Consider the following 115,343-nt stretch of genomic DNA (forward strand, 5'->3'; position numbering starts at 1 on the left):
TGGGAGCAATCGCTGAAGAAACGGGAGAGGATCAGCTCGCGGTCGCGCGCGGGCAGTTGCGCGATCACTTCATCGATCAGCGGCGAAATCTTGACCCAGAGACTATCCGCATCAGGCGCGTCGGTCGGTGCCTCCGCCAGCGTCGCCGCCACGGATTCCCGCCGTCGCCGCCGTTCCTCCGCTCGGACCAGGTCGATCGCCGCGGAGCGTGTGATCCGGTGTAGCCAGATCTGGAGGGAGACCCCGGGGGTACGCTGCAACGAGGCGAGCTTGATCAGCACCGTCTGCGAAACCTCCTGCGCCAGATCCGCAGCCCGCGTGATCCGAAGCGCCGCTGCATAGACCAGACCCAGATGAGCACCCGCCAGCTCGGCGAAGGCTCGCTGATCACGGGTCGCTAGGAACAGCTCCAGCAGTTCGGCGTGCTCCCCGGTGCTCCTCGGCATCATCTTCATGGTCTTCTCAACCACTATTCGTCACCCGCCGCACAAACCGAACAAATATTTTCACCCCGAGCCCGGGAGCCCTGAGCTCAGGCCGCCGGCCTCACCGCCGGATCACATGCACGCCCTTCTTGCTCCCCGCTACGAATTCCAGCATCCCGTCGCCATCCAGGTCGTCCGCCAGCACCTGGCAGCCCACGCCTGAATCGCTATCGAGCACCTGAGGTTCCCACTTCACACCGGATCCGTCCTTGCGATTGAAGAAGACCACGGCAAGCGCCGGATCCTTCGCGCCCGGGTCGTTCGCCATGTGGGCCCAGAAGCGCTTGCCGGTGATGAAGTCCATCCGGCCGTCCTTGTCGAAGTCTCCCATGTCGAGCGCGTGGAGTTGGCTGAACTGAAGGCCGTTGGGGCCGGTCTTCGCCGGATCGGTCGGCAAGATCTCGTGGCGGATGAAAGTCACCTTGCCGCTCACCTTCTTGTTCTCGAACCATGCCAGCCCGTAACCGTGGCCATCGATGCTCGTGACCATGTCATTGTCGCGATCGCCATCGAAGTCGTACACGAGCATCTGCGCCCCACCCGGTCCGGCGAATTCTTCCTTGTGCCAGACCCACTCCTCGCCCGCCTTCGCCGGTTGCTCATACCAGCCCTGCTTCTCCACGATGTCCGGCTTGCCGTCGCCGCTCAGATCACCTGCGCCGAGTCCATGGACATACGGGGAATCGCTGCGCTTCTCCTTCGAGACCGCCACGAAGGTCCATGGCTTCGTCGGGTTCGACCAATCGACCTTGCCGTAGCCGAACTTGCCATCCTCCATGCAGACGATCTCGTTCTTCCCGTCGCCATCCAGGTCCACCCAGATCGGGCTCTCCGTCGCTGCCTGCGCCATCACCCGGTGCGCGGCCCACTCGCCGTCCGCCTTGCCCGGGTTCACGTAGAGATCGATCCCGCGGCCGGGATGGCGGGCCATCAGAATGTCATTTTTGCCGTCGCCCGTGATGTCGCCCGCCCAAGCTAGGAAGGAGTCTTCCATGTAGGCCTCGATGGTCGTTGCGGCCCCCGGGCGGTACTGCTTGCGCTCCGTGAAATCCGGGCCTTTGAACCAGAAGGCTCCTGCCACGAGGTCCTTCTTCCCGTCGCCATCGATGTCCGCCGCGGCGATCCCTTCGCTCAGGAATTCAGGCGTCACCACCTGCTTCGCCCATGGCTTGCCGGTCGGCGTCTTCGCAAGCGTGAAGGTGGCGGCTAACAGACCGGCCGGCAGCAGGATGGCATGGGGTTTCATGGAAGCGGAGAAAACGGCAAGAGGTGAAGCAACCTTTCTCAAGGAAAGCGGATGTGAGGATCTAAGTCTCCCTACTCCGGCAGGGGGAGCGTTTTCCCAGCGGCCCGCAGCTTTGGCACAAATTGGGAATCACGCTCCCCGGGAGCCCGGACCTTAGTCCGCCCGAACAATCGCCGTTGCCCTCTCTCCACCCGCCATGTCAGCCGCCGCCAGCTCCGCCCGGGCGATCTCCTCGTCCATCTCCCGTAGCCACTCCCGGTTCAGCTTCGTCCAATGGTTCCCGCAACGGAGCCAAACGAAGAAGAAACCGAAGTGCAGAACCAGACAGACCACGGCCCCGGTCCAGTCATTCCCCGCGATCTCTCCGACAAGTCTGAAGAAGAAGCCGCATGAGAAGATGGCACTGAACTGGATCGACAGATTCCACAGTAACCGTTCCGCCAAGCGTCTTCCACCGAGTCGCTCCCGTGGATCGTTCGCGAGGATCCGGTTCCCGATCACCATGAGGTAGGCGACGGTGACCGCGATGATCCCCGCTGCCGCCCCTGCCATCATAAACCAGAGGCGGCGCGAAGAGTGCTCGTACGAAAGAGAGGAAATCGTTACGACCGTCACGAGAGCACCGTAGATCCAGAGAATCGCGCCGGGGAACCCGATGCACAGAATCGAGAATGCGCGGAGCAATCGCGGCAGGGGAGTCGTGTTCACAGGGTATCCTCCAAGGGCGGCGGTATCTCACGGTAGTCGCCGTTCCACGCCGCCCGCCATTCCTTGATCCGGCGGCTGTTCGTGAACGCGAATACAATCGTTGAGATGCAGATGATCGGGCCGAAGACCGCGAGGAGAGGCCGGGCCGAATCGCTGAATAGTCCGCCGAGAACCATGCTAACCCCGATAGTTCCCCCGGTCTGTACCAGCACCTCGACCATGATCCCCTGTATCAAGGTTCCCAATGGGACCGCCTCGCGATACTTGGCTAGCACATACTCGACGGCGACCGTGAGGAGATAGGCCAACACGCTTGTAAACAGGCAGAGGAAGAATGCCAGCGGCCCGGGAAGGCTAAAGAAGGTAGGTGTGCCGACGAGCCATGAGGTCCCGATAACGCAGGCGACGAGCAGGGCCAACAGCCTCATGATACCCGCCGGTATGCCGACGAACGCCACGATCATGGCAGTCGCACAGAGAGGGATAGAACTCATCGTTTGTATCCATAGGATCCTCACCTCCACCCCGCGAGACGATTCCATCCCTTCACCGAAGTTTCACCGTTTCACATAACGGAAACCCGGGAGCGCCCGCACCAGCTTGCGCATCTCCAGCTTCATCAGCGTGGTCGCCACCACCGGAGCCGGTAGCCCGGTATTCTCGATCAGACGATCGACCCCCGCCTCACCCTCGCCTAGTGCCGCGAAGACGATGGCCTCGTCGCGAGGCAGATCTGGCATCGCCACCTTCGGCATCAGCGGCAGCTCGGGCTGGTCTCCCATTGCCAGTGGCAACTCCGAGAGATCTTCCAGGATATCCCCACCGCTGGTGATCAGCGTGGCTCCCTCGCGGATGAGCTGGTTGCAGCCCGCGGAACTCTCTTGGTCGATCGGCCCCGGCACGGCATAGACCGGACGTCCGTAGTCTCCGGCAAGATTCGCGGTGATGAGAGAGCCGGACTTGCGCGCGCACTCCGTGACCACCAGCGCCTGCGACCAAGCTGCCACGATCCGGTTCCGCTGCGGGAAGGTCTGTTTGTCCGGCGTGGTGTGGAGCGGGAACTCCGAGACCACGGCTCCGTTCCCGCTCGCGATCTTCTCCGCCAGCGCCAGGTTCTCGGTGGGCCATACCTTCGCGAGCCCGGAGCCCAGTACCGCGATCGTCCTGCCCTTCGCTGCCAGCGCCGCTTCGTGCGCCACCGTATCCACCCCGCGCGCCAATCCGGACACGATGGTGAATCCCGCATGCGCGAGCTGGAAGGAGATCAGCTTGGTGGCATTCATCCCGTACATCGTGCAGCGCCGGGTGCCGACGATACCGATGGCGTGGCGATCCCGTGCATCCAGCTTACCCCAGACATACAAGAGCAGCGGCGAATCGTAGGCCTCGCGCAGCGCCTCGGGGAAGGCCTCGTCATCCGCTGTTAGAATCGAAAAGCCGCGCTGCTGCACTTCCGCCAGCTCCTTCGCCGGGTCCACGAAGTCCTGCCAGCGGCTGACGATGCTGGCCTGTTCCTCGTTGATCCCATCAACCCTCAAGAGTGCATCCTTGCGCGCCGCCAGTACCGCCTCGGCATCGCCGAAATGATCCAGCAAGCGCCGGATCCGGATCGGTCCGATCTTCGGCAGCGAGTTAAGGGCGAGGAAGGAATGCATCGGCGGGAAGACTTATCAGCGGCGGTGCCGACGGCTGGAAGCATCCCAAAACTGCGACTTTCTGGCAAGGGATGCTTGGGCTGCGGCTGCAGGTGATACGGCCGGGAAAGTCTACCCCACATATCAGGTATTCCACGGCCTAACAAATTTCACCTACCCGTTCGTAGAGATCGCCTCGGGCAAGCTCCATTTTCGTTTACCCCCCTGACTTCAGTTACCAGAAGCCGGAGATGCAGTCCCAAGACTGCGAAACCCACAAATCCAAGATGAAGACTCAAGATTCAATCCTTGTCTCCTGGTCACGCTCCCTCCGGTCCGCTGCCCCCGGATTCCTCAGGCGCCTCTCCCGCCCCCTGCTTGTCGGGGCGGCGTTGGTAGCACTCCAACCTGCAACAGCATTGGCTTCCCGGGCGGCGCTATTCCTCAATGGGAACATGGCTACCCGCGCCGCTCTCACCACCTCCCAGATCAATGGTATCCGGTCCTCGGGATTCAACACGCTGATCATCTTCAACATGCGGGTCGCCACCAATGGCGACTTCACCTACGACGGAACCTTGTGCAGCAACGGGAACTGGGTAGGTCCTTCCGATTGGGGCCCCTTGTTCAACCAGTGCAAGGCCATGCCGTCCGGAGTCACTCGCATCGAGCTCTGCATCGGCGGCTGGAACGACGCCAGTTTGTGGCATCGTCTTCACGGGCGATGCCACCCCATCGCACGGCTCTCATGAACAAGTTCATTCTCGGCTGTTTCTTTCTTTGCCTGTTCGTAGCCCTCGCTGCCTTGCAACGCTCCGAGCCTCCGTCACCGGAGATCGCAACCGCCAGTGCGTCGTCTAGAACGAATCGCCACTCTCTATCTCCGGAGACTTCATCTCGGAGGGCCACGGCGCATGAAGGGTCGCAGGATGAATCGTCCTTTCAAAGGGAAGCCCGACTCTTGATCGAACTGCGCGAGCAGGCGGAGCAGGACCCGCCGGCGGCTTGGGCAACTGCCCTCGAGTGGCCTGAAAGAAACGGAGGCGAGCGCGACCAAGCTCTGGCTGAAGTGTGCTTCGGCATCGCGGCGCGCGATCCACAGGGGGCAATTGAAAGGGCCCGTAGTGTCGGCTTGGACAGGCAGTCCGGCGCGCTGGAAGAACGGCTCGTCCAGCAATGGGCCGCGGCCGATGCCGCCTCCGCACTCGCGTGGCTTCTTAAAGAGCCGGCGGATGAATCCCGCGATAAGCTCATGCTTCGCGTCACCTATGTTCTCAGTCAGACCGATCCTGTGGCGGCTGCGAAGCTCGCCTTGGAAAAAATGCCTCCCGGTCCGGCGCAGGACGAAGCCGTGATGATCGTCGTCGGCCTGTGGGCCCGGAGGGATCTCCCCGCGGCAAGGACTTGGGTCGAGGAGTTTCCAGACAGCCCCTTGCAGGCGCGCGCCGCCGGCGAGTTGGAGTCGATTGCGGGTCGGCGGTGAGCGGACCGGACTCCATCCTGTTAGATCAACCGTCCGCTTTCGGCCTCCATTGCATCAACTGTTCCGGGAAGGGGCAGTCGGCGCAATCGCTGGAATCCTCCAGGCAGAAGTCCGCATAGATCTGGAGCAGCGCTTGATGATGTGCGGCCTTCTTCAGCCAGGGCGCGGCAGCCTCCTCGCTGCCGAAGAGCCGGATCGCACAGCGCTTGACCTTCTCATTGCGGGCCCCTGCGGGAACCTTCAGGTAGTCGGCGAAGGCTTGGCCCTCGTGCAGCGCGAGCGGGAACAGGTGATTGGCGAGCAACTCGGTGAGCTTGTCGCCGCCAAAGAGCGCGACCGGCCGCGCCGAGTTCGTGGAGGAGAGCGTGTGGCGATGGGTCCAGAATGGATCCGCCAGCTTGGCAAGGAAGTCGCCGAGACCCTTCACATCGAGAGGTTGCGAGAAGGCCAGCTTGCGGAACTTCGACCAGTTCTTTGCTAGAGCAGCGAGTGCGGCAACCCGGCGGTGAGGATGGTTTGCCGGCCGTTGGCCCGCGGCTTTCCATGGCAGCTTGTGGGAGGATTCCCAGCGGCCCCGGGCTTTCCACCAGGTGTCCCACAAAGTTCGCAAATGCTCGCGGGTGTCAGCCGGGGCCTTCTCATGCAAATCCGGAGCCAGGAATCCAGCTGCCCCGAAAAGCAGTGCCTCCGCATCGACACCCGCCTCTCGCACCGCGCTCAGCGGCATCCGTTGCGCCAGCAAGCGCATCGGCAGCGTGTTCGCCCGGTAGCCGAGCGTCTCCGCCACCGCATGATACAGCGCCGCATCCGGACCGTGCACATCCGCCGTGCGTAGGAAGCGCGCCGCCTTCAGCCTCGCCCGGTGCGTCGCGGCTTCGAGGATCAGCGCTGAAACCGCCACCGGCGACATCGCCGCCAGCGGATGGACGCAGCGCCCCGGCCGCGCGATCGCCGTCTCGCGCTGCGGTCGCATCAGCGCCTCTTCCAACTGCGCCGCCGTGATCGTTACCCGCGGCACCTCGCGGTGCTCATGCGTGCGGGTGAAGCTCTCTGTACCACCCGATTGAAAAACGACATGGAGCACCGTGCTGCCGAATGCGGGGTCGGCCCCATGCCCGTGTCCCTCCCAGTCGCTGGCCCGCTGGTCCAGCTCGATTGCTCCCTGCCCGAGTTCTCCAGCGATCTCCACGGAGGTGTGAAGGAAGTCCGGTCCGGCCGAGCGGTTCCACTCGCCGAATTGAACGATTCGCACCGCCTTCCCGGCGCCGTCCACGAAGTCGCGCCCGAATGCCCCCGCAAACCAAAGCGCCTGTAATTCCAACTCCGGCGGAAGAGGAGCACGTCCCGGCTCCGCAAGCGCGGATGCCCCGTGCACGCTATCGAGCAGTCCGCGGTAATCCATCACTTCTTCGGCTGTGCCGGCGGCGGGGAGGGTGGATCGATGACATTCAGCCAAGCTTGGGCCGCGACGGCTTCAGGCAGATTCGCGTAGAGAGTCCTCGCTCCGCGCAGGATGCTGATGGCGGAATCATTCCGCCCGCCCGCGCGGTCGATCGCGGCGATGTGGAGGTCCATCCGCAGGCGGTCGGGAGCGGCGGTGTAGTAGACCTTGGCGCGCTGGAAATCCACGGCCGCTTCCGCCGTCATCCGTTGCTCCGTCTTCATGAGCCCGAGGCTCTCCATGATCACGCCGCTCTTCAGCCGGTCCGCACCCTCCCGCAGCATGGCATCGAGCTGGCGCGGATCGTTCTGCCAGCGCATCGTGGCCAGTCGGATGGCGCGATACTCGCGGTCGGCTTCAGCCTTGTCGCCGGTACCGTCGATGTGGAGGTAGGGGCGGTAGAGAGGATCGCCGAGAACTACATTCTGCCAAGACATCACCGGCACCGCCATATAAGCCGCCTCCACCAAGGTATAGCCCGCCTTCAGGCGCGCCTGGAAGATGTCGAAGTGATGGGTCATCTCCAGATACGGCTCATGCACGTTACCGAGAGTGGCGGCGGCACCGCGTGCGAGCAGGGGTGCGCACCAGTTCTTGCCGGGATCCCGCAGCTGTGCCGCGCTGAAGGAGTGAAGGTGCACCGCGACGGCTCCTTTCTTGAACCGGAAGGTGGGATTGAGGAAAGGGCCGCTGACATTCCAATCGTACCAGCCATAATAGGAGACGACATCGCGCAGCGGGAAGTTGGTCGGCAGCGTATCTTGAAAGCGATCGACGAGTGTCGGGATGCCTGTCTCGCGGTTAGCACGGGCAATGGACTCCAGCCACGGATCTCCCAATTCGGTGTTGGTGTATTTCTTTGCGATATCGATCACCGCCATGCCCCAGAGCCCGGTCTTCTCCACTTCGACCGCATCGCGGATCATGCGTTCGCAAATCGCGCGCGAGGGTCCATCAATACGTCCCACCAAGGTGGTGGACATGTTCGTGTCGAAGACCGAGAGGTCCTGCTTGAAATACCTGTTGATGAGCGCGTTCGGGAGCGGCAGATCCTCGTTGCCGATCAAGGCAAGCTCGGAGTCCACGGCGGCTTCGGTGGTGTTGAGGGGGGGCGCGCCGCCCGGCACCATCTTCGGATCGTTAGGCTGGGCCGCGACACGGCTGGGCACGCCGTAGATGCAGGCGATGACCCGGATCTTCTTGCTTATCGGGATCAGTTTCCCTTCGTGCTCTTGGCGCTTCCACCAGCCGCGCTTGTCATACTCGGCTTTCAGCGGTTCGAGAATTCTGGTATTAAACTCCTCGCGGCTGACTTCCTCTTTTTCGGGCATCGGGAGCCCGACCAAGTTCTCCTCGGGGATCTTCCGCGCCTCCGCGTAGTAGGTGGCGATGGCTTTCGATTCCGACGATGAGGAGTTGTAGAGGACCGCGACGCTCTCCGGAACCGGCACCGCAGGAGCTGCCTGCAAGGCCGGGATAAGACACATCAAAAGACCGATCTGGCGAATCACCCGGAGAGCATGCCCGCCTCGCGCGATCAGGCAAGCCGGGGCTTCAGGCGCGGATCTTCAGGCCGTCATGGGCGACCAGCACGCCAGAGGGGAGGATCGCTTCGAGCTCGGAGTGGGGGTTTTCGTGGCTCAGGTGAGTGAGCCAGGCCCGTGGAACACCGCATTCGGTGATGATGGCGAGGGCTTCCTCGGTGGAGAGGTGGGTGGGGTGGGGCTGTTCCCGGAGGGCGTCGATGATCAGGATGTCCGCGCCCTCTAACAGATTCATGGTGGCCGGTGGCACATGTTTCACATCGGGAATATATGCCACCTTGGGGCCTTCGGGGGGCTCGAAGAGGAAGCCGACGGTATCGGCGTTCGCGTGCTGGACCGGCAGGGGGGTGATGCGCAGGTCGCCCACGGAGAAGGGGCCGTCGATCAGTTGAGGGTCCGGTTTGATATAGCCACGGAAAACGTTCTCGGTGGAAAAGGCCCAGCCGAACATGCGCTTGAGCACGCCCATGGTTTCAGGGGTGGCGTGGAGGGGGAGCGGGGACTCGCGGTGCCAGCAGAAGGCGCGCAATTCGTCGAAGCCGACCACGTGATCGACGTGGGCGTGGGTGTAGATCACGGCATCCACCTTGGTCAGGCCCTCGCGGAGCGCCTGGGCACGGAGGTCGGGTCCGGAGTCGACCAGCACGGAAATGTCCCCGCAGCGGACGTGGACGGAGGAACGGGTGCGCTTGTCACGGGGATCCTCCGAGTGACAAACCCGGCACGGACAACCGATCACCGGCACGCCCACCGAGGTTCCGGTGCCAAGAAAGGTCAGTTTGAAATCCGCCGCCATTGATTCGCCGGGCGACGCTTGCATAATGCGTCCGCCACGGCAAAGCCAATGCTCACCCTGCTCAAAATCCGTAACCTCGCCCTCGTGGATGAACTCGTTTGGGAACTCGGTCCCGGCCTTGTCGGCGTGACCGGGGAAACGGGCGCGGGAAAGTCTGTCATCGTCGGCGCCCTCAAACTAGTGCTCGGCGAGCGCGCCGACAAATCCCTGATCCGCACCGGGGAGGACATCTGCACGGTGGAAGCGGTCTTCGAGCTGAGCGATTCCGCGGAGATCGATGCGGCGCTGGCCGAGGGCGGGCTGGATCCCTGCGAGGATGGCTCGCTGATCGTGCGCCGGGTGATCGGGCAGAGCGCGAACCGGCAGTTCGTGAACGATTCGCCGGTGACGCTGGGCCTGCTGAAGCGGCTGGGCGAGCATCTGGTGGACCTGCACGGTCCCCATGATCACCAGTCCCTGCTTTCCACGGAGCGCCAGCTTTCGATGCTGGATGCCTATGCGGGCAGTGATGCCTCGCTCGAGTCCTACCGGGCCGCATGGCGGGCTTGGCGTGACAAGGAGGCGGAATTGGCAGACCTGCGGGTGGCCGAAACCGCGAGCACGCAGGAGCTGGATCTGCTGCGGCACCAGGTCACCGAGATCGATGCGGCGCAACTCAAGCCGGAGGAGGAAGACGAGATCGCCGACCGTTACCGGCGGGCGAGCAACGCGAGCCGCCTGGTCGAGCTTTCCGGTGCGGCGGCTGCAGCACTGGGCGAAGACGAGGCCGGGGTGCTGAAACGCCTGCTAGAGGTGCAGCGTCTGGTCCGGGATCTGGAGAAGCTGGATCCGGGCATCCGCGAGCGCACGCAGGGGCTGGAAGGGGCCGTGATGGAACTTCAGGAGCTGGAGCGGTCCTTGGCCGATTACGCGGAGGATCTCGACATCGACCCGGCGGAGGCTTCTCGCCTGGAGGATCGGGTGAATCTTTTCGAAACGTTGAAGCGGAAGTATGGCGGCGATCTGGCCGCGGTGCTGGCACAGCGGGATCGCGCGGCGGCGCGCCTCGATGCGGTGGAGAACCGCGGCGAGCGCTTGGAGCAGCTTGCCGCGGAGGCGGTGCAGTTGCGCGAAGCGACCGACAGGGCTGGCTTGGCCGTTTCCGCAAAACGCAAGAAGGCCGCCCCGAAGCTGGCGAAGGAGATTGCCTCGCAGCTCAAGGATCTCGGCTTCAAGCAGTCTTCCTTCGAGCTACAGGTGACGTCGAACAAGGAGCCGGGTGCTTCCGGCTTGGAAGGTATCGACTTCCTCTTCGGGCCGAATCCCGGCGAGCCCTTGCAACCGCTGCGGCAGATCGCTTCCAGCGGTGAGATCAGCCGTGTGATGCTGGCGGTGAAGAGCGCCTTGGCGGATCAGGATGCCACCCCGCTGATGGTTTTCGACGAGATCGATGCAAACGTGGGGGGCGAGATCGCCCGCGCGGTCGGCCGGAAGATGGCCACGCTGGGTGCGAGGCACCAAGTGGTGGCGATCACGCACTTCCCGCAGGTCGCGGCGCTCGCGGCGCGGCACTATGTGGTGGAGAAGGAAGTGGCCGGCGGCCGGACCCGCTCGCGGATGTTCCCGGTGAATGGGGAGAACCGGATTTCCGAGCTCGTCCGCATGCTGGGCGGAGGTGGGGAATCCGCCCGCGCGATGGCGGCCAGCCTGCTGGCGGAGGCCTGAACGATTGGAGAATGGGCGGCCGGTTCCACTTGAGTGGAACTGCGCAAGCAGTCTAGGTTTCGATATCACAGAGGCCATGAAACTGAGTGAACTGAACGAGATCCATGCTTCGCCCGCGAGTTGGAAGGCGGGCTTCTTCTACTACGCGCCGGGCGATCCGCGGTTGGTGGTGAGGAAGCGGCTGGCTTCGCTCGGATGGACCCTGAACTTTGCCCGGCCGATGGCGCTGCCATTCCTGTTAGGTACGGTAGGTATGTTCTTGGCAGGAATCTATGGTTTGGCTTCGGCGGACTTGTCGAATGAAGTGAAGTGGGTGACGACCCTCGGGTTGCTAGGCTCCTTGATCTTCATCTGGTCGTGGATGGCGAATCCGCGGCGCTACGTGGATTGAGATCCAGGTAAGGCTGATTTGACTCCGGTAAGGAAACTGCTAAAATTCCTTGTGTGACGCATTCGACCCTTACGAGTAAGAATCAGACCACGATCCCGAAAGCGGTGATCAAGGCGCTGAATCTGCGGCCGACCGACCAGCTCATCTATGAGATCGAGCCGGACGGAAGGGTGATGCTCTCGGCGAAGACCGGAACCTTCGCCAGCGTGGCGGAAGAGCTGGTGCCCAAGGGCCGGAAGAGCGGGGCGCGGACCGTGGAGCAGATGAAGGCTGCGGTGAAATCGATGGCACGGAAGAGGATGAATCGTTTGAAGGAATGACCGCACTCGATACCAACGTAATCGTGCGCTACCTGACGCAGGACGACGAAGAGCAGTTCACCAAGGTTCTTAAACTCCTGAGCAAGCCGAAGGCGGTCTTCTTTGTCTGCGATATCGTGCTGGTGGAGACGGACTGGGTGCTACGCGAATTGTACGATTGGTCGGGAAACGATGTCGCCGAGGCTTATTCCCGGCTGGCGACGATTCCCAATCTCATCTTCGAGAGCGAGAGCCGCTTGAGATCCGCTTTGAAGGCTGTACGCGACGGGGCAGACTTGTCCGACGAGTTGATCGTGCGCAGCTCACGGGAGCAGGGTGCGAAGGAGCTTTGCACCTTCGACAAAGGAATCCTGAAAAGGCATAAGACTTTTGCCCGCTTGCCTTGAGGCATGCCTTCCATTCCATGAAACGCAAGCCCCGCAGCTTCAAGGCCACACCTCAACAGGTGGATGCTCCTTCGGGCCAACTGGCGCGGGAGCTCGGGCTGCCGTGGAAGCAGGTCGGGATGCCGCGGCTGGTGCTGGGCCGTCGCGAGTGGATCGGCCTGCCGGAACTGGGCGTGGGGCCGCTGAACTCGAAGACCGATACCGGTGCCCGGACTTCCAGCCTGCATGCGGAGGAGATCCAGGTCACCCCGGATGGCCAGCATGTCTATTTCGTCACCAGCGATCACTATGGCCGGCGTGTCACCTGCGAGACGCCGATCGTGAGATCGACCAAAGTGAAGAGTTCCACCGGCGTGTCACGGCGACGATATGTGATCGAGACGGAAGCCATGCTCGCCGGCGGGTTCGCCTGGCGGATCCGGCTCACGCTGGCGAATCGGAAAGACATGCGGAGCCCTCTTCTTTTAGGGAGGCAGGCCCTCTCTGGATATTTTCTGATTGACCCGCAGGGGAATCACTTGAAGGGAGCGCTGCGCGATCTCGAAGCGCACTTCCCCGGCTGCCAACGCCCATGAAAATTCTCGTCCTCTCCCGCAACGCGAACCTCTACAGCACCTCCGCTCTCGTGAACGCTGCCCAAGCGCGGGGTCACGAAGTCCGCGTGGTGGATTACCTGCGCTGCTACATGAACATCACCGCGCACAATCCCAAGATCTTCATCGAGGGAGAGGAGCTTACTGCCGATGCCGTGATCCCGCGGATCGGTGCCAGCCACACCTTCTACGGCAATGCCGTGGTGCGGCAGTTCGAGATGATGGGTGTCTTCACCGTGAACGATTCGGTGGCGATCGCCCGTTCGCGCGACAAGCTGCGCAGCATGCAGCTGCTGGCGCGCAAGGGCGTGGGCCTGCCGATCACGGGCTTCGCCCACTCGACGGATGCGACCCGCGAGCTGATCAAGATGTGCGGTGGTGCGCCGCTGGTGATCAAGCTGCTCGAGGGAACCCAAGGAGTCGGCGTGGTGCTGGCGGAAACCGCGAAGGCGGCGGAGTCGGTGATCGAGGCTTTCAAGGGGCTGCGCGCGGACATCCTCGTGCAGGAATTCATCAAGGAAGCGAAGGGTGCGGACATCCGCTGCGTGGTGGTGGATGGCAAAGTGGTGGCCTCGATGAAGCGCCAGGCAGCGGAGGGTGAGTTCCGCTCGAACCTGCATCGCGGCGGTACCGCAGAGAAGGTGAAGATCACTCCGGAGGAGCGCTCCGTCGCGATCCGCGCTGCCAAGATCATGGGTTTGAATTTCGCGGGCGTGGACCTACTGCGCTCGAATCACGGGCCGGTGGTGATGGAGGTGAACTCCTCGCCCGGCCTCGAAGGGATCGAGAAGTCTTCCGGCAAGCCGGTGGCGGACATGGTGATCGACTTCATCGAGAAGTCCGCGGTGAAGCGCCCGAAGCCGCCGAAGCCGACGGACAAGTGATTTGCTCCCTTCGATCTGACTCCCAGGCGAGGGATTGGTGGAAGCGGTTGTTTGCGGATCCGGCGGTGAGGCATACGCTTACCTGACATCGGGTTTAGAATAACCCTATCGGTCCGTGCCCGGGGCATTCGGGATCGCTTGCCGCGAGAACTGCTTCGTCCGCACACGGCGTGTGCGGACGACTTTCGTGTGCGGACTACCTTATTTCCCGGTTGTTCCGCGGGGAGGGATTCGCTGAACTGCGATTCATGCGCAAAGCTTTGCTCGCTGCTGCCCTCGTTTCGTGCCTCGCCGCTGAACCGGCGATCATCCCGCTCCCGAAGGAGATGAAGGCGGGGGAGGGGAGCTTCCCGATCGTCCCGAACACCAGCGTCCGCTATGAGGGCGCGCTGGATCAGGTGGCCAAGCTTTTCGCCGACGATCTCGGAGCGCGGACGGGCAACCGTGCCGCTCCGCTACGCGAGGACCCACTGATCGAGTTGGCTTCCGAGATTCGCTTGAAGCTCGATCCCGCGTTGCCTCTGCGCCCGGGTGGCTACAAGCTGGAGGTGAGCCCGGAGGGGACCATGGTGACGGGCAAGGATATGGCGGGCGTATGGTATGGCACGCGGAGCCTGTTGCAGCTGCTGCCGCCGATCGGCAGCGCGGATTGGAAGAAGGGTGCCGCGATCCCCGCCGTCTCCATCACCGACGAGCCCCGCTTCGGCTGGCGCGGCATGCATCTGGATGTTTCGCGCCATCTCCACGCGGTGGAGGATATCAAGAAGTTCATCGACTGGCTGGCCTTCCACAAGCTGAACACCCTGCACTGGCACATCACGGATGACCAAGGCTGGCGGGTGGAGATCAAGAAGTATCCGAAGCTGACGGAGATCGGCGGCTACCGCGATTCCACGCCGCCCTATGGGAACCGCGACTCCGACGATGGCAAGCGCTATGGCGGCTTCTACACGCAGGAGCAGATCAAAGAGGTGGTGGCCTATGCCGCCGCACGACAGATCGCGGTGGTGCCTGAGATCGACATGCCGGGCCACATGGCGGCGGCGATCACGGCTTATCCGGAGCTGGGGAACTCGGACATCCCGAACTACAGCCCGAAGGTCCGGAACCGCTGGGGAATTCATTTCGACACGCTGGCTCCGACCGAGGAGACCTTCAAATTCGTCGACGATGTCCTCACCGAGATCTGCGCGATCTTTCCCTCCACCTACATCCACATCGGCGGTGACGAGGCACCGAAAGATCAATGGGAGCAATCCCCGCGGGTGCGGGAGCTGATGAAGAAAGAGGGGATGAAGGACGGGCACGACGTGCAGAGCTACTTCGTGAAGCGGGTGGAGAAGATCCTGGCGGCGAAGGGGCGCAAGCTGATCGGCTGGGACGAGATCCGCGAGGGTGGCCTGGCTCCGAACGCGACGGTGATGTCCTGGCGCGGGGAAGCAGGTGCGGTGGCCTCCGCGAAGGAAGGGCACGACGTGGTGATGGCATCAACCAGCCACCTCTACCTCGATCACTACCAACTGCCGAAGAACCCGGAACTGGCCAAGGGCGTGGAGTTCGAGGCATGGGGTGGCTTCCAGCCGATCTATAATGTCTACTCCTACGATCCCGTGCCAAAGGGGCTGAATGCGGAGGAGGCGAAGCATATCCTGGGCGTGCAGGCGCAGCTCTGGGCCGAGTATCTGAAGACTTGGGACAAGGTGGAGTATACCGCCTTCCCGCGGATCGCCGCGCTGGCGGAGATCGCTTGGACACCGGTGGAGAAGAAGAACTACGAGGACTTCCGTAGCCGGTTGGACCCGATCATGGCGCACTACAAGGCGGCGGGCGTGCGGCATGCCCAGCCGCTGGCCCCGCCGAAGCGGCAGACGAAGGATGGCAGCACGATCGAGACCTCGCTCAGGTCCTTCCGTGCCGAGTTCCTGTGGCCGGAGCTTGCTTACGACGGCGACCCGGAGACCTTCTTCTGGTCCGCGGCGAAGCTGAAGGCGGGTGATCACTTCACGCTTACCCTGCGTGCTGCTGTCTCCGGCAAGAAGGTGAAGGTGGTGACGGGCGACAAGGTGGGCCCCTTCACCGACAAGCTCGACCGGGGCGTGCTGGAGGCTTCCAGCAATGGCCAGCAGTGGACCGAGATCACGGCCTTCAAGGATGGTGTAGCGGAGGGCACTGCCCCCGAAGGCACGACCAGCCTGCGGATCCGCGTGACGGCCGCGCAGGAGCACTGGATCTCGATCGGGGAGATCGAAATCGAGTAAAATGACAAGGGGTGCGCCAGCTGAAACCGGCGCACCCGTTAGAAGAAGATCACTCCCTAAAAGTAGTGATCACGCAGGGCACCATCGTAATCGCCGGTGCGCATGCAGCAGTTCTTGAAATTTGGAACTGGAACCGCAGGGACAGGGATCGTTCCTGCCGAGCTTTTCGCTGAGTTCCTTGTCACCATTCACCACCCGGTGGCCGCGCTTCACACGGGTTTCGGATGGGTAGCCTCTGCGGCGCTTACTGGAGCGCTCGTAGAAAGCAGTCGTCGTTCTGTGATGTGGAGTTCTTCATGATGTCCTCCTAGTTGGATTCGCAGCGCACCATGGGGAGACACGCCGCGCTTGTCCAGAGGCATCAGAAGTCGAGCTTGCCGCGGCCTTGCACGCGCTTCCAGACGGGGCCCTGCGGGTCGTAGGGAGGGGCGTTGTCGACGGTGGTGGCTGCGGGTAACTCGCTATCGAGGCGGAAGAGCGGGAAGACCGGCGCACCGCTCGGGCTAGCCGTATACTTCTGGCCGATCTCCTCGATCAAGAGGGAGGCGCAGAAGAGACCACCGGGAATCTCGCTAATGAGGATCTCGATGGGATAGGTCTTGCCTGCTTCCGCTTCGAACTCCTTGCCAACGGCGAGTCCACCGATGGCACCGTTCCAGTTCCGGGTGGATTCATATTCGTGGAACTGCACGGGCAGCTTCATCGGGTAATCCTTCTTCAGCTTGGCGAGCATGTTGTCATCCTCGGCTTCCTCCTTGAGCACCTTGATGCCATTCCCGGCGAGGTAGACACCGGTGGTGCCGGAGGTGAATCCGTGGTCGAAGACATGCTTGCCGTTGAAGCGCACGACCAACACGTCGTCCCCGGCACCGACGAAGCGGTACTTGCCGCTGCGGGGCGGGGTGACCATGCCGCGGTAGACCACGATCCAGCGGCTCGGCTGCACTTCCTTTTCGCAGTTGAAGGCGGCGGGGGCTCCATCCGCGGGCATGACCGGCATGTAGATCTTCGTTTGGTAGAGCTTCTGGCTGGCGCGGTAGTAATCGTTCAGGATGCTTTCCTTCCAGCCGCGGTTCACGAACTCGGCGATGATGTCGCGGATGCTCTCGTTGGTGACGTCGGACTCCTTGCGCTTCGAGGTCTGCTTGAGGTCGTAGAAGGTCCCTTCAAGAGCGTTCTCGTTCGGATTGATCATGCCAAAGGGATTGACCAGGCCGGTACCTTCCCCCTTGCCCATACCCATGCCATCGCCGAAGCCCTTGCCGGTGCCATTCCCGCGGCCGCCGCCGCTGCCGCTACCCCCCAGGCCGCCCGACAGGCCGCCCGAGCCGAAGGTGCCGAGCGAGGCCATCTGCGAGCTGGGATCCTGATCCGGCAGGGCGATCTGACTGACCGCTCCTTCCACCACGATGCGAGACATGTTCGGCCGCATCATGTTGGCGCGCTGCTTCTGCTGGCTGCGCTCGCTGGTCGAGGGATCGCCGCCGCCGCCACCGGTGGGCATGAAGTTCACGTTCTTCTCTTTGTCCACGGGCGGGATGATCCGGAAGACCCAAGCCGCGCCGATGCAAAGCACGATCACGTGGATGAGAACCGAAACGGAAAGCGATCCGCCGCCGAGTCTCCGCCAGAAGGAGAGCTTGGGTTTCACATAGACCACCGCCGGTTCTTCCTCCGGCTCGAGATAGGGTTCTTCGTTTGTCATCGGATGCTATGCGGCGAAACGAAGGCGGCAGGAAAAGCTTAGGAAAAAGAGCCGCGGCTCCCCGATTGGGTGGCGATGCAGGGACAATAAAAAAGCCCCGGTCGACTGGCGACCGGGGCTCTGGTGAAGTTGGGCGAAGCTCGCTGGCTCAGATCTGGCGGCGACCGCCACCGATACCACCACCGCCACCGGTGCTGAGGAAGCGGTAGTAGACCTCCAGCATCAGCGTGCAGAGGGCGGTGCGGTAGATCTGGCCGTCCAGATTGTTATCGGCGTAGCGGGCGGCCACGGCGCGGATCGGCTGGCCACCACCCGGGATCTTCCATGAACCATCGGACTCCTGGTTGTTCAGGAGCTGGTCGCGGAACATTTCGTTGTAGAACTTCCAGTCGTCACCACCGCGCTGCATCATGGCCTGCGACTCATAGTAGTGGGCGTAGAGGTCGGAGTTCGCGGTGTTGTACTCGAATTTGCTCTTCTCGCGGATGTAGTCGGCACCGCGCTTGACGGGGGACTGGCCACCCTTGCCCCACATCTGGTGGCAGAGCATGCCCACGCCGGTGAGGGTGTGGTAATCGAGGCCGCCGGAAGGAGCACCGTTGGTGTAGCCGAAGCCGCCGCTCTCATCCTGGCACTTCACGAGGTAGGCGAGGCCCTTGTTCACCGCGCCGGTCATGCCGCGGAACTTGAGGGTCTTTTTGGCATGGTCGCAGGCCTTGAGCGCTTGGATCTGCCAGCCGGCGATGGAAACGTCGCCACCACGGTCGTTCTCGGTCTCGTAGGAGTAGTCCCAGCCGCCGCTGTCGTGCTGGTTGTCGATGATGTATTGGCCGGCCTTCTGGGTGACATCGAGCAGCCCGGGGACATCGACCTTGAGCTGGGTGCAGAAGGTGGTGGCTTCGCCGAGAGCGTAGGTGGCGATGCCGTGCTCGTAGGGCCAGTGCTTGTCACCGAGGTTGGTGGAGAGCTTGCCCTCGTTGCGGTTGCCGAGGTTCACGAGGTAGACGATGGCCTTCATGCAGGACTCGCCGTATTCCTCGGAGACGGGGGTTTCGCAGTGGCCGAAGTAGGCGAGCAGGGCGAGGCCGGTCATGGCGGCCTGGTTGTTGTTACCCCACGAGCCGTCGGAGTTTTGCTTCGACTTGAGCCAGGCGAGGGCCTTCTTCACGGCCTCCTCGCAGGCGGGGGTGCCGCCGTTCTGGGTCAGGCGCTCCAAGCGGTCCTCCGCGGAGCAGCGCTTGCGCATGTCTTCCGGGATCAGGCCGAAGAGCTGGCCGCTGCCGCCGCCGCCGAAACCGAAGCCTTTGCCATCGCCGCGGCCACCGCCGCTGCCATTGCCGAAGCCGCTACCGCTGCCTGCACCGCCGAGACCGCCGGACATACCGCCGCCGCTGAGCGAGCTGAGGGTGGACATTTCACCGAAGTTGTCGCCCGGATCGGGGATCGCGAAGGTGGAGGTCCCGCCTTCCGCGAAGACGCGCTTCACGTTCTGGGAAGGTGTGATCTGGGCCTTCTTCTTCTGGACCTCATACTGCATCCCACGCTCGCCGCCGCCGCCGCCACCGCCGCCGTTCGGCATGAAGTCGACGGTCTTTTCCGGCGGGTAGATCACGCGGAAGACCCAGAAAGCTCCGACCACGAGGATCACCACGTGGACAAGAATGGCGATCGAAAGGGCGCCGCCGCCCAGCCGCTGCCAGAGGGTGAGCTTCCGCTTTTCCAAGAGCACGGGGCCTTGATGCTGCTGCATCTCGGCATCGTTCGTTTCGTAGTATTCAAACGATCCGTCGTCGTTCTGATCGCTCATGACAGGGGTGATTCGGGGTTTTGGGGAGCTAGAGTGGTAAAATAACAGATTCCCTCCCGAATACGAGCTTCGGGAGGGCGGAAAATTCCGATTCTGAAAAAGGTCGGGTAAGCCGGGTTACTCGGGGGCTCCGGCTTGGAAGGTCACGTTCGAGATCTGGGCGCGAGTCAGGGCGTCCAAGACGTCCACCACGCGCTCATACTTGGCCATCTCGTTAGCGTAGATGGTGACAAGCACCTCGGACTGAGTGGCTTCAGCACTTTGCTTGAGAGCGTAAAGGTTGGATGCCAACTGGGGCAGTTCCTTTGCTTCCGGGGTATCGAGCGCTTCTTCGTTCAGGTAGACCTGACCGTCGTCCTCCACCACGATGGAGATCTCATCCGGCATGCTGGTGGGCGTGTCGGTGGCCTCGGTCGTGCCGGGGAGCTTGGTGATGTGGGCGTTCTCCACCTGGATGTCACCCGCCTGCACGATGAAGAAGAGGAGGATGACGAACACCACGTCGATCATCGGTGCGATCTGGAATCCCAGATTCACCTCGGCGGGCCGTTTTCTGCGGTCTCTGGCCTTGGTTTTCATCGGCGTGTCACTTGTTGGAGGATGCGAAGGCGATGTCGGCGATGCCGGCTTCACCGATCAGGTTCATGACGCGCTGGATTTCTCCGGCAGGCAGGCCCTTGTCACCGCGGACCACCACGCGGGTGAGCGGATCCTTCACCTTGATGGCTTGAAGGATGGGGACCACTTCCTGCCAGTCCTCATGGACCACGTCGTCCATGGTCAGGACGCCCTTGTTGGTGTTGGCATCGTAGCGGAGGTTCACCGCCACTTCATGCTTGGCCATTTCGGGCTCCTTCTTCTTGGCATTCGCCGAGACCGGCAGCGTCAGGTTCTTGTCCACCTTGAGCACCTCGGCCGAGGTGATCATGACGAAGAACACGAGCAGCACGAGCAGCACGTCGATCATCGGGGCAATCTGGAACTCCGGTTCCCCGTCTCCTCCACCTCCACCACCACCCATGGTATTAGATTCTTAAAGGGTTGTTTTTTAGAATGAAAACCGCTCGCGGGAGAGAATCCCGGAACCGGGGGACCGGCTCCGGGGTGCCCGCGGACGGGTGATCAGCCTTCCGGATTCTCGATCCAGTTCGGCAGGGCGGCGTAGGTTTCTTCCTGACCCACGTCGGTGTTCTGGAGATACTCGTAGGGAGCATTGCGGAAGAGGCGCTCGGACTCGTCCTGAAGCTGGTGGATGGCACCCTGCAGCTTGTTGCGCAGGAAGTAGAAGGCCATGAAGGCCGGGATGGCGACGAGAAGACCGGTAGCGGTGGCGACGAGCACCTCACCGATGTGGCCGGCCAGCGGACCGACGCCGCCGGAGAGACTGCCAGTGCCCAGTTCGCCGAAGGCGCCCTTCATACCGAACACCGTACCGAGCAGACCGATCATCGGGGCGCAGACACCGATAACGGAGAGGTAGTTGATGCGGGTCTGGAGCGTGGAGTTGATCTTGTCCACGGTGGAGTAGATCGCTTCTTCGGTGGCATCCTTGCCGTGACCGATGGAACCGAGGCCGGCGCGGACGACTTCCGCGTAGGGGCTGACGGCGGCCTTCATCTCCTGATAGGCGCCCACGTAGTCACCGGCACGGAAGCGGTCCTGGGCGGTGGCGACGTCTTCCGGCGGGGTCATCTTCGGGCGGTTCGTGCGGATCCACACGTCGATGATGAGCCAGACCATGGCGATCGAGCAGATCAGCAGCACGTGCATGACCCAGCCACCTTCCGAGTAAAGAGTGAGCAGGGACTCTTTCTTGCCTTCGGCGTGGGCGGCGTCGGCCGCAAATGCGGTCATCGGGCAGAGGAGGGTGAAGGCGAGAGCAGCCTTGGAGGTCAGTTTCATGTAGCTGGTTTTATCGATTTTTGTGAGAGCTTGGCGGGGAGCGGAGGCGAGGGGAAGCGTTAGTTGTAGGGGAAGTGCCTACAACACCGGATTTTCCGGCGTGGAGACATCCCCTTGTAACGTGGCAGCGGCAGTTACTTTAGGCCATCCAGCGCTTTTGTAGCGGCGGCACCCAAGGCGGTGCCCTTGCTGCCGCGGGCGGCGGAGGTCAGCAAGGAAAGGGCTTCTTCGCGACGGTCGGGTTTCAGTTTGACCAAGTCCGCGGCATTCATTTCCGCGGCGCTGGTGAGGATCAGGCCGCCGGCGGGGTAGAGGCAGCCGACGGAGAGGTAGTGCTCCAGGGCTTCGTCATTGCGATCCACCTTCTTGAGCAGCTTGGCGGCGAAGTAGGAGGCAAAGGCGTTGATCTCCTCGGGGTTGTTGTCCGAGATCAGGCCGGTGAGGGCCTTGAGGCGGTCGTCGAACTTCACGGTCAGCGGCAGGGAGAGGGCTTGGCCCAGCTTTACCACCGGTTCCACGCCGGGATCGGTGGTGGCGTCGGCGATTTCCTTGCCGAGGGCCTCGGCCTTGCCGGGCTCGTTGTAGAGGTAGTAGGCGATCACGGCGGAGCGCGCGGCTTCCAACCAGTAATTGCCGGGGACCTGGGAGGTCACGCGATGGCTGGTGACGACGGGCTCAAGTTGTTCCAGCGCCTTCGCAGGCTCCTCCAGAAGAATCAGCGCGGTGCCGCGATTGATGGCGGCGGGCTTCTCTCCGGAGACGTGGGAGGCGGCGGCGAGCGGGAAGGAATTGCCGGGGGCGAAGGAATCGCTGGCGGTCTTCACGACGAACTTGCCACCTTCAAAGGAGACATTCGCCAAGGGCAGCGAGCGACCGTTCAGGAGCACCAGGCGCGAGCCTTCCGCCTGGGCGTGAAGGACCGGGGCCGAGAAGGCGAAGAGCGAGAGGGCCAGCGCGGCGGAGCGGCCGAAGGAATAGGGATTTTTCATAGGGCCGGAGATTATTGAGCGGTGAGGGCCTTCTTGCCGAATTCAGTGTCCTTGAGCTTTGGGTTCGCCTTCAGCTCGTCGAGGGTCTTCTGAGCGAGTTCGCGGTCGCCGAGATCCTTCGCGGTTTCGTAAGCGCGATACATCGCCTCGGCGGCGATTTCGGGCTCCTTGCCGGCGGTGAGGTAGACGCGCTGGAGATAGCCGTGGGCCTTCTTCAGGGTTTCGATGCTGCCCTTGGTGTCCTGCTTCTTGGCCTTCTGGCGCAGGACATCGGCGAGGATCATGTAGGACTTCGGAACGAAGGGTCCGCGGAAGGAGCGGTCACCTGCGATCTGCAGGGCGAGGGCTTCGGCCTCGTCGTATTTCTCGAGGTCGCGCAGGGCCACCAGCTTGCCGTAGGTGGCTTCCTTGAAGCGGGACATGCCGGGGATGTTGGTCAGCGCGTCATCGAAGATCTCGAGCGCCTTCTGCGGCTCCTTGCGGGCGAGGGCGACCTGACCGAGGCCGACCGGGCCGGCATCGGAGAAGCCGGATTCCTTGTAGCGGTCGGCGAGGCGGCGGAACATTTCCTCCGCGCGGTCGAGATTGCCGCTCTTGAGCAGGATCTCACCGCAGGCGGAAAGCAGGGCCGGGCTCAGGGCGTCGGCAGGGATGCTCTCGTCATTGGCGATGCCGGTGAGATAACCTTCCGCCTTCGAGGTATCGCGCATCGCAAGTGCCAACTGGGCGCGGCCGTAGTAGATGCGGGCGTTGGTGGTGGAGTTCTCCTTGCCCTCGGCCGCCTTGGTCAGCATTTCGTTGAGCTTGGTGTCCAGCTCCTGGGCCAGCTCGGGGGTGCGCTTGCGCGGCACCATCGCCTTGACGATCTCGGTGATGAGGAATTCAACCTGTTCCTTCTCCGGGTTGCCGATGTTCTTGGACATCATCTCGGAGAGGAGCTGGGCACCTTCCTCGGGCTTGCCGAGGCGGGTCATCGCCTTGGAGACCCAGTTCGCGCTCATCAGCGCCATCTGGTGATCCGGACGCTCCTTCAGGAACTTGCCGTGGAGGTCCGCGATGCCCTGCCAGTCCTTGCGGCCCTGCAGGATCGAGGTGGCCGAGTCCATGGCGTATTGGATCACGTCGTCCGGGCTATTGGTCCAGACGGCTTGAATGTAGCACTTGAGCGCTTCGTCCTCGTAGTTCTTGAGTTCCTTGGCGGACTTCTCCTGATCCTTCGGATCGGTGGGCTTCATCTTCTTCCACGTGTCCGCCATCAGGCTGAGCATGGAACCGGCGGCCGCATCGTCCGGCCTTTTGGCGAGATAGCCGCTGAGATTGTCGATGATGTTCTTGGACTGGTCGACTTCCTTGTCGTTCGAGTCGATGAATGCCAGGCGGTAGTACATGTCGCCCGCGTAGTGGCCTTCCGGGAAGGTATCGAGGTAGTTGCGGCACCACTGCAGCGTCTCCTTGTATTTGTTGGAGAGGAAGTAGGCCATGGCGATGCGATACATCGCGTTTTCCTTGAGCGTGCTGCTCGGGAAGTCTTTGAGGAACTTCTCCAGCATCTCCGCGGAGGGGAGGAACTCGCCGAGCTGGAACTTCGCGACGGCTTGGTAGAAGGAGAAGCGGTCGAGCGAAGGGGACTGCGGGAACTTCGCGGCGAGATCCTCGTAGAACTTCAGCACCTCGTCCCACTTGCCGGTCTGGACCAGGACTTCACCGGCGAGGGTGGCGACCTGCTCGATGTTCGGCGCGTCCGGATACTTGGTCAGGAAGGCATTGGAGAGTTCACGGATCTTCGCCGTGTCCTTCGTCATGTTGTAGATGACGATCTCCGCGTAGGCGGCGGACTGGGCGTCCTTCGCGTCGGCGTGTTTCTCGCGCAGGGTGCGGAAGCAGAGCAGGGCTTCCTCGAAGCGATCCATGTAGTAGTAGCAGCGGCCGCGGCGCATCAGCAGCGCGGCGTCGAGGTCCTTCAGATCCTCGATCGCCTTCTTGGCTTCCTCGTTCAGCTTTAGCGAGGCTTCCGTCATAGTGACTTGTTCACCCACGTTCGAGCGCTGCTCGACGGGTCTCTTCTCCTCGGCGGCCATGCGCTTCTTGAGGAGGTCGAGCTCCTTGCGCATGCTTTCCAGCGAGGCGCCCTGGATCTTCAGGATCTGCTCGCGGGAGGGGATGGAGCGGTAGATGGCGAGGGCGGCCTCGTAGTTCTCGCTGCCCACCATGTTGTCGCCCTTCACCACGACCTGGTTGGTGTACCAAGCGATGGCATCGCGGACGCCCGGCTGGGCGATCAGGCGGTCGAGATAGACGACGAGGTCGTCGAGCTGGGAGGTTTCAGCTAGCAGGCCGATGACCTCCACGGCCGCGGCGGTCTGCTGCGGAGTGCGGACGTCCGAGCCCATGAGGGTGCGGAAAACCTTGAGCGCTTCCTCCGCCTGGTCGTTCTGAATGTAGACTTGGCCGAGAGAGAGGCCGGCCTCGGTGCGGAACTTCGGATCGAGAGCGGCTTTTTTGAGGGCTTCGATCGCGACGGGGCGCTTTTCATCCGACCCCTGTTCGATCGCGGCGCGGCCGATGCCGAGGAAGCAGCGGCTGGTGTAGTCACCCTTGGGGAACTTCTTGGCGCAATCGTCAAAGGCCTTTTCGGCCTCGGCTGGGTTGCCCCCGAGCAACTGGGCCAGGCCGAGATTGAAGTGGAGCATCTCCAAGGTCGGCTGGAGCTCGGGGCTCTTCGCGTTCGGCGCGGCGGCCAAGGCCTTGATGAGTTCGGTAAGCTTCCCGGCGGCGACACCGTATTCCTTCGAGCCGAAGGCTTTCTCGGCCTCGCTGAAGAGACGGTTGAGAGTAGCTGGTGCCACCGGTGCAGCCGGGGGCGCGGGAGCTTGTGCCATCACCAATCCGGGTGAGGCCACGAGCAGGAAGGCACTGAGCAAATGCCGGGGGATTTGGGATTTTGCCACTCTCATAAGAGGGGAAATTTTTCGCTTTGACCCCCCTTGTCAAGCGGTAGTTGGAAACTGCGGAAATCCCTGTAAAACAGGGAATGGGGGGCGATTCCGGAACTGTGTTTATGGGTAATATATGATGTGAATGCAACCCACGCGATCATGCGGGGAGGGCTTTCGTTCACTTTCAGCGAGTCCGGTGAATGTACATGGAAACATGCGGTTGATACTCCAAGTGGCGGGCATGCCAGGAATCGCACCGGGTGTTAGGGCAAGAAGGGGCAAGGCGGCGTCTGGAGAATTCTGACATCCGCCGCTTGCCGGATGCCGGAGCCTGCTTCACCCGTGGAAGAGCGTTTGGCGGCAAATGGCAGGTCTGCGCTTCTGTAAAACATTATTAATGAAATGCCTTAGTGCTGCAAGGCGCTTGGCAAGACAATCAGCCGGTCCCTAGGGAAAAGCGGGGGCTATCCAGCGGCGACGGCCCTTTATTGGGCGGCGGCTTTTCTCAACTGCGCCACGGCTTCGTCGAGACGCTTGCGGGTGGACACCAGGCTGGCATTGAGCTCGGTGAGCCGGTCGGTCGCTTCCTTGAGCTTGGTATCGCGCAGGGCGATCGCCTCGTCGCGAGCCTTCACGGCCTCTTCCCACTCCTTGACCTTGGTCTGGGCATCGGTGAGGGCCTTCACGTTGGCATCGAACTGGACACTTTGCTCGGCGAGTTGCTTTTCGGCAGCTTCGGCCGAGGCTTGGATCGACTCGATCGAGGATTTGAGACCTTCCACGTCCGATTGCAGCAGCCTGGCGCGCTCCTCTACTTCCAGCCGGGCGTTCTTCTCGAGAATGGTCTGGCTGCGGGCTTCGTGGAGGTCCTTGGCGACGGACTTGCCGTCGAACCACTGCACGAGGATGAAGCTGGCAAGCACGACGCAGCCGACGGCATTGACGATGGGCAGGGTGCGGGCGGGGATCACCGGGGATTTTTCGTTTCGAAGCTAACCTTGTCGATTCCCGCGGCGCGGACGGCGTCCATGATGGAGAGGACCTGATGGTGCAGGCAGTTCTGATCGGCGGCGATCATCACGCGGGTGTCTTCATTCGGCGGCAGCGCCTTGAGTCGCTCGGTCACTTCCGAGGGTGTCACGATCTTGGTATCCCAAGTGACGACGCCATGTTCGTCCACGGCGAGGTGGAGCGGCGGGGCCTTCTGCTGCTTGTCCGAAGTGGCCATGGTGGGCAGCTTCAGGTTCACGCGATGGACCTGCGTCATGGTCAGGCTGACCATCATGAAGCTGGCGAGCAGGAAGAACATGATGTCGATCAGCGGCACGATCTCGATGCGCGCTTCGTCCTCGTGGTCCTCGCCACTACCTCCCTGGAGTTTGACCGGCATCGCTGTGTCTTAGCGCTTGGTGTGGCGGCTGGTGGCGAAGTCCTCGAGATCGTGACCGTGGGCCTTGGCGGACTGCACCAGCAGTTCGGCGTGGTTGATCCAGCGTTCGAAGGCACCGCGGAAAGCGGAGACGCGCTTGCGGAAATAGTTATAGGGCAGCAGGCAACCGATGGCGATGCCGAGGCCGGCGGCCGTGGCGATGAGCGCCTCGGCGATACCACCGGTAACCTTGGTCACGCCCAGCTCTTCATCGCCAAGGGTGGCGAAGGAGCCCATGAGACCGACGACGGTGCCGAGCAGGCCGAGCAGGGGAGCCAAGGTGATGATGGTGCCGAGGATCCACATGCGGGCCTCCGACTTCTCGATCCACTGGGTGGCGTGCAGGTGCATCGCGGCCAGCATGGAGGTGTGCGCGTGCGACATGCCCTCGTTCAGATTCGTCAGGAAGGGATCGCTACCCTGCGAGCCGATCTGCCAAGCGGCATCGAAGTTGCCGGTGCCGAGGGCTTCACGGGCTTGCTCCTGCGCATCCGGGCGCAGCGAGCGCTTGAGGGCGATCCACCAGACGGTGCGCTCGATGAGAACGGTAATGGCCAGGAACAAGGTGGCAGCAACGGGCCACATGACCCAGCCGCCCTCATGAAACAATTTGAGGACGATATTGGCGGACAGCATGAATCAATTGGTCAACTTGAAGGTGAAACTCTGGGTCTTCGTCGCGCGTGGACCGGGAGGAACCCTGAAGGTCCGGGCATTCGCCATGGCGGCTTCATTCAGGGCGGAATAAGGCGTGGCCCTGACGATGCGCGCATTCACCATGTGCCCCCCTTCGTCGAAGCTGAGCGAGATCAGGACGGTGCCTTCCTGTTTGGAGCGCCGGGCGGTTTCGGGGAAACGGAGCGGGCGTCTCTTCAGCTTCGCCCAGCGGTCACTGCCGACCTGGCTGTTGCCGGAACCGCGTGCAGTACCGGCACCTTCGCCTGTGCCGCTCCCGGCAGGACCGCTGCGGCGGGCGGTTGTTTGCTTGCGGGTCGCGGGCTTTGGTTGATCCGAAGTGGTCCGCTTGGCCACGGTCGGCTGGGGCTTCGGCTTGATCTCGCCATCTGCCTTCACCGGCAGCTCGGGGATATCGGGCAGAGGTTCGAGCTCGGCCACTTCGGGGATCTCCGGAAGCTCGGGAACCTCCGGGATTTCCTCCGGCTCCGGAAGTTCTTCTTGAGGGACATCTTCCTCGCTCACCGCAGCATCTTCCGGAGCAGCGGGAGGAGCGGAGCCCATCTCCTCGTCCAAGAACGCGAGCTCGATCTCGGCGGGCTTTGCCTCGTTCAGCTTCGGCAGGCGCTCGTGGACCTTGATCGCGACTGCCACCGTGCTGGCACCGGATACCGTGATCCAAGTGGCCAAGGTGCCAATGTTGACGGCGTAGAGGAGCGGGGACACGGCGGGAAAGTCGTTGTTGAGAATCAATCTCAGGTGGGCGGAGTGAATGACTGAAGGACCCGAGTGTCAAAAACGAAATTCTCTCCAAGAGTCTTAGTTGAGTTTTTACCGAGCCCATCACGGGTGCGGTGCCTAGCCGAAGCACTGTCGCGAGCGGGGAATGAGATGATTTTGTCAGACAGATTTTCCTGATATTCAGGGCTTTCTCTGACGGGGAAAGCAATTTTCTTGGCGGGAATGTCACCTGAAAATCGGATTGTGAGAGGACCCCCGGTCCGGAACCCAACCATCACACCATGAGACCCTCCAGCCTCGGCGCACTCCTCTGTGCTTCCCTCATCCTCCCGGCCTCCTCCGCCGTCGTTTTCTCCGACGATTTCAGCGAGGCCAACGGCACCGCAATCATCGGCAAGGCACCCGATGTCGGGAATGCCTGGACGGGCAATGCTCCCGGCATCACCGCGGGATCCTTCAATACCACCGGGGCCGGCCGCGAAGCCTATGCCACCTTCACCGGAGCCTTGGGTGCCGGTCAGGTTTTGACGCTTTCCTACGAGACCCTCTCGCTGCCGAACTTCTTCAGCGGCGGCTATGCCGGAGTGAGCCTCTACACTGCGGGCAGCGAGCGGCTCTTCACCGGTGATGCGGGCGGATCCGGAGGCAATGTGTTCTGGGCCGTGGATGGCAACGCTTTCGGTCTCAACCTGAGCAACGACAACACGGCAGCCACCTCGGTGGTCTTCACCTACATCTATAACACCGGTGACTGGACCCTGACCACGAACTCGGGAGTGAACCTTTCCGGCACCGCTACCGCGAACCTCGCCTTCGACCAACTGCGGGTCGCGAATGGTAGCGGCGGCGACATCAACGTCGATAACCTGGTGGTCGATATCAGCCCGGTTCCGGAGCCGACCGCGCCGCTCCTTCTTGGGCTCGGAGTCGCCGGGTTCGCTTTCCGCCGCGGGCGTTCGAGAAGCCGCGCTTAAGTCTTAAAACAGCACCGGCCACTGCTTGGAGAAGCGGTGGCCGGTGGTGAGTTTTGATCTGCCCTCGCCTTCGTGCTGCCTATCTCTTGATGCGCTCCGATTCGATCTTGCGGATCGTCTCAGAGCGGAGGGTTTCATCTTTGATGCGATCGAGATACGAATCGACCCGGCCGTCACCGGCGATTCCGGAACGATAAGCCAGCGCGGCCGATAGCCGGTCCACCGCGCTCCGGTTCCCGGGAGATTCGAGCAACCTTTCGACGTTTTCGGCTTCGGTCTCATACCACTGCTGGGAAACATAGTCATCGATTATCCCGTTCCCGGGATCCTTAAAGTCTTTGTATTGTGGGCTCAGGTAGGTCTCGATCATTGCCGTCACCCCTTCCGGTGTGTTGGGAGAACGGAGCTTCTCCATCACCCGAAGCGCGCCTCCGAGGATCGAACTCTTCAAATCGGGGGAATCGATCGCGTCGAGCTTGTCGAATTCATTGCCATAGGCGACCCAGCGCGACAGCACCGGCAGGGACAGGCCGCCGGATATTTCTTGGTCGGAGAGCCCTTGGAGTATCGCCAGGAATTCCTGGCCCTTGCGATGGGCGTGAATGTTCATGGCCGCCGACGAGCAGATCTCATCGTATAAGCGCCCGTTCATCCCCCCGGGGGCATACTTGAAGTGGGCGAGGATATCCGTCTCGTGGTCTTTCAACCAGTGGAACTCCCCGACCGGATCCTTCCCCGGTGTCAGCGCCTCCACCAGGCGTTTCTCAATCGAATACCTCCCGATCGGGTCTGTCGTCCCTTCCAAGATGTCCGCGATCTCCTTGAAAGCAACCGATGGATCTCCGGACTCCTCGATCTCGCGCTTGAGACCGTGGATCTTTTTCTCAAGGTCCAAGGCCTCCTGCCGAAGCGAGCTTGTTCGGCTCGCGAGGTCCCGGGATTTGGCAGGCGGCGAATCGCCCCGGAACGCAGATTTGTCCGGCCTGCCAGCTTCTTCCTGCTCGTCGGAGCATTGTATGGTGAGAAGAGAGAAGAGCAGAAGTGCCGCAATGCGGCCCGGCCGACACCTGTGATGAGGAGAAGCACTCACTCCCCGATTCCGATTCTGGATGATGCTTCACGACGGATCGCTTCGCTCTCGATCTGATTCAGATAGGCTTCCCCCTTCTGATCGCCGAATTGGTGTGAACGCGCGGCCAAGGTGGCGAGGAATCGATCGCGGCTTGGTCCGGGCTCCGAGTTGGAGAGTAGCGCTTCAATCTTGCCCAGGTTCGAGGCGTACCAGTCTTCCGTGATCATACCCTCGATGACCTTGTTGCCGGGGTCTTAGAATCGGGCGTAGTCCTCACTCAGATACTTGCCGAGCCTGAAGTTTTCCAAAGGGTTCACTTGCGACAGCGCCGATTCGAACATCGCCTGCTTCAGGTGATCCGGAACCTCGCACCCGGAGATCTTCGAGGTGCCGTTCTGCATCGCACACATCGAGAAGATGTCTAGCATCAGCCTGTTGTTGAGGATCTCGGCCTCGGGCAGTTTCAGGCAGAGATCCAGGAGGTCGTCTCCCTGTCCTGCCATCCTCATCTTCATGAGGAAGCTTCCGGCAGCGTTTTTCAATACGGTGTAGCCGTTTTCAGTGGAAAGCGTGCCATCGTGCCCGCTTGCGAGATCCTTGAAGTTGTCAACTAGGTATCCTTGATAACGGCGCATCCACTCGAGCCCCTGAGCCGCCGAGTCGAACCTGAACATCTCGTTGAAGATGTCGCCGACAAGGACAGAGCGTTCGATAGGCCTCCCTTCGGAGGCGATCATATCGGCCACTTCCTTGAAGACCACGTCGGGATCGTCCGCCGATTCGATATCCTGGCGAATCCTTTGGATTCGTTCCTGCCGGTTCTTGAGCTTTCCGAGGTCGATGTGAGCGAGTCCCCGTGCTGCGGCCGGGCGATGATCCTTCTTGGCGATTTCCGATTTCTCTTCAGACCGAGTTGCACCGCCAGGGGCCGGAGGCGCGGTAGGCTTATCAGATCGGGTGGACCAATAGAAGAGGGCTGCAATCGCGATGAGCCCGATGGCGACACCTGCCGCCCGGCGCTTCCGCGCCGTAGTAGCGGGGCCACGGCTCTCCTGATGGTGCATAGGGAAGAGTTCTTAACGGGTGTCCTTCATGTTGATATGGGGGAGGAGTGCATCCGTCAAGCTGACCGGGGAGTTATGCCTTGGGGGCGGCATGAAAAAGCCCCACGGGCCCGAAGGCCGGTGGGGCTGGAAGTTCCTGAGAACGGATTCAGAGTCGCGCGAGGACGGCATCGCCCATGCCGGTGGTGCCGACTTTGGTTTCACCGGCAGCGCCGGTGGCGATGTCGCCGGTGCGGAAGCCGTCGTCGATGGCCTTGGCCACGGCGGCCTCGATGGCGGCGGCAGCTTCGTTCTCGCCGAGCGAGAAGCGCAGCAGCATCGCGGCGGACAGGATCTGCGCGATCGGGTTTGCGATGCCCTTGCCGGCGATGTCCGGAGCGGAGCCGCCGGAAGGCTCATACATGCCGAAGTAGAGGCCGCCATCCTTCTGCTTGCCGAGCGATGCGGAGGGCAGCATGCCGAGCGAGCCGGAGATCATGGCCATCTCGTCGGAGAGGATATCGCCGAAGAGGTTCTCGGTAACGAGCACGTCGAAAGAGTCGGGGCGGCGGACGAGCTGCATGGCGGCATTGTCCACGTAGAGGTGGCTGAGCTCGACTTCCGGGAAGTCCTTCGCGACTTCCACGGCGGTCTCGCGCCAGAGCACGGAGGTGGCGAGCACGTTCGCCTTGTCCACGGAGACGAGGCGCTTGCCGCGGCCCATGGCGGCGGTGAAGGCGACGCGCAGGATGCGGTCGATCTCGCTCTTGCGGTAGATCATGGTGTCGAAGGCGACGGGCTCGCCATCGCGCTCCTCGCGGCCCTTCGGCTGCCCGAAGTAGACACCGCCGGTGAGCTCGCGCACGCAGAGCACGTCGAAGCCGTTCGGGATGAGCTCGTTCTTCACCGGCGAGGCGTGCGTCAGCGAAGGCAGGCAGACGCCCGGGCGCAGGTTCGCGAAGAGGCCGAAGTGCTTGCGCAGGGGCAGCAGGGCGCCGCGCTCCGGCTGGATGTCCGGCGGCAGGCTTTCCCACTTCGGTCCGCCCACGGAGCCGAAGAGGATGCCATCGCTCTGCTCGCAGGAAGCGATGGTTTCAGGCGGGAGCGGGTGGCCGGTGGCATCGATCGCGGCACCGCCGACGAGGCGCTCCTCGCGGGTGGTGGTGAAGCCGAACTTCGCCTCCACGGCGTCGAGGACGCGGAGGGCTTCGGTCATGACTTCCGGGCCGATCCCGTCGCCGGAGAGGACTGCAATGCGGTAGCTGCGAGACATGGGACGGCGACGCTAGGAGGCGATTTGCGGGCCGCCAAGGGCGGATTGCGGCAAAGCTGCCGGAGGAGGATTACTTAAGGGAGGATGCTGAAAGCCCAATTCACGGCAGGCCCGAGGGCATGGTAATTGGCCTGGCCCTCGGCCCAGCCGCCGCCCGGATGGTGAAAGCACAGGTTCAGGCCCAGAGTGGTCCATGCCCCTGGTCCGGCGGCGGGACTCAGTTGGGTCGTGAAGCTGGCAAGCGGGAAGAAGTAGGCACCACTCGACTGGCTGGCGATGGAGCCGGTGTCGCTAGTGCCATCCGTGGATTGGAAGTTGGAGAGCGTGCCGCTGCCTCCATCGCTGTGGGTCCAGGTGCCACCGCCACTGCCGTTCGGTATCAATGTCAGAGCGTTGCCATTACGATCGCTGATCCGGAGCTGCTTCCCGACGAGAACATTTGCCGTCGGGTTGTAGATGGCCGAGTAGTCGACCTGAGCCACGCTCACGAAGAAGCGCGGCGAGTTGTTATGCGGAACCGGGTAAGTGAATCCGGGGGCTCCATCGCGGCTCCTGACGTGGCGGAAGTAAGTCCAAGTGGAAAGGCTCTGGGAGGAATAGATCAGGTAGTCGGTCTGGAATTGGCGATCGAAGGTAAGCGTGAAGTTCGCTGCGGTGGGAGCGCGCGTGCCGATGACGCGGGCTTGCTCGATCACCGGGAGTTTCAGCGAGGGATCGTTGAGGTTGAAGCTCGCCAAGTCCGGCCCGGAGATCGCGACCGAGTTGATGGTGATGGGCGTGTTCGGTCTTTCGTTGGTGGTGGGGAAAAGCGCCGGGTTGGTGAAGTTGTCGATGATGTCGCGGCCAGAGATTACTTCTCCGAAGATCGAGTGCTTGTCATCAAGGCCCGGAGTGGCGGCGAGCGTGATGAAGAACTGCGAGCCGCCGGTATGGGGCTGCGAGGTCTTCGCCATCGAGAGGAGGTAGCGGCCCGAGTGGCGCAGGGCGGGGTGATACTCGTCCAGGATTACGTAGCCCGGCCCGTCATTCCCCAGTCCGTTCGGCGAGCCGCCTTGGATCACGAAGTCGTGGTCGAGGCGGTGGAAGGTCAGACCGTCATAGTAGGGGCGGGTCGTCTGGATCCGGCCGTTGACGACATTGATCCAAGGCCGCTGGCCGGTGGCGAGTCCGATGAAGTTCGCGCAGGTGCGCGGGGCCTTGTCGTAATCGAGCCGGGCGCGGAAGGTGCCGAGCGGTGCTCCGCCATGAGAGACGGTGAAGTCGGCATAGATCTGGCCATGCGCGGCCGAGACGAGTGCAAGCAGCAGGAAGAGCGTGCGGATCACGCGCGGGATCCTTCACGGATCCCGGCTTGCCTCAAGTTTCGGACTCGGAGGGCTCCCACTCCTCGTAGCCGTCGTCGCGCTGGTCCGTCTCTTCCTTGATCTTGCGCTCCCAAATGTAGCGGCGGAAGAGCACCTTGACCGCGGCGGTGAGGGGGACGGCAAGCAGGGCACCAACGAAGCCGCCGAGGATGAGCGACCAGAAGAGCATCGAGAAGATGACGGTCATCGGGTGCAGGCCGACGGAATCACCCACGATCTTCGGCGCGGTGACGAGGGAGTTGATCTGCTGGACGATCACGAAAATCGCCACCACGGTGCCGACGTAGGTCCATGGATTTGCTCCCAGCCAGCCTTGGTTCTCCGGCACGCTGAAGTGGAACCAGGCGAGCACGCAGGCCGGGATGAGCGTGATGATATTCCCGATGTACGGTATGATGCCGAGGATCGCCATGAGGATGCCGATCAGCAATCCGAGGGGCAGGCCGAAGATGGTGAGGGCGATTCCGACGAGCATGCCATCGATGAAGGCGACCAGCACCTGCCCGCGGAAGAAGGAGATGAGGTAGCGGTTGATCTCGGTCAGGGTCTCGACGAGCTCGGTCTTGAAGCGGGAGGCTTTCAGCGGCACGTAGTCGTGCCAGTGCTCCTTGATCGCAGCGCTCTCGTTCAGGATGTAGTAGAGGTAGATCGGCACCATGAGGAAGCCGAGGGCGAGACCGAGGAAGCCGAGTACCTTGCCGGCACCGCCTTTGATCCAGCCGAAGATCTCGTCGAGGTAGGTTTTCGCCTGCACCCAGAGTTCCGTTTCTTCAAGCAAGATGGGAGGCTCCACACTGCGCTTCTCCCGGAAGGCGGCGTCTAGTTCCGCACCGATGTCGGCCTTCGGCGGATTGACGATTTCCACGCCAAGCTGCTGTTCGGTCTTGGCGGACGCCTCTTGCCAAGGAGCCTTCGGCGGAGCGAGCAGGGGATCAATGAAGGGCTTGGACCACTCGCTCTTGTTGCGGGTGTCGATGAGGATATCGACGATCAGTTCGTCGATCGGCTTCTTGGCCGCGGCGGGATTCTCGGCGATCGCCTGTTGCTCGGCAGGGGTTTGTGCCTGCGCGGTGGCGGCCATGGCCTCGCGCTGCTCTTGGAATTCATGGATCTGCCCGCCGACCAGCGGGATCATGATGGCGACCAGACCGGCGACGAGGAGGGTGAAGGTGGCGAATACCGAAACCACCGACCAGCGGCGCGAGAAGCCGCGCTTCTGGAACAGGCGCACGACCGGGTCCAGCAGGTAGGCGGTGATGGCGGCCACGGCCAGCGGTACCAGGACCGGCTGAAGGAATCCGAAGATCTTTCCGATCAGCCAGATGAGGCCGACAAGGAGCGCGCCGAGCACCAGAATGGAGACGCCGGTAGCGGCATTCCACAGGGTGCGGAGCTGGAATCGGGTGGGGTAACGCGCCATCGCCGGAAGGCTCTAGCAGAATTACGACCGCGGCGGCATGGGAAAATCGCCGCCGGGTTGGAACTGCCGGATTTGCCGGGCCGGTTTAGAGGCGGGAGACCGCATCGGCCACGGCGGCAGCCGCCTTGTCGGCTTCGCCCGGGATGCGGACAGAGTGGACCTGGGTGCCGTCGGCTTGGATGGCGAAGATCTTGCCGCCGTTGAAGTCGATCACGACCTTGGCACCGCTCACGTCTTGCACGGCGGTGAAATCGGTGGCGCTGCGGAAGGCGGAGGCCTCGAAGTTTCCGGAATTCTCGACCGCGGATTGCACCGCGCGGTTGGTACCGACGAAGACGATGCTCACTTCACCGCTGGAGTAGACGGCGGAACCGGCACCGCGGAAGCTTTCCTGCGGGGCAGGGCCGGAGATCATGGGAGCGGCGACGCCCAGCACGACCACCGCGGCGGCGGCGATGCCGAAGGCCGGGGTAGCGAAGAAGGCGCGGACCTTCTCGATCAGGGAAGATTTCTCGACGACCGGGGTCACGACCACGGTCTTGGGCGCGAAGCGAGCCATCAGCTCGTCGGCAAGTCCGGTGGGCATGGCGGGAGCCTTCTCCAGCGCGTAGGCCGGAAGGCTGCGCTGCAGGAGGTCTCGGGTGGAGTGGAGGTGTTCCGGGAGTTCCAAGTGCATGGCTTCAGTGGCTCCAATCGCAATCGCGATTATCCGATTTTCAAAAAACTAAGTTTTCCCTGATTTTCTCCAAGGCTCCTTCCACCAGCTCGCTGATTGCACGGCGGCGGGTGGAATCGGAGGCTCCGGGCTTGATACCCAGCTTGGCGCAGACCTTGTCGTTACGGACCAGATCCTGGACCGTGGCGCTCTGGGAGACGTAGAGCGCGTAGACAAGCTGCCACTCAACCGGGCTCAGGGCCTCTTGGCATTCCTTGTAGATCCTCTCGAAGGTGACGGCCGTGGCGCTTTCGTCCTCAAACTGGCGGGGGCGCTCTGAGTCGCCGGTCAGCACGTCGAAGCTGTCGCCGGTATTCGGTTGGTTCTTCTGGGCACCGCGGCGGCGGTACCAATCGATGGCGCGGAACTGCACGATCTGCGAGTGCAGGGGGATGATCTCCTCAAAGACCGTCGGCTCCTGGATCACGGCCTTGCGCTGGTCATCGCGTTCCCGCACCAACTCGGCGATGGTCTCGATGAAAACGTCTTCCGCGTCGTGGCCCTTGATGCCCTTGCGGCTGAGCGTGGCCAGCGCGAGGGGGCGCAGGATATCCGGCAGGCGGTTCCACTCGGAGTCCTGATAGCCGCGATCCGGGTGGACCCGTTGCAGGCGGTCGAGATCGAGGTTCTGCGGATAGCGGCGATCGGCGGGATCGTGGTGGAGCTGGGGATTGGCGATCTTGCGGCGCTCACCCGCGACGATATCGCGGGTGGCTTCCGTGGTTTCTTCGATCACCCGGGCGGCGAACTCGGCTTCGCCGGGGAGGCGCTCGAAATCCATGGTGATGTTTCGCATCACGCGTTCGGCGATCTCGGCAGCGCGATCCTCCGGTAGGAGTACGCCTTCCACGGGCCTGCGGGCGCGGTGCCAGCAGGCTTCCCAGCACTTTTCCAAATGCTTCTGGGGAGAGGCGGGGGACATTGGGGACAGCGGAATTTATAAAAAACCAAAAAAGAATGCTTTGCAAGCCTCTAAGCGATCCTTATTTTCAAAAACAACGAGCGGTCGCCACGTCCCACCGAACCCGCACGAAATGAAAACCAGCCTCTTCCCCCTTGCCGGGTTGATTCCGGCATTCTTTGTCGCGCCCCTTACCCTCCACGCTGAACTCCCAGGCATCCCGGCGATATCCACGCCGGGCACGGCCACGTGGACCACTCAGGTGACGGAGTCCGGTACCCGGCTGATCTTCAGCTTCACGGGTAGCAGCATCCTCGACTGGTCCTCCGGCTTCAATCTGAGCGAGGGCAGCGAGATCGTGTTCAACTTCGTGAACAGCACCGACACGGTGGTGAACATGCTTGGCGGTAGCGGCATGAACACGATCGGCGGGAATGTGACCTCGAACGGGAACATCGCCTTTTTCTCTCCCAACGCCGACCTCCAGATCAGCGGCAATATCACGGGGAACTCGGTGACCGTGGCCACGCTGGATGTGGACACCACGTCTTTCCTCAGCGGTGGGAGTTACACCCTCAGCGGGAATCCCGGCGGATTCAACGGGCTGGAGGTTACCGGCAACATCCGCGCGACGGGTGGCGATGTGATGCTCGCCGGTCGACGGATCGACCTCTCGCGCGATGCGAACATCAATGCCTCCGGTGCGATCCGCTTGGGCGCGGGGACGGAGATCGACGTCAATCCCTCCGCCGTGGGCCGGAAGCTGAAGGTGAAGGGCGAGGAGGGCTTCGTGCTCAATCTGGGGCAGACCCGGGCGAGCCGGATCGAGATCGCTGCTGGCAACGAGATCATTAACAAGGGCCGGCTCGATACCGGCAACGGCCGGATCTTTCTGGAAGTCGGCAACAACGGCAAGGTCATGAAGGACCGCGGGATCATGGTCGGCACCGTCTCCATCAACGGCAAGGTCGCTCCCGGCGCCTCGCTCAAGCCGAACGAAGGCGATTCCGCCTCGGCCTTGAATCCTTCCACCCTCAAGATCCCCGCGGTAAAGCGTCCCGATGGTTCCGCTGTCCTGGCCTCCCGCACGGTCGCGAGCAGTACGCCGGTTTCCGCCAGCGCGGATGGCGGGCGCGATCGCAAGGGTGGTGTGTCTCAGGTGGCGAGCCGCGACAAGAAGCAGCCGATGCTGCAGCGCGCGTCCTTCTTCGGTATGCGTGGCGGTAGCACCACGGTGAAGAAATAAGGAGCCGATCAAGCGGCCTGATGAAAGGCCGCTGCCTTTTTGCGCGAGCCTGCACGCCAGCGGGCTGCGATAAAGATGAGCAGCGGCACGGCGATTAAAAGCCTGAGCCAAGGGAAGCTCTTGTTGCTCACGACAATCTCATCGCCGGTTTCAAGGGGAGTATTCTGGCTGAGCACGAAGGGGCCGTAGCGGAGCACGGCGGCCTCGAACTCGCCGTCATTGCCAGCCTTGGTGAGGAACTCGCGTTGGCATTGCCACAGGGACTGCGCCGGACGATCCGAGCTGAGGGCGAGGCGATAGAAGCGCTCCATGAACTCCGGTGTGGAGCGATCCGAGACCGGCCAGAGGGCCACCGCGATCTCGCGTGCACCGGCGAGGGCGAAGCCGCGTCGCAGTCCTAACAGGCCTTCGCCGGATACCGCGGTGCCGGCACCGGACTCGCATGAAGAGAGCGTGACCAAGCGCGTGCCTTGCAGCGGGAGATTGGCCACCTCGCCGGGGAAGAGCAGGTCGTCCTCGCTTGAGATCAGCGGGCTGTCCGCGCCACGGAGTGCGGCGCGATGCAGCAGGAGGCCGCCGGAATAGAGCAGATCGGCATTCTCGTCGAAATCGACGGCGGCGCCCGAGTCGATATGTCCCGGCAGGAAGAAGGCATGGCAGCCGAGATGCAGGACGCCGGGAGCGGAAGAGAGATGGGCAAGCGCCTGCTCGTTCGCCGCGCCGTCTTGCAGGAAGACCGAGCCGCGGGGCGCGATCTTCTTGAGCCGCTTGGTCTCCTCCGCGGTGCCGGGCATGGAATCGAGATGTGAGAGCACCTCTAGCAGGCGGTCCTCGCCGGGATCGGCTGCACCCTTGGGAAACTCGGAAACCCCGAGGACGGTCCAAGGCTTGGAGCTCAACTTGACCTGGGAAGGGGTGCCGAGAAGGTCGCGGGCGCTGGTCAGGGTGACAATCTGGCGGTGCCGGGTGCAGAGCGGCTGCATGGCCTCATCCAGAAGAGCGGGGAGCGGTAGGAAGTGAAGTGCCCCATCCGGCGAGAAGGCGATGTGTTCCGTGCCTGCCGGGAGTTCATGGGCGAGAGGTTCCCAGAAGCCCGCATGCAGGGAGCGCAGGACACTGCGCAGCGTGAGCGTGGGAGGGGCGGAGCTTTTGCCGGCCAACTCGCCGGCACGCCAGGAGAGACGCTTGCGGAAGGCCTCCAGCCAGCGATCAAGATCGGTGGCGCTGCCGAGAGGAACCCACTTCGGCGGGCCTTCAGGCAGGATGATCACGGCACCGTAGCGGATCTCCGGCTCGGGCCCGACGGTGGTGTAGCGGCAGGCATCGATCAACGCCGTGCCCGGCTTGAGCGCGGTTTGGATCGCTTTCCAATCCGGCCGTGTTCCGCCTGAGCCTCCCTTCTCCGAGAGCATGGCGTCCAGCAGGCGGGCCTTGGTGGCGGCAAGTACGTCAGCGATACGGATACCATCCCCGGTGGCGCAGGGCAGGGAGACGAGATCCATGAGCTGGAGGAAATTCAGGCGTTCCTGTTCGCTGCCGGAGACGATCAGTTCGTCCAGTAGATCGAGCCCGCTCTTGGTGGCACGGTCGATCTCGGCCGCGGCTTGCGGGGAGTTCTGGAGCAGGGCGTTCCGTGCCAGATTGCGGGCAGTTTCCGCCACGCGGAGGTGGAGCGGTGGCAGGTATTTCTCCTGCAGGCGCGCGGCGCGGTGCAGGCTTTCGTCCGCGGCTTGGAGCTCGCCCGCCGCTTGTTGGGCGCAGCCGAGATTGTTCAGCGGAAGGATGAGGGAGGGGTGATCCGTGCCGACGGACTTCTCCAGCAGATCGAGCGCTTCGGCAAAGGCGGCACGGGCTTCGGCGGCATTGCCGAGTGAGAGGTCGAGCGCGCCGAGATTGTTGAGGTAAGGAAAGGCGCGGAAGGCGGCGGAGGGATCGCTGTAGAGTTCGCGGGCTTGATCGGCGGCCCGGTCCATGTCCTGCCGAGCCTCGCTGGTCTTGCCGAGGCGGAGCTGGGCGAGAGCGAGCTGGCTTTCCAAGCTGAGGCGTAGCTCCGGATCGTCGAAATGGAGGGCGAGGGCCTCGCTGCAAGCGGCGGCGGCGCGGGAATGGCTGCCCAAGGTGTGGAGGTAACGAGCGCGGTAGCCGAGGCGGCGCGCACGCAGTAGCGGTTCGTTCGCGGAGGTTGCTGCGAGAGAGGCCTCGAAGAGTGTCCCGGCTTCCGCGTAGTGACCTTGGGCGAGAAGGTTGAGGGCGAGGTGATCGCGGCCCAGCGAGAGTCCGGGCTCGCGTTCGGAAACTGGCAGACCCTCGCGCAGGGTGATGACTTGGCGGAGCCCGGCTTCAGCCTCTACGACCTTGCCCGAATCCTGACGGGTTAGGGCCAAGGCTTCGATCGCATCCGCCCGTTCCCCCGAAGGCGCGTTCTCCAGCAGCTTGGTGGCGAGCTCAAGATGGGGAAGCGCTTCATCAGCCTTGCCGGCTTCACGCTCGACAATTCCGAGGGCCTGCAAGGTGCGGCCGTATTCCAAGGAGTTCTCTTCCGTCTGCTCCTTCGTCCATGTCGCCTCCCAGTCCTTCGCCACGGACTCAAGTTCGTTCTCGGCCGCGGCGAGATCGTGGTGAGAAAGAGAGCTTTCCACATCCCCGGCTAGTGCCGCCGATGTGGCGAGCAGCGAACATGCGCCGAGCAGGGGATGGAGGCGGCGGGGAAGGGGCGACATGCCGGGGCGGGCAAGGATGAGCCCGATTCCGCGTGGTATCATTCCTGAAGGGCTCCGGATGATCAAGTACCGTCAGTTTCCCGGGGAAAGCGAAGAACCCGCTGAATTCGCTCGGGGGGAAGACGAAAGCAGCGGGTTTCCCTTGCGGGGTTTTTCGGGGGGATTCGCTGTAGGCTCGGTTCGGGGGGGGGCGGCCTCGCTTACGGAATCACAATGTCCGATTTTGCTCCGCTTCGCTATCACGCAATCGCGGAGCGTAGTTTCACGAAGGGTCTGTGAATAACCCTGTTAGGGGTCTGCGCTCGGGCGCTTTCGCCAATGCAAAGAGAGCGCGAGAAAGGGGACAAGTCCGGTACGCACAAAGCGCGCGATCCCGAGGGAAGGCGCGCTTCGTGGAGAAAAGTTCTACCAAGGGCTACTCCGCGGCAGGAGGAGGCTCGATGACCTGCACTCGCAGGAAGCCCTTCTGATTCAAGAGCGGGGCGGTGAAGCTCAGTGGGATACGGCCATCTGCCGCGGTGCCGATCGAGAGCGTTCCGGCGGCATCCTGCCAGAGATTCAGGTCGGGCGAAAACTGCACCTTCCATTTCGATCCGTTGGCCAGATTGTAAATGTCCGCCGGATTGAATTGATCCTGCGCAACCTCAAAGGAAACGGCGATCTCTCCTGCGGACTGGGCGAGGCTGAGCGAGGCCGGGCGATCGTTCTGATCCGCCGGGTTCGAGGCGAAGAAGACTTCGAGGATATCCGCGGAGCCGTCGAAGTCGGAATCGGGCTCAGGACTGGGCTCGACCTGAACCAAAGTCGCGATCTCGCTCGGAAATTGGGCCTGACCTGTGGCGGGAGGCGGATAGAAATCGGCGGCTGCGGGGTAGGATGTGCCCACGATTCTGGACTCCACCTCGGCCGGCGTGAGTGCGGGATTCTTCGAGAGCTCGATGATGGCCGCGGCGGTGGTCAGAGCGGCAGAGGGACTGGTGCCCGACATCGTGTCATAGCCTCCCGAGAGCGGGGTGTCGTAGTCGATGGTGCGGACATTCTCGCCGGGCGCATAGAGGTCCACCGGGTAGCCCCAGTTCGAGGTCGAGTATTTGGTGTTGGTGGTGCTGCTGGCACCGGCACAGATCACACCGGCACTGGAGCCGTAGACGGCGGGGATGTAACCTTCGGCCACATCCTTGTTCAGGTTGCCGGCGGAGACCACCACGGTGAGTCCGGCGGCCACGGCTGCGTCGATCGAACTTTTCAGCGTGTAGCTGCTCTCCGGGGTCTGCGTCCCGCTGGCGATGCAGATGACGCCCGGGATGCGCGGCGTGGTGGAAAGGTGCCGCGAGCGCGCGTTCAGCACGGCGGAAGCGATGTTCCCCGGATCGGTGTCGGAGTTGGCCTCGGTGGTGCCTTCGTAAACGTCGTAGAGGACGGCTTGGATCGGCGTTCCCTGTGCCGCGCCCGTCTCGGGGCCTGCGATCACCGAGAGCATCTTGGTGCCATGAGTGAAGGCCTTGGCCTTGCCGGCTCCCACGCGGACATTCGCGATGATGCTGAGCTTGGGATTGCGCTTGAACCAGGTTGCCCAGCCGTTGGTTTGCTTGACCCCGGTATCGATCAGGTAGAGCCGGACCGGATTCGTGGTCTCCTGATAGGAGTAGGACGTGCGGGCGAGATCGCCGCCGTCATTGAGGCGTCCGAGGGCCCAGCCGGCATCCTGAATATCGCCGTTCGGCACCATCCGCGCGGGTCCCTCCGCGTGCGCGTGCGCACACAGAAAGATAAAGGGCGCGCAGAGCAGCGCCCGGAAAAACCCGGTCACAGGACTAGACGAAGTTTCGCTCACGTTTTGGGAAGGTTGGCGGAGGGAGCTGGGGATGCATATCTAACTTCCTAACCATTTGTCCAGCTTTTATAATGAACTGCATATATGCTTTGAAGTCCGAAAATCCTTATAATTCCAAGGTCTTGGAAGCTGTATTTGTAAAAAATACAGCGAGGTTGATGATTCATTTTAAAAAGATTTAGCTATCTGTTTGGCTTTGCCTTGATAGCAAGGAATTGCTTATTATCACGCCGAAGCACTTGTTGTTTTTGGCATGCGGTTCCTCCTCGCCATTGCCCTGCTCACGACAACCCGGGGGGAATCGCTTCCCGGAGTAGGACCGCGTGTGCCGGAAGCGGCCCCGGTCGAATCCCTGCCGCCGGTGCGTGCCGCATCCGATGCAGGCGAAGGTGGAGAGCTGCTCGCTTCGCGGCTGACCGCGATTCAATTGCTCTCTCCGCAAGGTGGGGCGTTGAAGGAAGCGGGCCCGGGTCTCTCGGCATCGGAGGATCTTCTGCTGCCTTCGCCCCGGACTCTGGCTGCCCGTTTGGGGAAATGGCTGGATCGTCCGTTACGCGCGGATGCTTTGGCTGCGCTGGCGGACGAGATCCTGATCCACTACGATGGCGAGGGCCTTCCGGTCGTGGGAGTGGATGCCCTGCAGCAGGATCTCTCGAAGGGGGTACTGCAACTGCGGGTGGAAATCGGACGTTACGGTGAGGTCGGCGTGTCTAAGCCCAAGTATGGCGATCCCGAGAAAATTCAAAAAGGTCTGCACCTCCGGCCGGGTGAGCTGGTGCGGCGTGGCGAGATCGACGAGCAGACGGCGTGGTACGGGCGCACCAGTTTCCGGAAGCCCCGGCTCTTCGTTTCCCCCGGTTTGGAGCCCGCCACCGCGGATCTCCTGATCGACTTTGAAGAGACGAAGCCTTGGCTGGTGACGACCGGCTACGAAAACAGCGGGCCGGATATCCTAGGGCGCGACCGCTTCCTGCTGGGAGTGGTCGGCTGGACGCCCGGCGAGCATCTGCTGGCCTGGCAGAGCGTCGTGGGCATGCCGGCCTCCTCCTTGCTGGCGAACTCCCTGCGCTGGGAAATTCCGTTTCATGCGAGCCACCAGCGCCTGCAACTTGATGCGGCTTATGCGGAGGTGCTCTCGCGCTATGCGACCTCCGGTATTCCAGTGGAGAGCGAAGGCTCCTCGTGGTCGTTCGGGGCCCTGCACAAGATTCCGCTGCCCTCCTGGGGTGGTTGGCGGCAGAGCTTCGGAGTCGGCTTGGAAGCGAAGGGGACCGACCAATTCCTACTTTTCGGCGGTGGATCCTTTTCTCCGGGCGAGGTAGTGCTGGTCCACGGGAAGCTCAGCCACGAGATGGTCCGGGCTTGGGAGAGCGGGGGGGCTTCCTTCGAGAGTTCGCTTTACGCGGCGCCAGGCAGCTTGGGAGGGAAGAACGAGGATCCAGCCTTCGAGGCCTACGATCCGGCGGCAGACTCCAGCTACGTCTTCGGTCGCTTTTCCGGAGAAGGGTGGTGGACGCCCGGCGCGGACTGGCAGCTCCGCCTGAGGGGTGGGGCGCAGCTTGCGGATTCACGGCTTCTGCCTGCGGAGCAATTCGCGGCGGGGGGCTACCAGACGGTGCGCGGCACGGCGGAGCGCGAGTTCTCCGCGGACTGTGGATGGAATCTCTCCTTGGAGCTGCTCTCGCCACTGATTTCGCCGGTAAAGGGGTGTCACTTCCGGATGCTGGGTTTCTTCGATCATGCGGCGTTGGATCAGCGGGGTGGGCCGCAGTCCTCGCTTTCCGGAACCGGGCTGGGTGTCCGGATGCGTTTGGTGGACCACATCGATCTGCGCTTGGACCACGGCTGGCGCTTGGATGAGGCGGAGAATCGCACGCATTTCGGCGTGAATGTGAGCTTCTGACAGATTTTTTGAGGTCCGGAAATCTTTGATTTCCAAAGCTTCTGTTCGTCCTGATGAAATTGTTTTAGAGAATTCTCAGATTTTTTGGAAATCCGCGGAGCTGGATTGCGATTGGTTCAGTAATGACGAGCTACTCCCCCAGCTTCCAGCACAAGACCGCCGCTCCGGGGGGGGCGATCCGGTCCATGGGAGCCAAAGGAGAAGCAAGTCGTGGAAGCGCGGCGCAAGGTGACGGGGGTCGCCAAGTGGCCGCTACCTTCCAGCACGCGGAACTCCGGATGGGGGGAACGGCTGGCAGGAACGGGAATCCAATCAATCGTGCGAGCCGGGGGGCTTTGCATGCTGGATCCCGCCTCCTGTGCCGTCTGTCCGGCTACCGCCCCCCAGGGAACGGCGCACCACCGGATGCTCAGCCGGTGGCGCCGCCAACCCTGACATTTTCCAGCCATCGGTATCATGGGCTCATCGAGCGGGATCGGGGGATCCCGTTGCGCCACTAACACCGGACCGGGGTGGTCTTTGCCCCGGCTCAAAAAAGTCGGAATCGCCAATCCGGGGGGATTAAAGCGGTTCCGGCTTTTTGCTTTTGCAGGAGAGGGAGTCCTCGGGGCGGCTGGGGAAACCGCTCAGCCGCGGTTGCCGGGGATCAGAGATTCCAGCGGGCGAGACCCGCCACCGAGATGGACCATCGCGTGGCAATTGGCACAGACCACTGCGAGGTCATCCAGATGTGTGAGGGTGCCGTCACCTGCTTCTGACCGTGGCTTGCGATGGTGGACCTGTGCGAAGCCGGCTCCTAGTTCTCCGTAAACTTCCTCAAAATCGAAAGCGCAACCGGGAGTCTCGCAGCGGAGGCGTCCATCCGGAGCAAGGGTCTTGGCATGTTCGAGCTTGGCTTTCCTGAGGGCTGTCTCACGAGAGCGGTGGCGCACCAAGCTCTCCTTTGGGATTCCTTCGAATGCTTGAAGGAGTCCGGTTTTCGCTCCCAAGCGGACCCCGTGCTTTCTCATGTAATCCGACCAGAGTTCTTCCAAGTCGGAAGCAGCAGGGTGGGAGATGCTCACTCCGGAAGACTGGGAATTCATCGGTAGACCGGAAAGGATGTCATCCGCATGGGGACGCACATCGAAGGGAGGATCCGATGCGGGATCCAAGACGGCATCGGGGACGAATTGCACATAGAGCGCCCGCTTGCCCTTGGCGGCCAGCTCTTCGTTCCAATGAGGCCGCTCGAAAGGGGATCGGGTGACCCATCCTGAAGCCACGATGCCCTTGGGTTCCACCGCTTGGCGAAGAAAGAATATTCTCGAGCCAAGAGGGATCGCGCGCGTCCGACCACAACTCCACCTGATGCGACCGGGAACTTGGCCGCGATCGATGATGCCGAAGAGATCGGCCAAGTCGGGCGAACTGAATTCCTTCGGGTTCCAGGTAAGAAGGTAGGCTGGCATTTTTTTGGGGGGAAGCATCGCAGGAGATCCCGCGGCCAGGCGGGAAATGGAACTCAGTCGCGGAAACAGATCTCGAAGCGATTCCCGCAGGGGTCTTCAAAGAAAACGGCGTAGTAGCTTTCTTCGTAGTCCATCGGGCCCTCGATGTTACGGGCTCCCGCGTTGCGAGCGATGGCAGAGATGCGATCCACTTCCTCTTGGCTGGCCGCTTGAAAAGCGACCCGGTTCTCGTTGGCGAGATGGGAAGGCGATTCGGTGATACCGAAGAATTGGGAGCCATCCATGGACTCGAATTGAAGCCAGCCCTCGACGTCCTGTTCGCGGATGAAGCCGAGCGCGGGGAGGAGGATCCGGTAGAAGCTCTCCGCCGCCGCGAGATCGGGGACGCGCAAGTCGATGTGATCGTAGAGGCGGGGCATGATTCAGGGGCGCTCGTTCCAGTAGACGATCAGATTCTTGGTCGCACGGCCGGCGGCGATGATGTCCGGCTTCCCGTCGCCATTGAGGTCGGCCACCTTGAAGTCCTCGCAGGCCATGGTGTTGTCATCGACAGTGGCGTGAAGCTTCCACATGCTGCCATCCTCCACAGTGGGAATATAGAGGCGGATGCCGACCTTCTGGTTCTTATCCGCCTTCCTCCAGCCCGCGATGATCTGGTCGTAGCCGAGCCCGAGGAAATCGGCAGTGGCGAGGGCGTGGCCTTCCGCAAGGCCATCATCTAACAGGACGCGCTTGGCCGACCAGAGTCCGTCCGCGGCTTCGGGGTTCACGGCCACCTCGTTGCCGTGGAAGGGCTCAATGGTGGCGATCATGCGCTTGCCATCCGGCAGCTTGCCAAGGCGAACTTCCCCGCTGCCCTTTTCCGTCATGCGGGTGGGGTTCCAGCCGTCGCCGGCCTTCCGGAGCAGGTGCACTCCTTCCTTGCAGGCGACGAGCATCGACTCGCCCGGAGTGCCGGGCCAGGTGACGGGATCGAAGTTGTGGGCGAGGTGAAACTGGTCGCTGATCACGAAGGTGGGCCACTGCTTGCCTGCTTCCTTTTGCGGCTGGTAGCCGAGGAAGCGGATGCCATCGCCCTCGGTGTTCACGTTGTTGCAGCCGTGCAGGGGCAGGACGGCGAGGAAGAAGCTCTCCGCCGCTTCCTTCACCCAGTACATGCGGTGGACCGTGGGCTCGCGGTGCTGCTCCTGCGCGGTCCACTCCCCGGTCCTGTCCCCGGGTGCGGTGAGGGTGAAAACGGCGCCGCTATTCTTGGTGTCCCCGGGATTCCATTCCGCGCCGATGGCGACCTCCGCTTTCTTGTCGTGATCGATATCGCAGGCGGCGACGCAAACGTGATCAAGCTTGGTGAGAGCGCCGGTCATGCGGTGCTTGCTCCACTCCGGGTTCTTGTACCACAAGGTCTCCTTGGCATCGACGAGCACGATGTCCTGCTTGCCGTCGCCATCGATGTCCGCGATCGAGAGTCCGTAGCCGATGCCCAGCTTGGCATCGAGGGTTTGGGCGCGAAACTTGGCAGGCGGGGCCTCTGGCAGGGCGTGCAGCGGGGCGGCGAGGAGCAGGTAGAGGAAGCGGCGCATGGCGGGGATGGATACGTGGAGGTGGAGCTGAAACTTGGAGGAGGAATGACGAATGTCGAATTTCCGAATTCGGAATGAAGTGTGTCGGGGAGGAGTTCGTCATGCACGGAAGCATGCGGTCGATCCTGGCGTAAGATTGCCATGCGCTTTCGCCTGCTAGTTTGCCTGTCGCTCCCGGTGCTCGCATCCGCCCAGGAAGATCCGGATCGTCCGGTGGCGCGGACGGCAGCCTTGGTGGCAGAGGAGACGGTGGCGCGAATGAAGTTGCCTGCGGGCTTCCGGGTGGAAGTCATCGCGCACGAGCCGGAGGTGGTGCAGCCCATCGCGTATACCATCGATGACCGCGGGCGCCTGTGGGTGCTGGAGTGCACGAACTATCCGGAATCCCCGGGTGTGGCGAAGGACAAGGTGCTGGTCTTCGAGGATGCGGATGGCGACGGGAAGTTTGAGAAGCGTAGCGTCTTCTGGGACAGGGCGACCTTTAGCAGCGGGATTGCCGTGGGCTTCGGCGGGGTGTGGATCGGTTCGCCGCCGAACCTGCTTTTCATTCCGGATCGGGATGGAGATGCGGTGCCGGATGGCGAGCCGGAGATCGTGCTTGATGGCTGGGGCGCAGAGGACACCCACGAGACGCTGAACAATTTCACCTGGGGGCCGGATGGCTGGCTGTATGGAACGCAGGGAGTATTCACCGAATCGCGGGTGGGCAAGCCGGGCGCGGCGGAGGCGGAGCGGGTGCCGGTCAACGCGGGGGTGTGGCGATATCACCCGCAGCGCAAAGTCTTCGAGCGCTGGTGCGAGGGCGTGAGCAACCAGTGGGGCATGGACTGGAATGATCAGGGGGAGGCCTTCTTCGCCGCCTGCGTGGTGCCGCACATGTGGCACGCGGTGGAGGGCGCGCACTACACGCGGCAAGCGGGGTCGCACTTCAACCCCCACGTCTATGGAGACATCCGCACCATCGCCTGGGGCCGCTATGAGAAGGCCGGCTACTGCGGCGCGATGGTTTACCTCGGGGATGCCTTTCCAGCGGAGTGGCGGAACAACTTCTTCTTCCACGACGTGCACATGAACCGGCTGCGCTGCGAGACCTTCTCCCGGAAGGGATCGGGCTACCGGAGCTCGCGGAAGACGGATTTCATCCACAGCCCTGATGCTTGGTTCCGCGGGCTGTCCCCGCAGTATGGACCGGATGGCGGGGTCTTCATCAGCGACTGGTATGACAAGGTGCCCTGCCACCAGCAGCGGGCCTTCACCGATCGCTCGAACGGGCGGCTCTACAAGATCGTGAACGATGCGGTGAAGCCGAAGGCGGTGGATCTCGGCAAAGCGAGCGACATGGAGCTGGTGGAGATGCAGCTCCATCGGAACGATTGGTATGTGCGACATGCGCGGCGGCTGCTTCAGGAGCGCGGGGCGAAGCCGGGGACGGTGGCGGCGCTGGAGAAGATCTTGTTCGAGCATCCCGATGATACCCGGCAACTGCGGGCACTGTGGGCGCTGCATGGCATGGGTGCCTTGAGCGAGGCTGCGACGCTGCGGGCGATGTCGGCGTCGTCCGAGTGGGTGCGCGGCTGGGCGGTAACCTGTGCCTGCGAGCAAGGTTCACCGGACGAAGCGATCCAAGTGCGGATGCGAAAGATGGCGGATGAGGATGAATCGCCCAGTGTGCGGCTGCGGATCGCTTCCGGGCTTCAGAAGCTGCCGCTGGTGCGGCGCTGGCCGATCCTTGCGGCACTCGTGGGTCATGAGGGTGATGATGAAGATCACAACCTGCCGCTTATGAATTGGTATGCAGCCGAGCCCGCGGTGGCGGCGGATCCGGTGCGTGGCGTCGAGCTGATTGCGGCGACACGGCAGGGAGCCCTGCTGGAGTTTGTGCCGCGACGGATCGTGGCGGTGGCGCTGGAAGATTCCGCCAAGGCTTCCGAGGCGATGAACGGGCTGGCCCGTCTTCTGGCAGATGCGGACAGCGCGGTGAGAGGGGATATCTTGAGCGGCATGCTGGAGGGCGCGAAGGGGCAGAAGCGTTTGCCCGAGCCCGCTGCATGGCCGGAGGCCTATAAGAAAATTTCCAGCGATAGCGACGAGAAGGTGCGCACGCAGGCTCGCGAACTGGCGCTCCTGTTTGGTAGCTCCGCTGCGCTGGAGCAGTTGCGCGCGGTTCTATTCAACGATAAGGCGGTGCCCGAGGCCCGGCGCGAAGCCTTGGCGGCGCTGATCGTTCAGGGCGATACCACCCTGCTGGAACCCTTGCTGAAGCTGGCGGGGGAGGCGGGTCCGCTGCGTGTCGATGCCCTGCGCGCGCTAGCGAACTATGATGAGCCCCGTGTTTCGGGAATACTGATCGCGGTTTACCCGAAGTTGTCGCCTGCCGAGCAAACTGCTGCGCTGACCACTCTTGCGGCTAGACCTGCGGGAATCTCCGCGATGCTGGCGGCCATCGATGCCAACGCGATTCCGAAGAAGGATCTCACCCCGCAGCTTGCCCGCCTGATCCAAGGCGCGAAGAAGCCCGAGTTCGATCAGTGGCTGGCCGCGAATTTCGGAACGCTGCAGCCGACCAATGCCGAGCGGCAGACGGAGATCACGCGCTACGGAAAGTTCCTCGGCGAGGAGGCGATCCTGCATGCCGATGTGAAGAACGGCCGCGAGATCTTCGTGCGAACCTGCGCGGCCTGCCATACGATGTTCGGAGCGGGCGGGAAGATCGGGCCGGAGCTGCCCGGGAGCTTCAAGGACGTCGGCTATCTTCTGCAAAACATCCTCGATCCGGATGCCGTGATCGGACGCGATTACCAGCAGACCTTCATCACCACGAAGGACGGCAAAATAGTGGCAGGCGTGGTGGCCGCGGAGGATGGTGCCAGTGTCACTCTCAGAACCCTTGCCGAGTCGGTCACGGTCCCGAAGACGGAGATCACGAAGCGGGAACTGAGCCCGCAATCCATGATGCCCGCGGGCCTTCTTTCGGGATTGGAAGAGCCCGAGGTGCGGGATCTATTTCTATACCTGAGGCAATCGAAAAATCCTTAAGCCGAGCGTTCTCATTTCGCACTCGCGGAGGGTAAACAATCGATCAGGAAACGTCCGGCGCGACGGGCATCACGGGTGAGTGCCAGGCTTTCGCGTTTCAGCGGGTTCACCTCGGTCGCGGGGTTGGTCTCTTCCTCTGGCTCATTTTGTTGCACCACCTGAGGCTTGGATGCAGGGGCTGGTTGCGGGGATTGATTGTCGATCAGCACGATGACCGCTGCGATGGCTGCCGGTGCGACGAACCAGATCCAGCGGCGTTCCGGCACCGGCCTTTGCCTGCGGTCCAGATCACGCAGGATTCTGCTCTCCAAGCCCGGCGGGGCGTTAGCCTCCGGCTTCTGGCCGCGCAGCAGCGCGCCGATCTCGTCATGGGCGTCGTGGTGCTTCATGGCATGCTTCCTTGAGGTTCGGGCAGGGGCGGGGGATGTGCAAGCCCGGCGGTGCTGCGGGCGCGTTCGGCCAAAAGCTTGCGGGCGCGATGAAGGATCACCTTCACGGCGCCTTCGCGTTTGCCCAAGATCGTGGCGACTTCCTTCAGCGGCAGTTCCTCGCGATAGTGCAACCAGAGCGCGCTGTAGGATTCCGGGGGAAGTTCACGTCGGGCCAGTTCCCACAAACGCAGGGCCGCGCTGGTGGGTTCGCTTGTTTCGGCTTCGGGAATGTTCTCCGGCAGCGGCTTCTTTTTGCGCAGTGCGGCGATGGAGAGACGTCGTCCGATCGTGAAGAGCCAGGGGAGAAGGGGCTGGGCCGGGTCGTAGCGGTGGATCTTGTCCCAGGCCCGCAGGAAGGTTTCCTGCGTGAGATCCTCCGCATCCTGCCGCTGCTTCGTGAGCGTCAGCAGGAAGGCGAAGACGCGGGCGTGATAGCGCTTCACGAGCATGCCGAATGCCGCCGAGGATCCGTCCCGCGCGAGTCGCGCGAGCACCGGATCCTCGTGGCTGTCGTGATGGTTCAAAGCGTGGCAGTGTGGCGGGAATCCGCCGTAGATGTCACTTCTTCTCGTCCGCGGCCTTTTTCATCAGGCCCAGCCATTCGCCCACGGGCAGGCTGAGCGTCGCGGCGATTCCGGGTTTGTCGGGCATCGCGGCGATGTCGCATTTCAGGTCCAGCCCTTCGAGCTTGGGGTCGGCCACTTCGGCGAAAGCGATCACGCCATCGAGCATGCGGCGCATGCGATCGGCGGCGGCGGCATCGGCGGCTTCCACCCCCGCACGCACGTTGAAGCGTCCGGCGGTTTCGGATACCGCCAGCTTCAGGCCGCGCGCCATCTTCAGGATCCGCGCCGCATCCGCAGGCAATTCGATGCCAGCCAGCCGGGCCCGTCCGCAGATCAGGGGCTTGGAGCCATCTGCCGTGAAGAAGGCGTCGGCACTGCCCGGGGCACCACCTTTCAGGGTATCGAGCGCTCCCTTCAGCAGCGTCTCCTGACGGCTGAAGACCAGCAGGCTTTCGCTGGCAAAGGCCGCGTGTTGCGTCGTGCCCTTGTCCTTCCAGGTGTGCACCTTCACTCCGGAATAGTCGCTGGAGGAATAGTCATCCGCACTCTTCACCACTTCTTCCATGTGGGCCTTGTCGAAGGTGCCGTCGATGAGCACCACGGCGTGGTCTTTCTTCCCATCGCCATAGAGCGTCACGTCGCGCAGGTCGCTCACCGGGTGGATCGAGAACATGCGCTTGAAGGCGCGGAGATGATCGCCGTGCTTGTTCTCGATCTCGGCGAAGACCGCCTTGCCGGTCTCGCTGCCGCGCATGGAGTCCAGATCGGCATGGAGCAGCCATTCGGCATTGGAGGGGATCTCGGCGGGGTTGAGCTCACCTGCGCGGAGCGGTGCCGCCAGGGCGAAGAGGCAGAGGATAGCGTTTCGAGTCTTCATGGAGGATTGGGGTATCTGCAACGGGGTACGCAGAGCGCGGGCGCAAAGGTTACAGGAATCGCGAATTCGTGTGGTGTCTCACTGGATTCTTGCGGCGCGAGGGAATCGGCGCTGTGAGTGGCAGGGTGCCCGCCCTCCTCCTGCGCCTCCTGCTCGCTCTGGCGATGCTGGCTTGCTCGCAGGGGAATGAAGTCCTCACGAGTGCCGATTCCATTCGCGAGCTGGCACCCGAGGAAGCGGCGAAGGGCTTGGAGGTGAAGCTCGAGGGCGTGATCACCTTTGCCAACGAGCCGGCGATCACGCTGTTCATCCACGATGGCAGCGGTGGGGTCTTCATCGAGCAGCCTCCGGAAGGAGGTGACAACTGGCCGCGCACCGGAGACCGGGTGGAAGTGACCGGTGTCACGGGTGCGGGCCTCTTCGCCCCGGTGATCCGGGGTGTCGATGGCAAGGCTCCGGAAATCCGGGTGCTCGGGCACGATGCCCTGCCTGAACCCCGGCCGGTGAGCGGCAGGGAACTCGCCCGACCGGAGATGGACTGCGAGTGGGTCAGTGTGGAGGCCCAGGTGAGGGAGGTCTTCATGAACGATGGCGACATCGTCTTCGAGTGCGAAGCGGGCCCCTGTGACTTCCATGTTTTGTTAGAGGGACCGCTGCCCCCGGAGTCGGTGCCTTGGGATCTGGCGGAGAGCTCCGTGCGAATCCGGGGCGTGGTGGCGACGATCTTCAACGGCCGCCGTCAGATGACCCGGCGCTTCATGCGGGTGAATGCGCTCCCCGACGTGGTGCCTCTGCAAGCGCCGGGCCTCGAGGCTCAGCCGCGACTGGTGAGAGCGGACGAGCTTTTCCGTCTGAAGGGGGCGGGAGGTGAGGATCTGGTTCAGGTCCGGGGCATCACCACGCTGGCCGTTCCGGGTCGCGGCCTTTTTCTTCGCACCGATGGCGGAGGGCTTTGGGTGCAGACGGCCCAGCCCATTGCGGCCAGACCCGGTGCGGAAGTCGAGGCCACGGGGTGGGCCCGTGCCGGAGCGATGAAACCGATCTTGCGGGCTCGTGCCGTGCGGGTGACGGGTGAGGGGAGTCCTCCGGAAGCGCTCGGCATGGAATCCCTGCAAGTGCTCAACGCCCGGCATGAATCCGAACTCGTATCGATCGAAGCCGAACTGCTCGATGTCTTCCGCGGCGAGGAAGGAACCACGATCGAACTGCGCGACCCCGGCATGATCTTCCGTGGCTTGCTGGCCGAGCATGATGGCGCGTTGCCGGATCTTGTCCCCGGTTCGCGGCTGCGTGTCACCGGCATCGCCCAGATCACCTCGGCGGGTGCCTTCTCGCCGCTGCAAGAGGAGGACAAGCTGTTGCTGCGGATGCGAGTACCGGCGGACGTGCAGGTGCTGGCCCTGCCTCCCTGGTGGACCACGCGCCGGGTGATCATGGCCGCCGCCGCCATCATCGCGGGCATGTTGGGGATCTATGCTCTGGTGCGGGCGAAGCGCCTGCGTGAACAAGAGACGCAGCGCCGCGAGTTCGAGGCGGTGCTGGCCGAGCGCGGTCGCTTCGCGCGTGAGATCCATGATTCGCTGGCGCAAGGACTGACCTCGATTTCGCTGCAACTCGAGTGCGTGCGCGACGAGGTTGGGGCCGATGCCTCGCGGGCACGCCATCACTTGGAGACAGCGCGTGGTCTGGTAAGGGATAGCCTGCGTGAGGCCCGCCGGACGGTGTGGAACCTCCGGCCTCTCGCGCTCGGTGAAGCGGATCTGGCCACCGCGCTCCAGCAGTTCGCCCAGGATCTCACCCGCGATGGCAAGGTCGCCAGCGCGCAGCAGATCGAAGGCACGCCGCGACCGCTGCCACCTGATCACGAGAGCGCCCTGCTGCGGATCGGCCAGGAGGCGATGACCAATGCCATCCGCCATGCTGCGCCCTCGAAGATCCTCGCCCGCCTGCGTTTCGGCAGTGATTGGGTCACGCTCTCGGTGATCGATGACGGCCGCGGCTTCGATGTCGCGGAGCGTGTGGGAAAAGGTTATGGCCTTACCGGCATGCACGAGCGTGTCGCCGCGTTGGGAGGAAGTCTCACGATCGACAGCATGCCCGGAGAGGGCACCGAAGTTTCAGCCACCTTGCCGACATGAAGAAGCCCATCCGTATCCTTCTGGCCGATGACCATCCGCCCTTGCGCGCGGGGCTTGCGGCGATCCTCAATGGCCAATCCGATTTCAAGGTCGTGGCGGAAGCGGGCAGCGGCGCGGAGGTGATGCGATCGGCTGAAGTGGCGGACGTCTACATCCTCGACCTGCGAATGCCGGATGGTGATGGCATCCAGACCATCCGCGATCTCATCGCGCGTGATTCCGCGACCCATGTCATGGTCCTTACCACCTACGATAACGAGGAAGATATCTTCCGCGCACTGGAGGCGGGTGCCCGCGGCTACCTGCTCAAGGACACCACCAGCGAGGAACTCGTAGCCGCGGTGCGGCAGATCCATGCCGGAGAGCGCTATCTCCCGCAGGCAGTCGCCGCACGCCTCGCCGATCGCTTGATCCGCCCCAATCTCACCCCGCGCGAACTGGATGTGCTGCGTCTCGTTTCGCGGGGGCGCACCAACAAGGAGATGGCCTCCGCCATGTTCATCTCGGAAGAGACGGTGAAGACGCACATGAAGTCGCTCTTCCAGAAGCTCGGCGTGCACGACCGGGCGGAAGCGGTGTCGGTGTCCTTGCAGCGAGGATTGATCCGGCTGTAGGCGCCTCCCTTAAACGGGGGAGACAAAAACCCCGTGTCCACGCCGTGGACGCGTGGGGGGCGAAGATATTGGATGATAGGTGAACCCTCCCGCCCTGCGGTCCGACCCGCCGCATGCGGTGAAACCCCATCCCTGGAAAATCCATGAAGCCCACCTCTCGCCGCATCTCTTGCGGTCTCCTCGCCTTGTCCCTGTTCTCCCTGATGGAGGCCCGCGCCGGTCTCATCGCGACTCTCGATGCCAGCTCGCTGGATGTCCTCCCGGACGCCACGGTCGTGCTCAACTATGTCGCTCCCCTGACCCAAGGCAGCGGGGCTGCAGAGATCACCGTGCCGGGCGCTTGGACCAATTCACTCACCATCAACTCAGCCGTGGTGCTGCAGGAGTTGAAAGCCTTCCAAGGCAACGGGCGCGTGAAGATGGATGTTTCCATGGCGGCCCCTCCCGCAGGCTGGTTCCAGATCCATGTCGCCTTCCAAGGCGACGGGCTCGGATGGACGCAGATCAATGATGTGATGGGCAGCGGCACCGCCTTCGATGGCACCATCGAACTCGATTTCTCGCAGCTCAATCTGGCCGGCGTGCCGGAGGCTCCGACTTGGGGGCAGATGATTCTCATGACGAACACCGGACAGCCGCACACCGTGAAGATCGACAACATCCGCGTGGTCTCTCCGGAAGCGCCCAAGCCCGCGGTCGCCTACGTCTTCGACACGACGACGGAAGGGTATGGCAAGCCGGCGGCTGCCTACTCGCCGCTCTTCGGTGGCTCGCTGGCGGTCACGTCTCCGGTCGATAGCTGGGAGTGGCACACGGACCGTTCCGGCATGGGGGTGGAGATGACGGCCAAGCTGCAAGAGGCGGCAACGAATGGCGGCCACTTCAGCGTGGATGTCTTCGGCCCCGCGGGTTCCCTCGCCGGGTTTACCTTCTCCGCCTTCATCCAGCCATGGAACACCTGGGCATGGTCGCAGACCGATCTCACCGTGGCGGCCCTGGCGGTGGAGCCGCTCGAAGGCGGGATGGAAGTGGCCCGGGTCCGGGTGCCGATCTCGGCCTTTGGCGCGACCCTGACCAGCCAGCCCGGCTACAACCACGGCTTCGGCTTCCAGCGCCCGCCGGGTACCACGATCTACTTCGACAACGTGATGGTCACGCCGTCCGCCTCCCGGAAGATCGACTTCGCCACAGGTCTGGAGAACTTCGTTCAGGAAGCTGGCAGCACCGTCGCCCACGTGGCAGCCCCCGGCAGCGGGGCCCTGCACATGGAGACGCCGGAGGACCCGGCATGGGGTGCCCGGGCATTCTTCAGCTCAGAGGCGGGGGGCAAGGTGGCGGAGATGCACGCCAGCCTGCAGAAGGCGGCGGTCACCGGCGGAACCCTGCGTTTCAAGATTTACGAGCCCTACCTCATCGACAAGACCGAGAACTTCACCGGCATGTATGTGAGTGTCGGACTCAATGGCACGGAGCCCCAGTTGCTCGAACCGCTCTGGGTGGGTGCGGATGAATTCACCGAAGGTGCTGCGGATGCCACGCCGCCGGGCTTCGTCCGGACGGTGAGCATCCCGCTCTATCCCGCGGGCTCCACACAGATCGATGGCTTCGTGTTGTCTCAAAACGCGGGCGTGTATGAATTCATGGTCGGCACAAACATGAGCGGTGCAGGGCTGGCAGGACTCTATCTCGACGATTTCGAGATCGTGGCTCCGGCTGATCCGGCGATCATCCATCTGCCCACCCTTCCTAACGGAAACGGTGGGATCATCGGGCGGGTGCTCACGAACTCGGAAGGGGATTGCAGCTACGCCGCCGTGAACCTGCCCCCCGGAGTGGTGATCAATCCAGCAACGGGACTCGTGACCGGTGCCCCGACTCAGGATGGCAACTACGAGATCACCTTCTCGGTGACCTCGGGGGGAGTTACCGCTTCCGAGTCGGTGGTTTGGGTCGTCAGTTCCGGCGCCAGCGGAGTCGTGATCACTTCGTTCACCCGTAGCGGGGGATCGGTCACGCTCACTTGGAGCGGTAGCACCGCGGTGACGGTGCAGCGCTCCACCACGATGACCGCCGGAAGCTGGGAGGCGATCAGCACCGCCGATGCGGATGGGACCCACACGGATTCCTCGCCACCGGCCGGTCGCGCCTTCTATCGGGTGCTGACGCCCTGATTCGTGTCATTCCTTGCTCCGGTTTTGCTAGCGGCTCCGTTCATCGGCGGAGCCGTTTTGCAAGAAAGCGGCTCATCCACACGGGCTGGGGTCCGGTTTTTTGGAGAAGGAAAGCAGAAGGAATGGTTTTCTAAAAAGTTCAGAACAATGAAGCTTGCAATGTTAGAGTATTTTGGGTTTTTCTAAGCGGCGTGATCGGGGGATCTAAATTTACAAGCGGACCGACTGTAGAGCTGATGGTGACACCGGCTTCCGTGTCGAAGGGCTTCAACTGGTCCGCGTCCCTGTTCGTTTTGGCTTCCGCGCTCCTCTTCGGAGGCGCCGCCGGCAATTGGTTCTCCACCGGTTTGGTTCAGGATTCCTTTCTTCTTCGTGGCTTGCAGCTTTCCACCGGCGCCCTTGTCATGGGAATGGTGGTTTCCTCGCTGGGATCCTTGATTTTCGGGCGTCATCCCATCCGCTGGGGTGTCGGCATGCCCTTTCTGGTCTACGTCGTCGGCAGCCTGACGGCTCTCGTTTCCGGTCGCGATGGCGCAATCAGCTTGCTATACGGCGCACCGCTTTTCCTCGGCCTAAGCTTCGCCGCCGGAGTCATGAGTGCTTTCCTGGTTGACGGGATCTCGTCCCGCATCTCCCGCGCCTAAACTTCTTCGAGGGACGAAGGGTCAGGTTTGACCGATATTTCGTGATTTTTGAAAATCGGGCCATCCGGCTGCGATTGGGAGCAGTGATGACCTCGAAGCTCCCCCTTCCCATGGACTTCTCCCAAGATCCCGAGCATGAGTCCTTCATGACGGGTTCGCGCGAATCCGATCATACGGATCGGGTCACGGAGGAACGGACGGTGACACGTCGTTCCCCGGGAATGTGGACCGGCTCGAAGGAAGGGATCCTGACCACAGTGATCGCCTTCGGCGGGGCTCTGCTTTTCGGGGGTGCGGCTGGCTCGTGGTTCGCGCCGGGGGATTCGGGCTGGCCGATGCAGGGTTTGGTGATGGCGCTAGGCTCCATCGCGATGGCCTTCGTGGTATCCCTCTGCGGATCTCTGTTCGTGAATCGCAACGCGATCTTCTGGGGCATGGGAATGCCATTGCTGGTCTACGTCACCGGCACCATTTTCGCCCTTCTCTCCGCCCACACCGGGGCCGGACTCTTTGTCTGGGGCGCACCGGTATTTCTTGGCTTGGCAGTCGCCGCCGGAGTGATGACGGCCTACGCCGTGGATCGCGCCGAGTAAGAGGCCGCCATCGGTGGCCTTTCTTCTTCCGACCTCTTGCGAAATGCAGGCGGCCGGATACGTGCGTTTACGCTCCCGCGATTGCGTGATGGTGGGAGGGGTAAAAATCGGACATCTTGTTCTCGTAAGCAACGCCGCAGCCCCCCACGCGACCGAGCCTGCAAATCCCCCCGACCGCCTCCCCCTAAGGCAGACATCCCCCCGAACCTCGTCTTCCCCCGGAGACGAAAATGCCCCCACGGAAACACCCGCCGCCCTCGTTCCCCCAACGGTGCCGGCGGGTTTTTCTTGCCCGGATTCATGCATTATAAAATCCGAGGATGCTCACAACTGTTTGTGAGTCAGTTTGCGGCGGAGGAGGGTGTGATTCTCTGTTGGCCTCTCCGGGATGGAGGTGCCACCCTGAAGGCCCTTGCACCGGTCCTGCCGGCGCCCCGGGTCCTGCGAGTGCGGGGCCGAGGGAACCAATCCCCGGAACAAAGAATGGAAGTACGAAGATCCTTCCCGTGGTTGCTAATCAGTGATGTGGATGACACCCTGCTCGGCGATGCAGGGGGGCTCGACGCCTTCTCCCGGGAGTGCATTGGGGTGCTTCTGGTGCTCAATTCGAGCCGACCGGCGGCGAGTGTGGAGAAAACCTTCGCAGACATTTCGAGTGGCCCTGAACTGGCGGGGCGCATCACCGGGATGGGAACGGAGGTTGAGATCGGCGGCCGGAAGCGGAGCGACTGGCAGGAGATGTTTGAGGGGTGGGAACGAGCTCCGGTGGACAGGCTGATGAAGCGGATGGGATTCCCGGCGCATGCGGCGGAGATGCAAACCGCGTTCAAGGCCAGCTTCGCGGTGCCGCGAAGCCGCTGGACGGAGGTGAGGAAAGCGGTGCTCGCGGGGTCTCCCGGGAGCAAAGTGATCTGCTCCGGAGAAGGCGACTTCGACGTGATACCGGCTGCGGCTGGCAAAGACCGGGCTGCACTATGGGTGGCAGGGGAACTAGGGATCCCGGCATCCCGCTGGGGAGTGGCTGGCGACTCCGCGAACGATTTGGCCGTCTTCCATGCTGCCCCGCGGGCGATCGCCGTGGGGAACGCGCGGCAGGAACTCCTGCGGAATGCGGATCCCGCGAAAACTTATCATGCAACTCGCTCCCACGCCTGGGGGCTGATCGAGGGGCTGAGGCGCTGGGGAGCGCTAGCACCCGATCTAACAGAAAATCATGGCAACGAAAACTAACGCACAGGGATCGATCCTGATGCTCTCCATCCACGGCTACGTTTCGGCGGAGCCCGAACTGGGCAAGCCGGATACGGGAGGCCAGGTGGTCTTCGTTCTGGAGTTGGCGAAGCGCTTCGCGCGACTGGGATACAAGGTGGACTTGGTGACCCGGAGATTTGGGAAGCAGCCGGAATTTGACCGGGTGAACCCGAACCTGCGGGTATGGCGCATTCCCTTCGGCGGGAAAGACTTCATCCGGAAGGAAGACATGCACGGCCAACTGAGGGACTTCGTCACGAACTTCCTTGCGGAAGCGGCAAGCCGCAAGCTGCGCTACGACGTGGTGAGCAGCCACTACTGGGATGCGGGCTGGGCCGGGCAACGGATCGCGGAAGAGTTGCGGATCCCGCATGTCCATACACCGCACTCGCTGGGTTCGTGGAAGAAGAAGGACATGAAAGGCTCGCGGGGCGAGGAGGAGCAGATCTACCGGTTCGCCGAGCGGATGGAGAAGGAGTTTCTGGTGTATCGGAACTGCGACCACATCATCGCGACGACCGAGCAGCAGGTGGAACTGATCCACGCGGACTACGGGATACCGCGCGAGCATGTGAGCCTGATCCCTCCGGGGATTGACGAGCAGCGCTTCACCCCGGCGCAGCCATCGCGGGTGGCGGAGATCCGCGAGCGGATCGGCTTCGCCGCGGACGATGTATATTGCGTGGGCCGGGCCGCGACGAACAAGGGGATCGACCTGCTGATCTCCGCGCTGCCAGCGCTGAGGAAGCTGGTGCCGAAGGCGCGGCTGCAACTGGCGATCGGGGCGGGGTCCGACCGGGACCGCGAACGGGTGACCAAATGGAAGGAACTGGCCCAGGAATTGGGCGTGGCAGCGCATGTCCGCTGGATCGGCTATGTGGCGGATGAAGAGATGGCGGACTACTACCGTGCCGCCGGAGTCTTCGCCCTGTCCTCGCGCTACGAGCCTTTCGGAATGACGGCGATCGAGGCGATGGCCTGCGGCACGCCGACAGTGGCAACCGTTCACGGAGGACTGCATGAAGCGGTGGAGTTCGGCACGCACGCGCTCTTCGCCGATCCGAAGAAGCCGGAAGAGTTCGCCGCGATCATGGGCATGCCACTGCGCTATGCGCGCCTGCGCGAGAAGCTCTCGCTAGAAGGCGCGCGATTCTCCCGCAGGCAGTTCGGGTGGACCGGTATTGCGCGGCGCACGCTGGCGGTCTTCGAGCGCTTCCGCGGGATCTATCAGATGCCGGAAGAACTCGCTGACGTTTGACTCATACCGGAGAGGCCCTAGGGGTAAGCATGCCGAGTATCTTGTTCCGACCGGAGGACTACCGTGCCTTGAGCCAGGAGGAGAGGGAACTGCTCTCCGAAGGCTACTTGCAGGCGATCTCGGTGGTGCGGAAAAACATCACACCGAAGGGCTTCAGTGCCTGCTCGCTGAAGGACAACACGGTCTACGGAACGGATGAGAACTATCGCTCGGTCTGGGCGCGTGACGGGGCTCTCACGGCCTTGTGGACGCTGGATCTGGAAGATGAGGACATCCGTCAGGCGCAGATCGACACCTTCGATACCCTGCTTTCGCTCCAAGCTCCGAACGGCCAGATCCCGGCGAACGTGAGGATCGACAGCGACGTGGCCGAATATGCCGGGGTAGGCGGGATCGCCAGCATCGACAGCGTGATGTGGATCATCATCGGGTTGGTGCACATCTGCGAGGCCCGCAATGACTGGTCGCTGGCGGAACGGCACGCGGAGAAGCTGCAGAAGGCGATGGACTGGCTGGCGGCGCATGACTCTAACAACTGCGGCCTGCTGGAGATTCCCGAGGCGAGCGACTGGGCGGACCTCTTCGGCTTCAGCTATCACGTGCTTTACGATGAGGTGCTGTGGTACCGGAGCATCGACTGCTATTCGCGCCTGTTGGACCGGCTGGGAAAGGGGGAGCAGGCGGAGGAGTATCGCAAGCAGGCGGTCTTCGTGCGGGAGAAATTCCTCCGCACCTTCTGGCCCACCACGGTGCGAGGGGAGGGGAATCCCGCCCTGAGCTTCACCGATACGCAATACTCGCTCGGTGACGCACGGTATCTGGTGGCGCAGGTATCACCCTTCAGCTTCAGCTGGCGCTGCGATGTTTGTGGTAACCTGTTAGCTTTTCTAACCGGGCTTCTGGCTCCCGAGCACGCGATGATGACCTTCCGCTTCCTCTGGGGTTGCGGGGTGAACGATCCGGGGCCGGTGAAGAATCTTTATCCCCCGGTGCAGGCTGGCGATCCGGAGTGGCGATCCTATTATACGGTGAACCTGCTGAATCTGCCGAACCACTATCACAACGGCGGCCTGTGGCCCTTCATCGGATCGATGTGGGTGCGCTTCATCCACCGGCTGGGGATGCCGGAACTCGCGCAGTGGGAACTGGTGAAGCTCGCACGGACCTGCCAGCTCGGGATGTCGCGCCCGTGGGAGTTCAACGAGTGGCACCATGGGGTGACCGGGAGACCGATGGGGAAGGCCTACCAAGCGTGGAGCGCGGCGGGATTCATCCGGGCCTGCCACGATCTGGAGGCGGTTCCGTCCTCGGTTTCTCACGCCATCTAAGGCTTTCGGGTCCGATCTTGCGCAGCCCTTGCGTCGGGGGCATTCTTCCGCGCCATGAAGCCACGCCGCCGCGAGCACGAAGCCCGTGACAACCGCCATGCCCGCCGTCCCGAGCAGACGAACGACACGATCCAGGTGCCCTCGCTGGATGAGGACGACCTGATGCAGATCGTGGCGGACAAGCCGGTGCCCTTCATTCTCATCCTCGATTGCGTGCAGGATCCCCACAATCTGGGTGCCATCCTCCGCAGCGCCGATGGCGCGGGGGTTCACGCGGTGGTCGCCCCGAAGGACAAGGCGGCAGGCATCACGGAAACGGTGCGCCGCATTTCCGTGGGTGCGGCGGATCACGTGCCTTTCGTGCAGGTGACGAACCTGGCCCGGACCATGGAGCATCTCAAGAAGGCGGGTGTCTGGATCGTGGGAACCACCGATCACACGGACAAGCTGCTCTACGATCTCGACCTGAAGGGGCCGTTGGCTCTCGTGTTGGGCGCTGAGGAGAAGGGTATGCGCCGTCTAACCGAAGAGAACTGCGATTTCCTGGCCAAGCTGCCGATGGCGGGGAAGGTGGAATGCCTGAACGTCTCGGTCTCCGCCGGTGTCTGCCTTTACGAAGCTGTTAGGCAGCGGACCCACGCGACGAAATGACCTCCCCGGTCCGCATTCTCTCCGACTTGCATCTCGGCCACCGGGTCTCCCGCATCGCGTCCGTGGAGCAGTTGCGCCCGCTGATTGCAGGCGCGGGAACGGTGGTTTTCAATGGCGACACTTGGCAGGAACTCGCGGCGATCTTCCGCGAGAAGTCCGCGGTGATGCTGGAGGAGTTGAAGGCGCTCTGCGCGCAGGAAGGGGCGGAGATGATCTTCCTTTCCGGCAATCATGACCCCGGTTGGGACGGGCCCGGATGGGTGGAGCTCGCCGGTGGCAAGATCCTGATCACACACGGGGACGCCTTCTACGCGGAAGGTTCACCGTGGAGTCGCGAGGCTTTTGCCCGGCATGAACAGGTGGCAGAGCTATGGGCGCAGCACGGTGCGGCTGCGGGAGATCCCGCGAAGCGCATCGAGTTGGCGCGGAAGATTGCCTTGGTCCTGCGTGCCGCCACCTATCCGAAGGGGCAGAAGATCTGGCAGCGGGTCATGGAGGCAGTGCGTCCTCCGCGCCGCGCCTATGAGATCCTGCGGGTGTGGACGCAGCAGGCGGATGCGGCAGCGGATTTTGCGGCACGTTATTTCCCGAAGGCGGAGATCGTAGTAATGGGGCACTTCCACCGTACTGGGATGTGGCGCAGGGGAAACAAGTTGATCTTGAATCTCGGAGCCTTTTTGCCCCCGGGTGCCGCTTGGTGGGCCGAGTATGAGGGCGGTTATCTTCGCGTCGGGAAGATCGACGAGGGCGAGATTTACCAACGGCGAGAGGTTCTCGGTGTCTGGCGCATTGGTGGCAATTATTGATGTCGGAGTCGGCAAAAGGCTATTGCCCGCAACTGATCTGGACAGCATCAGGCAATAGCCGGGAGATGCGAAGCGTGATCAACCCTTCGCGCCCGAAGCGAGAAGCTGCAGCTCCCAGGCAAAGGCGATAGAGCTGGCACCGCCGTGCTCAAGGATCACGCTGGAGAGAGCATTGGCGGTTTTCTCCCGTGCCCAGTCGCGCTGCCATTCGCCGAGCACCGCCATCCAAGTGATCGGCACTGCGCCGGCCTGAACCATACGGCGGACGGCCATGTCGTGGGCTTCCGCGCTGACACCGCCGGAGGCATCGGTCACGATGAAGACATCGTAGCCTTCCCCGAGCGCTTGGATCGCCGGCATGGCGAGACAGATCTCGGTCCAAAGTGCGGCGAGGATGAGTTGCTTGCGGCCGCTCTTCTTCACGATGTCGGTGACATTGGGATCCTCCCAGGTATTGATGAAGGTGCGGTCGATCGGCTTCTGATCCGGGAAGACGTCTTGGAGCGCCTTGACGAGATAGCCGCCGCGTTCCTCGATCACGGTGGTGAGGATGGTAGGGACCTCGAAGATCTTAGCGGTCTTGGCCAGGCCGACGACGTTATTGATGATCATCGTCGGTTCGTGGCTGTTCAGATTGGCGAACTGGTAAGGCTGATGGTCGATCAGCACCAGGATGCTGTCTTCGGGGCGGAGCAGGGCCTTGAGTCCGGTCTTGTTGTCGCTCATGGTAGTGTTTTGTTGATGGATCGGTGGCCGCGATGCGGATGCCCGGGCACCGATTTCGATCTACCGCCCCGACGAAAAACGGCCCAAGACTTTGATTATTGGGTCGCTCAACCTTTTAGGTTGAGCTAGGTCCTGCGAGTGGAACTACGTCACCTCCGGTACTTCGTCGCGGTCGCTGCCCACGGCTCCTTCAATCGTGCGGCGGAGATCCTGCACATCACCCAGCCGCCGCTCAGCAGGCAGGTGAGGGATCTGGAAGAAGAACTGGGGGTGCCGCTTTTGCTGCGGGGTTCCAACATGGTGAAGCTCACGGAAGCAGGTGAGCTGTTCTACGAGGAAGCCCGCGAGGTGCTGGCGCGGGCGGATGAAGCGGTCCGTCGTGTCCGCGGAGAGGCGAGGCAAGAAGTGCTTCGCGTGGGATACGCGCCTTCGATGATCGCAGGCATCATGTCCGCCGTGTTGGCCAGATTCAAATCGGCCGCACCGCGCGTGCGGATCGAACTCGCGGACCTGTCATCGCGGGAGATCATCGAGCAGGCGGGCAAGGGCTTGCTGGATCTGGTGGTGAGTCCGGGCATATCCGTCACGAAGGGAATCGCGGGATTCCAGTTAACCGAGCTGCGGAAGGTGCAGCCGGTGCTGGTGCTGCCGGGAAGCCACCCCTTGGCGAAGCTGAAGCGGGTGCCGGTGGCGAGATTGCGAACTCTGCCGCTGGTAGGCTTGGCGAAGGAGAACTATCCAGAGTATGTGCAGAGCGTCCGCGGCCTGCTCAAGCCCTTCGGAATCTCACCACGGTTCGTGTCGCTGGTGAACGACGGGGTCTCGACCCTTTTCGCGGAACTCGTGGCGAACGATGCCGGATCCATCCTTGTGGAGGGAATCGCCGACATCATGCCGCGGTCGCTCGTGATCAGGCAGCTATCCCCGAAGCTGCCGAGCGCTCCGGTGGTGATCGGTCTCCCGGCCTTGGACCCGAGCCCGCATGCCGAGATGTTCGCGCGGATCCTGATCGAGGAAGCGCGGGGGAGCTGACAAGAGGAGCGCTGCCAATTACTGGCCGAGCATCCAAGAGATGTGCGGCGTGTAGAAGTCCGGCTCAAGGAGGAAGGAGTCGTGGCCCTTGTCCGAGTGTACGGTCACGTGCATCACCTTCACCTGCGCGGTTTCGAGGTGCTTGGTGAGTTCCATCTGCTCTTCCGGATAGATGCAGAAGTCCGAGTCGATGGAGAACACCAGCCACTTCTGGCCGGCATCGGCACAGCGGGAGAAGAGATCCGCGGGTGTTTCCGCGTCACCTTCATTGGCTCCGTCGAAGCGGGACCACATGTCGTTGATGCGGAGGTAGGTGTTCGCGTCGAAGCGCTTGGTGAACTTCTTGCCCTGATGGAGCATGTAGCTCTGGAATTGGTCGCGCACGCGATACCAGGCGAGGATGTCGTCCGGCTGCACCACGTCCTGCCGCGCGCGGCGCTCGATTGCGTCGAGGTGGACGAAGGTCTTGTGCGAGATCATGCGCGCCAACGCGAGACCGTAGAGCGGGCCATCGTTGTCGTAGTAGTCGCCACCGTTGAAGTGCGGGTCGTTCTCGATCGCGAGGATCTGCTCGAACAGGATCAGGCGATTGAGGACCGTCGTCTTGTAGCCGGAAGCGATCGAGATGACGTTCTTCACCCGCTCCGCGAATCGCGTCGCGAAGGTGAGGGCGATGAGGCCGCCCACGGATGGGCCGACCACGGCGTGCAGCTTCCCGATTCCGAGGTGATCGAGCAGCTTCGCCTGCACTTCCGCCTGATCGGCCGAGGTGACGTGCGGGAACTTCGAGCCGTAGGGCTTGCCGGTGGCGGGATTCCCGGAGGCCGGGCCGGTCGAACCGTAGCAACCGCCGAGGTAATTCGCGCAGACGATGAAAAACTTGTTGGTGTCCAGTGCCTTGCCGGGGCCGATGAGATCGTTCCACCAGCCCTCATGCATTTCCGGCTGCCAAAGGCTGCCGGTGCCGGGGATGGCGGGATTGTGCCCGCAGGCGTGGTGGGAGCCGGAAAGCGCGTGGAAAAGCAGGATCCCGTTCGTGCCTTCAGGGTTCAGGGTGCCCCAAGTCTCGTAGGCCAGCGTGACGGTGGAAAGCTCCCCGCCCTCGCGCAGGCGGACCGGTCCGTCCTGGATCGTGAAAAACTGGGTCTGGGTATCGGCCACGGCGGGCAGGGGTCTAAGGCCCTACAAGGTTCTTGGCCAGACGAATATGGGTCCGGCCAGCCCGGCGGCGGTCGCTCGCGGGCAAAAAAAGAAGCCCGACCGGCACTCCTTAGGAAAAACCCAAAAACCTAAAGAACGACCGGCCGGGCCACCTGCCGGAAGCGAACTTCCTGACAAGATCTGTGATAAGCTTTGCGGAGCGTCTCCCGCAGTTGGCTTACACCTATATAACGCCGCCGACGGAATTCTTGTTTCAGATTTTTGCCTTTTTTTGCGGAGATTTCCGGTGACGCCTTTGCCACCGGTATCGGACGATTTCCTGCAATCTATGATCTAACTGTTAAGTTGCGCCCTTGAGGATCAAGCCATGTGGAATCGGGGAGGCATCTGTGTAGTTGCCTGTGGATCGGGTGGCCCCCTAGGCTCGGCGGCAAATGAGAGTGATCCTCGCGTGCTTGGCGGCAGGTATTCTGGCCGGTGTTTCGAACGCCGCCGAGAAGCTGCTGAAGCTGGATCTGGGCGGCGGGGAGGGGATGGACCTGATTCTGGTGCCGGCCGGAAACTTCACCCAAGGCTCGCCGCCGGAGGAGGGCGGCCGGGGTCCGGATGAAAACGCGCGGCCGGTGACGATCTCCAAGGACTTCTACATCGGCCGCACTGCCGTGACCCGTGGCCAGTGGGAGCGCTTCGTCGCCGAGACCCGCTATCGCAGCGAGGCGGAGAGCGGCACCAGCGGTGGCTACGGCTGGAATGGGCAGGCGCTGGAGCAGCGGAAGGAATTCACGTGGAAGACCCCGGGCTTTCCCCAGACCGCGGAGCATCCGGTTTGCCTGCTGACCTATCCGGATGCGGAAGCTTTCTGCGCTTGGCTGGAGAAGAAGGTGAACCGCAAGGTGACCCTTCCGACCGAGGCTCAGTGGGAATATGCGGCCCGCGCAGGCACCACCAGCGCTTGGCCGGATGGCGGCAGCGGCAATGGAGCTTGGCACAAGGGTAATGCCGGACGGGGAACGAATCCCGTGGACTCAAAGCCCGCGAATGCGTGGGACATTTTCATCTGCGGGAACGTCTCGGAATGGTGCTTGGATTGGTACGCGCCCTATCCATCGGGAGCCGCCACTGATCCGCGGCAGGACAACCCGAATCTGAGCGACAAGCCGCGGCGGGTGCTGCGGGGTGGTTCTTGGAATCGCGGTGCAAGCAATACCCGCAGCGCCGCGCGTTACCGGGCGGATCCGCGGAGCCGGAATGCGGATACCGGCTTCCGGATCGTCTGCGCGGTGGAGGAAAAGGCACCGCCCGCCGCCGTGAACTTGCCCCCGGTGGAATCCTCCCGTCCTTCGCTTCCACCCGTCGATGAACTGCCTGCAGGCGGAGAGTCCGACCAGACCAAGGGACCGACCCCGGTTGAAACACACACTCATGGGCCCGGGCGTCGTTCAAACGGTGGCTCGGTGCTCGGCGCTTTGGTGAAAGGCTTCATTTGCTTTCTCCTGCCGGTGGCCATCGTCGTCATCACAATCCTGCGGGCCATGACACGGCGAAAGCCCCCTGAGCAGAGGCTCGTCTCCGATGCCTTCCTGAACCGGCAATCGCGCCAAATCGCTCCTCCCGTCCGCAAGACGGACGATGGATTTTGGATCAATGGCGAGTGGCCGGAAGGCACGCTGCTGACCATCCGCTACTTGGTGGCAGGGGCAGAGGTGGTGAAGGAGATCATGTATCGCCCGGGGCAGGACGGGCAGTTCATCTTTACGGGCGGAGATCCAGGCTCGGTGAGCGTGGTGGCAGGAAGTCATCCGGTCGATGTGGTGGCACCGCCCCTCTTCACCGAAACCAGCCGGAGCTATGAGCGGAGCCGGAAGGATGACGACGACAATGATCCTCCCGTGCGCCCGCCCATCTTTCCCTCCGCTTACTGATTCCTTCGCCGGTGTCTCATTCCAGATCATTGTCGGAACCAGACCGGGCGGCGGGTACGGAATCGCGTCCAGTTGCTTTGATTATCGGGGCTGATCCCCGGCGGCCTTGGCTCGCGAGGCGGACCAGGCGGAGCTTGGAGGGGGCGGGCTTCGTGGTGAGCGAGGGGGCTCCCGCTGGTCCCTGCCTTCTGATCCGCGCGGGTGAAGTACTAGGTTCATCGGAGTTGTTCGTGCCGCCGCCGTATCTGCCGGGTAGAGTCCTGCTTGCAGCGGGACTACCGCGGGCGGGCGAGTGGTCGGAGTTTCATGCGCGGCATGGGGGCTCCTATCCCGGCGATCTACCTGCGGTGCTTTGCGAATGGCATTCATCCTCCGCTTCCGCGGTAGCACGAATGCAAGGGGCCGAGGTCCTCTCGGGGATACGGGCGATTCATTGGCCGGCCCTCGACCTCGCCGCGACGGACGAGCGGCTCTCCGTCTATCAGGTCGTGACAAGTCTTCAGCATGGTGGTGCCGAGAAGATTGCGCGGGAACTCGCACTGGAGCTGCCCCGCCAGCAGGTGGCCACACGTTTGGTGGTGCTGGGCAAGCCACACCGCAAAACCTTGGAGATGCCCGAAGGAACCTTGGATCTTTCGGGCTTACCTCGCTCGGGACGAGCAAAGGCCCTGATCAAACATGCAATCACCGAGGGCGTGGATGTGCTGCATGTGCATCTCACGGACGCGGACGAGACCCGCGTCTTGGCCGGTTCTGGCATCCCTCTCATCGCAAGCGTCCATAATTCGCGACAGGGCTGGCCGCGAGATTGGGATCGTTTGCGGAAGGATGACCTTTCCCTCATGCTGGCCTGCTCGCAGGCAGCGGAAACCGAGTTGCGGGAAGCAATGCCCGGAGTACCGGTGCGCACGGTATGGAACGGCATCCGCCCCTATGAGTTCCCGGAGACGCCGCTGCCCGGCTCCGGAGATGGTTTCACGCTCGCCTGTGTGGCGAATCCGCGTCCGCAGAAGCGGCTCGATCGTCTGCCCGCCATCATCGCCTCGACCCGTGCCGAGCTTCAGAAACACGGGGTGGTTCTCCCGCTGCGTCTGGTGATCGCCGGTGAGACCTCACCCCTGCTCCAGGAAGCGGTGGAATGCCGTGACGCCGTGGATCGGGAAGCTGCGGCTCATGGAATCGATCTGACTTGGACCGATGGCAAGGTCCCGGTGCGCGAGGTTTTGGCGTCCTGCCATGCTCTGGTCTCCTGCAGCGCTTATGAGGGGCTGAGCCTCGCCCATCTCGAAGCACTCTCCAGCGGCAGGCCGGTGATTGCCTGTGATACCGGCGGCACCCGCGAACTGGCATGGCGGAATCCCGCTCTGAAATTGCTTCCGGCGGATGCCCCGCCCGAGGTCTTCGCGAAGGCGCTCGCGGATGCTTTGCTGGATCCGCCGCCTTCCGCGCATCGCATGATCTGGCGCGACTTCACGAGCGAGCGGGTGGCAGCACGTGTGGCGAAGTTTGCCCGGGTGGTGGCCTCGCGTCCCGAGAGCGAGAGCAAGACCATCTGGTTCGTCTCGAACAATCTCTCGATGGGTGGCGCGCAGTCCTCGCTGAAGCGCTTGACGAAGTCCTTCCATGGTCGCGGCATCCGCGTGCGCCTCGCGTTGCTGCAAGAGTATCCCGAGCATCCAACCGCGGGGCGGCAGGAGTTGCTGGAGCATGGGATCGATGTCTTTGTGCCGCCGCCCGCCGGCTTGATCGATGCACAGGAGTCCGCAGCGCTGATCTTGGATGAGATAGCCGCTGATCCACCGGGAGCCGTGGTCTTCTGGAACGCGATCACCACCCACAAGTTGCTACTCGCGGATGCCCTGCCCTTCGCTCGGGTTTACGACATTTCACCGGGTGAGATGTGGTTCAGCTCCTTTGAGCGCACTATGGAGAATCCACCGCCCGCTCTGCCCTGCCGCCTGCCTGCGGACTATGGTCGCCTTCTGGAGAGCTTCACGGTGAAGTACTCCGCGGAGGCGGAGCGGGCGCGGGCGATCGGCGCTCCGGTGAAGGTCATCCCGAATGGTGTGATCATGCCGAACGAAGTGAGGCGTCGTCCGTGCGTTGAAGGGGCATTCGTGTTCGGCACGGCTGCGCGGATCAGCCCGCAAAAGCGCCTCGACGAGTTGATCGCCGCCTTCCGCCTGGCCCTCCCCGAGCTGCCGGATGCCGTCTTGCGCATCGCAGGCGGAGTCGAGACCGGTGCGGAAGAATGCGCGGCGGAACTGCGACTCATGGCCCAGGGCCTACCGGTCGAGTGGCTCGGGGAGCTGAGCGATATCGGCTCCTTCCATGCCGGGTGTGACGTCTTCGTGATGGTCTCCGATCCCGCCGGTTGCCCGAATGCCTCGCTTGAGGCTTTGGCCTCCGGTCTCCCCGTGGTGGCCACGGATGTGGGCGGTGCCTCCGAGCAGGTCATCGATGGCGTGAACGGCTTGCTCGTGCCCGCCCGCGATGTGCCTGCCTTGGCCAAGGCAATGGTGGAGATCACCCGCGATGCACGGCGGAGGGATGAAATGAGTGCCGCTGCCCGCGAACACATCAGGAGTCACTTCACGGTCGAGCGGATGACCGAGGACTACCTGCAACTTTTCTTCCCGGATGGAATCTAACGACAGGAGAGTCTTGATCACAGGTGCGGCGGGATTCATCGGTGCCCATGTCGCCCGTCACCTGAGCGCGCAGGGCTGGGAAGTGAGCGGCTTGGACCTCAGAGCAGGGGAGGGGATCATCGGTTGCGACCTGCGGAGTGATGATCTGCCGGAGGAAACCTTCCCTCATGTCGTCCACCTCGCGGCTTTGGGAGGGGTGAGGCCTTCAATGGATCGACCGCTCGACTACATTGAAACCAATGTGAGTGCGACCCTGCGCTTGCTGGAGCATGCCGTGAAGAAGGGAACCCGGCGCGTCGTCTTCGCTTCTTCTTCCAGCGTCTACGGGCCCACCGAGGGTAGGCCGAGCCGTGAGGACGATGTTCTGAATCCCTGTAGCCCCTATGCTCTAACAAAGATCCAAGGTGAGGAGTGGGGACGTCTCTTCGCGGAGAAGCACGGCATCGACTTCATCGCCTTGCGCCTCTTCGCCGTTTGGGGCGAAGGCCAGCGTCCGGATCTCGCACTGGAATCTTTCCGCCGCAAGATCGCGGCGGGTGAGACGGTACAGATCCATGGCGATGGCCGGCAGCGGCGCGATTTCACGCACGTGTCGGACGTGGTAAGAGCCATCGAGGCCGCCCTGGCTTGGCAGGGCCGGGGCTTCGAGGTCTTCAACGTCGGAACCGGAGTGAACCATTCCGTGAACGACGTGCTCCGCAAGGCCGAGCGCTTGGCCGGAAAGCGAGCGGAGGTGGCCTATGGTCCGGAGCACGCCGCAGACGTGCCAGTGACCCTGGCGGATGTAGCCAAGGCAAAGGACCTCCTTGGCTGGGAAGCCCGCGTGAGCTTCCCGGATTCTGCCCCATAGCAAACCGTTTACTTCGCGGGCTCGGCGGGTGCCGGTGCCGGATCCGCAGCAGGTGCGGCTTCAGCGGGCTTCGCTCCGGGGGGCGTCACCGGCAGACCGGCGGCGGACTTCTGGAGATCGTGCATCAGCGATCCACCCTGATGACGGGCGGAGTAGCGGAACGACAGGCCGAGCCAGAAGGCACCGGCGGCGAGCACGAGGAAGAACAGGGTCATGAAGAAGCTGGCCGAGGCACTCGGCTGCGTCTCGTAGATGACTTGGCGGGCCGCCGGAGCGGGTGCCGGGCGGGCCGGGCCGCCGGCCGGCTTCGGAAGGGACTTCACCGAGTCCTCCCGGACGATCGGGGACTCTTGGGCCGGCTTCTCGCGGGCCAGCGCCTCGCGCTCTTCTTCCGTCAGGGTGAAATCGAAGGCCACATCGCCGATCTTCACCGTCAGGCCGTGGCGCAGCGGGATGATGTCGCGGCGCTCGCCGTCCAACTTGATGCCGTTCGTGGAGCCCAGATCGCGGAGTTGGTAGCCGCCGTCGATGCGCTCCATCACCGCGTGGGTCACGGAAGCTGAGCCGTCGTCGATGACGATATCGTTGTCGCTGCCCCGGCCCATGTTGACCTTCATGCGGTCAAGCTGGAAGCGGTAAGGCTGGGGATTGCGATCGGCGATGGTGATGGTGACGCGCGGCATGGGTGAAAGACGTGAATCTGAGGCCTCTTCTAGCGCCAAATCCTGCGGCTCTGCACGGAAAAATTCCGCCAGCCCAAGGGCTTAGCGAGCCGGGGCCCGCCGATGCCGCGGAATCACGCCTACGGAAAGCCCCTCACCGCCTCCTCCGGGCATGGTGGACAGCCATGCCCGGGCGCTGTCGTTAGCGAGGCTGGCTCAGGGGATATCGATCTTCAGTCGGGCGAACAGCTTGGCTGCTCCTACGGTGCTAATGGTCACCGTGACTTTGTCGACACCCGGTCCGAAGCCATCGCTTTCCACCAGGACCTGCGGGTTGTAGGGATTGTCAGCGGTGGAGACCCAGTTATTGGTGGCGGGATTGGCGTTTGTTTCCACCCGCATCGCATAGTTCGCGGATGAAGCATCGGTCCGCCGGTAAATGAACTTCATCGTGTTTCCGGTCCGCGTGATCGTCGGCATCAGGCCGTTGGGATTGACATCCGGACTGCTGGGGTTTCCGCCCAGGACGAACTCGAGGCCATTGCTGATGCCATCTCCATCGGAGTCGACATCTGCGGCTGCCCCGGCAATGCCACTCGCCGTGGCCCACAGTTGATAGGGCGGTGCCGCGGGACCTTCCGTCACCGTCAAGGTGCCTTGGCCGATGATGCGGCCGCTGATGTTGCTGCTGCCATAGACTCCCGGCTGCTGCTGAACGCCATTGAGGAAGAGCCTGCGTACCGTGTCCGTACCGTTGAATATCAGATTCAGGGTCGCACCATCGGCGATGCTCACCGTGGAAGTGTCCGCCAAGCCGGGAGCTGCGAGCCAAAGACGGCCATAGTTGTTGCCCGGCTGCCCTAGGATCGTGGTATCGCCGGCATAGGCGGGCGCTTGGGTCAGGCTAACGAAGCCGTAGCCTCCGACCGTCAGCGAGCCGCTCCCGGAGACCACTCCGGTCACGTGTAGATTGGCCGTGGGTACCGGACCGTTCGGGGCAGCGTTAAAGCTGAACCGTTCCGCCACCAGCGTGCCTCCGGATGCATCAAGCTGGATGCTCCCGACCGCGGCGCTAAGCATCGGGCCGCCAGCCGTCGCCACCGTTCCGCCCTTGAGCACGATCGGCTTGGCGCAACTGGCCGCCTGCACCGTGGGATCGTAAGTGATCTCGTTTCCGAATTCGAGCGAGGCGCCGCTATGGATCGTGATCGTGCCGGGGTAGGTGTTGTTGATCGCGCTGTGCTGATCGGCCAAGAGGCTGCCGCTCAGGATCTCGATGTCCTTCACGGTCACCGTCGTCTTGTAAAAGGAGAAGGTGCCGCCGCCCACCTTGCTGAACTTGTGGTTACCGGTGATGAAGCAGGGGTAGGTTTGCGGGTAAGGATCGTTGTAGGTGACCGGGCCCCGGTTTTTCATGCCCATGCCGCCGCCCACGGCTGCATCGCTACCCAGTTGGAGGGTCTCCCGCATCGTGAAGAAAGCACCGCTATTCACGATCGCCCCTTCGCCATTCACGCCGCTGCCATTGATTACGGGGGGAATCCAGTCCGGAGTGAAGCCCCTGTAGTCCAAGCTGGCACCCGCGGCGATAGTTACGCCGCCAAAAAGATTGACCCGGCCCGCCCCGATCTGGCCGGCGGACAGTGTCACCCCGTTGAGCAAGGTCGGGCTCTGGATGATCAGTCGTCCCGACCCCTGCTTCGCGATGCTGCCGGGCCCCGTGAAGGCATTCGGCAGGCTCACATCGCCACTCCGGTTCACCACCAGTTGCCCGCTGCCAAGGCTGATCGGCCCGGTGCCGATGCTGCCACCAGTCCCGCCATCACCCACGCTCAGGGTACCTCCTTGAATCGCGATCGCGCTGCTGCCGGAGAAGCCGTTCGCCAGAGTCAGCGTGCCCGTGCCCTTCTTCGTCAGTGGGCCGCTCAGACTGAGCGGGAAACCACTGAAGCTGAAGTTCTCGCTGCCATCCACCGTCAGCGCGGCGGGTGCCATTCCTTCGGCCACGGTGATCGCATTGACTGTCCCGGCGGCGGAGTCGTCGAACTTCACATCGTCCGCGTCGAGGAACTGCGTCGTCGTGCTGGTGCCGCCCAGAACCCAGTTCGTGGCCGCTTTGTCCCAGAGGGCGCTGTTGGCTCCGGTCCAAGTGACGCCTTCCGCACCGCTGATCACCAGATCGATCGTCGAGGTTGCCGGGTTGATCTCGAGTGTTTCCGCGATGCGTCCCGGGATCTCCGCAAGCTGCAGGCCGGCCAAGCCCTGCCCGCCGATCGTGCCGGAAAAGCCGATCAACGGATAGCGTCCGTTTGCGAGCGTTCCTTCGCGCTGGATCTGGATGATGTGTTTTTCCGGGGCGGTTCCCGCTACCTGCATGCCGTTGGCCCCGGTGACGTGCATGAAATCCTGCACCGCCCCGCCGATCCGGAACACCGAGGTTTCCGTCGGCAGCAGGGTGGCCATCGGCACGCTCCCGGTGCTACCCACCCGGATGAATGCCGGAGTCGGGGCACCCGCCTGCAGCGCCGAGAGAATGTTCGCCGTCGGTTCGTTGGCGGGGAAGGTGACCACCCGAGCCTCATCGAGCAGGCCGTCGAAAGAGCTGAAGGTCTCCGTGTAGAAATTCTTGGAGAGCATGCCATCCCGGTGAACCGGGGGCATGGTGAAGGATCCTCCTTGATCCACACCGTTCACGTAGAATTTGGTCACCCCGTTCTGACGGATCACAGCGAGGTGGGCCCATGTGTCCGGAGTGAAGCTTTGGGGCTGTCCTTGGATTCCGCTGCCGCGATACGCGGTAGTGCTCCATCTGTCCCCGTTCTGAAGGATGATGTAAGCTCCCTGAATATCGCCGAGAGCGAAGACAGGAGCGTAGCTGGAGCCTGAAGACTGGGCGAAGATGCCGAAAGCAAAGTTGTCCGTCGGCAAATTGGAGAATGTTTCAAAACCGCCCCAAGACTGATGACCCGCCGCACTGGTATCGAGGCAGGCGGTTGAACCGATCGCGGCTGGCGATACCGCGTTGCTGACCAAGGAACTGGCGTTGCTGGCTTGGGCTTGGTTCAGATGGCGATTTGCGCCGCTGCTGTCCTGTGGCCTGAAGTCGCCTCCGGCCAGGCTTCCGGTCTCGCCGAGATGATACTCCGCGTACGGGAAGACTGCCGCACGGGAAGCTGTCGCAAGAAGGCAGCAGACGATGCCGGCGGAGGAGAGAGACCGGATTTTCATAGAGGGCTAGGGGTTGTTTTGGGTCTAAGTGATACTATAACTCATAACAAGAAGTTGCGGGGATCCTGCGTGAAGATCCGGTGAAGCTGCCGTTAGTGTCCGTTTACCCCCCCCCCCCGAGGGCGCCGCAATTTCCCCAGAGCACAGTTCTCCGGTGCCCGACGTGCCCCCCGGGGAAATCCGGTTGCCAAGGCCGCCCGGCTCTGCTGAATTCCATCCACCATGGCCAATGCAACGAACGTGCTCGCGAGCGGGATCGAAATCACCGGCTCCATCCGCTTCTCCAATGACATGATCATCGACGGGAAGATCGAGGGCGAGATCATCTCCGAAAAGGGCCGCGTGACCATCGGCGAGAACGCCATGATCAAGGGCAATGTGACCGCCGGCGACGTGAAGGTCTTCGGCAAGGTCGAGGGCAAGATCACCGGCGAGCGCTGCGAACTGAAGGCCAAGTCCCGCCTCGATGGCGACATCAAGGCCAAGATGTTTTCGATGGAGGAAGGCGCCCAGCTTTCCGGCCGCACCGAGATCGGTTGATCCGCCGTTTGCCAGCCTGCTGTTTTTTCAGGAAGCCGCTCCGTCCGGGGCGGCTTTCTTTTTGCTCCGGTAGATGGCCTCGCCGGCGTAGATCGCCACCGCCGCCCAGATCAGGCCGAAGGAAAGCATCCGCATCGGGTTCATGGGCTCGCCGTAAAGCTGCCAGCCGATGAGGAACTGTAGGGTGGGGCCGATGAATTGCAGGATACCCAGGGTGGTGAGTGAGATCGTCCGGGCCGCGTGGCCGAAGCAGAGCAGTGGAGTGGCCGTGGCGATCCCCGTGCTGAGAACCAGAAGAACCGTGCCGGTGCTCCCGCCGAAAAGTGCGGCTCCCTGCGAGCCCTGCCAGATAAGCCACAGCAGGGCGACCGGTGCGAGCAGGGCGGTCTCTGCCGCCAGACCGGGGAGCGCGGCGAGGGGGGCCTTCTTCCGGACCACCGCGTAGAGCGCGAAGGTGGTGGCCAACACCAGCGCCACCCAAGGCACGCCCTGCACCGCCTCGAACTGAAAGCCCACCCCCACGGCCGCCACGGCCACGGCGATCATCTGCAGGCGCGTCTGGCGCTCGCCGAAGAAGAGCGCGCCGAAGAGCATGTTCAGGAAGGGATTCAGGTAGTAACCCAGCGCTCCCTCCAGAATCCGGTCGTTGAGGGTGGCCCAGACATAGAGCAGCCAGTTCGAGGCTAGCAGGCAGCCCGAGAGTAGGTGCCAGCCTACCCCGCGCCAGGATGAGATCCCGCGGATGACCGTGCCGACCTGCCGCTGGTAGGCCAGCACCGGCAGCAGCGCCACCAAGGACCAGATGGTGCGGTGGGCGATGATCGAGGCGGGCGGCAGGAAAACCATCGCCTTCCAGAAAATCGGCAGCACGCCCCACAGGATGAAGGCGGCGATCGCGCTCAGCACCCCGTCCTTCCGGTCCATTACTGAGGCGAGCCGGATTCGAATTTCTTGCAGATCCACGCCACGCGGGCGGCGGCGGATTCCATCTCCAGCAGGTCCTGCCGCTCATCGGGATTGTGCAGGAACTGCTGCGCCATCACGTCCGCCAGGATCGAGGGATCGTCGATCTGGGCGGTCATCGCGACCAGTGCTTCGCGGACGTCGTCCGGAAGCTCGCGGGTGACGATCTCGGAGGCCTCGTGGAGCGCTTCAAGTGCCGCCTTGGCTTGGGATTCCGGTTCGAAGACGGAGGGCAGGGGCTCGATCCGGGCCTTGGGGTAGGGAGAGTCCAGCCACTCGGTGAAGCGGACGCGGATCACACCGTGGAGCAGCAGGTTCGAGGTCCCGTCGTCGAGCTCTCGGGAAGCGCGGACGAGGCCCATGGTACCCACCGGTGCCGTGCAGCGGCCGGGGTCCTTCGTCTCCTTCCCGGTCAGCCGAGCCACGGCGAAGAAGCAGCTCCCTTGGAGGGCATCCGAAAGCATCTCCCGGTAGCGCGGCTCGAAGATGTGGAGCGGCAGCCCCCCGTGCGGGAAGAGCGTGCAGTCCGGCAGCAGCATCACGCCACAGGTCTGGGGGATGTTGAGCGAGGACACGCCGCAAAGGAGGCGCGCCGGACCGCTGGCGCAATGCTAAAATCGCTGGAAGTAGGGAAGCTGCGGGCACCTGCGGCGCTTCCCGCCTTGCCTCCGCGGCGCTCATGGCGGAGGGATGGCCGCGTGACCGAGGAATCTGCCCCGCGCCGCAACCCGCGCATCGCCCTGCTGCTCTGGATCCTGCCGCTCTGGCTGGTCGTCTCCGCCGGTTTCAGCATCTGGTTCTACTTCCGCAAGCAGGCTTCCGACGCCCAGGTGGAGCAGATCCGTTTTGCCACTGCCGTGAATGACGCCGACCTGAAGGGCGATGTGGATAAGTTCCTTGGCTTCGTCGGCCAGCGCCACCCCGGCTCCCCGCAGGGCCTGAATCGCGCCGCCGCCATGATCGAAGGTTCGCTGGGCCCCGCGAATGCCGGCTACAAGGTGGAGCGCCTGCGCGGCCCCACCCTGGAGGCCGGGCAGTGGCCGCTTCTGCTCGTCACCCTGCGCGGCCGGGAGGAAGAGCTGCCGCCCCTCTGGATCGTGGTCGGCTACGACGGGCGCCCCGGGTCGCTTGGCGCGGAGGCAAATGCCAGCGGCGTTGCCAGCGCCATGGCCGCTGCCCATGCCCTCGCGGATGCCCATCCCAAGCGCGCCGTGGTCTTCGCCTTCATCCCGCACGCCTACGACTCCGACTCCCCATTGGCGGATACCTTCGCTATCCTGAAGCAGCGCATCGGCAGTGCCTCCTCCGTTCTCGTCGTGGAGGCCATGGGCGCGGGGGAGAAGCTCATGGTCAGCTCGCGGGATGCGGAGAATCCGGCGCTACGGCTGGTGGATGGCCTCGGTGAGGTTGCCGGAGCGGAGACCATCTGCATGGAGGATGACTTCGACCTCTCCTCCGCGCTCTTCGAGATGAATCTCCCCGCCGTCCGCGTCGCCACCCGCCCGGTGGTCCGTGCGGATGAGGCGGATGACACCGCTCCCGATTCCGCCAAACACGCCGCTGCCACGCGGGCATTGGTGAGCTTGATCGAAAAGCTTTCGGATTCTTGAAAAAACCTCTTGCGCGGGTCGGATCCATCTCCTACCAAACCGCCCGCACGCGGCCCCTGAGGCCGCCCGCCGTAAGGGGGATTAGCTCAGTTGGTAGAGCACTTGCATGGCATGCAAGGGGTCAGCGGTTCGAATCCGCTATCCTCCACGGACGGGAAACCTTTTAGGGCTTCCCAAGCCTCAACGGAACCAACGCCACCCGCTCGAGCAGGTGGCGTTTTTATTTCCACGGCACGAGCCGTTAGAGATCGAGAACCTCGATGCGGGCACCCTTCTCCGGATGACTGATGAGGATGGCGATGCGGCGGATCTCCTCCAGTTTGCTACCGGTGTGGCTCAGGTAGTCGAACTTGCCGCGCAGGTCGGTGTAGCCGTCCTTATGGAAGACGGCTTCACCGCCGTCGGTTTCGGCATAGACCTTCACGTAGCTGCCGGGCAGAGGCAGTCGGGTGGAGCTGTCGAAGACCTGTAGGGTCCGCTCTTCCGGGCGGCGGGTGATCTCCAGTGCCCGGCTGTCGAGGACCTTGAGCACGCGCGTGGTGCCCGATTTGGCGGCGACGAGCACGTTGCCATGGCGGAAGGCCTCGGGCAGATCGACCGGGGTCTCGGCGGCGGCCAGGGGCACCTCGCGGGTTTCATTGGCGAGAATGCCCGGCAGGGACGCTCCATCTCCGGCAAGGAAGGGATTCTTCGAGAACAGCATCTCCAGATCCACGCTGAACAGCTGGAGCAAGGTCTTGTCGAGTTGGCGCTGCTTCACCAGCAGCTTCCCGTCGGCCCCGAGCGCCAGATCCAGCATAGGTATTTCTTCCTTCGGCTTCTCCTGCTCGATGGGGCGCGGCACGGCGAGGGCGGCAATCTCATCCGCCTGGCTGAGGATCGCAGCGAAGCGCTGCTGCCATGGTCCCGGCGGGAGCTGCGCATGGCGCACGGCGAAGGCGCGCGCCTCCTCCGGCTTCGAGCGATAGAAGCTCACCACGGCCGCGATGTAGTCGTAGGCCATCGTCGCAGGGAGCTTTGCGGGCTCGATCCGGTCAAAACGCTCTAGAGCTTCCGCCACCCGGTCCTGCAGGAGCAGGTGGGCTGTTAGAGCCAGTTGGTCATCCGCATCGAGTTCCGGTTTCCATGCCAGGATATCCAGCAGCTCCGTGTAGTGCTGCTTCGCCTCCGCATGGGTGAGCCGCTCCTTGTCGGCGAAACGATGGGCACGAGGGTTCACCAGCGGGTCGAACTCCAGCGTGGCCCAATCGCGATGGACCAAGGGGCGCACCTGAATCAGCGGGCTATCGAGCCATGGCCCGAGGGTTTTGGCGAAGGAGGAGTTCTCGATCAAGTCGCGGATTGCGTCCACCTCACCATGGAAGAGTCCGTAGGCCGCAATCTCCGGGGAGTAGTGGAGACGCTCGCGCAGGATTTTGGTGGCCTCATGGAAGAAGCCACGGTCACGCAGACGCCAGCGGATCAAGCCGAGGTCGAGCGTCCGGAGATTCGCCTTCTTCAAGCGCTCCAAGACCGCAGCGTCGCTCGCGTCGCGGGCCAGCACCGGCCAGGAGTCCGCATCGTCGGCAGGCGCTTCAGTCACCACCTTGAGCGTCTTGATCTCGCTGCGGGCCAGCACCAGATCGCCCTCTGAAACCTGCAGCGGATAGATCGCGAACTCTCCGGGAGTCGGGAAGTAAAAGGCCAGGTCCAGCGTCTGCACCCCATAGGGCTGAAGCTCGAAGGTCTGTGATGCGGTGGCGGGCAGTCCGGCCAGCGGGATCGAGCCGGCAGGGATCTGGGCCATCACGTCGATCCGGCGGCCGGCACCGCTCGGATTCGTCACCACCATGGAAGCGCCGTAGGGCACCCCCGCGACGAACTCTCCCGTGATGCTGTTCTCGATCTTCCGTCCCTCCACGGTGCGGAAGCGGTCATCGAGGCGATGGAATGTCTGCCGGACCAGCACCGGGGCATCCGGCGCGAGTTGTTGGGTCTCGCGGGTATCCTTGTAAAAAAGGATCATCGGCTCGCGGGCTTTCACTCGCAGGGACGATCCGTCAACACCGGTCTCCGGTCCTTCGGCCTTGAAGGGCAGATCGAGCATCGCCAAGCAGAAGACGGCCTCGTTCAGGTTGCGGGTGCAGGCATTGAAGTGAGGCGAGATGAAGCCGCCCTTGCCGTCCCATGCCGCGAGATCGAGCCAGAAACGATTGAGAGGAATGAAGCCCTCGCCGGTCTTGCCACGATAACGATAGTAGTTCGATTCGCGCCAGAGACGGGTCTGGTCGCGCTCCGAACTCCAGGAGGGGAGCGCCTTGTTTGGAAGCTGTGCAGCTTGGCCGACGGCACCTAGCATGGCACCGCCATCGGCAGCGCTGAAAGGATCGGCGTCTCTCTCCATGGGGGGAGGTGCCAAGAGGTCCGAAGACTCAGCGAACGGATCTCTCGCAGCGGGTAGGCTATCGGCGCCACCCGATGAGGGCGGGATGATGGATCTTCCGAAGTTGGGCTGCGCTGTGCCCATGGATTCGAGCAATCCTTCAATCAGATCCAGATTGGTGGGCGTGTTCCGGACGAGCAGGGTGTTGTTTCCGGGGAAGAATTTGGCCGTTGCTCCTTCGGGGAATTTGACTCCTGATATCTTCAGCAGTTCCTCGTCGGTGAGACGCGGGCGGGCAACCCACTTGCGTTTGTCCGATTCTCCGCGATCGGAGGCGAAGGGGTCTTGCTCTTCCTCGTCTCCGGAATTTTCCTGAAGAAGTTCACGGAAGTTGGGCGGCACCTTGAAGGTCCGGTTGAACAGATCCTCGTCGGTCTCCGTGGCAGGCACGAAAGTGACGGCGAACTCATCCACCTTGTAACGGAGCTTGGTTCCTCCACACATATATTTAAGGACTTCCGCGAGAGGGACGTTACGAAGGCGAAGCTCGCGGATACGAAGGGCCCCGGGATCGATTGTCGTACCCAGCCCTCCTGCTGCGTCGGCATCCAGCGCCGCATCGCCACTTCCGCCTGTCCTTGGCTTGCGGATCACGAAGCTGATTCCTTTGCGTGCGGGATCGCGCTCTTTCCTGTCGAGTTCGCGGGATCGAAGTCGGAGAAAATCAACCGCCTCCTCGACGCTGATATCTTCGAAGTCGATGACCGGAATGACGATTTCGTTCAGCTTCTCAAGCAGTTTCTGGGTTCCGCTCGATGCCATGTAAGGATCACCCTCCTCCCCTCCGCCGGATCGGATCTCCGGCTTCCGGAGCACACGGCTGAAGAGCATGCTCTCCTGCTCGGGTGTCGGTGCTTCCAGCTCCCAGCGCTGCCGGAGCTCCGTCACGATCCGCTCCCGGGCCTCCGGCATTGCCTGCGCCAGCAACGCCTTCTCCGCGGCATTCAGCTTCTGCCAGGCATAGGGCCGGAGGTAAGCGGTGAGATCTCGGCCTAACAGAATCTGGTCGATCACCGTTGGCTCACGCTTCTCCGCGAGCATGGGCTGCACGTGCTTCTTGAAGAAGTCGGCATCCTTCCGCGCGATGAAGAGATGGAGCTCGTGGCAAGCGTGCTCGCCCAGGAAGGCCAGCTTCTCTTCTTCATTGAGAATCGGCCAATCCAGCAGCTCCGAGAAGTCGAGCAGATCGCTCCCGGGAATCTCGTCGTAGAGAAAGTCGAAGGCTTCCTCCAAGGTCGTGAAAGCTCTCCAATCCGCGTCGATCACGCTCTCGATTTTCGCTTCCGCTCCCTTCGCCAGCACCGCCGCACGGCGCGTGCCGATGTGATACTTCTGAGCGTCGAGCGGCTTGGCGAGGCGACGATCCCGAAGCGGGGTATCAGTGGGCACCAGCGGGATATTCAGGTGATGGCGGCCCGCTCCATTCGCAGCAACGATCTCGAGATACTGGCACTGTGCGAAGTCTCCTGCAGGCACCTGGAGAGTGCCTTCCGCCCCGATCTCCAGATCGAGCTTCAGCACCGAGGCGTTCGCCAGGAAATCGATCGTGGCACTGTCCGAGGAACCGGAGTCGCGCTCGGATGGAGGAGCGGAGGGTTCGGGCGCCATCTCCTGCTTCCGGCGGAGTTCGTCCAGGTTTCCCTCGCGGCCTTCCTTGCCCGTCTGGGTTTCTTGGTTCAGCGGGTCCTCGCTCCAGCGGTTCAGCAGCAGTCCGGGGCGCGGCAGCATGGAGCCCGGCAGCGCGGTACCTGCGCGACGCTCCAAGATGTAGCGCACCTCGTCGCTCACGCGGCTGGCCTCGAGAAAGGCATTCCCGGTGAAGCCCGTCTTCAAGGTCCCCGGCAGGGGATTCGCGAAGGGCTGGAGCGCCGTCCCCGCGGCCCAGTGGTGCAGGTAGCGGCGACCGATCAGCGAGACCCGCGTGCCGCCCGCAGCGCCATTCACCTTCAGCACCAGATTCCCCGCCTCTGGGGTGGCGGAGACGATGAAGGGCATGGACGGGGAGTGACGCGGCAAGATTCGCGAAGGCGAAACCAGCAGACCCTCGCGATCCACTCCGCCGGAGACGTGGATCCGCTGGCTGCGTCCATCCAGCGTGAGAACGAACTTACCGGCGGGAAGACCGCGCAGCACGATGCGCCCGTTCTCCAGTGCCAGCTTGTCGAAGTGGTCGCGCAGCAAGGTCGCGTCCCGGAACTCCTGCAGGCTCGCGCGTGTGCGGTCCAGTGCCGCCATCGGGCGCAGCAAGGGCAGCTTGATTTCCTCTCCGGCGGCGATGTGGAAGAACTTCGGCAGATCGTTCCAGCCACCTTCCTCGTCCGGCTTCAGGGCCGCCTGCGAGATGTCCACGTTGGTTGCCGTCACCTCGGTGATATCCGTTAGCATGCCGAGGGCGATCCGCCCGCGTTCATCGCTGCGCAGGGTCTGCTCCACCGGCAGCTCATAGTGGCGGTGGGTGAAGGCCAATACGACCGGGCGCAGGCCCAGCGGCTCCCCGTTGCGCCCCCGCAATTCCAGCCGGTAGCCATCCGTGTCCCGCGTGAAAAAGCCGGCCGCGATCTGGCCGCTGGCGATCATGCGGTTCATCTCCCAGGTTCGGAAGGCATTGACCAGAATCGGCGCCGCACCATCCCGCGGGGTTACCCAACCGCTCAGCTCCAGCCGCAGCTCCATGGTATCCGCGGGGACTTGGAGGGGCACCCTCAAGGCGGGAGCCAGCTTGAGATCGCCGCCGATCACTCGCTCGATGTTCTGACCATTGATCAGTGTGGCGGTCATCTTGAGCGAAGGGCGCTCGATCCACTCCAAGGGGATCTCTTGGCCGTGACTATTTAGGCGCAGCCGTAGGAAGACGCTGGCCTGGCGGTCGGCCAAGAGCTGCTCGCGGTCGAGATGAAAGCGCGCGTCCAACGCGATCTCTTCCTTGCGCGGCCTGAGTTCGAGCGGGACGGCCAGCTTGCCCCGCCGGACGAAGCCGCTGCTGCGGGAGGCGCCGGTCTTGTCCGGAATCAGGATCCGGCCATCGGCATCCGCATTGAAGCTCTCCGCCCCAATCGCGACTGCGGCATCCTTCAGGATAGTCCCCGCCTCATCGAAGACGCGCACCGATTGGCCGCGGGCCTCGCGATCCACGAAGGCGACCAATCGCCCCTTCCGGATCAGGGCGCGGGAGGAAACCCCCTTCGACACGCACTCCACGATCCACGCGCCGGGCCCGCTCAGCTCCGGCAGTTCGAGCTGTTCGCGGTGGATGAGCAGGGGCGGCTGCGGGAAGTTCAGGCGCTTCTCGTGGTGAGGGACCAAACCCTCCAGATCGAGGCTCACCGGCGGCTCGCTATTTTCCCGCTCGATCCACGAAGGGAGATCCAGCTCGAAGATCCGCACCAGCAGTTCGGGCGTGTTCTTGAGATCAAGCGCCAGCTTCACCGCGGTATCTCCGAGCAGGGTGAGTGGCTGGCCGGGAGCGAAAGCGATCCGCGTTTCCTTCTGGAGCTCCAGGAGTTCCGCGGGATCGAGCGAGGGTCCCCACTCCACCGGGTTCCCGCCCGCCAGCAGCCGCGCCCTCGCATGGATCTGGATCAGCCGCTTGTTCTCGATCAGGTCCTTGAAGAGTTCCGGTGTTTCCGCCCCGCCCAAGAAGTGGTTCAGGTAGGCATCGATCAGCTCGCGGTCGTCGTTCACCGGCGGACAGGCCGTCGCGGCAGAGTAGTTCGCGCCGGTGTTGATGTAGTCTGCCTCGGGCAGGCCCTGGTTGGGAAGGACCTTGAGGATCGAATGGCTGCTCCGCAGCAGCTTCAGGTAGCTCAGGAAGTCCTCCTGCGGGAATTGCCCGAGATCCCGCTGCAGCCGCAGGTGGTGATAGAGCACGTGCGCCTTCAGCGAATTCAGCGCCGGTGGCAGGGTGATCGCGACTTCACGACACGCGGCCAGGTGGGCTGCATGGGCGCCGGGATCGAGCGCGAAGTCCGTCTCGTCCCCCGGGAGCAGGGTTTCCAGATAGCGGGTCACGAAGGCCTCGTTGCCGCGTAGGGCGGGCACCGCTGTCGCCAGCTCGTCCATCTGGCTCCGCGTCAGGCGCAGCTCGATCGCCACGCTGCCGAAGCTGGGGGCGCTGCGGCTCGCATGGATCTTGGCCAGCAGCGGCACGATCCCGGGCAGGTCTGCGCGGACGAGCGTCTCGCGGAAATACTCCAGCTTGGCCTCGTCGAATTCGCCTACTTTCGCGAGTTCCGCCGCCAGCCGTTCCGGAGAGTAGCGGCGGTAGGGAGCTTGGCCGCCTCGGGTGGCCAGATTCTCGAAGGCCGCGACCGAGATCATCGCGGGATCGAGGCGATCCGGCAGCTTGGCGTCCGCTTCGGCGTCCGGCTTGGTGTCCTTGAATTCCAGCCCGGCCTCTTTGATGAGGAAGTCCGCCACGCCGCGGGGATCGGCATCGTAAGAAAGAAGCTGTTGGCGGTTCATCAGCGAATCGAAGCCATCGCTTGATACCGGATCTTCCTTCCGCTCGGAGGCCGTCAGCCACTGGTCCATGACCTTGCCAAACTCGTCGCTGCGCCCGGAGAGCTGATGGTTTAGCGCCTGATAGAAGAACCAGTCGCGGGTCTGGGGGACCAGCTTCGTCAGGGATGCCTCGCGGGTAGTCGGATCGGCGAAGGCCTCCTTGAACTCCAGATCGGCTGCGGCCACCGGCAGCAGGAGGGCGAGAGAGATAAGGATTTTTCTCATGGTCCGGATATAGGGAAGGCCGGTGGGGTGGGGAAGGGAAGAAGTGCCGGGTGAAGGACCGGGGAGCCCTTTGCGACAAGCTCCTGAGAAATGGATTGGCCAAGCCGGGACGGCAGGCTAGGCTCGCCGCCCCGAAGGGGACATCATGGCGATCCAAGGACTGGAATTGGCAAAGGCTTGCGCAAAAGTGGCGGACGAAACCAAGGCGGAGAAGATCCGGCTCTGGGACCTGCGTGGGCTGTCCAACCTGACCGACTTCATGGTCGTCTGCTCCGGCTCGTCCATGCCCCACCTCCGCGCCATCCTGCGCGATATCCGCGGCCGCGTGGATGAGGACCACGGCGCCAAGCCGATCAATGCCGAGGGCAATGCCGACACCAAGTGGGTCGTGCTCGATTACATCGACGTGATGGTCCACGTGATGCACGAGGAACTGCGCGACTTCTACGGACTCGAGGACCTCTGGGCCGACGCCAAGGAGGTCTCTTGGACCGAGTGATCCGAGCTTCCAAGCTGCTGCAGATGGCGGCTTGAACGGGCGAATGTGGAGAACTCCACGCGCTGTTCGCAAGTTATTCACAACGCATCCGAGCGCTTGATTGAATGGTACGTGTGAGGCTTGTTCACAAACCTGCCATTCATTTTCAGTCCGATAGGAACTTATTCACATTCATGCGATTGCTTGAATCGTGAGCGTGAATCGACCGTTTCTGAAGAATTCGCAACTTATTCACAAGGGCTGTTCCCAAGTTGTTCACAAAGCGCTGAGCAGCTTATTCACAGGTTGCTCCCATTGACCTAAGCGGTGCGATTGCTTTAGAGGTCTTAATTAAATGTTGCACTCTCGCGTGAATCTCATCCCTGACGGTGAAGTTGCTTCGTTCCTCCATGAACTTTGTTCCTTCGCGGATCATCCCCAGCAGGTCGACGATGCTTACACGGTCGACAATCTGCTATCGATAGTCCTGCAGCGTCACAGTCCTGGTTTAAAGGTGGCGAGTTTTCCTCTGCCGGGTAGCTTGGTGATCTCCAAGGTCAGAGCGCTTCCCGAGCAATTAAGATCTCTCGCGGTGGAAATTGCCGCCTTACGGGGCATCGATCTGGGAGTTCATCGGGATTCAACGTTTCTGGTATTCCTGAAGAAGGCATATCCACCGATTAAGCGGACGAGTAATCGCCCGTACCGACGCCGGTCCTAGATTGAGCGTTGTCGCTTGCGTTGGGCTTGCTAAAAGGACCGCCGGTCGCCGATAGGGCGCCGCCCTATTTGCCATGGCGACAGAGACCAAGCCCATCCGTATTGCCGATTCACCCGCTTTGCAGGGAGGAGATTCTAGCGCTTCGGCGGCGGATGTGATGCGCTCGATGCCGCACGCCTTGGGGCCGGAGAAGAGCATCCTCTCCTCAATGCTGAAGGATCCGGAGCAGTGGATCGGCATGGCCTTGGAAGAAGGTCTGACCCGCGAGCACTTCTACCTGCCCGGGCACGGTCTGCTATTTGAGACTCTGCGTGAGCTGAACGCGAAGAGCCAGGAGATCGAACTCGTCTCGCTGGTCCAGCTCCTTCACGACCGCGGCCTGCTCGATAGCGTGGGCGGCCCGGCGGCGATTACGGACATCTTCGGCTACGCGCCGAATGCCGCGCATTTCCACAATCACCTCGGCTTGGTGAAGGACAAGTTCGTCCTCCGCTCGATCATCCGCACCTGCACCGAGGCGGTATCCGAGGCTTACGACAACCCGGAGGAGACCGTCTCGCTGCTGGACCGCGTGGAGTCCAGCGTGCTCGGCATCCGCCAGGGCACCGAGACCACCCGCGGTTTCCACATCAAGCAGTCGGTCTCCGACGTCATCAGCCACTTCGAGGCGCTGCTCTCCGGCGACGTCGAGGTGCAGGGGGCCCCGACCGGCTACATCGACCTCGACAAGATGTCGAAGGGCTTGAAGCCGGGTGAAATGTTCGTCGTGGCTGCCCGTCCCTCGATGGGTAAGACCTCGCTGATGATGAACATCGCGGAGCACATCTGCGTGGATCACGGCGTGCCCTCGATGGTCTTCTCCTGCGAAATGACCGCCTTCCAGATCGTGCAACGTCTGGTCTTCTCGCGGGCCCGCTTCGCGATGGCTCAGCTCGGCAAGGGCTTCAAGCCGCGGCGCGAGGACCTGCTGCGGATCAAGCGCGCGGCGGAGGAAATCGCCGCCTCCAAGCTCTTCGTGGACGATACCCCGGGCCTGTTGATCGACACGCTGCGGGCCAAGGCGCGCCGTCGGAAGCGCGAGGACAACATCGGCTTCATCGCGATCGACTACCTCCAGCTCCTCAAGTCCGGATCGAAGCAGGCGCAGAACTCCCGTGAGCGTGAGATCGGTGAGATCTCCGCCGGTATCAAGGGCCTCGCGAAGGAACTCGAGTTGCCGATCCTGGTGCTGGCTCAGCTCAACCGTGGTCCGGAAGGACGAACCGGCAAGTCACTGGGTGTGCCGCGGATGTCGGACCTCCGTGAATCCGGAACCATCGAGCAGGACGCCGACATGATCGGCCTGCTCTACCGGACCGCCTACTATGCGGAGACTCCGGAGGAAAAGGAGCAGGAGGCGGGGCGCGCGGAGCTTCTTCTGGCGAAGAACCGTAACGGTGAGACCGGCCACATCCCGTTGACCTTCATCGCGGAGCTGATGCGCTTCGAGACCCGCGTGCGCGGCGACGACGAGCATGCGCCGGAGTAAGCTGGAGATATCAGCGGGCGATGATAGGGAAGGGGTCGGATGCCTCCGAAGAAGAAAGCCAATGCCAAGCCGCTGGTCGGTTCCGCCTTGATCAAGGAGGTGAACCGCCGCATCCGCTTGGCGCGAAGCCTCTGGGACGCCCACCGGAATGCCGCCTGCCGCGGTGAGCGGGAGAAGGCCATCGCGCTCTACGAAACCCTGACCAAGGAAGAGCGGGAGAAGGTGCCGCAGGAGCTGCGGGTCTGGCTGCGCTATCGCAGCGAGAAGTATTTCGGCGAAGGGCGAACGCCGCCCGGTGGCTAGTCTTATCCGCTTGATCCTCAGTTGCCGGTGTTTCCCGTTTGCGTCCTCCGGGGGCTTGGTGAATGCTCGCCACATGTTCAAAGCCCTCGCCGTCTGCCTTGCCACGCTTGCGATGACCTTCGCCGCGAAAGCCCAGGAGAAGCAGCGCTTCTACGAGCTGCGGACCTATCATGCGGAGCCCGGCAAACTCGACGCGCTGCTGTCACGTTTTCGCGATCACACCTGCAAGCTCTTCGAGAAACACGGCATGACGAATGTCGGCTACTGGTTGCCGGTGGATAATCCGGACAATCTCCTGGTCTATCTTCTCGCCTACCCGAATCAGCCGGCACGGGATGCCTCGTGGAAGGCCTTCGGCGAGGACGAGGAGTGGAAGAAGGTGGTCGCCGCCTCGGAAGCGAATGGCAAGCTGGTGGGCAAGATCGATTCGACCTTCTTGCTTCCCACCGCCTTCTCGCTGGGCTTCCCCGTCACTCCGAAGGATCAGGCCAATCGGCTGTTCGAGATGCGCACCTACACGGCCACTCCCGGCAATCTCGATGCCCTTCACAAGCGCTTCCAGGATCATACCCAGAATCTCTTCCGGAAGCACGGGATCACGAATCTGGGCTACTACCGCATGGTCCCGGGACAGGAAGGCGCGGAGAACACCTTGATCTACTTCCTCGCCCACAAGGATGCGGTGTCTGCCAGCGCTTCGTGGACTGCCTTCCGCGCCGATCCGGTCTGGGTAACGGCGAAGAATGCCTCGCAGGAAGCGGCGGGCGGTTCGCTCACCGTGCTGCCGGACGGGGTGAAGTCGGTGTTCCTCAAGCCCGTGGACTTCTCACCCGTGAAGTGAGTCATGGGTAAGAAGAAGAACAAAGCGCCGCCGGTCCTCTTGCAGAGGCTCGGCGATCATTTCGGCACCGACCCGGGGGCGCTGCCTTTGGTCGAGCGCAGCTTCGCCAAATACGACCGGCCGAACCTGCATCAGGCGATCATGGAGATCGCCGGCGCCGGAGTGGAGTTGCTCGGCGTGATCCCTCGCAACGACTACGAGCCGGTCACTTTGGCCCGGATCGTCCGTCAGGCGAGCGCCAAGAACATGGATCTCGGTCCCGTCCAGCACGTGGATGAGACCCTGCCGGGCAACCGGCGCATGGCCTGCGTGAAGCGAGGCCTCTTTCTCTTCCGCTATCGCGATATGCCCGTCGCCATTATGCAGGATGAGGAGCGTTTCACCTCCTCGCCCCGCTTGACCATTGAGGTGATGGCCGGTGAGAGCGCCGCGGCCGAAGAGCTCCTCCGCCGGATCGAAAAGGAAACCCTGCAGGGCAAGGCATTCCGCGGCGGTGTGATTTCGCTGAAAGGCGATTGCCACCGCGGCTTCGCGGTGCAGTTCCATCAGCTCCCCGCCTTGGCGCGGGAGGAAGTGATTCTTCCCGAGGATCTGCTCCAGCGTCTTGAACGCCACACGGTGGACTTCAGCCGTCAGTCCGGGCGCTTGAAGGCGGCCGGGCGGCACCTGAAGCGCGGCATCCTTCTTCACGGACCGCCCGGAACCGGCAAAACCTACTCGGCGATGCACCTCGCCTCGCGCATGCCGGAGCGCACCGTGTTCCTGCTCACCGGAGCGGATATCGGCATGATCGAGCAAGCGGTGGCGATGGCCCGCATTCTCGATCCCGCCACTTTGATCTTGGAGGATGTCGATCTCATCGGCACGCGGCGCGAGAACCAGATGGTCGGGGCGAATGCCGTGCTCTTCGAGTTGCTCAACCAGATGGACGGCTTGGCCGAGGATGCCGACCTGCTCTTCATCCTCACCACCAATCGACCCGACGTGCTCGAACCCGCGCTTGCGGCGCGCCCGGGGCGGATCGATCAGGCGATCGAGATTCCTCCGCCGGACGAAGATTGCCGGCGTCGCCTGATCGCGCTCTATGGCAAGGGCTTGGTCTTGGAGCTGGAGGAGCTCGATGACCTCGTGCGCCGGATCGAGGGCGTAAGCGCCGCCTTCATCCGCGAACTGCTGCGGAAGGCCGCGGTGCATGCCGCCTTGGAAGAGGACGGCGAGATCGTGGTGAGGGATCGTCACCTCGCGGCGGCCTTGGCCGAGCTGATGGTAGCGGGAGGCCCCCTGACCATGAGCCTGCTCGGAGCCTCGGTGGCATCGGAGGACTAGCGCTTCCAGTGCCGGTCGGCGAAGTCCATGAAAAGGCCCCAGTCCTCGGCCGTGAGGTCGTGCTTGCCGGGGCGGATGTGGTAGCCGATCCGTCCTTCGTGGAGATGCCCGCCCACCTCCGGCATGGTCTCGCCTGTTAGACCGGGCAGGTCGAAGATCCGATAGGCCGGAGTGGCATGGACGCAGGCGAGGAACTCTCCCTCCGGATCCGCCCAATCGTCCTCCGCGGCGCTGGCGACGTACGTGAGTCGCGGTGCCAGCAGTCCGATCAACTGGTGCTGATCCACGGGCAGCTCGGCTTCCTTGCCGTCGTAGCGCTTGTAGTTTTCGCAGAACCAGTGCGGGAAACTCTTGTTGATGTCTGCAATGGTCTCGCCGTGGATGCGCCGGCTCAGTGCGGCACCGGTGCAGCCGGATTCATTCGAGATGGTCAGGCCCACGCGTTCGTCCTGAGCTCCGCACCAGAGGGCGGCCTTGCCACCGCGGGAATGACCGACCACCGCGATTCTCTCCGGATCAATGCCCGGGCTCTCCCGAAGCACGCTGACGATGCGGCTCGCGCCCCATGACCAGGCCGCGATGGTCCCCCAAGAGTCGGGCTTGCGCTTGCCTCGGTCGAAGATCGCATGCACCCCGTCCTTGAAGCCCTCCGCCTTGTCGGGATCGACATCGGCGATGTGGAAGATCGCGGTGCCATAGCCACGCTTGGCGATTGCCTCGGCAGGCCAAAAGCCTTGGGCAGTTCCGAGATCGGCGAGCACCGGCGAGCGGTTGTTGATGAGCAGGAAAAAGGGCACCGGCTTTTCCGCGGAGGCGGGCAAGACGATCCTGACCTTGATCCGTCCTTCGCCTCCCGGACCAGTGAAGCGGTAATCGCCGTCCGATACTTTGAGCCCGCTTGGGGCATCGTGGAGGGCGGTGATCTTCCACTCCGCCAGCGACGGATCTTGGAGCGGACTACGCCCGTAGACATGTTCCCGGAAGAGATCGAGGGTGCGAGGCCGCACCTTCTCCCGCCACTCTGCGGCATTCTCGGCCTTCCGACCGCTCTCGTCCGCCAGGATCTCGGGTAGCTCCAGTTTCTCCTCGGCCCTCATCGCGGGAGCCGTGGAGAGCATGGCGATGAGCGGCAGCAGCCTGAAGGAATCGATCCTCATCCCTAGTCCTACGCGCAGCTTACAAGGGGCTTTCAGGAAGCGGGTGAGAGGATTTCATTTTTCCGTCGGGCGGATCGGGTCCATGCTCTGCACGTGGCGCTGCCGGTGGACATGTTGGGACGGGGAATGCGGGATCTGCGGATCTCGCTCACCGACCGCTGCAATTTCCGCTGCCGCTACTGCATGCCGGTGGAGGTTTTCGGCCCCGGCTATCGCTTCTTGCCGCGGGAGGACCTGCTGAGCTTCGAGGAGATCTTGCGCCTCACCCGCCTGCTGGTGCCGCTGGGGGTCGAGAAGGTCCGGCTTACCGGCGGTGAACCGCTGCTGCGGAATGGAATCGAGGATCTGATCGCGATGCTGGCCGCCATTGAAGGAGTGAAGGACATCGCCCTCACCACGAATGGCGTCTTGCTTGCCCACCACGCGGAGGCTCTGGCCTTGGCGGGCCTGAGCCGGGTGACCGTGAGCCTGGATGCCCTCGATCCGGCGATCTTTGCGCGGATGAACGGCGTCGGGGCAAAGGTCGAGCGCGTGCTGGCGGGCATCAATGCCGCCCAAACCTACGGCCTGAAGGTGAAAGTGAATTCCGTGATCCAGCGCGGAGTGAACGAAACCGAAATCCTCCCGCTGGCCCGCTGGGCGAAGGAGCATCACATCGACCTGCGCTATATCGAATACATGGATGTGGGCGAGACCAACGGCTGGAAGCTGGATGAAGTCGTTTCCGCCGCGGAACTGCTGGAGATTCTTTCCACCGAGTTCGAGTTGCAGGGCCGCGATCCCGCCTATCGGGGGGAAGTGGCCCTTCATTGGTCGCATGCAGATGGAGCTTGCGAGGTGGGCGTGATCGCCTCCGTCACCAAGCCCTTCTGCCGGGATTGCCAGCGCCTGCGCCTCTCCGCGGATGGCAAGCTCTTCACCTGTCTCTTCGCGGCAAATGGGCACGACGTGCGTGGATTGTTGCGGGGCGGGGCAGGGGATGAGACCCTGCGGGCCGCGATTACCGGCCTCTGGAGCGTGCGACAGGACCGCTACTCGGAGGAGCGGGGCATCATTGCCCGTCCGAAGGCTGAGATGAGTTACCTCGGCGGTTGAGCAGTGCTCAGCGGGCTAAATGCCCGTGGAGCTCCAGCAGCGTTTGTCCCTGTATCAGGGTTTCCTTACCCACCTCGCGCTCGAGCTGGAGCATTCCCGCGACATTGTAGACCCGGATCACGCCGCCATCCCGTCGGGCGGAGAAGGCCGCATATTCCATCGCGGCATTGGCGTTGCGGAACCACAGATCGGCATGACGGCCGAGCGAATCGGTCAGGCCCACTCCGGGACCATTTTCAAAAGGGCGAATGTCGTAAGTGCTCACGAGTTCAAATGAACACTATTCGGGCGATTTGTCAAACCGAGTCCTTCGGATATCCGTAGTTCCGGGAATGCGAGCGTCTTCAGGCGCGCTGCAGCAACTCACCGAGAATGCTATCCAAGCGCGCCAGTCCGTGGTCCTCCCGGAAGCGCAGGTGGTCGGAAATCAAGGGCTCTCCTCGCCAATCTTTCCCGCCGAGGATCCGCTCGATGGCCTCCAGCGCCTTTACGGAATCTCCCTCCGGAATGGTCAGGCCCGTCCGGTAGCCCTCGATCCGGTGGCCGATGCATTCGCCGCGGGTGGCGATGCACGGGATGTCGAAACAGGCCGCCTTGCCCAAGGCCCCGCTGCTACCCTCGAATCCTTCGTAAGCCGCCCACGCGACATCGAAGGTGGAGAAGATCGAATTGAAATCCGCCTCTTCCGGAATGCGCCCGGCCTTAGGATCGAAGTGCAGGTTATCGATTTCTCCCGACTGGATTCGCCGGGCTGTTAGGTCGATGAGTTCTTGTTCCTCCGGGCTGTATTCCGGCCGTTCGAAGCGACCGGCACAAACGAAGAACCAAGGCAGCTTCATCTCGCGCGCTTTCTCGGCGACCCGTAGCAGGTTCAACATGCCCTTGCGGCGCTCCAAGCCGATCAATCCGATGATCTTGCGTCCTGCCGCCTTGCGTCGGATTTCTTCCGCAAGCACGTAAGGCCTCGCGGGCAGGGTGGCATCGGTGACATCGGGGAAACCCTCCACGGACTGCCGGGTGTAGTCCTTCATCGGCGAGATGAAGCGCTCGTCGAGCACGCCGATCCCCCGGCAGAGCGGGCTGCGGATCAGGGCATCGCCCTTCGCCAGCATGCGCAGTGATTTCTTGGGAGAGGGCGCTTCACCGTGATGATGATTGCGCAGGTAGAGTCCGCTCCAAGGGCGGTCGATCGTAAGATGAGGGACCGCGGGGAAGGGGAGAAAGCGGAGGTAGCTATCCAGATAAGGGAAGAACACGAGGTCGGCCTTGCGCCCGACCTTTTGCTCCGCCTCGAAGAGCGTGTCCGCACAGCGCTTCCAGCGCTGGTAGGTACGCATCGGGTCGCCCTCGAAGCGACCGCGGAACCAACTGCGCTTGCCCGCCGGCAGGAAGTGGGTGCTCACCCTCCGCTCGAATTCCGCGGCCCCGGCTTCCGTGGCGGCACGGGCTCCGCTCAGCGCTTCCGCCGGATTCGGGCAGAGGCCTATCACGAAGGCTCCCAACCGCAGGAAGGCCGCGGTGAACTGGGAGAAATACATCGGATGATGGCCGACCCAGAGCGGATCGACCAAGGCGACGGTCTTCGGCGGCGGGGAGTCGGAGATCATGAAAGGGTGGGCCGCAGGCGGGCGTGGATCCAGGAGGCGCGCACGAGGAAAGATTGGGAGAGACCCGCCATCACGCCGAAAATCATCGAAGCGAGTCGTTCGTCGAAGGGATTGGAGGTCAGGGTCTCGCTTAGCAGGCAGCATGCCGCGATGAAGGGCAGGAAAGCCAGCCACTGATCCGGCCCGGGATCGGAGGCATTCGCCCGTGCGGCACCCAGCGAAGCGGCCATCACCCCGCCGATCAACGTCACGTGCGCCAGTAACCCGATCACCCCGCCGGAGAAGAGCGAGTAGGTCCAGGTCGAATGACCGGCGAACCATACATCATCACCGATCTCCTCATCCGGCGGATAGACCAGATGGATCGCCGGCATGTACTTCGGGTGCCAGTAGTAGGAGGCGCCGATGCCCCGGCCATGCAGGTAGTGGACCGGTTCGCGGTTCAGGATCTCGAAGATCCCGTCCGCCTCCGCGCGGCGCGTCAGATAGGAGATGTCCTCGGTCGTATTCCGATCGGAGGCGTGGTGGAAGAGCCGCTCGTTCCAGCGCTCGATCAGCAGCGGCTCGACCAGTGCTGCCAGCACGATGCCGCCGATGGCCAGCGCGGCGGCGGCCCCGACCGGCATGAGGCGCATCGGCAAATCGGCCGGGCGGAAGATCCCCCAGCGCGTGCCTAGCAGGAAGCAAAGCCCGCTCGCGAGGGCGGAGGCCATCACCGGGAAAAGCAGCGACCGCGTGATGGTGACGAAGATGCCGATGAAGAGCACGCCGGTGGCCACTAGCAGGGTCCAGTGGAAGCGCTTCCGCAGCAGCAGGGCGCAGCCGATCCATGCGGCGATCCAGTTGTTGGCCGAACTCTGGACCTCCACCCGCGCGGTTTCCAAGGTCACCTCCTTGAAAACGAAACCGTGGAAGATCCGCCAGATCACGTTGATGCAGGCGGCGGTGAACACCGGCGCGACGATGCGCGAGGCCTTCACTCCCACGCAGCCCGCGATGTGCGCGTTCATCATCGCGGCCAGACAGAGACAAAGCGGCAGGATGATCCGGATCGCCCGGCCCGGTGCGACTCCTTGAAGCAGGGCATTCGATGCCATGAAGGCGAGGAAGCATCCCCAGAAAAGGATGAACCATGCACCCGGCCTTACTAACAGGTGACGCCAGCCGAGGAAGAGGATGCCGGCGGTGGAGAAGATCGCCAGAGCCAGGAAGATCAACTGGTCGAAGCCCGCGCCGCCCGTAGCCTCGCGCGCTTGCGAGGCGCGGTAGTCGAAGGCGAAGGACATCATGAAGACCCACAGGAGCTTCTCCACCCACGGCGCGGCCGCGGTGGCGGGAACTTCCACGGGATCATGGCGCTCGCTCATGGTCGCAGGGCTTGCGGATTCTCCAAGGCCCGCGCGAGTGTGACGCCGCGGTCCTCCCAGTGGAAGGCGGAGCGACAGTTTTCGAGCGCCTTGCCGGCGGCATGGTTCAGGAAGGCGAGATCGTCGATCTTGGCCGCCACTGCTTCTGCCAGGCTCTCCGGATCCGGTGCGGCGATCGCCTCGCTGCGCGGATCGACCGGAACACCGCTGAGGGCCGCCTCCACCGATGCCAGAGGCAGACCGCGGAAGATGTAGTCGAGCGCCTTCAGCTTGAAGCCGCCGCCGAGCGCTTCGGGGATCAGGCCGATGCGGGCTTGATCGAGGAAAGGTGTTACCGAAGGCACGTTCGCTTGGAAGCTCGCCCAAGGATACTGCCTGGCGAGCGCCGTGAACCAAGCCGGATCCGCCTTGCCCACCACTTGGAAGCCGATCTTCGCGGCTTGGAACGGTTCCGCCGCAGCCTGCAAAAAGGCCTCAAGGTTGCGACGTTTCGCCAGCCACTCGAAGGCCCCGGCCAGCACCACCTGCCGCGGAGTCTCCGCGGTGATCGGGCGTGGCGGACCTTGCGGGATCTCACCGCCGTAGCCCGGCTTCAGGACGAAGATCGGCACCCCGGGGGCATCCAGAGCGAAGGCATCGGCATCGCGCGGAGTGATCGCGGAGATCAGGTTGGCGCGGCGAGCCAGCGCTCCCTCCATCCGGCCATATTTCCAAGAGTCCCACTTCAGGGCCATGCGCATCGGCAGGGAACCGCCACGGTCACCGGCCACCTGCTTGCGCACGGAGGCCTCGTGATTGTGCGCGAGGTACATCACCTTTTGCTCCGGTCCTAACAGATCGAGCGCCCACGCGCAGGCGGCTTGGTCGATGATGATCCAGTCCCATGTTTCTGGGAGAAGCCGTGCGAGCACCTCGCGTTGCAGCGGATTGCCGAGGCGGTAGGCATCGCCGGGCAGCTTCGCAGGCAGGCTCTTCAGGCGCCCGGAGGGAATCGTGCCGTGCAGCTCCCAACGGAGCTCCGGTCCGCCTTCGGTCGGCTTGGCCGCCTTGTGCGCCAGCACCGTCAGCTCGATCCCGGGTTGGGCCGCGAGCGAGCGCAGCAGTCCGAGCGTGTAGATCAGCTCGCCGCTATCCGCAGGGCGCGGGTCTTGCCGGGTGATCCAGAGGCAACGCATGGCGGGTGGGGCGACGACTCTACCGCGCGGCTCAAGGCTTGGCTGTTAGAATCTTCTCGAAGGTGCTGGCCGTCTTCTCGATCGGGAAGGTGGCCTCGGCATAGGCCCGGGCCTTCGCTCCGAACTCGGCACACTCCTCGGGAGATGCCTGCAGGAAGGACGCGGCGGCCAGAAAGCCTTCCATGTCCTTCGGTGCCACGGTGATACCCGCGCCGTGTTCCCGGGTGATCCGGGCGGCCAGGTTCTCCTTCGGCACAGCCAGAAGGAGCGGCCGCGCGGCGCAGAGATAGCTGAGGGTCTTGGATGGCACCGAGAACACACCCGCTTCCTCCTCCAGGATGCCGACCAGAACATCGCCCGAGGCAAGCACGGAGGGCAGTTCCGCGAAGGGCTGATAGGGCAGGATCTTCATGTTGCTGAGTCCGGCTGTGGCGGATTCCCGCTTCAGCCACTCCGCCCCGATCCCTTCCGAGACAATCACGACTTCCACCTCCGGCTGATTGCTGAAGCGCTTTGCCAACTCCAGCAGCATGGCCGGATTGTGCTTCATGCCGATGGTACCGGAGTAGAGGAACACGAACTTGTCCTGCAGACCATGACGGCGGGACCACTCGTTGTCCTTCGGCAGGGCGGGAAGTTCCTCAATCACCGCCCAGTTCGGCACCACTGAGACACGGTCGGGACTCACTCCGAATTCATCCGCCAGGATCGGGGTGAAATCTTCCGTGATCGTGACGATGCCGCTGCTGCGGCGGAACTGCCGGGAATCCAGCAAGCGGTACCAAGCGCCGATGAAGCCTCCCGCGACCGGGATCTTCCGTCGCAGGAGTTTGTCCACGGCCAGGCTGTAGAAATCCTGCACCCAATAGTAGAAGCGGCCGCCGCTCTCCACGGTGGCGCGGGTGATGGGTTCTTGAGTCTCGGTCGGCGTATTGCCGGAAAGTACGGCATCCGGCTTCCATGCCCGCACGAATTCGGCGGCGGCTTGGCCGTAACGGATCTCCATGTTTCGGCGGCGGCGGAAGGAATATTTGTAGCGCGGATACTCCGGATCCATCGGGATCTCCCTGAATTCCAGCGTCGCCGCATCTCCGGGATTGCGCCGGAGATCCCCGCGAGGGGTTTGCAGGCTGCCGGCGAAGGCATGCACCACCTCATGGCCGCGGGCTGCAAGAGCCCTGCTCAGCGAGGTCGGAAAGGCATGGCCGGCGTAGTCGTGGACCAGAATTTTCATGGGGGGAGGTGCACGGGGGTGCGGGCGGATCTTATGAAATCGTGGAACAGCGTCAACGGAGGGGCTTCACGCGATCGCGGGGGTACCCCGGTTCCCGAAAATCCGTCCTTCAAACCTCTCGCACCCTCACCCGGCACTGCCTATGCTAGAGGAGAGTGAAGAAAAGGCTTCCGCCCCCACCTCCATCCTCCCTCATGCCGTCCGATCCCCCCGGAACCCTCTGGCCCCACGTGATGCCCCGCCCCGAGGTGCGGATCGTGCTCGCGTACGTGGTGCTCGCGAGCGTCTGGGTGATCGGCTCGGACCGGCTCTTGCAGAGCGTGATGCCCGATAGCCCGGTTTCCCTCCAATCGCTAAAGGGGATCAACTTCGTCATCACCACCTCGGTACTGCTCTATTTTGTCCTGCGCCGGGCCTACCGTGGCTGGCGCGAGGCCGAGCGCCAGCAATGGGAGCTGATGTCCGAAGTGAGCGAGACCTTCCGCAATTTGTCGGCCCGGGTCGAGACTCTGCGCGAAGCCGACCGCACCCGGATCTCCCGCGAACTTCACGATCAGCTCGGGCAAGCGCTGACCGGCCTGAAGATGGATCTCCGCTGGGTGGAGGGTCGTTTGGAACTGCGGGACGACCGCGCCTTCAATCCGCTTACCGACCGCTTGGTGGAAGCTCAAGAGCAGGTGGACCTCCTGATCGGGACCGTGCAGCGAATCGCCACCGATCTCCGACCGGATGTGCTCGATGATCTGGGTCTGGCCGAAGCGCTCACCGAGGAAGGGGACCGCTTCACCCTCCGGAGCGGGATTCCCTGCCGGATCGAAGTCGGGGAATTGCCGGAGGATTTACCGCCGGAGTTGGGCACGGCGGCTTTCCGGATCTTTCAGGAAGCCTTGGCCAATGTATCCCGCCACGCGAATGCTTCCGAGGTGAAGGTGAAATGTCAGCTCGGCGCGGATTTGCTCGAGATGGAGATTTCGGACAATGGCAAGGGAATGCCGGCCGGTGTGGACCGGGATCCTCACTCCTTGGGGCTGCTCGGCATGCGCGAGCGCGCCGAGTTGCTTGCCGGCAAGGTGATCTTTACCACCGGGGATTCCGGGGGTACTTGTGTGGTGGCGAAACTCCCTTGGGGGAAGATCCCATGAGAATCCTCATCGCCGATGACCACGAACTGATCCGCCGCGGACTGCGGGGGCTCCTGCTTGATCATTTGCCGGGAGCGGAGATCGTGGATGCGGGCGACGCCCGCGAGGCCATGGCATTGATCGAGAGCGCCCCCTTCGATCTTGCCTTGGTGGATATCAATATGCCGGGGCGGAGCGGCTTGGAACTCCTGCGGGATCTCCGCCGCCTGTTTCCCTCCATGCCGGTGCTGGTGGTCAGTGCCCATACCGAGGAGGACTTCGCGTTGAGGGCGCTGAAGCTGGGCGCTGCGGGCTATGTTTCCAAACAAAGTGCGTCCGACCTTCTCGTTGCCGCGGTGAAGCGGGTGCTGGCAGGAGGCCGTTATGTGAGCTCCGCGGTGGCGGAGAGGCTGGCGAAAGCCGCGGCGGAAGGCTGGACCGGCACCCCACATGAGAACCTGTCACATCGCGAAATGCAGGTCCTCCAACTTATCGCGAAGGGTAGCTCGATCAAAGAAATCGCCTCGGATCTGGCGCTGAGTGAAAAGACGATCGCGACTTATCGTAGCCGTATCTCCGAGAAGCTCGGTCTCTCGACCAATGTCGAGCTGACCCGGTATGCAATGCAGAACCACTTGGTGGAGTAGGGCGGAGCGCTCCGCAGAAACCGGGTAGTAGTCGGTGAAAATACGATGAAAATTATGTTATATCTTTGGAATGGACGCTGAGCGTCGTATCGTTCTCGCTGTCTCCCGTGCAACCCGGCTTCTTCGGCCGGGTTGTTTTTGCCCTACCTTCCTAAGCCCTTTACACCTCCATGTCCCGCCCCGGTCGCAGGATCATTGTCGGATCCTCTATTCTCTCGTGTGCCCTCGTGGGCGCAGTCTGGCTCAATCGCAGTGAAGAACCCGCGGCGGTAGAGCCGTCGCAAGCCAGTCCTTCAGCACCCCGTGAAGCTGCGGCACCGCAGGCACCGGGCGAAGTCGAGACGGCAGCTGCTGCCATCGCCCCCGAATCCGTGGCCCGGGCAGTGGTGCCACCCGTTCCTGCTCCCGTCCTCACGACCGAGGATCGCGGCACGACGCGGACTTTCGAGATCGCGCTCGATGAAGCGGTGCTGCGCGCGCCGGATGGCAAGGACGTCACCGTGCGTCTTGATCCGCCTGCGACCTTGGAGACCCTGCGCTCGCGCCTGATGGAGATCGAAGGCGAGGTGCTTCCGGTCTGTTACGAGCCGGGCCTTCCTCATGAGGAAATCCATCGCCGTCTGATCACCCGTGACATCACGGTGAAGCTCCCTTCCCCGGATGCCGATCCGGTCCTGCCCGTCGGAGTGGTGTTGAAAGAGAAGCCCGACTACGCGCCGGGCTATGCGGTCGTTTCCGCGGAGGACTCCTTCGCCGCGCTTGCAGCGCTTGATTCCCTGCGCGGTGCGACGAACGTGGAGGAGGCGGAAATCCAGCTCGCCTCCCTGCGCCAGAAGCGCGCCATGCCGAACGACCCGATGATCGGCCAGCAGTGGCATCTCAAATACCAAGGACAAGCAGGGGCCATTATCGGCACCGACGTGAACGTGGAAGGTGCTTGGAACTATGGTGGTGCCGGTGGCGTGAAGGGGAGCGGCATCCGCGTCGGCGTCATCGATGACGGCGTGGATCTCAACCATGCGGACCTCGTGGCCAATCTTGATACCGTCAACGACTGGGACTGGAACGGGAACGACAACAACCCCTCCGCGCAATCGGGCACGATTGGTGGTGTTCCCTATAGCGACGACCACGGGACTTCATGTGCGGGTAATGTGGGTGCCCGCGGCGACAACGGGGTCGGCGTGTCGGGGACTGCTCCTTTGTCAACTCTGGTGGCAATGCGTTTGATATCGGCAGCCACCACCGACTCCCAGGAGGCCGCGGCGATGGCCCACAAGAACGATTTGATCCACATCAAGTCCAACAGTTGGGGGCCCTCCGACTTCGGCTTCACTTTGGAAGGTCCGGGTCCCTTGACCCGTCAGGCATTCGCCACTGCCGCTACGAGCGGTCGCGGTGGCCTAGGTACTATTTTCACATGGGCCGGTGGGAATGGCTTGGACTATGGAGATTACTCCAATTTCGACGGCTACGCCAATGACCTTCACACGATCGCGGTCGGTGCAATCAACAGTCAGGGAGATCAGTCTTGGTACAGCGAATCCGGAGCCAACCTTCTGGTAGTAGCTCCTTCAAATGGCGACAGCGGCGCGGGCGAACTGGGCATCACCACCGTCGACCGCACTGCGACCCAAGGCTACAACTCGGCAACCTCTGCCAACGGTGGCGATTACACGAACACCTTCGGGGGCACTTCCTCCGCTACCCCGACCGTTTCGGGCATTATCGCCCTGATGTTGGAGAAGAAGCCCGGCTTGGGCTGGCGGGACGTGAAAGAGATCCTGATCCGCAGCTCCGCAAAGTTCAATCCAACCGACGGCGGCTGGGTCGACAATGCGGCCGGATTCCATTTCAACCACAAATACGGCGCGGGACTCGTGGATGCGACCGCAGCCGTCAACATGTCCGCCACATGGACCAATTTGCCTCCGGCGACATCCAAGAGTTTGGCTCAAAACGGCCTCTCGATCGCCATTCCGGATAACAATGCCACGGGTGTGACCCGCAGCTTCACCTTTACCGGAGCTGAATTGCGCGTGGAGCAAGTGCAGGTATCCCTGACGGCTACCCACCAATACCGCGGGGATCTGGAAGTCATCCTCACCTCACCTCAGGGAACTTCCAGCCGCATGGCGCAGAGCCGCGTCGAGGACTATGGTACCTCATTCTCCGGGTGGAACTTCTCCACCCCACGTCACTGGGGTGAAACTTCGACCGGAACCTGGACGGTGAGGGTGGCCGACCGGGCCGCCGTCGACACCGGAACCTTGACCGGCCTCTCCGTGCGAATGACCGGCGTGGTGATCAACGAGGCCCCGACGATCACGGCCGCTTCCCTGACTCCGGCTGCACAGGCCTATACAAACCAAGCCGTGAGCGTGACCGGCATCGCCGCGACCGATCCGGAGAGCGGCACCCTGAGCTATGACTATCTCTGGGAATCCTCGGCCGATTCCCAAACGTGGACCTCCACCGGCATCACCACCGCCACTCTGGAGGCGGGAGCCGTGCCGTCGGGTAGGTTGGTGCGCTGCCAAGTCACGGTCCGGGATGCCACTGTCACCGGCAATACGATCACTACCCCGGCGGTGAATCTCCTGCAGATCCCGGTCACTCAAGTCCAAGCCGGAAGCGCCTACAGCTACGACAGCGATCTTGTCTTGCGCAACGCCAGCGCCTCGGCTGTGCGGGACGCGATCGTGAACGAGTTCTGCCAAGGCACCGCTGCCAACATGGAGTGGGTCGAGATCCTCACCATCAATCACCGCTCTTTCCGGAATTGGTCTCTCGAAGACCGGGATGGAAATCTTCTCGTCTTCAACGATTCCGCGGTATGGGACAATATCCCTGCCGGTACTCTGATCCTGATCTATCAAGGTTTTCCGGATAGCGGGGTTCCAGCTTGGCCTGCGAACGATACCAATCCCGCGGATGGGACGATGGTGATCTCTGCCGCAAACTCAACCTACTTCTCAGGTGCTTGGCCTGCCTACGTAGACACCGGCGATTTCGTGAAGCTGAACAAGGAAGGCCAGACTTACGTGGCGGGCTTCTCCTTCGGGACTTCCACGGGTGGCGATATTCATCTCACCGCGGTGGCTGCCGACCAAGCCGCAGCCTATCGTGGCGGTAACGAACCCGACACCGCTATCCTGAATCGCTGGCAGGTGGCCACGGGGCGCACCCCTCTCCAGCAAAATTCCACGTCGAACTCCAACTTCATCACGGCACTGCGTTCTGGATCACTTTCCTCGCCCTCGCAGTTCCGCCTCGGAGCGACTTCGCAGACCCCGGCTGGGCTCACCATCGATTCGACCACGGGCGTATTGTCGGGAACCCTGACAGCTCCGGTTGGCAATTATGCCTTGGTGATCGAGCGCTTCAATGCGAACGGCGAGGTCGTTTCGCAAACCTTCACGCTCGCCATTTCCAACCTGATCGGTTACGAAAGCTGGATCGCTGGCTTCTCCGGGCTGGCCCTTACGGGTGAGTCCGACGACCCGGATGGTGACGGCATGGCAAACTTGCTCGAATATTACTTCGGCAGCCAGCCCGGAACTCCGGATGCGCTCGAGGCCTTGCCGGCAATCGCCAAGCAAGGGAACGATTTGACCCTGACCTGGTGGCACCTGAAGTCCGCCACGGATCCGGTGGCGGCTCCCCAATGGTCGGACAACCTGGCGAGCTGGAATAACACCGGATTCACCATCCAGACACTGGATGAAACGACGGAGAAGGAGCAGCTCCGCGCGACTCTGACCGTCGGAGCGGGGCATGACCGACGCTTCCTGCGCTTGAAGGTGGAGTGATTCTAAGTGAGGGCCTCCCCTAGGGGAGGCCTTCTTTCTTAGCGGGCTTGTCGCGAGATATCGAGCCGGTGTAGCCTCCTTGCGATGCGCTGCCCCGGCTTGATCCGCGTTCAAGCCCCGGGTGTGAGCTTCCATGCCCTGCGCCATGACGGTGGGATCGTGCTCGTGGATTGCGGCTTCGTCGGTGGTGTGGGCCTGCTGGCCCGCGCGCTCCGTCTCGCGGGTTGGGAGCATCTGCCGCTTACCGGAATTGTCCTGACCCACGGCCATCTGGATCATATCCTGAACGTCGGGCGCCTTGCCGCGGCCACGGGTGCATGGATCGCGGCACCGCGCTTGGATTCCGCGCACTATGAGGGAAGGGCCGTGTATCGGGGCGCTTCCCGCGTGACCGGCGTCTTGGAGTCATTGGGGCGTCCGCTGCTCGGCTTCCAAGCGTTTGCCCCGGATCGTTGGATCGACGATGGCGACGAGATCGAGGTCTGGGATGGACTGCGCGCCATCCATCTGCCCGGCCACACGGCGGGCCACATGGGATACTACTGCGAGCGTCACCGCCTGCTCTTTTGCGCGGATCTCTTCGCGAGTTATCCGGGCTTCTCCCATCTGCCGCCGGCGATCTTCAACGTGGATGGCGCGATGGTCCGTGCAAGCGTGGTCCGGGCGCTGGCTTTGGATCCCGTCGGTGTCTTGCCAAATCACGGTGATTCCGTGGAACCGGAGCTGCATCTTTCCCGGCTTCATGCGCTGGCCAGACGGCAGGGATTGGCGTGAAAATTCTCGACCCCGTCGCAATCCGGGTGAGGCTCCTGCCCAGCCGGAGAAGGAAATGTGGAGGAAGTTTCGAATGATCGTGATCGGTGCCCTGATCCTCGCAGGCTCTCTGGCGCTATGGGCACACTTCGCCCGTAAGAAAGCGGACAAGGAAGCCGCCATCGCGGAGGCCAAGGAGATCGAGGAGCTGAATAAGCGCTACCCGGTCAAAGGCAGGATCATCAAGGAGCCGGTCGCGCCTCTCCCGCCGCCCGCGAGCGGCCCGGCGGAAGCGCAGGAGCGCCCTCGGATCCAGATCCGCAAGGCGGAGGAATGAGATTCAGCGCTCTTCCGTTGGCAGCGGGACCGGCAGGTCGCGCCGGAAGCGGCCGGTGAGCGAGAGTCCGAAGGCGAAGAGCCCCATCACGAGCATGGCTCCGCCCAAGACGAACATCGCGGTGATGGAACTGCCGGTCTTGTCGGTGATCACGCCGACGATTTTCGGCCCGACGTAGCCGCCGAGGTTGCCGATGGAGTTGATCAGGGCGATGCCTCCTGCTGCGGCAGTTCCGCTGAGCGCGGAAGCTCCCAGTGCCCAGAAGGGCCCCAAGGTGGACTTTTGTCCTGCGAAGGCCAGCGTGAGGGCGGCAATCGCCAGGAAGGGATTGTCCAGGACGGCCGCCGCCGTGAATCCGATCGCCGAGCAGAATGCGGCAATGCCGATGTAGGACGTGCGCTCGCCTTTCCGGTCGGAATTCCGTCCCACTACGACCATCGCGATGCCGGCGGCGATGTAAGGGATCATGTTGATCACGCCGACCAGCGAATCACTGCGGTCCGAGAGCTTCTTCACGATGGAAGGCAGCCAGAATTCGAAGCCGTATCCGGCCACGTTGATCAGGAAATAGATGAAGGTGAGCTGCCAAACCTGCGGGGAGGTGAAGGCATCGCGGAGCCGGGTTTTCCGGCCTCCTGCCGCGACTTTCGCTTCGTCTTCCAAGGTCTGCAGCAGCCACTGCTTCTCCCGCGCGGGAAGCCAGCGCGCTTCAGACGGTCCATTGGGCAGACACAGCAGCACGACCAAGCCGAGCAGCACTGCCGGAATGGCTTCGATCAGGAACAACCACTTCCAGCCCGGCCAATTCATGATCCCGTCCATCTCAAGCAAGGCACTGGAGATGGGCGAGCCGACCACGCCTGCCGCCACTCCCCCGAGCGCGAACAGGGCCATCGTCTTGGCGCGTTCCTTCGCCGGGAACCAGTAGGTCAGATAGAGGATGATCCCGGGGAAGAAGCCGGCCTCCGCGGCTCCCAGAAGGAAGCGCAGCAGGTAGAAGCTGGTAGTGCCCTTCACGAAGATGAAGCACATCGAGACCAGCCCCCACACGATCATGATCCGCGCGATCCAAACCCGCGCCCCGAAACGTTGGAGTGCGAGATTGCTTGGCACTTCGAAAAGGAAGTAGCCGATGAAGAACAGTCCCGCGCCGGTGCCGAAGACCGTTCCCAATACAGCCGGGTCGATCCCGAGCGGCTCCCGCAGGTGATCCTTCGCGAAGCCGACGTTGATCCGGTCGATGTAGGCGACGATGTAGCAGATGAAAAGGAGGGGAACGAGGCGGAGCGTGATCTTGCGGAGCACGGCGCGCTGTTCCTGCTCGCCGAGGATCTCGCGGGCAATGGGGTTTTCCATGGGTTAGCCGGGACTGTCCCGGTCCCCTCATACGGCGGCAAGGTCGAATCCTGTTCGTGCCAAATGAGGCAAGTTGCAACGGGATCAATGCATGCCGAATGCACGATGCGTTAATCAAATAACATAGGTTCAGCAATAACCTGCTGGAGCTGAATGATAAACGTTGGGGGCACGGGAGGTGCATCGATAGAGGCGGACCAAGGAAAAATCCCCCTCCGCAATGAAGCGGTTGGAATCTCCCGAAAGCCATGATCACAAACCTTGAACAGCTCTACTTCGATCAGTTGCGCGATCTCTATAGCGCGGAATCACAACTGGTTGCGGCTTTACCGGACCTGACCAACAGCGTCACCGACCCCGAGCTGAAAAAATCTTTCCAGAAGCATATGGGCGAAACCCGGATGCATCGGGCGCGCCTCCAAGATATCTTCTGCCGTCATGGTCTCAATCCCGGCGGGGAAGAATGCGAGGCAGTGCGCGGCCTGATCCGTGAGGCCCGTAAGCATGCAGGGCGTACGCGTTCCGGCAGCGTCCGCGATGCCGTGTTGATCGCGGCGACGAACCGCATCGAACACTATGAGATCGCGGGATATGGCACTGCCCGCGCCTTCGCGGAGTGCCTCGGCTACACGGAGGATGCCGACATCCTCGGCACGACTTTGGAGGAGGAAAGCGACGCGGACGAAGCTTTCACGCGGATCGCCACCGGAGGGCTTTTCAGCCGCGGGCTGAACGAGATCGCCGCGGGCGTCTGATCACCGGATTTCCAGCTGGATAACGAGTGCGCACATGGCGGGCCGGGACTGTCCGGGGGGACGGTCCCGGCCTTGCCGATTCCTTACTCCTCGCGGGCGAAGATACTTTACGGGGCGAAAGGAATTCGTAGGTTCGGGGCCGATTTCCGAATCATGGAGGAAAGTGCGGGACGGATCGACACGCTGCAGGCCATTGAACTGGCGGAAGGCGTGGAAGTTCGTCTCCGGATTGCGGGACCGCTGCTACGCGGGATGGCTTTGGCGATTGATGTGGCCATCGAGATCGGGGTTCTGATTGCGGCGGGTATTATCTTGGGCATGGCCGGAATCGCCGTCGGCGGGAACGTCGCCCTCGGCGCGATGCAACTCGTGTGGTTCTTCGTTTCCTGGTGGTTCCCGGTTTTCTTCGAGGCCAGCCGCCGTGGGGCCACCCCGGGCAAGCGCGCGATGGGCTTGCGGGTGGTGCAGACCTCCGGCGCTCCGATCACCTTCGGCCAGTCCGTGTTGAGAAATTTCCTCCGGACGGCGGATAGCATGCCTTTCCTCGGTGCCGGGTTTATTGGCTTTCCCACGCTGGGTTTCGGCTTGGCCACTTGTCTTGCCACGCGTCGTTTCCAGCGGCTCGGGGATTTGGCGGCGGGGACCGTGGTCATCTATGACCGGGTGCTTCCCGAGCCAGCGCTTCCCTCGCCCCCTCCCATGGAAGCCGCGAGGCCCGCGGTGGCCCTGCGTCCCGAAGAAGTCCGCGCGGTCGTGGCCTTCCGGGAGCGCGCGGGACTGTGGTCGGAGGGGCGCCGCGCCGAGATCGCGGATCACGCGACCGAACTTACCGGAAGCAAAGGGAACCTTGGTGTTTCCCGCATGATGGCAATCGCACACTGGCTACAGGAGAAACGATGAGCCCGGGATCCTTTGAAGAACGCCGCGCTGCGGATTGGGTGGAGCTGGATCGCCAGATCACTGCTGTGGAGAAGGGCAAGCCGGAGGCCGGCGTGGACGAACTACCGCGCCGCTTCCGCGAAGCTTGTGCCGATCTCGCCTTGGCTCGCCACCGGATGTATCCGGCGCAGCTCATCGAGCGACTCAACACGCTGGTCATCCGCGGTTACAAGCTGCTTTACCGCAGCCGCAAGCGCGGGTGGGAAGCGGCGCTCCGCTTCGCCGTCTCGGGCTTCCCCCAGGCTGTAAGGGCGGAGTGGCGCTTGTTCTGGCTCTGCAATGCCCTGTTCTGGGTGCCTTTCTTCGTGATGATGTTCTCCGCGAAGTGGGACATCGATTGGATCCGGGCCGCGCTGGGAGCGGAGGGGATGGCCAGCATGGAGCAGATGTACGGCGGGCAGGAGCAGCAGATCAGCCATCTGCGGAGCGAGTATGGCTCGAACTTCATGATGTTCGCCTTCTACATCCAGAACAACGTGGGGATCGATTTCCAGATCTTCGCGGGCGGGATCGTGGCCTGCCTCGGCACCATCTTCTTCCTCATCTACAACGGAATTCATATCGGCGCCGCCGCGGGTTATGTGGACTACGCGTGCAACCCGGAGTCCTTCTGGAGCTTCGTGGCAGGGCACTCGTCCTATGAACTGTTAGGTATGGTCGTCGCAGGGATGGCTGGGATGCGCTTGGGCATGGGCGTGCTGAAGCCGGGACGATTGCCCCGCGGCCGTGCGATGGCGGAAGCGGCGAAGCGGGCCTTGCCTCTGATCTATGGCGCCGGGGTCATGACTGCCATGGCCGCCGTGGTGGAAGGATTCTGGTCGGCCGAGCCGATCGATGTGCAGGTGAAGTATGCGGTGGGAATCGCGGGCTGGGTCTTGCACGTGGCGTATTTCCTTTTCGTAGGAAGGGGGGCGCGTGCGGCTTGAGGATGTAACGGCGGAACTGCGGCCACGCAGCGATTGGGAAGCGGTCGATTTAGGGCTGGCACTTTCCCGGCGGGATTTCTGGCGCCTCTTCGGCGCTTGGTGGCTGGGCATGGCGCCGGTGGCCATCCTCAGTTTCGTGTTCCTGCGCGATGTGCCGGTGCTTTTGCTTCTGCTCTGCTGGTGGTGGATGCCGGTAAGCTCGCGGCTGGTGCTCTTCGTGGTGAGCCGTCATCTCTTCGGCGAGTTGCCGACGTGGAAGGCGGTCTTCCGCGAGTGGCCGCGCGCGGTGTTCCGGCGTTTTTTCTTCCGCATGATCTGGGCGCGCTTCTCGCCTTGGCGACCGCTGACCATGGCGGTGGAGGATCTGGAAGGCCTGCGCGGAAAGGACTACGCCCAGCGGGTGCGGCTCTTGCTGCGCCGGGGAGATGCCACCGTGGTCGCCCTCGCCATGTGGCGTTTGGGACTCACCTTCTGGCTGGCCGCCGCGGTCTTCGGAACGGAGGTTTTGTTCCTGCCGCGGGAAGTCGCGGAGGAGTGGTGGGTGGCCCTGGATACCTGGGGGGAGGAGACTTGGCATGAACTCCCTACCACGCTGGGTTGGTCGATCACGGTCTCGCTGCTGATCTCAATGTCCTTGGTAGACGTGTTTTCGACCGGGGCGGGATTCGGTATCTACGTCAACCATCGTACCTGGATCGAGGGCTGGGATGTGGAGCTTGCCTTCCGGCGGCTGGCCAATCGCTTGCGCGCCGCGGGGAGCGTTTTTCTCGCCGCATGCTTCCTATGGCTCGGGAGTCCTGCCGCCGAGGCGGCTCCCACTCCGAAGGAGACGATCGAGGAAGTGAAGTCTCACGAAGACTTCACCATCCATAAGGTGAAGGAAAAGGTGCCGAGCAGTTCCTCCTCCTCAGGTTCGGCGCCGGACCTGAGCTTTCTGGGGACCCTGATGCAGCTCCTCTTCTATCTGGTTGTCGGAGGTTTGATCGCCTTCGTGGTGTGGCTGCTCTGGCGCTACCGGCACATCCTGCGTCCTGCCGGGATTGCGGGGGGAGGCAAGCGGATCCGCGCTCAAGCGAGAGTGGTGATGGGGATGGACGTGGCGCCGGAATCACTGCCGATGGACATCCCCGCAGCGGCGATGGAACTCTGGCGGGTCGGACGGCGTCAAGAGGCGATGAGCTTGCTCTATCGCGGCGCGATTTCGCGATTGATCGATGGCGGCGGCGTGGAGATCGCGGAGTCCGATACGGAGAGCGATTGTGTCCGCCGGGTGGCTGCGGAGGCGGCTCCTCATGCGGCCTACTTCGGAGGCCTCACCGAGGCGTGGATGCGTCTTGCCTATGGCCGGGTGACCCCTGGGGACGAAACGATGACGGATCTATGCGCCCGCTGGCCCTTCTCGGAAAGGAGGACCGCGTGAGGTTGCTGGGTCTGCTCATCGCAGTCGTGTTCCTTGCAGGGTGCAACCCGGGGCCGACGATCGATCGAGAGATCGGTTACAAGGGGAAGGCGCGCCTGGATGCCTATCTGGCGGCGGAGCGTTTCCTCGAGCACTACGACTACGCCGTGGAAAGCCGTCCCGGTTGGCCGAAGCTCGACCGGGGAGTGGCCATGGTCATCCTTCCGGCATCCGTGCTCTCCACCGAGGGTTACGTGCGCGAGATGTCCGCATGGATCGCGGACGGCGGGCACATGATCTGTTTGCTCGATCATGCGGAATCCCATCACGATGATTGGGGACGTTTCGTAAGCTCTTCCGACTTCAGGAGCGATGGGATTTCCGAGCCTCTCACACGCTGGTTCACGGATAGCGGCATCACCCTCAGCCAAGGAGAATCCACTCCGCTGAGATCGGACGAGCCGATCAAGATTTCCGGGACCGGTTATCGGGTGAATGCCGAGTCCCGCACCGGTATTTCGATTCACGGTGAAGCGAAGTCGGTCTTCAGCCAGACACAATATGGCAGCGGTTTGATTACGGTGCTGGCCGACGCCCGCCCTCTGAGGAACCGACGAATCGATGAGAACGACCACGCCGCCTTCCTGCTCGCGCTGACCCGGCAATCGCCCTTCGGTGGCAAGATCGTGGTAGTGCGCGATGCTGCTCTCTCGCTCGGTACCTTGCTCTGGCGGCACGCCTGGCCGGTGCTCGTCGGTGTCTTGGCGGTGACGCTTTTCTGGCTGTGGAAGAATATGCCGCGCTTCGGTCCGCTGCGGCGTGAGGAAGAGCGCTCGACGATGCGCGACTACGATCACCACCTTGAAGCCCTCGGCGATTTCCAATGGCGCCTCGACAAGGGCTCCGCGATGCTCCGCCCTTTGCGGGAGTCGGTGATCGAGCGCGCCCAGCGCCTCTCCGCGGCCACGCAGCGCGGGATCGACCTATTCGAATGGATCGCGGAGCGGGCGGGCATCACCCGCGAGCGAGCGGAGCGGGCCATGACCCACGAACGCCCCGCTGATGCGACTTCCTTCACCCGAGTGCTCGCCGATTTGCAGAAGATCCACCTATCCCTCTCATGACTGAAGAAGCAGCGATGTATCAATCCACGCCGCAGCCGCCGGATGCCTCCGCTCTGGTGGCCCGGCTCCGCGCCCAGGTCGAACATGCCGTGCTGGGCCAGCGCGAAGTGGTCAGCCAAGTGCTTGCTGGATTGCTGGCAGGCGGTCACGTCCTGCTTGAAGGCAAGCCGGGCCTCGGCAAGACGCAGCTTGTGCTCGGCTTGGCCAAAGCCTTCGGCGGCGTCTTCGGGCGTATCCAGTTCACTCCGGATCTGATGCCCTCGGATGTAACCGGCTTCCGCCTCTTCGACATGAAGAGCCAGACCTTCCAGCTCCGCCGCGGTCCCGTGTTCTGTAACCTGCTGCTGGCGGATGAAATCAACCGCGCCCCGGCCAAGACCCAAGCGGCCTTGCTCGAAGTGATGCAGGAGCGGCAGGTCACCATCGATGGCGAGACGCTGAAGCTCTCCCCGCCCTTCATGACCCTGGCCACCCAGAACCCGGTGGAGCACGAAGGCACCTATCCTCTGCCGGAAGCCCAGCTCGACCGCTTCCTGATGAAGATTCTGATCGACTATCCGGATCGTGCCGCGGAATCGGAGATCGTCGCACGCTCGGCTTCGGAAGTGCCGGGAGATGCGGTGACCAACGAACTCCAAGTCGTCGCGGGTCCGGAGGACGTGGTGCGGGCGCAGGCCGCCACCGCCGCCGTGCAGGTGGTCCGCGAAGTCGTCGACTATGCCGTGGCGATCGTGCAAGCCACGCGCGAGGCGAAGACGGTGTGGCTCGGCGCAGGAACCCGCGGCGCCATCGCGCTGGTCCGTATCGGCAAGGCGATCGCGCTGATGCATGGGCGTCACTACGTGATTCCTGATGATATCAAGGCCGCCGCGCTGCCGGTGCTGCGTCATCGCGTGCAGCTCGCGCCGGAGGTGGCGATGGGCGGGCAGTCGATGGATGAGGTGCTCAAGATTATCGTGGAGTCGGTCCCGGCCCCGCGGCAGTGAGAAGGCTTTTCTAAAGAAGAATGAGTCCTACCGGCAGAGCGCTGTGGATCGTGGTGGCTTGGGCTTTGTTCGGGCTTCTCGCCTCGATCTGGCGCGAGCTATTGCCTGCCTGGTGGATCAGCGGCGCGGTGTTTGTCGGTGCCGCAATCTTCGATGCCGTGGCTATGATTCGCATGGCCAGGCTGCAGATCTCGCGCCGCTTGCCGGGCCGCTTCGCGGTGGGGGAGGGCGCCGATGTCCGGCTGGAGATCCGCAATGTTGGACGCCTGCCGGCCACGGTCGAAGTTTTCGACGGCATCCCGGCCGGTGCGGAAGCGGAGGCGATGCCGTGGAAGGGAACCATTGCAGCCGGTGGCAAGGCGCGGGTGACACACGAGGTGCGGATCATCGAGCGCGGCATGGCCTCGTTCTCGAAGGTGCATGTCCGCCGTGTTTCACTTCTCGGTCTCTGGTTGCATGCCTACCTTTCCGGTGAGGCGGAGGAGGTGAAAGTCTATCCCGACTACGAGCCGGTACTCCGCTTCGCGCTGCTGGCGATGCAGGCCCGTCAGGAGCAGATGGGGATCGTCCGCCGTTCCATCGCGGGCAGCAGCCGCGATTTCCACCAGCTCCGCGAGTATCGCGAGGGCGATCCGCTCTCGCAGATCGATTGGAAGGCGACCTCGCGCCGCGCGATGCTGATCAGCCGGGAGTTCCAGGAGCAGCGGAACCAAAACATCATTTTCCTCACGGACACCGGTCGGCGCATGCGGGCGATGGATGGCGAGTTGCCGCAGTTCGACCATTGCCTGAATGCGATGCTGCTCGTCTCTTACGTGGCGCTCCGCCAGGGCGATCAGGTGGGCGTGCAAGCCTTCGGCGGCACGAACCGCTGGCTGCCGCCGGTCAAGGGTTCGCACTCGATGGCGGTACTGCTGAACCATCTCTTCGACTACCGGACCACCCCGGAACCGAGCGACTTCGCGGCCGCGGTTGAGCGCTTGCTGGCGCGCCAGAAGCGGCGCGCTCTGGTGGTCGTGATGACAAACCTGCGTGGGGAGGATGCCTCCGAACTGGTCCCGGCCCTGAGGATGCTGCGTTCGAAGCATCTCGTCATGCTCGCCAGCCTGCGCGAACGTTCGGTGGAGAATGCCCGCAAGAAGCCGATCGAGGAATTCGGCGATGCCCTCCGCTTCGCCGCCGCCGAGCGCTATGACGCGGAGCGGGCCGAGGTCCTCGCTACTCTTCAGGGCTTCGGTGTTCTCACGCTGGACGTGCCGGCACAGGAGTTTCCGGTAGCGCTAGCGAATCGCTATCTGGATATCAAGGCGGCCGGGCGCCTGTGAGGGGGAAATGAAAAGGGCGGGAGTTTATTCCCGCCCTTTCCTTCGTAGAGTGATCCGACTGCCCTTAGTGGGAGTAGTGGTGATCGTCGCGGGTTTCCGCTTCGGCGATCGACCAAACCAGCGTGAGCATCCACAGGAAGAAGCTGAAGCCCCAGAGCAGGTAGAGTGTCACCGCGTGGTTCTCGATCAGGAGCCAGTAGAAGCCACCGGTGAAACCAAGCATCAGATTCATCACCGTCACGGCGCCGCTCCGGCGTATGCGGTAGTTCAGGGCGATGATCGCAGGCAGGAAGTAGACCACCAGAGCCGCGAGGGCGATCACCGAGTCGCTGGCCCAGCGGACGAATGCAGGCTTCGAGGCGTCGATCGCCTCCTTACCCAGCGCTGCGAAGATCGCGGTGGTGGCGACGACGATCACGGCCATGCCGATCAGCGTCCAGCCCCACTTGGGAATCGCGTGGGTCTCGGCCAGCGACCTCCGCCGGCGGCGTGCTTGTTCCCCTTCATAGGCTTCCTTGGGCAAGGGAGCCGGCTTGTTCTCCATGAACTTCTCGCGGAGGCTTTCAACGCTTTCCATTCGGCGAACCTAGGCGAGGAGTTTCTCCGGATCAAGGGGAGAGAA

The 115,343-nt window shown here is 63.0% G+C and carries 98 protein-coding genes and 1 tRNA gene (1 of these 99 running past the window's edge); 48 read left to right on the forward strand and 51 right to left on the reverse strand.

Translation table 11 applies throughout. The features are described 5' to 3' along the window. The 5 genes from OJ996_RS08430 to dprA all read right to left on the reverse strand — a co-directional run. Positions 1-446: the 5' portion of an RNA polymerase sigma factor gene (locus OJ996_RS08430; protein WP_264513104.1), read on the reverse strand. Its footprint begins 535 nt before the window's first position; only the first 446 of its 981 coding nucleotides appear in the window; its start codon is at positions 444-446; the stop codon falls past the left edge of the window. A 100-nt stretch (positions 447-546) separates the two neighbouring features. Continuing rightward, the gene (locus tag OJ996_RS08435) at positions 547-1,731 is read right to left on the reverse strand and encodes an FG-GAP repeat domain-containing protein (RefSeq protein ID WP_264513105.1); all 1,185 of its coding nucleotides are present in this window, start codon (positions 1,729-1,731) and stop codon (positions 547-549) included. Between the two features lie 153 nt (positions 1,732-1,884). Next, positions 1,885-2,439, reverse strand: coding sequence for a hypothetical protein (locus OJ996_RS08440; protein WP_264513106.1), 555 nt, complete (start codon positions 2,437-2,439; stop codon positions 1,885-1,887). Beyond that, complete coding sequence (locus OJ996_RS08445; protein WP_264513107.1) at positions 2,436-2,933, reverse strand: hypothetical protein; 498 nt, start codon at positions 2,931-2,933, stop codon at positions 2,436-2,438. The genes OJ996_RS08440 and OJ996_RS08445 overlap by 4 nt, the downstream gene beginning before the upstream one ends. Positions 2,934-2,996: 63 nt before the next feature. After that, positions 2,997-4,094, reverse strand: a complete 1,098-nt coding sequence (gene dprA, locus OJ996_RS08450; RefSeq protein WP_264513108.1) for a DNA-processing protein DprA — start codon at positions 4,092-4,094, stop codon at positions 2,997-2,999. Positions 4,095-4,528: 434 nt separating this feature from the next. On the opposite strand from dprA, the gene OJ996_RS08455 reads away from it, so the two are divergent. Further along, entirely contained in the window at positions 4,529-4,825 is a 297-nt protein-coding gene (locus OJ996_RS08455) for a hypothetical protein (RefSeq protein ID WP_264513109.1), read from the forward strand. 209 nt (positions 4,826-5,034) lie between these two features. Next, a complete protein-coding gene (locus OJ996_RS08460; protein WP_264513110.1) occupies positions 5,035-5,556 on the forward strand; it encodes a hypothetical protein in 522 nt (173 codons plus the stop codon). A 25-nt stretch (positions 5,557-5,581) separates the two neighbouring features. On the opposite strand, the gene OJ996_RS08465 is transcribed toward OJ996_RS08460, so the two are convergent. The 3 genes from OJ996_RS08465 to OJ996_RS08475 are packed head-to-tail and all read right to left on the reverse strand — an operon-like array spanning position 5,582 to position 9,337. Continuing rightward, complete coding sequence (locus tag OJ996_RS08465; protein ID WP_264513111.1) at positions 5,582-6,958, reverse strand: DUF2851 family protein; 1,377 nt, start codon at positions 6,956-6,958, stop codon at positions 5,582-5,584. Then, positions 6,958-8,508 carry a TIGR03790 family protein gene (locus OJ996_RS08470; protein WP_264513112.1) on the reverse strand — a complete coding sequence of 517 codons (1,551 nt, stop codon included), beginning with the start codon at positions 8,506-8,508 and terminating at the stop codon, positions 6,958-6,960. Before OJ996_RS08470 ends, OJ996_RS08465 begins: the two co-directional genes overlap by 1 nt. A 43-nt stretch (positions 8,509-8,551) precedes the next feature. Next, positions 8,552-9,337 (reverse strand): MBL fold metallo-hydrolase, encoded by a 786-nt coding sequence (locus OJ996_RS08475; protein WP_264513113.1) that lies wholly within the window; start codon positions 9,335-9,337, stop codon positions 8,552-8,554. A 48-nt stretch (positions 9,338-9,385) separates the two neighbouring features. Between OJ996_RS08475 and recN the strand changes: the two genes are divergently transcribed. From recN to OJ996_RS08510, 7 genes are all read left to right on the forward strand, one after another. Beyond that, the gene (gene recN, locus OJ996_RS08480; RefSeq protein WP_264513114.1) at positions 9,386-11,041 is read left to right on the forward strand and encodes a DNA repair protein RecN; all 1,656 of its coding nucleotides are present in this window, start codon (positions 9,386-9,388) and stop codon (positions 11,039-11,041) included. Between the two features lie 76 nt (positions 11,042-11,117). Further along, entirely contained in the window at positions 11,118-11,432 is a 315-nt protein-coding gene (locus OJ996_RS08485) for a DUF5808 domain-containing protein (RefSeq protein WP_264513115.1), read from the forward strand. A gap of 53 nt (positions 11,433-11,485) precedes the next feature. Beyond that, on the forward strand, positions 11,486-11,752 hold the full coding sequence (locus OJ996_RS08490; protein WP_264513116.1) for a type II toxin-antitoxin system PrlF family antitoxin: 267 nt from the start codon (positions 11,486-11,488) through the stop codon (positions 11,750-11,752). Further along, positions 11,749-12,138, forward strand: coding sequence for a type II toxin-antitoxin system VapC family toxin (locus OJ996_RS08495; protein WP_264513117.1), 390 nt, complete (start codon positions 11,749-11,751; stop codon positions 12,136-12,138). The genes OJ996_RS08490 and OJ996_RS08495 overlap by 4 nt, the downstream gene beginning before the upstream one ends. Positions 12,139-12,155: 17 nt before the next feature. Continuing rightward, positions 12,156-12,713 (forward strand): ATP-dependent zinc protease family protein, encoded by a 558-nt coding sequence (locus OJ996_RS08500; RefSeq protein ID WP_264513118.1) that lies wholly within the window; start codon positions 12,156-12,158, stop codon positions 12,711-12,713. Continuing rightward, on the forward strand, positions 12,710-13,615 hold the full coding sequence (gene rimK / locus OJ996_RS08505; RefSeq protein ID WP_264513119.1) for a 30S ribosomal protein S6--L-glutamate ligase: 906 nt from the start codon (positions 12,710-12,712) through the stop codon (positions 13,613-13,615). Before OJ996_RS08500 ends, rimK begins: the two co-directional genes overlap by 4 nt. Positions 13,616-13,863: 248 nt before the next feature. Continuing rightward, on the forward strand, positions 13,864-15,873 hold the full coding sequence (locus OJ996_RS08510) for a beta-N-acetylhexosaminidase (protein WP_264513120.1): 2,010 nt from the start codon (positions 13,864-13,866) through the stop codon (positions 15,871-15,873). 69 nt (positions 15,874-15,942) lie between these two features. Here the strand turns inward: OJ996_RS08510 and OJ996_RS26415 are convergent, their stop codons facing one another. From OJ996_RS26415 to OJ996_RS08565, 12 genes are all read right to left on the reverse strand, one after another. Beyond that, positions 15,943-16,086, reverse strand: coding sequence for an SEC-C metal-binding domain-containing protein (locus OJ996_RS26415; protein WP_345783775.1), 144 nt, complete (start codon positions 16,084-16,086; stop codon positions 15,943-15,945). Between the two features lie 148 nt (positions 16,087-16,234). Next, positions 16,235-17,578 carry a PA14 domain-containing protein gene (locus tag OJ996_RS08515; RefSeq protein ID WP_264513121.1) on the reverse strand — a complete coding sequence of 448 codons (1,344 nt, stop codon included), beginning with the start codon at positions 17,576-17,578 and terminating at the stop codon, positions 16,235-16,237. Positions 17,579-17,726: 148 nt separating this feature from the next. Then, positions 17,727-19,385, reverse strand: a complete 1,659-nt coding sequence (locus tag OJ996_RS08520) for a prenyltransferase/squalene oxidase repeat-containing protein (protein ID WP_264513122.1) — start codon at positions 19,383-19,385, stop codon at positions 17,727-17,729. 117 nt (positions 19,386-19,502) lie between these two features. Then, positions 19,503-19,964, reverse strand: coding sequence for an ExbD/TolR family protein (locus tag OJ996_RS08525; RefSeq protein ID WP_264513123.1), 462 nt, complete (start codon positions 19,962-19,964; stop codon positions 19,503-19,505). 7 nt (positions 19,965-19,971) lie between these two features. Continuing rightward, positions 19,972-20,406 (reverse strand): ExbD/TolR family protein, encoded by a 435-nt coding sequence (locus OJ996_RS08530; RefSeq protein WP_264513124.1) that lies wholly within the window; start codon positions 20,404-20,406, stop codon positions 19,972-19,974. 101 nt (positions 20,407-20,507) lie between these two features. Then, positions 20,508-21,287 carry a MotA/TolQ/ExbB proton channel family protein gene (locus OJ996_RS08535; protein WP_264513125.1) on the reverse strand — a complete coding sequence of 260 codons (780 nt, stop codon included), beginning with the start codon at positions 21,285-21,287 and terminating at the stop codon, positions 20,508-20,510. Positions 21,288-21,421: 134 nt separating this feature from the next. Then, positions 21,422-22,276, reverse strand: a complete 855-nt coding sequence (locus OJ996_RS08540) for a hypothetical protein (protein WP_264513126.1) — start codon at positions 22,274-22,276, stop codon at positions 21,422-21,424. Positions 22,277-22,287: 11 nt separating this feature from the next. Then, the gene (locus tag OJ996_RS08545; protein WP_264513127.1) at positions 22,288-25,176 is read right to left on the reverse strand and encodes a tetratricopeptide repeat protein; all 2,889 of its coding nucleotides are present in this window, start codon (positions 25,174-25,176) and stop codon (positions 22,288-22,290) included. Between the two features lie 521 nt (positions 25,177-25,697). Continuing rightward, positions 25,698-26,183: a hypothetical protein gene (locus tag OJ996_RS08550; protein ID WP_264513128.1), complete on the reverse strand. Its 486-nt coding sequence runs from the start codon at positions 26,181-26,183 to the stop codon at positions 25,698-25,700. Continuing rightward, on the reverse strand, positions 26,180-26,602 hold the full coding sequence (locus OJ996_RS08555; RefSeq protein WP_264513129.1) for an ExbD/TolR family protein: 423 nt from the start codon (positions 26,600-26,602) through the stop codon (positions 26,180-26,182). Before OJ996_RS08555 ends, OJ996_RS08550 begins: the two co-directional genes overlap by 4 nt. 9 nt (positions 26,603-26,611) lie before the next feature. Further along, the gene (locus OJ996_RS08560; protein ID WP_264513130.1) at positions 26,612-27,277 is read right to left on the reverse strand and encodes a MotA/TolQ/ExbB proton channel family protein; all 666 of its coding nucleotides are present in this window, start codon (positions 27,275-27,277) and stop codon (positions 26,612-26,614) included. A gap of 3 nt (positions 27,278-27,280) precedes the next feature. Continuing rightward, a complete protein-coding gene (locus tag OJ996_RS08565) occupies positions 27,281-28,042 on the reverse strand; it encodes an energy transducer TonB (RefSeq protein WP_264513131.1) in 762 nt (253 codons plus the stop codon). A 296-nt stretch (positions 28,043-28,338) separates the two neighbouring features. On the opposite strand from OJ996_RS08565, the gene OJ996_RS08570 reads away from it, so the two are divergent. Beyond that, on the forward strand, positions 28,339-29,031 hold the full coding sequence (locus OJ996_RS08570) for a PEP-CTERM sorting domain-containing protein (protein ID WP_264513132.1): 693 nt from the start codon (positions 28,339-28,341) through the stop codon (positions 29,029-29,031). Positions 29,032-29,110: 79 nt separating this feature from the next. On the opposite strand, the gene OJ996_RS08575 is transcribed toward OJ996_RS08570, so the two are convergent. The 8 genes from OJ996_RS08575 to OJ996_RS08610 all read right to left on the reverse strand — a co-directional run bounded on the left by OJ996_RS08575 (position 29,111) and on the right by OJ996_RS08610 (position 36,840). Then, a complete protein-coding gene (locus tag OJ996_RS08575) occupies positions 29,111-29,926 on the reverse strand; it encodes a hypothetical protein (protein ID WP_264513133.1) in 816 nt (271 codons plus the stop codon). A gap of 191 nt (positions 29,927-30,117) precedes the next feature. Continuing rightward, a complete protein-coding gene (locus OJ996_RS08580) occupies positions 30,118-30,330 on the reverse strand; it encodes a hypothetical protein (protein WP_264513134.1) in 213 nt (70 codons plus the stop codon). Positions 30,331-30,357: 27 nt separating this feature from the next. Then, positions 30,358-31,167, reverse strand: a complete 810-nt coding sequence (locus OJ996_RS08585) for a hypothetical protein (RefSeq protein WP_264513135.1) — start codon at positions 31,165-31,167, stop codon at positions 30,358-30,360. Between the two features lie 148 nt (positions 31,168-31,315). Beyond that, positions 31,316-32,419, reverse strand: a complete 1,104-nt coding sequence (leuB, locus tag OJ996_RS08590) for a 3-isopropylmalate dehydrogenase (protein WP_264513136.1) — start codon at positions 32,417-32,419, stop codon at positions 31,316-31,318. Between the two features lie 74 nt (positions 32,420-32,493). After that, positions 32,494-33,744: a peptidylprolyl isomerase gene (locus tag OJ996_RS08595; protein ID WP_264513137.1), complete on the reverse strand. Its 1,251-nt coding sequence runs from the start codon at positions 33,742-33,744 to the stop codon at positions 32,494-32,496. A gap of 31 nt (positions 33,745-33,775) precedes the next feature. After that, positions 33,776-35,203 carry an AI-2E family transporter gene (locus tag OJ996_RS08600; RefSeq protein WP_264513138.1) on the reverse strand — a complete coding sequence of 476 codons (1,428 nt, stop codon included), beginning with the start codon at positions 35,201-35,203 and terminating at the stop codon, positions 33,776-33,778. An 85-nt stretch (positions 35,204-35,288) separates the two neighbouring features. Further along, the gene (locus OJ996_RS08605) at positions 35,289-35,879 is read right to left on the reverse strand and encodes a hypothetical protein (protein ID WP_264513139.1); all 591 of its coding nucleotides are present in this window, start codon (positions 35,877-35,879) and stop codon (positions 35,289-35,291) included. 40 nt (positions 35,880-35,919) lie between these two features. Beyond that, positions 35,920-36,840 carry a hypothetical protein gene (locus OJ996_RS08610; RefSeq protein ID WP_264513140.1) on the reverse strand — a complete coding sequence of 307 codons (921 nt, stop codon included), beginning with the start codon at positions 36,838-36,840 and terminating at the stop codon, positions 35,920-35,922. A 112-nt stretch (positions 36,841-36,952) separates the two neighbouring features. Here OJ996_RS08610 and OJ996_RS08615 point away from each other — a divergent pair, with 112 nt between their 5' ends. Beyond that, entirely contained in the window at positions 36,953-38,065 is a 1,113-nt protein-coding gene (locus tag OJ996_RS08615; protein WP_264513141.1) for a hypothetical protein, read from the forward strand. An 8-nt stretch (positions 38,066-38,073) separates the two neighbouring features. On the opposite strand, the gene OJ996_RS08620 is transcribed toward OJ996_RS08615, so the two are convergent. Together OJ996_RS08620 and OJ996_RS08625 are read right to left on the reverse strand one after the other, a co-directional pair. Then, positions 38,074-40,785, reverse strand: a complete 2,712-nt coding sequence (locus OJ996_RS08620) for a CHAT domain-containing protein (RefSeq protein ID WP_264513142.1) — start codon at positions 40,783-40,785, stop codon at positions 38,074-38,076. 415 nt (positions 40,786-41,200) lie between these two features. After that, entirely contained in the window at positions 41,201-42,619 is a 1,419-nt protein-coding gene (locus tag OJ996_RS08625; RefSeq protein WP_264513143.1) for a S8 family serine peptidase, read from the reverse strand. 253 nt (positions 42,620-42,872) lie between these two features. Here OJ996_RS08625 and OJ996_RS08630 point away from each other — a divergent pair, with 253 nt between their 5' ends. Then, complete coding sequence (locus OJ996_RS08630; protein ID WP_264513144.1) at positions 42,873-44,522, forward strand: ShlB/FhaC/HecB family hemolysin secretion/activation protein; 1,650 nt, start codon at positions 42,873-42,875, stop codon at positions 44,520-44,522. A 626-nt stretch (positions 44,523-45,148) separates the two neighbouring features. Here the strand turns inward: OJ996_RS08630 and OJ996_RS08635 are convergent. The 3 genes from OJ996_RS08635 to OJ996_RS08645 are packed head-to-tail and all read right to left on the reverse strand — an operon-like array spanning position 45,149 to position 47,553. After that, positions 45,149-45,973 carry an HNH endonuclease gene (locus tag OJ996_RS08635; protein WP_264513145.1) on the reverse strand — a complete coding sequence of 275 codons (825 nt, stop codon included), beginning with the start codon at positions 45,971-45,973 and terminating at the stop codon, positions 45,149-45,151. A 53-nt stretch (positions 45,974-46,026) separates the two neighbouring features. Beyond that, positions 46,027-46,392: a VOC family protein gene (locus OJ996_RS08640; RefSeq protein WP_264513146.1), complete on the reverse strand. Its 366-nt coding sequence runs from the start codon at positions 46,390-46,392 to the stop codon at positions 46,027-46,029. 3 nt (positions 46,393-46,395) lie between these two features. Continuing rightward, on the reverse strand, positions 46,396-47,553 hold the full coding sequence (locus OJ996_RS08645) for an FG-GAP repeat domain-containing protein (RefSeq protein ID WP_264513147.1): 1,158 nt from the start codon (positions 47,551-47,553) through the stop codon (positions 46,396-46,398). 141 nt (positions 47,554-47,694) lie between these two features. On the opposite strand from OJ996_RS08645, the gene OJ996_RS08650 reads away from it, so the two are divergent. Further along, positions 47,695-50,589: a PVC-type heme-binding CxxCH protein gene (locus tag OJ996_RS08650; protein ID WP_264513148.1), complete on the forward strand. Its 2,895-nt coding sequence runs from the start codon at positions 47,695-47,697 to the stop codon at positions 50,587-50,589. 11 nt (positions 50,590-50,600) lie between these two features. Here OJ996_RS08650 and OJ996_RS08655 read toward each other — a convergent pair whose 3' ends face one another. The 3 genes from OJ996_RS08655 to OJ996_RS08665 are packed head-to-tail and all read right to left on the reverse strand — an operon-like array spanning position 50,601 to position 52,463. Beyond that, positions 50,601-50,978, reverse strand: coding sequence for a hypothetical protein (locus tag OJ996_RS08655; RefSeq protein ID WP_264513149.1), 378 nt, complete (start codon positions 50,976-50,978; stop codon positions 50,601-50,603). Next, the gene (locus OJ996_RS08660; RefSeq protein ID WP_264513150.1) at positions 50,975-51,544 is read right to left on the reverse strand and encodes an RNA polymerase sigma factor; all 570 of its coding nucleotides are present in this window, start codon (positions 51,542-51,544) and stop codon (positions 50,975-50,977) included. The genes OJ996_RS08655 and OJ996_RS08660 overlap by 4 nt, the downstream gene beginning before the upstream one ends. 34 nt (positions 51,545-51,578) lie before the next feature. Further along, positions 51,579-52,463, reverse strand: a complete 885-nt coding sequence (locus tag OJ996_RS08665) for a hypothetical protein (protein ID WP_264513151.1) — start codon at positions 52,461-52,463, stop codon at positions 51,579-51,581. A gap of 125 nt (positions 52,464-52,588) precedes the next feature. On the opposite strand from OJ996_RS08665, the gene OJ996_RS08670 reads away from it, so the two are divergent. The 10 genes from OJ996_RS08670 to OJ996_RS08715 all read left to right on the forward strand — a co-directional run bounded on the left by OJ996_RS08670 (position 52,589) and on the right by OJ996_RS08715 (position 63,917). Then, the gene (locus OJ996_RS08670; protein ID WP_264513152.1) at positions 52,589-54,601 is read left to right on the forward strand and encodes a sensor histidine kinase; all 2,013 of its coding nucleotides are present in this window, start codon (positions 52,589-52,591) and stop codon (positions 54,599-54,601) included. Further along, positions 54,598-55,215, forward strand: coding sequence for a response regulator (locus tag OJ996_RS08675; protein WP_264513153.1), 618 nt, complete (start codon positions 54,598-54,600; stop codon positions 55,213-55,215). The genes OJ996_RS08670 and OJ996_RS08675 overlap by 4 nt, the downstream gene beginning before the upstream one ends. A gap of 143 nt (positions 55,216-55,358) precedes the next feature. After that, the gene (locus OJ996_RS08680) at positions 55,359-57,386 is read left to right on the forward strand and encodes a putative Ig domain-containing protein (protein ID WP_264513154.1); all 2,028 of its coding nucleotides are present in this window, start codon (positions 55,359-55,361) and stop codon (positions 57,384-57,386) included. Between the two features lie 236 nt (positions 57,387-57,622). Next, entirely contained in the window at positions 57,623-58,030 is a 408-nt protein-coding gene (locus OJ996_RS08685; protein WP_264513155.1) for a hypothetical protein, read from the forward strand. 110 nt (positions 58,031-58,140) lie between these two features. Continuing rightward, complete coding sequence (locus tag OJ996_RS08690) at positions 58,141-58,623, forward strand: hypothetical protein (RefSeq protein ID WP_264513156.1); 483 nt, start codon at positions 58,141-58,143, stop codon at positions 58,621-58,623. Between the two features lie 483 nt (positions 58,624-59,106). Beyond that, positions 59,107-59,853 (forward strand): HAD family hydrolase, encoded by a 747-nt coding sequence (locus OJ996_RS08695; RefSeq protein ID WP_264513157.1) that lies wholly within the window; start codon positions 59,107-59,109, stop codon positions 59,851-59,853. Further along, positions 59,837-61,132 carry a glycosyltransferase gene (locus tag OJ996_RS08700; RefSeq protein WP_264513158.1) on the forward strand — a complete coding sequence of 432 codons (1,296 nt, stop codon included), beginning with the start codon at positions 59,837-59,839 and terminating at the stop codon, positions 61,130-61,132. The genes OJ996_RS08695 and OJ996_RS08700 overlap by 17 nt, the downstream gene beginning before the upstream one ends. A gap of 29 nt (positions 61,133-61,161) precedes the next feature. Then, complete coding sequence (locus OJ996_RS08705; protein WP_264513159.1) at positions 61,162-62,460, forward strand: amylo-alpha-1,6-glucosidase; 1,299 nt, start codon at positions 61,162-61,164, stop codon at positions 62,458-62,460. Positions 62,461-62,514: 54 nt separating this feature from the next. Beyond that, positions 62,515-63,111, forward strand: coding sequence for a 23S rRNA (guanosine(2251)-2'-O)-methyltransferase RlmB (rlmB, locus tag OJ996_RS08710; protein WP_264513160.1), 597 nt, complete (start codon positions 62,515-62,517; stop codon positions 63,109-63,111). Further along, positions 63,108-63,917: a metallophosphoesterase gene (locus tag OJ996_RS08715; RefSeq protein WP_264513161.1), complete on the forward strand. Its 810-nt coding sequence runs from the start codon at positions 63,108-63,110 to the stop codon at positions 63,915-63,917. The genes rlmB and OJ996_RS08715 overlap by 4 nt, the downstream gene beginning before the upstream one ends. A gap of 78 nt (positions 63,918-63,995) precedes the next feature. Here OJ996_RS08715 and OJ996_RS08720 read toward each other — a convergent pair whose 3' ends face one another. Beyond that, complete coding sequence (locus tag OJ996_RS08720; protein ID WP_264513162.1) at positions 63,996-64,643, reverse strand: hydrolase; 648 nt, start codon at positions 64,641-64,643, stop codon at positions 63,996-63,998. Between the two features lie 138 nt (positions 64,644-64,781). On the opposite strand from OJ996_RS08720, the gene OJ996_RS08725 reads away from it, so the two are divergent. After that, positions 64,782-65,675: a LysR family transcriptional regulator gene (locus OJ996_RS08725; protein WP_264513163.1), complete on the forward strand. Its 894-nt coding sequence runs from the start codon at positions 64,782-64,784 to the stop codon at positions 65,673-65,675. A gap of 18 nt (positions 65,676-65,693) precedes the next feature. On the opposite strand, the gene metX is transcribed toward OJ996_RS08725, so the two are convergent. Further along, positions 65,694-66,836: a homoserine O-acetyltransferase MetX gene (metX, locus tag OJ996_RS08730; protein ID WP_264513164.1), complete on the reverse strand. Its 1,143-nt coding sequence runs from the start codon at positions 66,834-66,836 to the stop codon at positions 65,694-65,696. A gap of 434 nt (positions 66,837-67,270) precedes the next feature. Between metX and OJ996_RS08735 the strand changes: the two genes are divergently transcribed. The 3 genes from OJ996_RS08735 (at position 67,271) to OJ996_RS08745 (ending at position 72,259) form a co-directional block, all read left to right on the forward strand. Then, positions 67,271-68,758, forward strand: coding sequence for a formylglycine-generating enzyme family protein (locus OJ996_RS08735; protein WP_264513165.1), 1,488 nt, complete (start codon positions 67,271-67,273; stop codon positions 68,756-68,758). A gap of 392 nt (positions 68,759-69,150) precedes the next feature. Further along, the gene (locus tag OJ996_RS08740; RefSeq protein WP_264513166.1) at positions 69,151-71,409 is read left to right on the forward strand and encodes a glycosyltransferase family 4 protein; all 2,259 of its coding nucleotides are present in this window, start codon (positions 69,151-69,153) and stop codon (positions 71,407-71,409) included. Beyond that, complete coding sequence (locus OJ996_RS08745) at positions 71,399-72,259, forward strand: NAD-dependent epimerase/dehydratase family protein (protein ID WP_264513167.1); 861 nt, start codon at positions 71,399-71,401, stop codon at positions 72,257-72,259. Before OJ996_RS08740 ends, OJ996_RS08745 begins: the two co-directional genes overlap by 11 nt. Before the next feature lie 8 nt (positions 72,260-72,267). On the opposite strand, the gene OJ996_RS08750 is transcribed toward OJ996_RS08745, so the two are convergent. Beyond that, entirely contained in the window at positions 72,268-72,942 is a 675-nt protein-coding gene (locus OJ996_RS08750) for an FHA domain-containing protein (protein WP_264513168.1), read from the reverse strand. Positions 72,943-73,137: 195 nt separating this feature from the next. Next, complete coding sequence (locus OJ996_RS08755) at positions 73,138-76,149, reverse strand: LamG-like jellyroll fold domain-containing protein (protein ID WP_264513169.1); 3,012 nt, start codon at positions 76,147-76,149, stop codon at positions 73,138-73,140. Positions 76,150-76,371: 222 nt separating this feature from the next. On the opposite strand from OJ996_RS08755, the gene OJ996_RS08760 reads away from it, so the two are divergent. After that, the gene (locus tag OJ996_RS08760) at positions 76,372-76,689 is read left to right on the forward strand and encodes a bactofilin family protein (protein ID WP_035603293.1); all 318 of its coding nucleotides are present in this window, start codon (positions 76,372-76,374) and stop codon (positions 76,687-76,689) included. 27 nt (positions 76,690-76,716) lie between these two features. Here the strand turns inward: OJ996_RS08760 and rarD are convergent, their stop codons facing one another. Both rarD and OJ996_RS08770 read right to left on the reverse strand, forming a co-directional pair. Continuing rightward, positions 76,717-77,613: an EamA family transporter RarD gene (rarD, locus tag OJ996_RS08765; protein ID WP_264513170.1), complete on the reverse strand. Its 897-nt coding sequence runs from the start codon at positions 77,611-77,613 to the stop codon at positions 76,717-76,719. Next, the gene (locus tag OJ996_RS08770) at positions 77,613-78,227 is read right to left on the reverse strand and encodes an LON peptidase substrate-binding domain-containing protein (RefSeq protein ID WP_264513171.1); all 615 of its coding nucleotides are present in this window, start codon (positions 78,225-78,227) and stop codon (positions 77,613-77,615) included. The genes rarD and OJ996_RS08770 overlap by 1 nt, the downstream gene beginning before the upstream one ends. A 33-nt stretch (positions 78,228-78,260) precedes the next feature. Here OJ996_RS08770 and OJ996_RS08775 point away from each other — a divergent pair, with 33 nt between their 5' ends. Together OJ996_RS08775 and OJ996_RS08780 are read left to right on the forward strand one after the other, a co-directional pair. Continuing rightward, complete coding sequence (locus tag OJ996_RS08775; RefSeq protein WP_264513172.1) at positions 78,261-79,262, forward strand: M28 family peptidase; 1,002 nt, start codon at positions 78,261-78,263, stop codon at positions 79,260-79,262. Between the two features lie 75 nt (positions 79,263-79,337). Beyond that, positions 79,338-79,410 (forward strand) — tRNA-Ala (locus OJ996_RS08780). A gap of 93 nt (positions 79,411-79,503) precedes the next feature. On the opposite strand, the gene OJ996_RS08785 is transcribed toward OJ996_RS08780, so the two are convergent. Further along, complete coding sequence (locus OJ996_RS08785) at positions 79,504-86,409, reverse strand: hypothetical protein (RefSeq protein WP_264513173.1); 6,906 nt, start codon at positions 86,407-86,409, stop codon at positions 79,504-79,506. Between the two features lie 145 nt (positions 86,410-86,554). Here OJ996_RS08785 and rsfS point away from each other — a divergent pair, with 145 nt between their 5' ends. From rsfS to OJ996_RS08810, 5 genes are all read left to right on the forward strand, one after another. Next, positions 86,555-86,908: a ribosome silencing factor gene (rsfS, locus tag OJ996_RS08790; RefSeq protein WP_264513174.1), complete on the forward strand. Its 354-nt coding sequence runs from the start codon at positions 86,555-86,557 to the stop codon at positions 86,906-86,908. Positions 86,909-87,681: 773 nt separating this feature from the next. Next, the gene (gene dnaB / locus OJ996_RS08795; RefSeq protein WP_264513175.1) at positions 87,682-89,136 is read left to right on the forward strand and encodes a replicative DNA helicase; all 1,455 of its coding nucleotides are present in this window, start codon (positions 87,682-87,684) and stop codon (positions 89,134-89,136) included. A 39-nt stretch (positions 89,137-89,175) separates the two neighbouring features. Next, the gene (locus OJ996_RS08800; RefSeq protein WP_264513176.1) at positions 89,176-89,439 is read left to right on the forward strand and encodes a Precorrin-3B methylase; all 264 of its coding nucleotides are present in this window, start codon (positions 89,176-89,178) and stop codon (positions 89,437-89,439) included. Between the two features lie 73 nt (positions 89,440-89,512). Beyond that, the gene (locus OJ996_RS08805) at positions 89,513-90,280 is read left to right on the forward strand and encodes an NIPSNAP family protein (RefSeq protein ID WP_264513177.1); all 768 of its coding nucleotides are present in this window, start codon (positions 89,513-89,515) and stop codon (positions 90,278-90,280) included. 3 nt (positions 90,281-90,283) lie between these two features. Beyond that, complete coding sequence (locus OJ996_RS08810) at positions 90,284-91,606, forward strand: AAA family ATPase (protein WP_264513178.1); 1,323 nt, start codon at positions 90,284-90,286, stop codon at positions 91,604-91,606. Here the strand turns inward: OJ996_RS08810 and OJ996_RS08815 are convergent. Beyond that, positions 91,603-92,763 carry an alpha/beta hydrolase family protein gene (locus OJ996_RS08815; protein ID WP_264513179.1) on the reverse strand — a complete coding sequence of 387 codons (1,161 nt, stop codon included), beginning with the start codon at positions 92,761-92,763 and terminating at the stop codon, positions 91,603-91,605. The genes OJ996_RS08810 and OJ996_RS08815 overlap by 4 nt on opposite strands. Positions 92,764-92,874: 111 nt before the next feature. Here OJ996_RS08815 and moaA point away from each other — a divergent pair, with 111 nt between their 5' ends. Beyond that, a complete protein-coding gene (gene moaA, locus OJ996_RS08820) occupies positions 92,875-93,858 on the forward strand; it encodes a GTP 3',8-cyclase MoaA (protein WP_425605557.1) in 984 nt (327 codons plus the stop codon). A gap of 7 nt (positions 93,859-93,865) precedes the next feature. Here moaA and OJ996_RS08825 read toward each other — a convergent pair whose 3' ends face one another. The 5 genes from OJ996_RS08825 to OJ996_RS08845 all read right to left on the reverse strand — a co-directional run bounded on the left by OJ996_RS08825 (position 93,866) and on the right by OJ996_RS08845 (position 99,241). Further along, a complete protein-coding gene (locus OJ996_RS08825; RefSeq protein ID WP_264513181.1) occupies positions 93,866-94,123 on the reverse strand; it encodes a hypothetical protein in 258 nt (85 codons plus the stop codon). 79 nt (positions 94,124-94,202) lie between these two features. Beyond that, on the reverse strand, positions 94,203-95,465 hold the full coding sequence (locus OJ996_RS08830) for a glycosyltransferase (protein WP_264513182.1): 1,263 nt from the start codon (positions 95,463-95,465) through the stop codon (positions 94,203-94,205). Further along, on the reverse strand, positions 95,462-96,832 hold the full coding sequence (locus OJ996_RS08835; protein ID WP_264513183.1) for a hypothetical protein: 1,371 nt from the start codon (positions 96,830-96,832) through the stop codon (positions 95,462-95,464). The genes OJ996_RS08830 and OJ996_RS08835 overlap by 4 nt, the downstream gene beginning before the upstream one ends. Then, on the reverse strand, positions 96,829-98,007 hold the full coding sequence (locus tag OJ996_RS08840) for a glycosyltransferase (RefSeq protein ID WP_264513184.1): 1,179 nt from the start codon (positions 98,005-98,007) through the stop codon (positions 96,829-96,831). The genes OJ996_RS08835 and OJ996_RS08840 overlap by 4 nt, the downstream gene beginning before the upstream one ends. Before the next feature lie 31 nt (positions 98,008-98,038). Continuing rightward, the gene (locus tag OJ996_RS08845; RefSeq protein WP_264513185.1) at positions 98,039-99,241 is read right to left on the reverse strand and encodes a glycosyltransferase family 4 protein; all 1,203 of its coding nucleotides are present in this window, start codon (positions 99,239-99,241) and stop codon (positions 98,039-98,041) included. Positions 99,242-99,435: 194 nt separating this feature from the next. Here OJ996_RS08845 and OJ996_RS08850 point away from each other — a divergent pair, with 194 nt between their 5' ends. From OJ996_RS08850 to OJ996_RS08870, 5 genes are all read left to right on the forward strand, one after another. Beyond that, entirely contained in the window at positions 99,436-100,383 is a 948-nt protein-coding gene (locus tag OJ996_RS08850) for a sensor histidine kinase (protein WP_264513186.1), read from the forward strand. Beyond that, positions 100,380-101,009: a response regulator gene (locus OJ996_RS08855; RefSeq protein ID WP_264513187.1), complete on the forward strand. Its 630-nt coding sequence runs from the start codon at positions 100,380-100,382 to the stop codon at positions 101,007-101,009. Before OJ996_RS08850 ends, OJ996_RS08855 begins: the two co-directional genes overlap by 4 nt. Positions 101,010-101,179: 170 nt before the next feature. After that, positions 101,180-104,821: a S8 family serine peptidase gene (locus OJ996_RS08860; protein WP_264513188.1), complete on the forward strand. Its 3,642-nt coding sequence runs from the start codon at positions 101,180-101,182 to the stop codon at positions 104,819-104,821. Positions 104,822-104,905: 84 nt separating this feature from the next. After that, on the forward strand, positions 104,906-105,595 hold the full coding sequence (locus tag OJ996_RS08865; RefSeq protein ID WP_264513189.1) for an MBL fold metallo-hydrolase: 690 nt from the start codon (positions 104,906-104,908) through the stop codon (positions 105,593-105,595). 73 nt (positions 105,596-105,668) lie between these two features. Next, a complete protein-coding gene (locus OJ996_RS08870) occupies positions 105,669-105,911 on the forward strand; it encodes a hypothetical protein (RefSeq protein WP_264513190.1) in 243 nt (80 codons plus the stop codon). 3 nt (positions 105,912-105,914) lie between these two features. Here the strand turns inward: OJ996_RS08870 and OJ996_RS08875 are convergent, their stop codons facing one another. Continuing rightward, the gene (locus OJ996_RS08875; RefSeq protein WP_264513191.1) at positions 105,915-107,267 is read right to left on the reverse strand and encodes an MFS transporter; all 1,353 of its coding nucleotides are present in this window, start codon (positions 107,265-107,267) and stop codon (positions 105,915-105,917) included. A 248-nt stretch (positions 107,268-107,515) separates the two neighbouring features. Between OJ996_RS08875 and OJ996_RS08880 the strand changes: the two genes are divergently transcribed. The 7 genes from OJ996_RS08880 (at position 107,516) to OJ996_RS08910 (ending at position 114,721) form a co-directional block, all read left to right on the forward strand. Beyond that, complete coding sequence (locus OJ996_RS08880; protein ID WP_264513192.1) at positions 107,516-108,022, forward strand: ferritin-like domain-containing protein; 507 nt, start codon at positions 107,516-107,518, stop codon at positions 108,020-108,022. A gap of 153 nt (positions 108,023-108,175) precedes the next feature. After that, positions 108,176-108,922, forward strand: coding sequence for an RDD family protein (locus OJ996_RS08885; protein WP_264513193.1), 747 nt, complete (start codon positions 108,176-108,178; stop codon positions 108,920-108,922). After that, positions 108,919-109,887, forward strand: a complete 969-nt coding sequence (locus OJ996_RS08890; protein ID WP_264513194.1) for a stage II sporulation protein M — start codon at positions 108,919-108,921, stop codon at positions 109,885-109,887. The genes OJ996_RS08885 and OJ996_RS08890 overlap by 4 nt, the downstream gene beginning before the upstream one ends. Beyond that, positions 109,877-111,307: a DUF4129 domain-containing protein gene (locus OJ996_RS08895; protein ID WP_264513195.1), complete on the forward strand. Its 1,431-nt coding sequence runs from the start codon at positions 109,877-109,879 to the stop codon at positions 111,305-111,307. Before OJ996_RS08890 ends, OJ996_RS08895 begins: the two co-directional genes overlap by 11 nt. Then, on the forward strand, positions 111,268-112,410 hold the full coding sequence (locus OJ996_RS08900; RefSeq protein WP_264513196.1) for a DUF4350 domain-containing protein: 1,143 nt from the start codon (positions 111,268-111,270) through the stop codon (positions 112,408-112,410). Before OJ996_RS08895 ends, OJ996_RS08900 begins: the two co-directional genes overlap by 40 nt. Continuing rightward, positions 112,407-113,396, forward strand: a complete 990-nt coding sequence (locus OJ996_RS08905; RefSeq protein ID WP_264513197.1) for an AAA family ATPase — start codon at positions 112,407-112,409, stop codon at positions 113,394-113,396. Before OJ996_RS08900 ends, OJ996_RS08905 begins: the two co-directional genes overlap by 4 nt. A gap of 20 nt (positions 113,397-113,416) precedes the next feature. Next, on the forward strand, positions 113,417-114,721 hold the full coding sequence (locus OJ996_RS08910; RefSeq protein ID WP_264513198.1) for a DUF58 domain-containing protein: 1,305 nt from the start codon (positions 113,417-113,419) through the stop codon (positions 114,719-114,721). A gap of 64 nt (positions 114,722-114,785) precedes the next feature. Here the strand turns inward: OJ996_RS08910 and OJ996_RS08915 are convergent, their stop codons facing one another. Continuing rightward, on the reverse strand, positions 114,786-115,298 hold the full coding sequence (locus tag OJ996_RS08915; RefSeq protein ID WP_264513199.1) for a hypothetical protein: 513 nt from the start codon (positions 115,296-115,298) through the stop codon (positions 114,786-114,788). Between the last annotated feature and the right edge of the window lie 45 nt (positions 115,299-115,343).

The organism is Luteolibacter rhizosphaerae (assembly GCF_025950095.1).
Classification (GTDB): domain Bacteria; phylum Verrucomicrobiota; class Verrucomicrobiia; order Verrucomicrobiales; family Akkermansiaceae; genus Haloferula; species Haloferula rhizosphaerae.

Bases quoted from the DNA above. Each gene is read 5' to 3' on its own strand.
- OJ996_RS08605 (WP_264513139.1), bottom strand. From the start codon at position 35,879: ATGCACTTGGAACTCCCGGAACACCTCCACTCCACCCGAGACCTCCTG.
- rlmB (WP_264513160.1), top strand. From the start codon at position 62,515: ATGAAGCCACGCCGCCGCGAGCACGAAGCCCGTGACAACCGCCATGCC.
- OJ996_RS08705 (WP_264513159.1), top strand. From the start codon at position 61,162: ATGCCGAGTATCTTGTTCCGACCGGAGGACTACCGTGCCTTGAGCCAG.
- OJ996_RS08880 (WP_264513192.1), top strand. From the start codon at position 107,516: ATGATCACAAACCTTGAACAGCTCTACTTCGATCAGTTGCGCGATCTC.
- OJ996_RS08675 (WP_264513153.1), top strand. From the start codon at position 54,598: ATGAAGAAGCCCATCCGTATCCTTCTGGCCGATGACCATCCGCCCTTG.
- OJ996_RS08580 (WP_264513134.1), bottom strand. From the start codon at position 30,330: ATGATCACGGAAGACTGGTACGCCTCGAACCTGGGCAAGATTGAAGCG.
- OJ996_RS08830 (WP_264513182.1), bottom strand. From the start codon at position 95,465: ATGATCTCCGACTCCCCGCCGCCGAAGACCGTCGCCTTGGTCGATCCG.
- OJ996_RS08785 (WP_264513173.1), bottom strand. From the start codon at position 86,409: ATGAGAAAAATCCTTATCTCTCTCGCCCTCCTGCTGCCGGTGGCCGCA.
- OJ996_RS08455 (WP_264513109.1), top strand. From the start codon at position 4,529: ATGGCTACCCGCGCCGCTCTCACCACCTCCCAGATCAATGGTATCCGG.
- OJ996_RS08855 (WP_264513187.1), top strand. From the start codon at position 100,380: ATGAGAATCCTCATCGCCGATGACCACGAACTGATCCGCCGCGGACTG.
- OJ996_RS08775 (WP_264513172.1), top strand. From the start codon at position 78,261: ATGCTAAAATCGCTGGAAGTAGGGAAGCTGCGGGCACCTGCGGCGCTT.
- OJ996_RS08735 (WP_264513165.1), top strand. From the start codon at position 67,271: ATGAGAGTGATCCTCGCGTGCTTGGCGGCAGGTATTCTGGCCGGTGTT.
- OJ996_RS08520 (WP_264513122.1), bottom strand. From the start codon at position 19,385: ATGAGCGATCAGAACGACGACGGATCGTTTGAATACTACGAAACGAAC.
- OJ996_RS08890 (WP_264513194.1), top strand. From the start codon at position 108,919: ATGAGCCCGGGATCCTTTGAAGAACGCCGCGCTGCGGATTGGGTGGAG.
- OJ996_RS08685 (WP_264513155.1), top strand. From the start codon at position 57,623: ATGGTGACACCGGCTTCCGTGTCGAAGGGCTTCAACTGGTCCGCGTCC.
- rarD (WP_264513170.1), bottom strand. From the start codon at position 77,613: ATGGACCGGAAGGACGGGGTGCTGAGCGCGATCGCCGCCTTCATCCTG.
- OJ996_RS08870 (WP_264513190.1), top strand. From the start codon at position 105,669: ATGATCGTGATCGGTGCCCTGATCCTCGCAGGCTCTCTGGCGCTATGG.
- OJ996_RS08435 (WP_264513105.1), bottom strand. From the start codon at position 1,731: ATGAAACCCCATGCCATCCTGCTGCCGGCCGGTCTGTTAGCCGCCACC.
- OJ996_RS08570 (WP_264513132.1), top strand. From the start codon at position 28,339: ATGAGACCCTCCAGCCTCGGCGCACTCCTCTGTGCTTCCCTCATCCTC.
- OJ996_RS08760 (WP_035603293.1), top strand. From the start codon at position 76,372: ATGGCCAATGCAACGAACGTGCTCGCGAGCGGGATCGAAATCACCGGC.
- OJ996_RS08860 (WP_264513188.1), top strand. From the start codon at position 101,180: ATGTCCCGCCCCGGTCGCAGGATCATTGTCGGATCCTCTATTCTCTCG.
- OJ996_RS08665 (WP_264513151.1), bottom strand. From the start codon at position 52,463: ATGAAGACTCGAAACGCTATCCTCTGCCTCTTCGCCCTGGCGGCACCG.
- recN (WP_264513114.1), top strand. From the start codon at position 9,386: ATGCTCACCCTGCTCAAAATCCGTAACCTCGCCCTCGTGGATGAACTC.
- OJ996_RS08835 (WP_264513183.1), bottom strand. From the start codon at position 96,832: ATGAGCGAGCGCCATGATCCCGTGGAAGTTCCCGCCACCGCGGCCGCG.
- OJ996_RS08630 (WP_264513144.1), top strand. From the start codon at position 42,873: ATGCGGTTCCTCCTCGCCATTGCCCTGCTCACGACAACCCGGGGGGAA.
- OJ996_RS08740 (WP_264513166.1), top strand. From the start codon at position 69,151: ATGCAAGGGGCCGAGGTCCTCTCGGGGATACGGGCGATTCATTGGCCG.
- OJ996_RS08610 (WP_264513140.1), bottom strand. From the start codon at position 36,840: ATGTCCCCCGCCTCTCCCCAGAAGCATTTGGAAAAGTGCTGGGAAGCC.
- OJ996_RS08540 (WP_264513126.1), bottom strand. From the start codon at position 22,276: ATGAAAAATCCCTATTCCTTCGGCCGCTCCGCCGCGCTGGCCCTCTCG.
- OJ996_RS08865 (WP_264513189.1), top strand. From the start codon at position 104,906: ATGCGCTGCCCCGGCTTGATCCGCGTTCAAGCCCCGGGTGTGAGCTTC.
- OJ996_RS08805 (WP_264513177.1), top strand. From the start codon at position 89,513: ATGTTCAAAGCCCTCGCCGTCTGCCTTGCCACGCTTGCGATGACCTTC.
- OJ996_RS08535 (WP_264513125.1), bottom strand. From the start codon at position 21,287: ATGAAACTGACCTCCAAGGCTGCTCTCGCCTTCACCCTCCTCTGCCCG.
- OJ996_RS08755 (WP_264513169.1), bottom strand. From the start codon at position 76,149: ATGAAAATCCGGTCTCTCTCCTCCGCCGGCATCGTCTGCTGCCTTCTT.
- OJ996_RS08475 (WP_264513113.1), bottom strand. From the start codon at position 9,337: ATGGCGGCGGATTTCAAACTGACCTTTCTTGGCACCGGAACCTCGGTG.
- rsfS (WP_264513174.1), top strand. From the start codon at position 86,555: ATGGCGATCCAAGGACTGGAATTGGCAAAGGCTTGCGCAAAAGTGGCG.
- OJ996_RS08680 (WP_264513154.1), top strand. From the start codon at position 55,359: ATGAAGCCCACCTCTCGCCGCATCTCTTGCGGTCTCCTCGCCTTGTCC.
- OJ996_RS08905 (WP_264513197.1), top strand. From the start codon at position 112,407: ATGACTGAAGAAGCAGCGATGTATCAATCCACGCCGCAGCCGCCGGAT.
- OJ996_RS08875 (WP_264513191.1), bottom strand. From the start codon at position 107,267: ATGGAAAACCCCATTGCCCGCGAGATCCTCGGCGAGCAGGAACAGCGC.
- OJ996_RS08845 (WP_264513185.1), bottom strand. From the start codon at position 99,241: ATGAAAATTCTGGTCCACGACTACGCCGGCCATGCCTTTCCGACCTCG.
- moaA (WP_425605557.1), top strand. From the start codon at position 92,875: ATGTTGGGACGGGGAATGCGGGATCTGCGGATCTCGCTCACCGACCGC.
- OJ996_RS08900 (WP_264513196.1), top strand. From the start codon at position 111,268: ATGCGCCCGCTGGCCCTTCTCGGAAAGGAGGACCGCGTGAGGTTGCTG.
- OJ996_RS08715 (WP_264513161.1), top strand. From the start codon at position 63,108: ATGACCTCCCCGGTCCGCATTCTCTCCGACTTGCATCTCGGCCACCGG.
- OJ996_RS08690 (WP_264513156.1), top strand. From the start codon at position 58,141: ATGGACTTCTCCCAAGATCCCGAGCATGAGTCCTTCATGACGGGTTCG.
- OJ996_RS08745 (WP_264513167.1), top strand. From the start codon at position 71,399: ATGGAATCTAACGACAGGAGAGTCTTGATCACAGGTGCGGCGGGATTC.
- OJ996_RS08645 (WP_264513147.1), bottom strand. From the start codon at position 47,553: ATGCGCCGCTTCCTCTACCTGCTCCTCGCCGCCCCGCTGCACGCCCTG.
- leuB (WP_264513136.1), bottom strand. From the start codon at position 32,419: ATGTCTCGCAGCTACCGCATTGCAGTCCTCTCCGGCGACGGGATCGGC.
- OJ996_RS08720 (WP_264513162.1), bottom strand. From the start codon at position 64,643: ATGAGCGACAACAAGACCGGACTCAAGGCCCTGCTCCGCCCCGAAGAC.
- OJ996_RS08850 (WP_264513186.1), top strand. From the start codon at position 99,436: ATGCCGTCCGATCCCCCCGGAACCCTCTGGCCCCACGTGATGCCCCGC.
- OJ996_RS08635 (WP_264513145.1), bottom strand. From the start codon at position 45,973: ATGCCAGCCTACCTTCTTACCTGGAACCCGAAGGAATTCAGTTCGCCC.
- OJ996_RS08530 (WP_264513124.1), bottom strand. From the start codon at position 20,406: ATGGGTGGTGGTGGAGGTGGAGGAGACGGGGAACCGGAGTTCCAGATT.
- OJ996_RS08640 (WP_264513146.1), bottom strand. From the start codon at position 46,392: ATGCCCCGCCTCTACGATCACATCGACTTGCGCGTCCCCGATCTCGCG.
- OJ996_RS08515 (WP_264513121.1), bottom strand. From the start codon at position 17,578: ATGACAAACGAAGAACCCTATCTCGAGCCGGAGGAAGAACCGGCGGTG.
- OJ996_RS08650 (WP_264513148.1), top strand. From the start codon at position 47,695: ATGCGCTTTCGCCTGCTAGTTTGCCTGTCGCTCCCGGTGCTCGCATCC.
- OJ996_RS08810 (WP_264513178.1), top strand. From the start codon at position 90,284: ATGGGTAAGAAGAAGAACAAAGCGCCGCCGGTCCTCTTGCAGAGGCTC.
- OJ996_RS08750 (WP_264513168.1), bottom strand. From the start codon at position 72,942: ATGCCGCGCGTCACCATCACCATCGCCGATCGCAATCCCCAGCCTTAC.
- OJ996_RS08600 (WP_264513138.1), bottom strand. From the start codon at position 35,203: ATGGCGCGTTACCCCACCCGATTCCAGCTCCGCACCCTGTGGAATGCC.
- OJ996_RS08465 (WP_264513111.1), bottom strand. From the start codon at position 6,958: ATGGATTACCGCGGACTGCTCGATAGCGTGCACGGGGCATCCGCGCTT.
- OJ996_RS08615 (WP_264513141.1), top strand. From the start codon at position 36,953: ATGAAAACCAGCCTCTTCCCCCTTGCCGGGTTGATTCCGGCATTCTTT.
- OJ996_RS08560 (WP_264513130.1), bottom strand. From the start codon at position 27,277: ATGCTGTCCGCCAATATCGTCCTCAAATTGTTTCATGAGGGCGGCTGG.
- OJ996_RS08695 (WP_264513157.1), top strand. From the start codon at position 59,107: ATGGAAGTACGAAGATCCTTCCCGTGGTTGCTAATCAGTGATGTGGAT.
- OJ996_RS08495 (WP_264513117.1), top strand. From the start codon at position 11,749: ATGACCGCACTCGATACCAACGTAATCGTGCGCTACCTGACGCAGGAC.
- OJ996_RS08800 (WP_264513176.1), top strand. From the start codon at position 89,176: ATGCCTCCGAAGAAGAAAGCCAATGCCAAGCCGCTGGTCGGTTCCGCC.
- OJ996_RS08555 (WP_264513129.1), bottom strand. From the start codon at position 26,602: ATGCCGGTCAAACTCCAGGGAGGTAGTGGCGAGGACCACGAGGACGAA.
- OJ996_RS08915 (WP_264513199.1), bottom strand. From the start codon at position 115,298: ATGGAAAGCGTTGAAAGCCTCCGCGAGAAGTTCATGGAGAACAAGCCG.
- OJ996_RS08500 (WP_264513118.1), top strand. From the start codon at position 12,156: ATGAAACGCAAGCCCCGCAGCTTCAAGGCCACACCTCAACAGGTGGAT.
- OJ996_RS08815 (WP_264513179.1), bottom strand. From the start codon at position 92,763: ATGAGGATCGATTCCTTCAGGCTGCTGCCGCTCATCGCCATGCTCTCC.
- OJ996_RS08910 (WP_264513198.1), top strand. From the start codon at position 113,417: ATGAGTCCTACCGGCAGAGCGCTGTGGATCGTGGTGGCTTGGGCTTTG.
- dprA (WP_264513108.1), bottom strand. From the start codon at position 4,094: ATGCATTCCTTCCTCGCCCTTAACTCGCTGCCGAAGATCGGACCGATC.
- OJ996_RS08485 (WP_264513115.1), top strand. From the start codon at position 11,118: ATGAAACTGAGTGAACTGAACGAGATCCATGCTTCGCCCGCGAGTTGG.
- OJ996_RS08525 (WP_264513123.1), bottom strand. From the start codon at position 19,964: ATGAAAACCAAGGCCAGAGACCGCAGAAAACGGCCCGCCGAGGTGAAT.
- OJ996_RS08585 (WP_264513135.1), bottom strand. From the start codon at position 31,167: ATGCACCATCAGGAGAGCCGTGGCCCCGCTACTACGGCGCGGAAGCGC.
- rimK (WP_264513119.1), top strand. From the start codon at position 12,710: ATGAAAATTCTCGTCCTCTCCCGCAACGCGAACCTCTACAGCACCTCC.
- OJ996_RS08620 (WP_264513142.1), bottom strand. From the start codon at position 40,785: ATGTCGCCCCTTCCCCGCCGCCTCCATCCCCTGCTCGGCGCATGTTCG.
- OJ996_RS08510 (WP_264513120.1), top strand. From the start codon at position 13,864: ATGCGCAAAGCTTTGCTCGCTGCTGCCCTCGTTTCGTGCCTCGCCGCT.
- OJ996_RS08840 (WP_264513184.1), bottom strand. From the start codon at position 98,007: ATGCGTTGCCTCTGGATCACCCGGCAAGACCCGCGCCCTGCGGATAGC.
- OJ996_RS08445 (WP_264513107.1), bottom strand. From the start codon at position 2,933: ATGAGTTCTATCCCTCTCTGTGCGACTGCCATGATCGTGGCGTTCGTC.
- dnaB (WP_264513175.1), top strand. From the start codon at position 87,682: ATGGCGACAGAGACCAAGCCCATCCGTATTGCCGATTCACCCGCTTTG.
- OJ996_RS08885 (WP_264513193.1), top strand. From the start codon at position 108,176: ATGGAGGAAAGTGCGGGACGGATCGACACGCTGCAGGCCATTGAACTG.
- OJ996_RS08655 (WP_264513149.1), bottom strand. From the start codon at position 50,978: ATGAAGCACCACGACGCCCATGACGAGATCGGCGCGCTGCTGCGCGGC.
- OJ996_RS08700 (WP_264513158.1), top strand. From the start codon at position 59,837: ATGGCAACGAAAACTAACGCACAGGGATCGATCCTGATGCTCTCCATC.